At 70.5% G+C, this 110,926-nt stretch carries 110 protein-coding genes (2 of these 110 only partly in view); 46 read left to right on the top strand and 64 right to left on the bottom strand.

What is annotated here, in order from left to right:
• A protein-coding gene (locus tag ABCU91_RS05775; RefSeq protein WP_413355135.1) for a polyprenyl synthetase family protein crosses the window boundary here: on the bottom strand, positions 1–432 show its beginning. Its footprint begins 630 nt before the window's first position; 432 of the gene's 1,062 nt are visible here — the first part of the coding sequence; its start codon is at positions 430–432; its stop codon lies beyond the left edge, outside the window.
• 23 nt (positions 433–455) lie between these two features.
• The gene (locus ABCU91_RS05770; RefSeq protein ID WP_413355134.1) at positions 456–1,202 is read right to left on the bottom strand and encodes a demethylmenaquinone methyltransferase; all 747 of its coding nucleotides are present in this window, start codon (positions 1,200–1,202) and stop codon (positions 456–458) included.
• A gap of 80 nt (positions 1,203–1,282) precedes the next feature.
• On the opposite strand from ABCU91_RS05770, the gene ABCU91_RS05765 reads away from it, so the two are divergent.
• Complete coding sequence (locus ABCU91_RS05765) at positions 1,283–2,533, top strand: isochorismate synthase (protein ID WP_413355133.1); 1,251 nt, start codon at positions 1,283–1,285, stop codon at positions 2,531–2,533.
• A gap of 12 nt (positions 2,534–2,545) precedes the next feature.
• Here ABCU91_RS05765 and ABCU91_RS05760 read toward each other — a convergent pair whose 3' ends face one another.
• Positions 2,546–3,025 carry a MarR family winged helix-turn-helix transcriptional regulator gene (locus tag ABCU91_RS05760; RefSeq protein WP_413355132.1) on the bottom strand — a complete coding sequence of 160 codons (480 nt, stop codon included), beginning with the start codon at positions 3,023–3,025 and terminating at the stop codon, positions 2,546–2,548.
• A gap of 40 nt (positions 3,026–3,065) precedes the next feature.
• Here ABCU91_RS05760 and ABCU91_RS05755 point away from each other — a divergent pair, with 40 nt between their 5' ends.
• On the top strand, positions 3,066–3,986 hold the full coding sequence (locus tag ABCU91_RS05755) for an EamA family transporter (RefSeq protein ID WP_413355131.1): 921 nt from the start codon (positions 3,066–3,068) through the stop codon (positions 3,984–3,986).
• On the opposite strand, the gene ABCU91_RS05750 is transcribed toward ABCU91_RS05755, so the two are convergent.
• The 3 genes from ABCU91_RS05750 to ABCU91_RS05740 all read right to left on the bottom strand — a co-directional run bounded on the left by ABCU91_RS05750 (position 3,987) and on the right by ABCU91_RS05740 (position 5,718).
• Entirely contained in the window at positions 3,987–4,676 is a 690-nt protein-coding gene (locus ABCU91_RS05750; protein ID WP_413355130.1) for an esterase/lipase family protein, read from the bottom strand. It abuts the gene before it with no gap.
• Positions 4,673–5,458 carry an alpha/beta fold hydrolase gene (locus ABCU91_RS05745; RefSeq protein WP_413355129.1) on the bottom strand — a complete coding sequence of 262 codons (786 nt, stop codon included), beginning with the start codon at positions 5,456–5,458 and terminating at the stop codon, positions 4,673–4,675. The genes ABCU91_RS05750 and ABCU91_RS05745 overlap by 4 nt, the downstream gene beginning before the upstream one ends.
• Positions 5,459–5,535: 77 nt before the next feature.
• The gene (locus ABCU91_RS05740; RefSeq protein ID WP_413355128.1) at positions 5,536–5,718 is read right to left on the bottom strand and encodes a DUF1905 domain-containing protein; all 183 of its coding nucleotides are present in this window, start codon (positions 5,716–5,718) and stop codon (positions 5,536–5,538) included.
• Between ABCU91_RS05740 and ABCU91_RS05735 the strand changes: the two genes are divergently transcribed.
• Together ABCU91_RS05735 and ABCU91_RS05730 are read left to right on the top strand one after the other, a co-directional pair.
• Entirely contained in the window at positions 5,717–6,481 is a 765-nt protein-coding gene (locus ABCU91_RS05735; RefSeq protein WP_413355127.1) for an alpha/beta fold hydrolase, read from the top strand. The genes ABCU91_RS05740 and ABCU91_RS05735 overlap by 2 nt on opposite strands.
• Before the next feature lie 42 nt (positions 6,482–6,523).
• Positions 6,524–7,846: a DUF222 domain-containing protein gene (locus ABCU91_RS05730; RefSeq protein ID WP_413355126.1), complete on the top strand. Its 1,323-nt coding sequence runs from the start codon at positions 6,524–6,526 to the stop codon at positions 7,844–7,846.
• A 98-nt stretch (positions 7,847–7,944) separates the two neighbouring features.
• Here the strand turns inward: ABCU91_RS05730 and ABCU91_RS05725 are convergent, their stop codons facing one another.
• Genes ABCU91_RS05725 through ABCU91_RS05715 form a run of 3 tightly spaced genes read right to left on the bottom strand, consistent with a single transcriptional unit; the run spans position 7,945 to position 11,049 of the window.
• The gene (locus ABCU91_RS05725; protein WP_413355125.1) at positions 7,945–8,817 is read right to left on the bottom strand and encodes a PPK2 family polyphosphate kinase; all 873 of its coding nucleotides are present in this window, start codon (positions 8,815–8,817) and stop codon (positions 7,945–7,947) included.
• Between the two features lie 56 nt (positions 8,818–8,873).
• The gene (menD, locus tag ABCU91_RS05720) at positions 8,874–10,652 is read right to left on the bottom strand and encodes a 2-succinyl-5-enolpyruvyl-6-hydroxy-3-cyclohexene-1-carboxylic-acid synthase (RefSeq protein WP_413355124.1); all 1,779 of its coding nucleotides are present in this window, start codon (positions 10,650–10,652) and stop codon (positions 8,874–8,876) included.
• A 1-nt stretch (position 10,653) separates the two neighbouring features.
• Positions 10,654–11,049 carry a PLD nuclease N-terminal domain-containing protein gene (locus tag ABCU91_RS05715; RefSeq protein ID WP_091351788.1) on the bottom strand — a complete coding sequence of 132 codons (396 nt, stop codon included), beginning with the start codon at positions 11,047–11,049 and terminating at the stop codon, positions 10,654–10,656.
• 76 nt (positions 11,050–11,125) lie between these two features.
• On the opposite strand from ABCU91_RS05715, the gene ABCU91_RS05710 reads away from it, so the two are divergent.
• A complete protein-coding gene (locus ABCU91_RS05710) occupies positions 11,126–11,416 on the top strand; it encodes a DUF4229 domain-containing protein (RefSeq protein WP_091351787.1) in 291 nt (96 codons plus the stop codon).
• Between the two features lie 3 nt (positions 11,417–11,419).
• Here the strand turns inward: ABCU91_RS05710 and ABCU91_RS05705 are convergent, their stop codons facing one another.
• Genes ABCU91_RS05705 through ABCU91_RS05695 form a run of 3 tightly spaced genes read right to left on the bottom strand, consistent with a single transcriptional unit; the run spans position 11,420 to position 14,499 of the window.
• Positions 11,420–12,400 (bottom strand): 1,4-dihydroxy-2-naphthoate polyprenyltransferase, encoded by a 981-nt coding sequence (locus tag ABCU91_RS05705; protein ID WP_413355123.1) that lies wholly within the window; start codon positions 12,398–12,400, stop codon positions 11,420–11,422.
• Positions 12,401–12,411: 11 nt separating this feature from the next.
• Positions 12,412–13,587, bottom strand: a complete 1,176-nt coding sequence (locus ABCU91_RS05700) for an AMP-binding protein (protein WP_413355122.1) — start codon at positions 13,585–13,587, stop codon at positions 12,412–12,414.
• Positions 13,588–13,596: 9 nt separating this feature from the next.
• The gene (locus ABCU91_RS05695) at positions 13,597–14,499 is read right to left on the bottom strand and encodes a 1,4-dihydroxy-2-naphthoyl-CoA synthase (protein WP_413355121.1); all 903 of its coding nucleotides are present in this window, start codon (positions 14,497–14,499) and stop codon (positions 13,597–13,599) included.
• A 94-nt stretch (positions 14,500–14,593) separates the two neighbouring features.
• Here ABCU91_RS05695 and ABCU91_RS05690 point away from each other — a divergent pair, with 94 nt between their 5' ends.
• A complete protein-coding gene (locus ABCU91_RS05690) occupies positions 14,594–15,007 on the top strand; it encodes a glucose-6-phosphate dehydrogenase (RefSeq protein WP_307467936.1) in 414 nt (137 codons plus the stop codon).
• A 7-nt stretch (positions 15,008–15,014) separates the two neighbouring features.
• Here ABCU91_RS05690 and ABCU91_RS05685 read toward each other — a convergent pair whose 3' ends face one another.
• The gene (locus tag ABCU91_RS05685) at positions 15,015–15,812 is read right to left on the bottom strand and encodes a hypothetical protein (protein ID WP_413355120.1); all 798 of its coding nucleotides are present in this window, start codon (positions 15,810–15,812) and stop codon (positions 15,015–15,017) included.
• A 43-nt stretch (positions 15,813–15,855) separates the two neighbouring features.
• On the opposite strand from ABCU91_RS05685, the gene ABCU91_RS05680 reads away from it, so the two are divergent.
• The gene (locus ABCU91_RS05680; RefSeq protein ID WP_413355119.1) at positions 15,856–16,749 is read left to right on the top strand and encodes a zinc-ribbon domain-containing protein; all 894 of its coding nucleotides are present in this window, start codon (positions 15,856–15,858) and stop codon (positions 16,747–16,749) included.
• Between the two features lie 18 nt (positions 16,750–16,767).
• Here ABCU91_RS05680 and ABCU91_RS05675 read toward each other — a convergent pair whose 3' ends face one another.
• The 7 genes from ABCU91_RS05675 to ABCU91_RS05645 form a co-directional block, all read right to left on the bottom strand.
• A complete protein-coding gene (locus ABCU91_RS05675; protein WP_413355118.1) occupies positions 16,768–17,313 on the bottom strand; it encodes a hypothetical protein in 546 nt (181 codons plus the stop codon).
• Positions 17,310–17,714, bottom strand: coding sequence for a hypothetical protein (locus ABCU91_RS05670; protein WP_413355117.1), 405 nt, complete (start codon positions 17,712–17,714; stop codon positions 17,310–17,312). The genes ABCU91_RS05675 and ABCU91_RS05670 overlap by 4 nt, the downstream gene beginning before the upstream one ends.
• 75 nt (positions 17,715–17,789) lie before the next feature.
• The gene (locus ABCU91_RS05665) at positions 17,790–19,301 is read right to left on the bottom strand and encodes an alpha-N-arabinofuranosidase (protein WP_413355116.1); all 1,512 of its coding nucleotides are present in this window, start codon (positions 19,299–19,301) and stop codon (positions 17,790–17,792) included.
• 44 nt (positions 19,302–19,345) lie between these two features.
• Positions 19,346–20,284, bottom strand: a complete 939-nt coding sequence (locus tag ABCU91_RS05660) for a carbohydrate ABC transporter permease (protein WP_406922560.1) — start codon at positions 20,282–20,284, stop codon at positions 19,346–19,348.
• A complete protein-coding gene (locus ABCU91_RS05655; RefSeq protein ID WP_091351778.1) occupies positions 20,284–21,207 on the bottom strand; it encodes a carbohydrate ABC transporter permease in 924 nt (307 codons plus the stop codon). The genes ABCU91_RS05660 and ABCU91_RS05655 overlap by 1 nt, the downstream gene beginning before the upstream one ends.
• Before the next feature lie 53 nt (positions 21,208–21,260).
• Entirely contained in the window at positions 21,261–22,598 is a 1,338-nt protein-coding gene (locus ABCU91_RS05650; protein WP_406922562.1) for an ABC transporter substrate-binding protein, read from the bottom strand.
• A gap of 161 nt (positions 22,599–22,759) precedes the next feature.
• Complete coding sequence (locus ABCU91_RS05645) at positions 22,760–23,773, bottom strand: LacI family DNA-binding transcriptional regulator (protein WP_413355115.1); 1,014 nt, start codon at positions 23,771–23,773, stop codon at positions 22,760–22,762.
• A 73-nt stretch (positions 23,774–23,846) separates the two neighbouring features.
• Here ABCU91_RS05645 and ABCU91_RS05640 point away from each other — a divergent pair, with 73 nt between their 5' ends.
• Together ABCU91_RS05640 and ABCU91_RS05635 are read left to right on the top strand one after the other, a co-directional pair.
• Positions 23,847–24,659 carry a DUF1206 domain-containing protein gene (locus ABCU91_RS05640; RefSeq protein ID WP_413355114.1) on the top strand — a complete coding sequence of 271 codons (813 nt, stop codon included), beginning with the start codon at positions 23,847–23,849 and terminating at the stop codon, positions 24,657–24,659.
• A gap of 59 nt (positions 24,660–24,718) precedes the next feature.
• Complete coding sequence (locus tag ABCU91_RS05635; RefSeq protein WP_413355113.1) at positions 24,719–25,708, top strand: o-succinylbenzoate synthase; 990 nt, start codon at positions 24,719–24,721, stop codon at positions 25,706–25,708.
• Positions 25,709–25,725: 17 nt separating this feature from the next.
• On the opposite strand, the gene ABCU91_RS05630 is transcribed toward ABCU91_RS05635, so the two are convergent.
• Complete coding sequence (locus ABCU91_RS05630) at positions 25,726–26,316, bottom strand: TetR/AcrR family transcriptional regulator (RefSeq protein ID WP_406922566.1); 591 nt, start codon at positions 26,314–26,316, stop codon at positions 25,726–25,728.
• Positions 26,317–26,423: 107 nt separating this feature from the next.
• Between ABCU91_RS05630 and ABCU91_RS05625 the strand changes: the two genes are divergently transcribed.
• Both ABCU91_RS05625 and ABCU91_RS05620 read left to right on the top strand, forming a co-directional pair.
• The gene (locus ABCU91_RS05625; RefSeq protein ID WP_413355112.1) at positions 26,424–29,303 is read left to right on the top strand and encodes an efflux RND transporter permease subunit; all 2,880 of its coding nucleotides are present in this window, start codon (positions 26,424–26,426) and stop codon (positions 29,301–29,303) included.
• Positions 29,300–31,351, top strand: a complete 2,052-nt coding sequence (locus ABCU91_RS05620; protein ID WP_413355111.1) for a YhgE/Pip family protein — start codon at positions 29,300–29,302, stop codon at positions 31,349–31,351. Before ABCU91_RS05625 ends, ABCU91_RS05620 begins: the two co-directional genes overlap by 4 nt.
• A gap of 86 nt (positions 31,352–31,437) precedes the next feature.
• On the opposite strand, the gene ABCU91_RS05615 is transcribed toward ABCU91_RS05620, so the two are convergent.
• From ABCU91_RS05615 to ABCU91_RS05585, 7 genes are read right to left on the bottom strand one after another with little or no spacing between them, the layout of a single operon-like run.
• Complete coding sequence (locus ABCU91_RS05615; RefSeq protein WP_413355110.1) at positions 31,438–32,307, bottom strand: metal-dependent hydrolase; 870 nt, start codon at positions 32,305–32,307, stop codon at positions 31,438–31,440.
• Positions 32,308–32,312: 5 nt separating this feature from the next.
• Entirely contained in the window at positions 32,313–33,335 is a 1,023-nt protein-coding gene (gene ccsB, locus ABCU91_RS05610) for a c-type cytochrome biogenesis protein CcsB (RefSeq protein ID WP_091351769.1), read from the bottom strand.
• Positions 33,336–33,363: 28 nt separating this feature from the next.
• Positions 33,364–35,082, bottom strand: a complete 1,719-nt coding sequence (locus ABCU91_RS05605; RefSeq protein WP_413355109.1) for a cytochrome c biogenesis protein ResB — start codon at positions 35,080–35,082, stop codon at positions 33,364–33,366.
• Positions 35,063–35,857: a cytochrome c biogenesis CcdA family protein gene (locus tag ABCU91_RS05600; RefSeq protein ID WP_413355108.1), complete on the bottom strand. Its 795-nt coding sequence runs from the start codon at positions 35,855–35,857 to the stop codon at positions 35,063–35,065. Before ABCU91_RS05600 ends, ABCU91_RS05605 begins: the two co-directional genes overlap by 20 nt.
• Entirely contained in the window at positions 35,854–36,453 is a 600-nt protein-coding gene (locus tag ABCU91_RS05595; RefSeq protein WP_133398568.1) for a TlpA family protein disulfide reductase, read from the bottom strand. Before ABCU91_RS05595 ends, ABCU91_RS05600 begins: the two co-directional genes overlap by 4 nt.
• Positions 36,450–37,079 (bottom strand): histidine phosphatase family protein, encoded by a 630-nt coding sequence (locus tag ABCU91_RS05590; RefSeq protein ID WP_413355107.1) that lies wholly within the window; start codon positions 37,077–37,079, stop codon positions 36,450–36,452. Before ABCU91_RS05590 ends, ABCU91_RS05595 begins: the two co-directional genes overlap by 4 nt.
• Before the next feature lie 59 nt (positions 37,080–37,138).
• Positions 37,139–37,825: a DedA family protein gene (locus ABCU91_RS05585; RefSeq protein ID WP_091351764.1), complete on the bottom strand. Its 687-nt coding sequence runs from the start codon at positions 37,823–37,825 to the stop codon at positions 37,139–37,141.
• A gap of 108 nt (positions 37,826–37,933) precedes the next feature.
• On the opposite strand from ABCU91_RS05585, the gene aspS reads away from it, so the two are divergent.
• The 6 genes from aspS (at position 37,934) to ABCU91_RS05555 (ending at position 44,605) form a co-directional block, all read left to right on the top strand.
• Positions 37,934–39,274 carry an aspartate--tRNA(Asn) ligase gene (aspS, locus tag ABCU91_RS05580; RefSeq protein ID WP_413355106.1) on the top strand — a complete coding sequence of 447 codons (1,341 nt, stop codon included), beginning with the start codon at positions 37,934–37,936 and terminating at the stop codon, positions 39,272–39,274.
• Between the two features lie 88 nt (positions 39,275–39,362).
• Positions 39,363–40,550, top strand: a complete 1,188-nt coding sequence (locus tag ABCU91_RS05575) for a mechanosensitive ion channel domain-containing protein (RefSeq protein WP_413355105.1) — start codon at positions 39,363–39,365, stop codon at positions 40,548–40,550.
• Positions 40,551–40,663: 113 nt separating this feature from the next.
• On the top strand, positions 40,664–41,797 hold the full coding sequence (locus tag ABCU91_RS05570; protein WP_413355104.1) for an ABC transporter substrate-binding protein: 1,134 nt from the start codon (positions 40,664–40,666) through the stop codon (positions 41,795–41,797).
• Positions 41,776–42,699 carry an ABC transporter permease gene (locus ABCU91_RS05565; protein WP_413355103.1) on the top strand — a complete coding sequence of 308 codons (924 nt, stop codon included), beginning with the start codon at positions 41,776–41,778 and terminating at the stop codon, positions 42,697–42,699. The genes ABCU91_RS05570 and ABCU91_RS05565 overlap by 22 nt, the downstream gene beginning before the upstream one ends.
• Complete coding sequence (locus ABCU91_RS05560) at positions 42,696–43,499, top strand: ABC transporter permease (RefSeq protein WP_413355102.1); 804 nt, start codon at positions 42,696–42,698, stop codon at positions 43,497–43,499. The genes ABCU91_RS05565 and ABCU91_RS05560 overlap by 4 nt, the downstream gene beginning before the upstream one ends.
• Complete coding sequence (locus tag ABCU91_RS05555) at positions 43,496–44,605, top strand: ABC transporter ATP-binding protein (protein WP_413355101.1); 1,110 nt, start codon at positions 43,496–43,498, stop codon at positions 44,603–44,605. Before ABCU91_RS05560 ends, ABCU91_RS05555 begins: the two co-directional genes overlap by 4 nt.
• Before the next feature lie 4 nt (positions 44,606–44,609).
• Here ABCU91_RS05555 and ABCU91_RS05550 read toward each other — a convergent pair whose 3' ends face one another.
• The 5 genes from ABCU91_RS05550 to ABCU91_RS05530 all read right to left on the bottom strand — a co-directional run bounded on the left by ABCU91_RS05550 (position 44,610) and on the right by ABCU91_RS05530 (position 46,137).
• On the bottom strand, positions 44,610–44,909 hold the full coding sequence (locus tag ABCU91_RS05550) for a Dabb family protein (RefSeq protein WP_406922579.1): 300 nt from the start codon (positions 44,907–44,909) through the stop codon (positions 44,610–44,612).
• Positions 44,906–45,163 (bottom strand): glutaredoxin family protein, encoded by a 258-nt coding sequence (locus ABCU91_RS05545; RefSeq protein ID WP_133398575.1) that lies wholly within the window; start codon positions 45,161–45,163, stop codon positions 44,906–44,908. Before ABCU91_RS05545 ends, ABCU91_RS05550 begins: the two co-directional genes overlap by 4 nt.
• A 97-nt stretch (positions 45,164–45,260) precedes the next feature.
• Positions 45,261–45,359 (bottom strand): 30S ribosomal protein bS22, encoded by a 99-nt coding sequence (locus tag ABCU91_RS05540; protein WP_003792170.1) that lies wholly within the window; start codon positions 45,357–45,359, stop codon positions 45,261–45,263.
• 81 nt (positions 45,360–45,440) lie between these two features.
• On the bottom strand, positions 45,441–45,632 hold the full coding sequence (locus ABCU91_RS05535; RefSeq protein ID WP_018186843.1) for a helix-turn-helix domain-containing protein: 192 nt from the start codon (positions 45,630–45,632) through the stop codon (positions 45,441–45,443).
• 100 nt (positions 45,633–45,732) lie between these two features.
• Complete coding sequence (locus ABCU91_RS05530; RefSeq protein ID WP_413355100.1) at positions 45,733–46,137, bottom strand: ArsR/SmtB family transcription factor; 405 nt, start codon at positions 46,135–46,137, stop codon at positions 45,733–45,735.
• A 67-nt stretch (positions 46,138–46,204) separates the two neighbouring features.
• Here ABCU91_RS05530 and ABCU91_RS05525 point away from each other — a divergent pair, with 67 nt between their 5' ends.
• Positions 46,205–47,647: a TrkH family potassium uptake protein gene (locus ABCU91_RS05525; RefSeq protein ID WP_413355099.1), complete on the top strand. Its 1,443-nt coding sequence runs from the start codon at positions 46,205–46,207 to the stop codon at positions 47,645–47,647.
• Positions 47,640–48,311, top strand: coding sequence for a potassium channel family protein (locus ABCU91_RS05520; protein ID WP_036310225.1), 672 nt, complete (start codon positions 47,640–47,642; stop codon positions 48,309–48,311). The genes ABCU91_RS05525 and ABCU91_RS05520 overlap by 8 nt, the downstream gene beginning before the upstream one ends.
• A 21-nt stretch (positions 48,312–48,332) precedes the next feature.
• Here ABCU91_RS05520 and ABCU91_RS05515 read toward each other — a convergent pair whose 3' ends face one another.
• A complete protein-coding gene (locus ABCU91_RS05515; protein ID WP_406922580.1) occupies positions 48,333–48,830 on the bottom strand; it encodes a MarR family winged helix-turn-helix transcriptional regulator in 498 nt (165 codons plus the stop codon).
• 65 nt (positions 48,831–48,895) lie between these two features.
• On the opposite strand from ABCU91_RS05515, the gene ABCU91_RS05510 reads away from it, so the two are divergent.
• On the top strand, positions 48,896–50,158 hold the full coding sequence (locus tag ABCU91_RS05510; RefSeq protein ID WP_413355098.1) for an MFS transporter: 1,263 nt from the start codon (positions 48,896–48,898) through the stop codon (positions 50,156–50,158).
• Between the two features lie 9 nt (positions 50,159–50,167).
• Here ABCU91_RS05510 and proC read toward each other — a convergent pair whose 3' ends face one another.
• Entirely contained in the window at positions 50,168–51,001 is an 834-nt protein-coding gene (proC, locus tag ABCU91_RS05505; RefSeq protein ID WP_406922582.1) for a pyrroline-5-carboxylate reductase, read from the bottom strand.
• An 84-nt stretch (positions 51,002–51,085) separates the two neighbouring features.
• On the opposite strand from proC, the gene ABCU91_RS05500 reads away from it, so the two are divergent.
• Positions 51,086–52,198 carry an alpha/beta fold hydrolase gene (locus tag ABCU91_RS05500; protein WP_413355097.1) on the top strand — a complete coding sequence of 371 codons (1,113 nt, stop codon included), beginning with the start codon at positions 51,086–51,088 and terminating at the stop codon, positions 52,196–52,198.
• A gap of 9 nt (positions 52,199–52,207) precedes the next feature.
• Here ABCU91_RS05500 and ABCU91_RS05495 read toward each other — a convergent pair whose 3' ends face one another.
• On the bottom strand, positions 52,208–52,636 hold the full coding sequence (locus ABCU91_RS05495; RefSeq protein ID WP_406923405.1) for a nucleoside deaminase: 429 nt from the start codon (positions 52,634–52,636) through the stop codon (positions 52,208–52,210).
• A 68-nt stretch (positions 52,637–52,704) separates the two neighbouring features.
• Between ABCU91_RS05495 and upp the strand changes: the two genes are divergently transcribed.
• Positions 52,705–53,337, top strand: a complete 633-nt coding sequence (gene upp / locus ABCU91_RS05490; RefSeq protein WP_091351750.1) for a uracil phosphoribosyltransferase — start codon at positions 52,705–52,707, stop codon at positions 53,335–53,337.
• Between the two features lie 65 nt (positions 53,338–53,402).
• Here upp and ABCU91_RS05485 read toward each other — a convergent pair whose 3' ends face one another.
• Complete coding sequence (locus ABCU91_RS05485; protein WP_413355096.1) at positions 53,403–56,873, bottom strand: TM0106 family RecB-like putative nuclease; 3,471 nt, start codon at positions 56,871–56,873, stop codon at positions 53,403–53,405.
• A gap of 22 nt (positions 56,874–56,895) precedes the next feature.
• Entirely contained in the window at positions 56,896–57,795 is a 900-nt protein-coding gene (locus tag ABCU91_RS05480) for a hypothetical protein (protein ID WP_413355095.1), read from the bottom strand.
• A gap of 56 nt (positions 57,796–57,851) precedes the next feature.
• On the opposite strand from ABCU91_RS05480, the gene ABCU91_RS05475 reads away from it, so the two are divergent.
• Together ABCU91_RS05475 and ABCU91_RS05470 are read left to right on the top strand one after the other, a co-directional pair.
• Entirely contained in the window at positions 57,852–59,918 is a 2,067-nt protein-coding gene (locus ABCU91_RS05475; protein ID WP_413355094.1) for an NAD(+) synthase, read from the top strand.
• 23 nt (positions 59,919–59,941) lie between these two features.
• On the top strand, positions 59,942–60,499 hold the full coding sequence (locus ABCU91_RS05470) for a nucleosidase (protein ID WP_413355093.1): 558 nt from the start codon (positions 59,942–59,944) through the stop codon (positions 60,497–60,499).
• Between the two features lie 15 nt (positions 60,500–60,514).
• Here the strand turns inward: ABCU91_RS05470 and ABCU91_RS05465 are convergent, their stop codons facing one another.
• Genes ABCU91_RS05465 through ABCU91_RS05440 form a run of 6 tightly spaced genes read right to left on the bottom strand, consistent with a single transcriptional unit; the run spans position 60,515 to position 67,043 of the window.
• Positions 60,515–60,694: a hypothetical protein gene (locus ABCU91_RS05465; protein ID WP_091351746.1), complete on the bottom strand. Its 180-nt coding sequence runs from the start codon at positions 60,692–60,694 to the stop codon at positions 60,515–60,517.
• A gap of 4 nt (positions 60,695–60,698) precedes the next feature.
• Positions 60,699–63,701 (bottom strand): AAA family ATPase, encoded by a 3,003-nt coding sequence (locus ABCU91_RS05460; RefSeq protein ID WP_413355092.1) that lies wholly within the window; start codon positions 63,699–63,701, stop codon positions 60,699–60,701.
• Positions 63,698–64,846 carry an exonuclease SbcCD subunit D gene (locus ABCU91_RS05455; protein WP_413355091.1) on the bottom strand — a complete coding sequence of 383 codons (1,149 nt, stop codon included), beginning with the start codon at positions 64,844–64,846 and terminating at the stop codon, positions 63,698–63,700. Before ABCU91_RS05455 ends, ABCU91_RS05460 begins: the two co-directional genes overlap by 4 nt.
• A 55-nt stretch (positions 64,847–64,901) precedes the next feature.
• Positions 64,902–66,383, bottom strand: coding sequence for an MFS transporter (locus tag ABCU91_RS05450; protein ID WP_413355090.1), 1,482 nt, complete (start codon positions 66,381–66,383; stop codon positions 64,902–64,904).
• A gap of 42 nt (positions 66,384–66,425) precedes the next feature.
• A complete protein-coding gene (locus tag ABCU91_RS05445) occupies positions 66,426–66,743 on the bottom strand; it encodes a DUF2277 domain-containing protein (RefSeq protein WP_133398585.1) in 318 nt (105 codons plus the stop codon).
• Positions 66,744–66,785: 42 nt separating this feature from the next.
• Positions 66,786–67,043, bottom strand: coding sequence for a hypothetical protein (locus ABCU91_RS05440; protein ID WP_406922592.1), 258 nt, complete (start codon positions 67,041–67,043; stop codon positions 66,786–66,788).
• Between the two features lie 119 nt (positions 67,044–67,162).
• Between ABCU91_RS05440 and ABCU91_RS05435 the strand changes: the two genes are divergently transcribed.
• Positions 67,163–67,495 carry a hypothetical protein gene (locus ABCU91_RS05435; protein WP_413355089.1) on the top strand — a complete coding sequence of 111 codons (333 nt, stop codon included), beginning with the start codon at positions 67,163–67,165 and terminating at the stop codon, positions 67,493–67,495.
• Here ABCU91_RS05435 and ABCU91_RS05430 read toward each other — a convergent pair.
• Entirely contained in the window at positions 67,492–67,791 is a 300-nt protein-coding gene (locus tag ABCU91_RS05430) for a GNAT family N-acetyltransferase (protein WP_018186822.1), read from the bottom strand. The genes ABCU91_RS05435 and ABCU91_RS05430 overlap by 4 nt on opposite strands.
• A 418-nt stretch (positions 67,792–68,209) precedes the next feature.
• Here ABCU91_RS05430 and ABCU91_RS05425 point away from each other — a divergent pair, with 418 nt between their 5' ends.
• Both ABCU91_RS05425 and ABCU91_RS05420 read left to right on the top strand, forming a co-directional pair.
• Entirely contained in the window at positions 68,210–68,926 is a 717-nt protein-coding gene (locus ABCU91_RS05425) for a winged helix-turn-helix domain-containing protein (RefSeq protein WP_406922593.1), read from the top strand.
• Between the two features lie 61 nt (positions 68,927–68,987).
• Entirely contained in the window at positions 68,988–69,923 is a 936-nt protein-coding gene (locus tag ABCU91_RS05420) for a DNA-3-methyladenine glycosylase family protein (protein WP_413355380.1), read from the top strand.
• Between the two features lie 2 nt (positions 69,924–69,925).
• On the opposite strand, the gene ABCU91_RS05415 is transcribed toward ABCU91_RS05420, so the two are convergent.
• Complete coding sequence (locus tag ABCU91_RS05415) at positions 69,926–70,747, bottom strand: alpha/beta hydrolase (RefSeq protein ID WP_413355088.1); 822 nt, start codon at positions 70,745–70,747, stop codon at positions 69,926–69,928.
• Positions 70,748–70,813: 66 nt separating this feature from the next.
• Here ABCU91_RS05415 and ABCU91_RS05410 point away from each other — a divergent pair, with 66 nt between their 5' ends.
• Both ABCU91_RS05410 and ABCU91_RS05405 read left to right on the top strand, forming a co-directional pair.
• Positions 70,814–71,026: a hypothetical protein gene (locus tag ABCU91_RS05410; RefSeq protein ID WP_413355087.1), complete on the top strand. Its 213-nt coding sequence runs from the start codon at positions 70,814–70,816 to the stop codon at positions 71,024–71,026.
• A 315-nt stretch (positions 71,027–71,341) separates the two neighbouring features.
• A complete protein-coding gene (locus tag ABCU91_RS05405; RefSeq protein WP_413355086.1) occupies positions 71,342–72,511 on the top strand; it encodes an RtcB family protein in 1,170 nt (389 codons plus the stop codon).
• A 17-nt stretch (positions 72,512–72,528) separates the two neighbouring features.
• Here ABCU91_RS05405 and ABCU91_RS05400 read toward each other — a convergent pair whose 3' ends face one another.
• The gene (locus tag ABCU91_RS05400; RefSeq protein ID WP_413355085.1) at positions 72,529–73,359 is read right to left on the bottom strand and encodes an aldo/keto reductase; all 831 of its coding nucleotides are present in this window, start codon (positions 73,357–73,359) and stop codon (positions 72,529–72,531) included.
• Between the two features lie 104 nt (positions 73,360–73,463).
• Between ABCU91_RS05400 and ABCU91_RS05395 the strand changes: the two genes are divergently transcribed.
• From ABCU91_RS05395 to ABCU91_RS05385, 3 genes are read left to right on the top strand one after another with little or no spacing between them, the layout of a single operon-like run.
• Positions 73,464–74,735, top strand: a complete 1,272-nt coding sequence (locus tag ABCU91_RS05395; protein WP_413355084.1) for a sensor histidine kinase — start codon at positions 73,464–73,466, stop codon at positions 74,733–74,735.
• The gene (locus ABCU91_RS05390; protein WP_413355083.1) at positions 74,723–75,415 is read left to right on the top strand and encodes a LuxR C-terminal-related transcriptional regulator; all 693 of its coding nucleotides are present in this window, start codon (positions 74,723–74,725) and stop codon (positions 75,413–75,415) included. The genes ABCU91_RS05395 and ABCU91_RS05390 overlap by 13 nt, the downstream gene beginning before the upstream one ends.
• On the top strand, positions 75,412–76,260 hold the full coding sequence (locus ABCU91_RS05385; protein WP_406922600.1) for a hypothetical protein: 849 nt from the start codon (positions 75,412–75,414) through the stop codon (positions 76,258–76,260). The genes ABCU91_RS05390 and ABCU91_RS05385 overlap by 4 nt, the downstream gene beginning before the upstream one ends.
• A gap of 89 nt (positions 76,261–76,349) precedes the next feature.
• Here ABCU91_RS05385 and aztD read toward each other — a convergent pair whose 3' ends face one another.
• The 4 genes from aztD to aztB are packed head-to-tail and all read right to left on the bottom strand — an operon-like array spanning position 76,350 to position 80,477.
• Positions 76,350–77,528, bottom strand: coding sequence for a zinc metallochaperone AztD (gene aztD / locus ABCU91_RS05380; protein WP_413355082.1), 1,179 nt, complete (start codon positions 77,526–77,528; stop codon positions 76,350–76,352).
• 23 nt (positions 77,529–77,551) lie between these two features.
• A complete protein-coding gene (locus tag ABCU91_RS05375; protein WP_413355081.1) occupies positions 77,552–78,448 on the bottom strand; it encodes a metal ABC transporter solute-binding protein, Zn/Mn family in 897 nt (298 codons plus the stop codon).
• Complete coding sequence (locus ABCU91_RS05370; protein ID WP_413355080.1) at positions 78,445–79,635, bottom strand: hypothetical protein; 1,191 nt, start codon at positions 79,633–79,635, stop codon at positions 78,445–78,447. The genes ABCU91_RS05375 and ABCU91_RS05370 overlap by 4 nt, the downstream gene beginning before the upstream one ends.
• Positions 79,632–80,477 carry a zinc ABC transporter permease AztB gene (gene aztB / locus ABCU91_RS05365; protein WP_413355079.1) on the bottom strand — a complete coding sequence of 282 codons (846 nt, stop codon included), beginning with the start codon at positions 80,475–80,477 and terminating at the stop codon, positions 79,632–79,634. Before aztB ends, ABCU91_RS05370 begins: the two co-directional genes overlap by 4 nt.
• Positions 80,478–80,531: 54 nt before the next feature.
• On the opposite strand from aztB, the gene aztA reads away from it, so the two are divergent.
• Genes aztA through ABCU91_RS05350 form a run of 3 tightly spaced genes read left to right on the top strand, consistent with a single transcriptional unit; the run spans position 80,532 to position 83,277 of the window.
• Positions 80,532–81,233: a zinc ABC transporter ATP-binding protein AztA gene (aztA, locus tag ABCU91_RS05360; RefSeq protein WP_406922605.1), complete on the top strand. Its 702-nt coding sequence runs from the start codon at positions 80,532–80,534 to the stop codon at positions 81,231–81,233.
• A complete protein-coding gene (gene pgi, locus ABCU91_RS05355) occupies positions 81,230–82,912 on the top strand; it encodes a glucose-6-phosphate isomerase (RefSeq protein ID WP_413355078.1) in 1,683 nt (560 codons plus the stop codon). The genes aztA and pgi overlap by 4 nt, the downstream gene beginning before the upstream one ends.
• 5 nt (positions 82,913–82,917) lie before the next feature.
• The gene (locus ABCU91_RS05350; RefSeq protein ID WP_413355077.1) at positions 82,918–83,277 is read left to right on the top strand and encodes a hypothetical protein; all 360 of its coding nucleotides are present in this window, start codon (positions 82,918–82,920) and stop codon (positions 83,275–83,277) included.
• A gap of 7 nt (positions 83,278–83,284) precedes the next feature.
• Here ABCU91_RS05350 and ABCU91_RS05345 read toward each other — a convergent pair whose 3' ends face one another.
• The gene (locus tag ABCU91_RS05345; protein ID WP_413355076.1) at positions 83,285–84,517 is read right to left on the bottom strand and encodes a DUF222 domain-containing protein; all 1,233 of its coding nucleotides are present in this window, start codon (positions 84,515–84,517) and stop codon (positions 83,285–83,287) included.
• Between the two features lie 220 nt (positions 84,518–84,737).
• On the opposite strand from ABCU91_RS05345, the gene ABCU91_RS05340 reads away from it, so the two are divergent.
• Together ABCU91_RS05340 and ABCU91_RS05335 are read left to right on the top strand one after the other, a co-directional pair.
• Positions 84,738–85,349: a hypothetical protein gene (locus tag ABCU91_RS05340; RefSeq protein WP_413355075.1), complete on the top strand. Its 612-nt coding sequence runs from the start codon at positions 84,738–84,740 to the stop codon at positions 85,347–85,349.
• A gap of 61 nt (positions 85,350–85,410) precedes the next feature.
• Positions 85,411–85,782 carry a VOC family protein gene (locus ABCU91_RS05335; protein ID WP_413355074.1) on the top strand — a complete coding sequence of 124 codons (372 nt, stop codon included), beginning with the start codon at positions 85,411–85,413 and terminating at the stop codon, positions 85,780–85,782.
• A 3-nt stretch (positions 85,783–85,785) separates the two neighbouring features.
• Here ABCU91_RS05335 and ABCU91_RS05330 read toward each other — a convergent pair whose 3' ends face one another.
• Positions 85,786–86,367, bottom strand: coding sequence for a hypothetical protein (locus ABCU91_RS05330; RefSeq protein WP_413355073.1), 582 nt, complete (start codon positions 86,365–86,367; stop codon positions 85,786–85,788).
• A 31-nt stretch (positions 86,368–86,398) separates the two neighbouring features.
• Entirely contained in the window at positions 86,399–86,950 is a 552-nt protein-coding gene (locus ABCU91_RS05325; protein ID WP_413355072.1) for a helix-turn-helix domain-containing protein, read from the bottom strand.
• Between the two features lie 65 nt (positions 86,951–87,015).
• Here ABCU91_RS05325 and ABCU91_RS05320 point away from each other — a divergent pair, with 65 nt between their 5' ends.
• Positions 87,016–87,942: an NAD(P)/FAD-dependent oxidoreductase gene (locus tag ABCU91_RS05320; RefSeq protein ID WP_413355071.1), complete on the top strand. Its 927-nt coding sequence runs from the start codon at positions 87,016–87,018 to the stop codon at positions 87,940–87,942.
• Here ABCU91_RS05320 and ABCU91_RS05315 read toward each other — a convergent pair.
• Both ABCU91_RS05315 and ABCU91_RS05310 read right to left on the bottom strand, forming a co-directional pair.
• Positions 87,922–88,563, bottom strand: a complete 642-nt coding sequence (locus tag ABCU91_RS05315; protein WP_413355070.1) for a YdeI/OmpD-associated family protein — start codon at positions 88,561–88,563, stop codon at positions 87,922–87,924. The two genes, ABCU91_RS05320 and ABCU91_RS05315, sit on opposite strands and share 21 nt — an antisense overlap.
• A 32-nt stretch (positions 88,564–88,595) precedes the next feature.
• A complete protein-coding gene (locus ABCU91_RS05310) occupies positions 88,596–89,297 on the bottom strand; it encodes an NRDE family protein (protein WP_413355069.1) in 702 nt (233 codons plus the stop codon).
• A gap of 42 nt (positions 89,298–89,339) precedes the next feature.
• Here ABCU91_RS05310 and coaBC point away from each other — a divergent pair, with 42 nt between their 5' ends.
• The 3 genes from coaBC (at position 89,340) to ABCU91_RS05295 (ending at position 93,347) form a co-directional block, all read left to right on the top strand.
• Positions 89,340–90,563 (top strand): bifunctional phosphopantothenoylcysteine decarboxylase/phosphopantothenate--cysteine ligase CoaBC, encoded by a 1,224-nt coding sequence (gene coaBC, locus ABCU91_RS05305; protein ID WP_413355068.1) that lies wholly within the window; start codon positions 89,340–89,342, stop codon positions 90,561–90,563.
• 95 nt (positions 90,564–90,658) lie between these two features.
• Positions 90,659–92,428: an AMP-dependent synthetase/ligase gene (locus tag ABCU91_RS05300; RefSeq protein ID WP_413355067.1), complete on the top strand. Its 1,770-nt coding sequence runs from the start codon at positions 90,659–90,661 to the stop codon at positions 92,426–92,428.
• 22 nt (positions 92,429–92,450) lie between these two features.
• Positions 92,451–93,347 carry a DUF1295 domain-containing protein gene (locus ABCU91_RS05295; RefSeq protein ID WP_413355066.1) on the top strand — a complete coding sequence of 299 codons (897 nt, stop codon included), beginning with the start codon at positions 92,451–92,453 and terminating at the stop codon, positions 93,345–93,347.
• 77 nt (positions 93,348–93,424) lie between these two features.
• Here ABCU91_RS05295 and ABCU91_RS05290 read toward each other — a convergent pair whose 3' ends face one another.
• The 3 genes from ABCU91_RS05290 to ABCU91_RS05280 all read right to left on the bottom strand — a co-directional run bounded on the left by ABCU91_RS05290 (position 93,425) and on the right by ABCU91_RS05280 (position 99,080).
• Positions 93,425–95,509 carry a S9 family peptidase gene (locus tag ABCU91_RS05290; protein WP_413355065.1) on the bottom strand — a complete coding sequence of 695 codons (2,085 nt, stop codon included), beginning with the start codon at positions 95,507–95,509 and terminating at the stop codon, positions 93,425–93,427.
• Between the two features lie 44 nt (positions 95,510–95,553).
• Entirely contained in the window at positions 95,554–96,126 is a 573-nt protein-coding gene (locus ABCU91_RS05285; protein ID WP_413355064.1) for a cysteine hydrolase family protein, read from the bottom strand.
• 68 nt (positions 96,127–96,194) lie between these two features.
• Entirely contained in the window at positions 96,195–99,080 is a 2,886-nt protein-coding gene (locus ABCU91_RS05280; RefSeq protein ID WP_413355063.1) for a carboxypeptidase regulatory-like domain-containing protein, read from the bottom strand.
• A gap of 102 nt (positions 99,081–99,182) precedes the next feature.
• On the opposite strand from ABCU91_RS05280, the gene ABCU91_RS05275 reads away from it, so the two are divergent.
• Positions 99,183–100,838, top strand: a complete 1,656-nt coding sequence (locus ABCU91_RS05275) for a RecQ family ATP-dependent DNA helicase (protein WP_413355062.1) — start codon at positions 99,183–99,185, stop codon at positions 100,836–100,838.
• Positions 100,839–100,943: 105 nt separating this feature from the next.
• On the opposite strand, the gene ABCU91_RS05270 is transcribed toward ABCU91_RS05275, so the two are convergent.
• From ABCU91_RS05270 to ABCU91_RS05260, 3 genes are all read right to left on the bottom strand, one after another.
• Positions 100,944–101,828: an aldo/keto reductase gene (locus ABCU91_RS05270; protein ID WP_413355061.1), complete on the bottom strand. Its 885-nt coding sequence runs from the start codon at positions 101,826–101,828 to the stop codon at positions 100,944–100,946.
• A gap of 76 nt (positions 101,829–101,904) precedes the next feature.
• Entirely contained in the window at positions 101,905–103,614 is a 1,710-nt protein-coding gene (locus tag ABCU91_RS05265) for a long-chain-fatty-acid--CoA ligase (protein WP_413355060.1), read from the bottom strand.
• Between the two features lie 67 nt (positions 103,615–103,681).
• Complete coding sequence (locus tag ABCU91_RS05260; RefSeq protein ID WP_413355059.1) at positions 103,682–104,296, bottom strand: TetR/AcrR family transcriptional regulator; 615 nt, start codon at positions 104,294–104,296, stop codon at positions 103,682–103,684.
• Positions 104,297–104,370: 74 nt separating this feature from the next.
• Here ABCU91_RS05260 and ABCU91_RS05255 point away from each other — a divergent pair, with 74 nt between their 5' ends.
• The 3 genes from ABCU91_RS05255 (at position 104,371) to ABCU91_RS05245 (ending at position 106,636) form a co-directional block, all read left to right on the top strand.
• Positions 104,371–104,982 (top strand): GNAT family N-acetyltransferase, encoded by a 612-nt coding sequence (locus tag ABCU91_RS05255; protein WP_413355058.1) that lies wholly within the window; start codon positions 104,371–104,373, stop codon positions 104,980–104,982.
• Positions 104,983–104,991: 9 nt separating this feature from the next.
• Positions 104,992–105,504 (top strand): DUF2087 domain-containing protein, encoded by a 513-nt coding sequence (locus ABCU91_RS05250; protein ID WP_413355057.1) that lies wholly within the window; start codon positions 104,992–104,994, stop codon positions 105,502–105,504.
• A 64-nt stretch (positions 105,505–105,568) separates the two neighbouring features.
• Entirely contained in the window at positions 105,569–106,636 is a 1,068-nt protein-coding gene (locus ABCU91_RS05245; RefSeq protein ID WP_413355056.1) for a sodium:calcium antiporter, read from the top strand.
• 7 nt (positions 106,637–106,643) lie between these two features.
• Here the strand turns inward: ABCU91_RS05245 and ABCU91_RS05240 are convergent, their stop codons facing one another.
• On the bottom strand, positions 106,644–107,690 hold the full coding sequence (locus ABCU91_RS05240; protein WP_406922632.1) for an LD-carboxypeptidase: 1,047 nt from the start codon (positions 107,688–107,690) through the stop codon (positions 106,644–106,646).
• A gap of 109 nt (positions 107,691–107,799) precedes the next feature.
• Between ABCU91_RS05240 and ABCU91_RS05235 the strand changes: the two genes are divergently transcribed.
• Positions 107,800–109,863 carry a PhoX family protein gene (locus ABCU91_RS05235; RefSeq protein ID WP_406922633.1) on the top strand — a complete coding sequence of 688 codons (2,064 nt, stop codon included), beginning with the start codon at positions 107,800–107,802 and terminating at the stop codon, positions 109,861–109,863.
• Between the two features lie 54 nt (positions 109,864–109,917).
• Here ABCU91_RS05235 and sfnG read toward each other — a convergent pair whose 3' ends face one another.
• A protein-coding gene (gene sfnG / locus ABCU91_RS05230) for a dimethylsulfone monooxygenase SfnG (RefSeq protein WP_406922634.1) crosses the window boundary here: on the bottom strand, positions 109,918–110,926 show its 3' portion. 140 nt of this gene lie beyond the right edge of the window; the window shows 1,009 of its 1,149 coding nt (coding positions 141–1,149); its start codon lies off the right edge, out of view — the gene reads right to left on this strand; the stop codon is at positions 109,918–109,920.

The raw sequence follows: 110,926 nt of genomic DNA, 5'->3' as shown, positions 1-110,926 counted from the left end.
GGCACGCGAGAACAGCAGGTCGCCCGTGAGGATCGCGACGCTGTTGCCCCACACGGCGTGAGCGCTGGGAACGCCACGACGACGGTCCGCCTCGTCCATGACGTCGTCGTGGTACAGCGATCCGAGATGGGTCATCTCGAGCGCGGTGGCCCCGGCGAGGACGTCGTCGGTCACCCCCGAGCCGAGCTGCGCCGTGAGGATCGCCAGCATCGGCCGCATCCGCTTTCCGCCGGCCTCGTAGAGGTAGCGGGACGTGACGTCGGCGAGCGAATCGCCGACCTTCAACTCACCGGCCAGGCGGGCTTCGACGAGGTCGAGCCCTTCTTCGACCGTGGTGAGGAGCTTCCGCATCCGCGGTCCCACGAAAATGCGTTCGGTGACGCCGAGTCGGCTCGCGATCTGCGAGCCCGGAGTACCGGGTCGGGGGGTCATGCCTCCAGCGTACCCGTCGCGCTCTAGGCCTGGTCCGGGGTTGCGGGCTTGTGCGCGCGGTGCAGGGCGACGATCCCGAAGCTGAGGTCGCGCCACGCCACCTGCCCCCAGCCTGCGCCGCGCATGCGCCCGGCGAGGGCGCGCTGGTCCGGCCAGTCGCGGATCGACTCGTTGAGGTAGTCGTAGGCTGCCGCGTTCGAGCTGAAGGCGCGGGCGACGACGGGCAGGATGCGGTCGTTGTAGAAGCGGTAGAGGCCGCGCATGAGCGCTGCCGGCGGGTGCGAGAACTCGCAGATCACGAGCGTTCCGCCCGGCTTGGTGACCCGCAGCATCTCCCGCAGAGCCTTGTCGGGGTCGTTGACGTTGCGGAGGCCGAACGAGATCGTGACGGTGTCGAACTCCTCGTCGGCGAAGGGCAGCGCCGTCGCGTCCGCCTCGACGAAGGACAGGTTCGGGATGCCGCCGTGCCGCCGCTTGCCTTGGGCGATCATCCCCGCCGAGAAGTCGCCCGCGACGACGTCGGCGCCCGAGCGGGCGAGCGAGACCGAGCTCGCGCCGGTGCCGGCGGCCAGGTCGAGGATGCGCTGACCGCGGCGCGGCGCCACGGCGCGCGTCGTCGCGATGCGCCACAGCTTGTCGTTCCCGAGACTCAGCACCGTGTTGGTGCGGTCGTAGGCCGGCGCGACCTCGTCGAACATGCCGCTGACGCGGGCGGGATCCTTGCCGAGGTCCGCGCGGGTGGACGGGGTGCGGGAGGGCTGGTCGGTCACGTGTCGAGCCTAATCGGGGCGGGGCGCCGCCGGGCTGGGAGGGCGGGGCCGCCGCACCGGCGCCGGATTAGGCTGGCCGGGTGACCTCGTCTGCACTCGGCATCCCGCGGCTGCGTGCCGTCACCCGCCGGATCGAACCGGTCGATGAGCCGCTCGTCTACGCCTCGCCCGACGACCCGACCGTGTGGTCCCGCCGCGGGGACCTGCTCGTCGGCGTGGGTCGTGCGGCAGAGCTCCCCGGCGGCGCGCCGGCCGCGCAGTGGTGGCGCGACGTCGCCGCCGCGGCGGAGATCGACGACAAGGTGCGGATGCCGGGGTCCGGCCTCGTCGCCTTCGGCGCCCTCCCCTTCGACCCGGCGAACAGCTCGGCGAGCGCTGCGCTGGCCGTGCCGCGCATGATCATCGGCCGCCGCGGCGACACGAGTTGGGTCACCCACGTCTTCGTCGAGGGCGAACCCGAGCGCGACGAGCCCCAGGCGGTGACACTCGGCCCGCACTGGTCGGCCACCGTCGGCCCCGGTGCGTGCACGCCCGACGGCTATCAGGGCGAGGTGCGCGCCGGTCTCGATGCGATCGCGTCCGGCGAGGTCGCCAAGGTCGTCCTGGCCCGCGATCTGGTGGGCACCGTTCCGGCCGGGTCGGACCTGCGGCGTCTGGTTCGGGCGCTCGCCTCGGCATACCCCGACACCTGGACCTTCGCGGTGGACGGCACGATCGGGGCGAGCCCCGAGACGCTCGTGACCGTCTCGGGCGGCACCGTCACCGCTCGCGTGCTGGCCGGGACCGCCGCGCGCGGTGCCGACGCGGACGCCGACACGGCGGCATCCGTCGCCCTCGCGACGAGCCCCAAGGATCTCGACGAACACCGGTACGCCGTGCAGAGCGTGCTGACGTCGCTTCGCGAGCACACGACCGCACTGGTCGCCGAGCCCGAGCCGTTCATGCTGAAGCTGCCCAACGTCTGGCATCTGGCGACCGATGTCGAAGGCTCGCTGTCGGGGCACGCGTCCTCTCTCGACCTGGTCGAGGTGCTGCACCCGACCGCCGCTGTCGCCGGGACTCCGACACAGGCGGCGCTCGAGGTCATCCGCCGCGTCGAGCCCTTCGACCGCGGCCGTTACGCCGGACCCGTCGGGTGGATCGACGCCGCGGGCGACGGCGAGTGGGCCATCGCTCTGCGCTGCGCCCAGTTCGACGTGCGCACGGATGCCGGGGCTGACATCCCGCTCATCGCCCACGCCGGCGCGGGCATCGTCGCCGGAAGCGATCCCGAGACGGAGATGCTCGAGACCCGGGTGAAGTTCCGCCCGATCGTCGACGCGCTCGCCTGAGGGGCGCGGCGATCACCCCTCGCCGGCCAGCTTCGACAGCAGGCCGGCGAGCGCGCTGCGCTCACCGGCCGTGAGTGGTGCGAGGATCTCTCGTTCGGTCGCCAAATGATCGGGCAGCACTCTGTCGAGCAGTTCGCGCCCGGCGTCGGTGAGCCGCACGAACTTGCCGCGGCCGTCGTCGGGGTTCGGCTCGCGCACCACGAGACCCAGCCGATCCAGGCGGTTGAGACGCTGGGCGACCGCACTCGAGGTGATCATCGCGTCGGCGGCGAGTTCGGCGGGAGTGATCCGGAAGGGCTCGCCCTGACGCGCGAGGGTCGCGAGCACGTCGAACGTTCCGGCGTCTATGCCGTGCGAGGCGAAGGTCTCAGCGAGCCTCGCGTCGACGACGGCTGCGGCGCGGCTCAGGCGACCGATCACCGCCATCGGACTCACATCGAGACCTGGCCGTGCGGAGCGCCACTGCGCGAGGATGCGATCGACGTGGTCCACTCCTCGACCATATCGCTAAGCAGTGAGCTATATTGACTAAGTGCTTAGCAAAATCACGTCGGCCGTCGCGATAACGGCGGTCGCTCCGATCCTCTGGGGCACGACGTACCTCACGGCGACGACCCTTCTCATCGCGGACCATCCGCTCCTCACCGCGACGGTGCGCGCGCTGCCCGCCGGCATCCTCCTTCTCATCATCGGACGGCGGCTCCCCCGCGGCTCGTGGTGGTGGAAGTCGGTCGTGCTCGGCGCGCTCAACATCGGCGGCTTCTTCGCCTTCCTCTTCATCGCCGCCGACCGGTTGCCCGGAGGAGTCGCGGCGGTGGTCGGGGGCATCCAGCCCCTGCTGGTCGCGGTGCTCGCCTCTCGCCTGCTCGCCGAGAAGCTGACGGGGCGGGTCATCGCCGCGGGGGTCGCCGGGGTGACCGGCGTCGCGCTAATCGTCCTGCGGGCCGCGGGCGGGCTCGATGCCATCGGTGTCGCCGCCGCCCTGCTGGGTGCGGTGTCGATGGCACTCGGAGTGGTGTTGACGAAGGCCTGGTCGAACGAGCACCCGCCGCTCGTGGTCACCGCATGGCAGCTCGTCGCCGGCGGCCTCATCCTCGCCGCGCTCGTCGCCGTCTTCGAGCCTCTCCCCGATCAATCCCCCACGCTCACGAACATCGCCGGCTACGCATACCTCACCCTCATCGGCACTGCGCTCGCCTACGCCCTCTGGTTCCGCGGGATCGCCGCACTGCCCGCACGGGTTCCAGCCTTCCTCGGACTCCTGAGCCCGGTCGTGGCGCTCACGATCGGCGGCCTCATCGCGGGAGAGACCCTCACTCTGACGCAGGTCTGCGGCGTCGTGCTGGTGTTCGCCTCCGTCGCGGTCGTGATCGGCGGAGTGTCAGGACGGGGCCGGCGTCTCACGGACATTCCCGCCGACCCAGATGCGGGGTCGGCTGACCTTCACAAGTGATCAGCGTGCGGCTCGCGGCTCCTCCGACAACGCGATCAGCTCAGCGATGACGCGAGGATGCGCCAGTACGCGGAAGTGTCCGCCGCTGTCGAGTCGGACGTTCTTCGCGGCGCCCGGCAGCTCGCTTCCCTCGGGGATGTGCGGATCGAACTGCCCGTAGACCGACACGATGCGGCCGTTCACCTCGTGCTCCTTCGACAGGGCGACGATCGTCGCGCTCCGGGGCGAGAAGATGCGCAGCGAGGGGAGGACCATCACGCGGCCGTAGCGCGATCCCCCAAAGGGCGTCGCCACGGCGAGCATGCTGTCTATCCGGCGCTCGTCGGCATCCCGGACCATGGCACGTTTGCCGACGAGGCCGCCCTTGCTGTGCGCCAGCAGGACGCAGCCACGCAGGTCGTGCTGGGCGAGGTACTCGACCACGCGGGCCGAAGCTTCGTCGACGGGACGTCGGTTGCGCCGCAGGACGGGCAGGACGTGCACGGGATGCCCACGGTCATGCATCGCCGTGATGAGCGGGATCATGAACCGCCAGGTCTCGTACACGCCGGGAAGGATCACCACGGGAGTCAGGTTCCCCGTCGTGAACTCTCTCGGATCGGTGCGGCCCAGCGCGGCGTTCAGCTGCCACCGGAGCGCGTAGAGGTAGTCGCGCACCCACCATGCGGCGTTGCGGAGGAGTCGGATCATCGCCGGACCCCGGGCACCGGTGGTGTCCGCGCCGCAACGAAGGCGGTGATCGCGTCTGCGGCATCCCGCGGCGCCCTGTCCTGGACGACGTGGAAGCCTTCCGGGATCTCCGCGACGGCCGCATCCGGAGCGGCGGCAGCCAGCCTGCGGCACCACGCCCCTCCCGCGACGGGATCGCGCGCGCCGCGGAGCACGAGCAGGGGCAGCGAGAGCAAACGCACGCGATCCTCCAGGGGGTAGGCGAGCATGTGCCGGAGCTGCCGCGTGTACCAGGGGATGCCGCACCGGAGGTAGTCGCTGAACACGAGCCAGTTCGCCCTCGACGTCTCACCGAAGGTGTCCAGAGCGAGCGCTCGGGCCTGCGCGAGGGCCGTCCGGTGACGATCGTCGACGACCGGGCCCATCGCGACCACATGAGTAATGAGATCGGGACGTTGGATCGCCAACTCGACGACCCACTGACTGCCCATCGAGTGCCCCACGGCGACGGCGTCGTGCAGGCCCAGACGTTCGAGCAGTCCCGCGATCGCCTCGGCCATCGCGGGGACGTCGAGGTCCTCACCCGGCTTGGGCGTTCCCCCGAACCCGGGCAGGTCGATGGACACGACCGACTCGGTACGCCCGAGTTCGGCGTGCAGTCGACGCAGGTAGCGATGCGACATCCCGATGCCGTGCACCAGCAGGATGGTGCGCGTCGCCGAAGGGACCCGCGAGCGCACGACGCGGAATCGCCGTCCGTCGACCGTCACGTCCTCTGCGGTCGCATCGTCTCGACGTCTCATGTGCCCTCCCTCCCCCGCCCTGCCGGCCGGGATGCATCACGCTAACCGCGCGAGGAGGGCCGCCGCCGGGGGTTGACCTAGGTGAGGCGGCGGGTCAGGCGAACGGTGACGGTGTCGCCGATCCCCTTGCCGAGTTTCTTGCGGACCGCCGCGTTCAGGGACACCATGTGGCCACCGGTGCCCGTGACCATCAGACCGACGTTCGGCATCTCGACGGCGTCGACGGTCAGGTCCACCCGGGATGGATAGCCTCGACCCATGACTGTCGTCCTCCTGCACGGCTGGCCCGGACTCCCCTCGGACTACGACCAGGTCGTGTGCCACCTGAGCGGGGAACGGGTCATCGTCCCCGACCTCGCGGGATTCGGGGCGGGGTTCACCGGCGCGTCGACCGCATTCGATGCGACGGCCGCGGCGCACGCCGGCCGACTCCTCTCCCAGCTCGACGAGGCCGGTGTCACCGGGGGCGCCGTCATCAGCGGATACGACATCGGCAGCCGCATCGCCCAGGCAGCCCTCCGCGCCGACCCTGACCGGTTCGACGGCGCGGTGCTGACGCCCGCCTATCCGGGGATCGGCGACCGTGCGGCATCCCCCGCACTCGCGTCGACCTTCTGGTACCAGCACTTCCACCGCGAACCCGTGGCCGCGGCGCTCATCGACGGCGACGAGCGCGCCGTCCGGACGTACCTCACCTATATCTGGGAGACGTGGCGAGCGGATGCCGCTCCTCCCCCGCACCTCGACGAGATCGTCGCGGCGTACGCGCGGCCGGGGGCGTTCGCCGCGAGCCTCGAGTGGTACGCCGCCAACCGGGGATACGCGGCGGACGAGGGCCCGATCACGGTTCCGACGACGATGCTCTGGGCCGAGCAGGACCCGCTCTTCCCGATGGAGTGGGCGGACAACCTCTCCCAGCACTTCTCGGACGTCCACCTCGAGGTCGTGCCGGATTCCGGCCACTTCGTACCGGTGGAACGACCGGATGCCGTCGCGAAGGCCATCCGTTCCCACCTGCGCTGACCGGCCCGAGTCGATGTCGGAGGTTGGTGCGAGAGTGGAGGCATGACGGAAGCAGCGGAAACCCCCGATGGTGAGGCGTATCTCGCCGCCATCGCGGCCATCGTCGCGGACGTCGAGGACATCGGAGTCGAGTTCACCCGGGTGAAGATCCGTGAGCTGCGCGCCCTGGCCGCCGCGGGGCGGCTGGCGGACGAGCAGGGCGCACCCCGGAACGCGAGAGTCCAGGTGCACGACATGGTGCTGCGGTCGATCTCTGCCGAGGTCGCTAGGGTGATGCGGATGACCGACGGGGCCGTTCAACGGCGGATCGGGGAGGCTCGGACGATCATCGAAGGATTCCCCGCCGCGGTCGCCGCGTGGGAGTCCGGGCGCATCGTGCAGGGGCACGTAAAAGCGATCGTCGACGCCCGGCTGAACCTCCCCGCGGAGATGTGGGCGGAGTTCGAAGCGATCGCCATCGAACGCTGCGAAGGCGAGACCCCGAACCGAGTCCGAGGTGAGCTCGAGATCCTCGCCCACCGAATGCACCCACGATCGTTCGCGGAACGGCATGAAGAGGCAGCCGCCGGCCGGTGCGTGCGACTGGTGCCGGGGCGGGACGGCATGTCGGACCTGATCGCGACGCTGCCGACGGTGATCGCGGAAGGGATCCATGACCGGCTCACTCAGCAGGCACGCGCGATCATCGACACCCGCGACGAGCGCGCGTCCGGCGAGAACGCCGACGTTGTCACGACCGACGCGCGCTCGACCGACCAGGTTCGAGCCGACGTGTTCGCCGACCTCCTCCTCGCAGGCACACCCGCGCTCGATGACACGCGTGACACGACCGCCGGTCCGCTCGGCGCAATCCGCGCTCGCGTGCAGGTCCTTGTTCCCGCCGCGACGCTCACCGGTGCGGATGACGGGCCGTGCGATCTAACCGGCCGCTCGCCGATCGACCCTGCGACCGCCCGCACGCTCGCCGGATCGACGTACATCTGGGAGCGGTTGTTCCACGACCCGACGACCGGGGTTACCGTGTCGACCGATTCGTACCGTGTTCCGTCCGGGATGAGACGGTTCCTGCAAGCCCGCGACCAGCACTGCCGGTTCCCCGGATGCCGCGTCGCCGCGATCCGCTGCGAGATCGACCACACCCACGACCACGCCCTCGGCGGCAAGACAGAACTGTCGAACCTTGCTCACCTGTGTCAACGGCATCATTCGATGAAGCAATTCACCGCCTGGCAGGTCCGACAACTTAAGGGTGGCGTCCTCGAATGGACCTCACCCCTCGGCAGGACCTACCGCGAAGACGCACCCACCCCGGCCGTCGCGTTCACCCCTGCCGCAGCACACCCCGGAGACCCGGCACCCTTCTGAACGGCCCGCGCAGGGCGCCATCGTGCACCGATGCGGGCGAGGCGAGATCGTCCGACCCGCCGCTCTCCAGAGACCGCCGTGGTGCGCGATGTCGGCGCTCACGTAGCGGCGAGTCGCGCCTTCTCAGCCTCCACATCGAAGTCCGCCGGGGGCCACTGCGGATCGATGCGCTCCAGGACGTCGATGAGGAGCGCCTGCACAGCGAGCCGGGCGTACCACTTGGCGTTCGCGGGAACGACGAACCATGGCGCCTGGTCCGTCGACGTCCGCTCGAAGAGCGTCTGGTACGCGTCCATGTACGCCGGCCACAGCTCGCGCTCGTCGACATCGCCGGGGTTGTACTTCCAGTGCTTGTCGGGGCGCTCGAGCCGCTCGGCAAGCCGCGACTTCTGCTCGTCGCCGGAGATGTGGAGCATCACCTTCACGATGTGCACGCCACGGTCCACGAGGCGCTTCTCGAAGTCGACGATCGCTCCGTAGCGTCGCTCGATCTCGTCCGCCGGGGCGAGCTGCCGGACACGGCCGATCAGGACATCCTCGTAGTGCGATCGGTCGAAGACGCCGATGTACCCCGGCTCGGGGACCTCCTTCTCGATCCGCCACAGGAAGTCGTGCGCCAGCTCCTCCGGCGTCGGCTTCTTGAACGCCTTCAGGTGCACGCCCTGCGGGTCGGTGGCGCCGATGACGTGCCGGACGATGCCGCCCTTGCCCGCAGAGTCCATCGCCTGGAGCACGAGCAGCACCGACGAGGAGTCCGGCTGCGTCCGGCTCTGCGCGTACAGCCGCTCCTGCAGCTGATCGAACTGTGCCGCCGCGGCGGCGAGGTCGGCCTGGCCCGCCTTCTTGCCCCTGTCGTACCCGGGCGTCGAATCGGGATCGACGTCCGCCAACCGGAAGCCCGAGCCGACCCGCAGCAGCGTGGTCGGCGAGGTGGTCCAGTGGCCGCCGGAAGGGTGGGGCGTCGCAGTCATGCCGCTCATCCTGCCGTGCGGCGACGCGCGACGCGACGGTCTTGCGGATGCCGGTGCTATCGCTCCAGCGGGACTTCGATGATCTGCCGCCCGCCGACCGGCGACGTCAGCGCCTGATCGAGAGCGCCGCGCGTGGTGACCCGCCGGTACTCCCACCCGTACGCTCTCGCGAGTTCTTCGATGCGCGCGGTCTGCGGCGTGTACTGGACCCGCTCGAACGCCGCGGACCCTGCGACTCCCGCGACCTCGAGACCGTCGAAGATGGTGCCGCCGCCGTCGTTCCCGACGACGACCTGGATGCGCGGCTCCGCTTCGGCCGACGGATGCAGGAGCGCCCCGACGTCGTGCAGGAACGCGAGGTCGCCGAGCAGGACCCGGGTGACCCCGGGCGTCGCGCCCCGCTGGGACGCCGCCGCGATGCCGAGGCCCGTCGCGATGGTTCCGTCGATCCCGGCGAGACCGCGGTTCGCATGGACGGGGACCTTCTTCCCACCGAGGATCTCATCGGCCACCCGCACGAGGCGGGACGAGCCGAACAGCAACCGGTCATGCGGCCAGGTCGCGCGCCAGAGTGCGTCGACGAGACCGGCCCGGTCGAGCGGCGCACGGATCGCCCCGAGTTCGGCGGAGATCGCCCCCAGCCGCTCGGCGGGGACGGCCGACGCCAGGGCATCGGCGTCAGGAGCGGCGGGACTGAGATCGACGATATGGTCGCGCGACGCACGCATCCAGGCGCCCAGCCAGTCCCGATCGCCCCTCTCAGCGGTCACGGCATCGACCGGGAGCGTCGCCCCGTTGAGGTTCAGGTTCTCCCCCGGTCCGCGCACGGCGAGAACCTCGACGTCGTCGCGGCTGAGCAGGCGCGCGACCTCGCGGCTCAGGGTGGGGTGCCCGAAGACGACGACGCGTTCGATGCGCCCGCCGAGATCGGGATCGGACAGCAGACGGCGGTAGCCGTGCACGAGGTGTCGTCCGTAGCGTGCGCCGCTGACGATCTCGGCGATCAGGGGGAACCCGCCGTCATGCGCGAGCTGTTCGGCATCCGCTCCCGCATCCGCCCCGGCGACGACGATCGTCCGCGGGCCGGCTTCGAGCACGACCGGCTCCGCCTCGACCGGCTCGACTGCGGCACCCACGCCGCCGCCGCCCTGGTAGTGCGCACCCCACTCCGCCTCGACGGTCTCCTCCGTGACGGATGTCTCGGATGCCGGAGCATCGACCGGCGCTGACGGGAGCCACGCGGGCACCTCGCCGGCGAGCGGCTCGCGGAAGGGGACGTTGAGGTGCACGGGGCCAGCGACGCGGGATCCGGCGCCGACAGCGGCATCCCACCCTTCGTCGGCCGCGGCTCGGAACGCGGCGACCTCGTCGGCGTCGAAGGAATCGGCCACCCCCTCGGCCACCGGGAGATCGGCCTCGAGCCGCACGAACCCGGCGAACATCCCGGGCTGCCGCGTGGCCTGATTCGCGCCGATGCCGCGGAGCTCCGGCGGACGGTCGGCGGTGAGCAGCAGCAATGGCACACCGGAATGGTGGGCTTCGAGGACGGCGGGGAGGAGGTTCGCGACCGCCGTACCCGAGGTGCAGACGACGACGGCCGGCATCCGGTCCTCACGACCGATCCCGAGGGCGGTGAAGCCCGCGACGCGCTCGTCGATACGGACGTGGAGGCGGACGAGCCCGCGTGCTTCGAGCTCGGCGGCGACGAGCGCGAGCGCCTGCGACCGCGACCCGGGTGAGACGACGATGTGGCGCAGCCCGCGCTCCACGAGTCGAGTGAGCAGCGCCGCGGCGGCATCGGTCGCCGGCGCGCGCCCGGGTCCGGCAGTCGTCATGTCAGGAACGCGAGCCGCGCGACTGCTCGTCCGTGTCGTCGTCCGACTGCGGATCGACGGGACGATCGCGCGGGTCGGGGGACTCGGAGTCGAGGGCGGCCAGTTCCTCCTCGAGGCGGCGGATGCGCTCGTCCTGATCGCTCGAGGTTCCGATGCGACCGAGGAAGTCGGGATCGTCGTCGGGTGCCCGGAAGGTCACGCGCTGCGACGACGCGCGAGCGCGGCCGATCACGAACCAGAGGATGCCGCCGACGACGGGAAGGAGGATGACGATGAGCAGCCAGATCGGCTTGCTGACCCCGCGATGACGGGTAGGCGGCTGCAGCGCGCAGTCGACGATGCTGTAGACCCAGAAGGCGGCGAACAGCAGCGCCAGAATCAGATACACGCGCGCCATTCCTCCATCCTAGGCGCGCCGTCGCGCCCTGAGGCGGCGCGGCTGCCGCTCAGACAGGCGGCCGTAGAATGGGGGCATGCGTGCCCGGTCCGCCTTCGTCTACGCGCTGCTGCGGCTGCTCGCCTTCTTCGTCCCGTTCGGGATCATGATGCTGTTCCCCGTGCTCCGCGAACAGTACTGGCTCGCCGCGATCTTCTCGGCGCTGATCGGCCTCAGCCTCTCGATGCTGTTCCTCCGCCGCCCGCTCGACGACGTCTCGATGGGGATCGCCGAGCGCCGCGAAGCGCGCCGCCGCGCGAACAGCGACGAGGCGGTTGAAGACGCGTTCCGCGATGAGGATGCCGCATCCGACGGCACCGTCCGCTGACCGTCAAACCGCGACGTACGCCCAGAGGATGAACCCGCTCCACGCGAGCGACGCGATCGAGCTCAGCTGAAGCGCGACGATCAGTTCGCGCGGCGTCCGGTAGGTCCAGACGATCAGCGTGGCCGACAGCGTCACCAGCAGCACGAGCAGCGACAGCCACGCGACCGGGTAGACGACGCCGAGGACCGGCACGACTGCGAACGGCACCAGCATGAACACGGTGTAGAGGACCTGCGACGCGCGCTTGCCGATGAGGACCGTCAGGGTGCGCTTGCCCGCGACGCGATCCTGGGCGATGTCCCGCAGGTTGTTGGTGATCAGCACGCCGCACGCGAGGGCGCCGACGGCGATCGAGGGGACCCACGACTCCTGCGGCACGGACCCCGCCTGCACGTAGGTGGTGCCGATCGTGGCGACCGGGCCGAAGAAGACGAAGACGAACAGCTCCCCCAGGCCGAAGTACCCGTAGGGCCGCTTGCCGCCGGTGTAGAACCAGGCGGCGACGATGCAGACGGCTCCGACGGCGAGCAGCCACCAGAACTGCGTGCGGATGACGACCGCGATGCCCACCAGCGCCGCGATCGCGAAGAAGATCAGCGCGGCCGTCAGGACGGCGCGGGGCGTCACCCGACCCGACGCGGTCAGGCGCGTGGGGCCGACACGGTGGTCGTCGGTGCCGCGGATGCCGTCGCTGTAGTCGTTGGCGAAGTTCACCGCGATCTGCAGCGAGACCGCGACAGCGAGGCAGCACAGCGCGAGAACCCAGTGGAACCCGGCACCGACGGCGACCGCCGCGCCCGTGCCCACCAGGATCGGACTGATTGCGAGCGGCAGTGTCCGAAGGCGTGCCGCACCGATCCAGTCGCGGGCCGTCACCGGAGCGGGCTTCGGCGGCGCGGACGACACGCGTGCCTTCGCCGGGTTGCCACGCGGCGCGGCGCGCTTGGCGGCAGGCTTGCGGGAGGTCTTTCGGGATGCGGCCACGAGCAAGGATCCTATTCCCCGCGCGACGCCGGCTCCTCTTCGTCCGCGAGCAGGCGGCGCAGGAGCGCGCGATCCGGCTTGCCGGTCGAGGTCATCGGCACCTCGTCGAGCACGAGCAGCTCGCGCGGTCGCGCGGGTGGGCCGATCGCGACTTCCACCACGCTCCGCAGCTCTGCGAGAAGGTCGGCTTCGCCGTGGCCACCGAGTGCGCGGCGCGACAGGACGACGACGGATGCCTCGCCCCACCGCTCGTCGCGCGTCGGCACGACGACCGCTCCCTCGAGCCCGGCGAGTGCCCGGACGGTCTGCTCGACGCGGTCGAGCGAGACGTTCACGCCGCCCGAGACGATGACGTTGTCGCGGCGACCCGTGATGCGCAGGACCCCGTCGTCGAACGACCCGGAATCGCCGGTGCGGTACCAGCGCGCGCCGTCGGCGCCGCGGATGAATGTCTCTGCTGTCCGCCGCGGATCGGCGAGGTAGCCGTCGGCGAGGGTCGGACCGCCGAGCTGGACCTCGCCGTCCTCGATGCGCAGCCGCACGCCCTCGAGCGGCCGCCCGTCGTAGACGCACCCTCCGCTCGTCTCGGTCGACCCGTAGGTGCGGACGATGCGCGCGCCGAGCGCGGCGGCGCGATCGGCGAGCGCGGGCGGAAGCGCCTGACCACCGACGAGCACGGCGTCGAACGAGGCGAACGCGCGGGCGACCGCGGCATCCGTCTCCCCCGCGTCGACCAGGGTCTGCACCTGCGCCGGAACGAGGGACGTGTAGGTCGGCACCCTGTGTCCGCCCTCGCTCGCGGCCATCGCCGAGGCGGCCGCCGTGAAGGTCTGCGCCGTGAACGAACCGGCCAGGATCGCCGGGTCGCGACCGGCGACCAGTGCCCGCACCATGACCTGGACGCCCGCAACGTAGGTCGCGGGGAGGGCGAGCAGCCACGACCCGCTGCCGATCCGGTCGGCGGTCGCGAGCGCCGACGACGTCAGCGCCGACCGGCTGAGCGCGACGGACTTCGGGTACCCGGTCGACCCGCTCGTCGTGACGACGACGGCCGTGCCCGCGGGAACGTCGGTCGGAAGATCGGATGCCGCACCGAGGGCGACCGCCGGTCCCGCGCCGAGCACCGCCACGCGGAGCGCGCGCAGCACGTCACGCGGATCCGTCGAATCGAGGCGGCTCAGCTGCATGGCGCGGACTCAGTAGTGGTACGGGTAGGGCGACCAGTCCGGATTGCGCTTCTCGAGGAAGGCGTCGCGTCCCTCGACGGCCTCATCGGTGCCGTAGGCGAGGCGCGTCGCCTCACCGGCGAACACCTGCTGACCGACCATGCCGTCGTCGATCGCGTTGAACGCGAACTTCAGCATGCGGATCGCGGTCGGGGACTTGCCGAGGATCGTCCGCGCCATCGAGATGGCCTCGCGCTCCAGGGCGGCGTGCGGGACGACCCGGTTCACCGCGCCCATCTCGTATGCCCGCTGTGCGGAGTACTCCTCGGCCAGGAAGAAGACCTCACGAGCGACCTTCTGGCCGACCTGGCGAGCCATGTAGGCCGAGCCGTAGCCGGCGTCGAACGAGCCGACATCCGCGTCGGTCTGCTTGAACCTGCCGTGCTCGGCGCTCGCGATCGACAGGTCGCAGACGATGTGCAGCGAATGTCCGCCGCCGGCCGCCCAGCCCGGGATGACGGCGATGACGACCTTCGGCATGAAGCGGATGAGGCGCTGCACCTCGAGGATGTGCAGCCGGCCCGCACGAGCCGGATCGGGGGTCGTCGCGTCGTCGGCGGCGTACGTGTAGCCGTCACGCCCCCGGATGCGCTGGTCGCCGCCGGAGCAGAACGCCCAGCCGCCGTCCTTCGCGCTCGGGCCGTTGCCGGTGAGCAGCACGACGCCGACCTTCGGGTCCTGCCGGGCGACGTCGAGCGCGCGGTACAGCTCGTCGACGGTGTGGGGCCGGAAAGCGTTCCGGACCTCGGGACGATTGAACGCGATGCGGGCGATCCGTCCGTCCATCGAGACGTGCGCGGTGATGTCGGTGTAGCCCTGGGCGCCGGGCGCCTCGGTCCACTCCGACGGGTCGAAGAGCTCGGAGACGGTCACCCGGCCAGCCTACGCGCGGGGCCCACGGACGCTCCGATCGTGCGAAGCTTGTAAAGCGGCTCTCACCCCCGACGAGGCCGCAGAGAGACCCCGCATGAAGATCACGAGATCATCCGACTGGCGGGACGCTCTTCCGTTCGAGGTCCCCGTCCTCGCCGCCGACGCCGTGCCCGGCGAGCCGACGCGCTGCGTGAGCTGCCCCGCCGGCAGCGAGCCGCGGGAGCGGACCGAACTGTGGGCCGTCAAGCACCGGCATCCCAACAATCACGCCGGATTCGTGCGCTACTACTGCGCCGAGCACTCCCCGAAGACTCCCCCGCCGCCCCCGCCGTCGGTCGCCCGCCCGGGCAAGGCCCGCGGCACCGCGCCGAAGCCGCGTCCCGAGCGGACCGTCGCGCCGAAGCGCCCCGCGGCGTCGCTGGACGTCGTCCGCGCCATGTGCCCGAACTGCTTCGTCGAGGTCTCGGCGACCGGCGAGTGCGGCATGTGCGGCCAGCAGGTGGCCTGAGCCCGGATCAGGGTTCGGACGGGTCGACGTCCAAGGCGGTGCGCCCCTGCGTCCGCCACCATTCCTCGGCAGCGGCCATCGCAGCCGAGGAAAGGAGCGTCGACGCCGTCGAGGTCAGTCCCGCGTCCTCGCCGTCAGATGCGACAGGGCGCGCGCTCCGCAGGACGAAGACGTCCCGTCCCCTCACCGACGCGGTGGCCACGGGCTCCGCTCCCTCGAGGACCTGCACCCGACCGCTGTCACCGGTCTGAGCATCGGGACAGGCGGCGAGCGCGTCGAGGATAGGCGCGTTCCGCGCCTCCGACGGCGTCGCGAAGCGCCAGGCCTGCATGTCGAGGACGATCGACTCCTCGCGGCTCGTCCGCCCGGCGATCCAGCCCCCGATCTGCCGTTGAGCTCCCCCGGCGAACATGTACTCGGCGGGGGCGCCGGACCACGCCCGACCCACATCGTCGAGCTGCGCGGTGGGCGCCGCGCACGCTTCGACGGTACCCACCGGTTGGGTCGAGACCGGGGCGCACGCTCCGTCGCCCCTGACTGCGCCGCTCCCGCTCGCCCACCATCCCGCCATCGGGTCGACGCCCTCGATCACCTCGAGCACGTCGTCGAACCGCACCTGGTCTGCATACTCACTGACCCACTCCGCGCAGGCCGGCGGTTCGGCCACTGCCTCGACGGGCTCCGCAGCGGGAGTCCGCTCCACGTCGCGCGTCGGGGTCCGCTCCGACTCGAGGCTCGCCGTCGAGACGCATCCCGCCAGCGCCATCGAGGTGAAGAGTACGAGCGCAAGTCGAAGTGGACGCATCTTCGCAGTATGCCGTGTCCGAGCCCTCGCTTACCGTCGCACCGTGACGGAACCGGTGCGGTGGTGGTGGGAGCGGCGTCAGTTCTCGCGCGGCGCCGACGTCCCTTACGCCGTCGGGACCTACCGGTCGGCGTGGGCCGCGTATCCGGAGCTCGTCCGCCAGTACCACCCAGACCTCAACGGCGGCATCGTCCTGTCGCAGATCCCGCCCGCCGCCGACGTACTCCTGTGCTGGGAATGCTCCGCCGGCCACCGGTTCGCCGCGACGCCGACCGAGCAGCGTGAACGCCCCGGACGCGTGCGCCGCCGGTCGGCCTGGTGCCCGGAGTGTTCTGCGCTTGCCGCGCCTCGCCCCGTGAGGGTCGTCGAACGCATCGACGCCGGCGCAGTGCTCGCAGCTGTCGACCGCGCGAAGGCGGTGCGGATGCCGGTGGCCCCCGCTCCGGCCCTGGTGCGGAAGCGCGCCACGCCGGCGATCTGCGAGAAGACCCCGGACCTCCCGACGGGTGAGCCGTTCGTCAGCGCGTGCGCTCCCCCACCGGCATCCGCTGCCGAAGCGCGGCTGCGGGCGGATCTGACTGCGGCGATCCTGTTCACCGAAGGGATGACGGCCATCCGGGTGGCGCGGCCGTTCTTCCGCCACCGCGAGGTGTGGCCCGACATCCTGCTCCCCGAGCTGCGCGTGGCGGTCGAGTACGACACCCCCGGACGTCACGGACTCGAGCACGTCGGCAGACGGGAGGCATCCGACCGGCGCAAGGATGCGCTGCTGCGCGCGGCAGGCTGGGATGTCGTGCGGGTGCGCACGGGCGGACTCGAACCGCTCGGGCCGCACGACGTCGTCCTCCGGACGGCGAGCGCGCGAACGGTCGGCGCGATCGTCGACGCGCTCCGCGAGATCCGGGGCGCGTTGTTGGTCGGCGCCTATCTGCGGTGAGATGCGGCCGACTCCGGATCAGACCGGCTCTTCCCACCCGATCACGCGGGCGCCGCGGACCGGCACGGCGCCGGGAGCGAGGACGTGCGGGATGCCGTGGAACCACGCTCCGCTGACGCCGCGGCGGACCATCTCTTCCAGCCACGCCCGGTTCGCGGCGGGTACTTCGGTGGCCGTCGTGAACGACGCCGGATCGAACCGCGCGACCTCTGCCGGGTCGAGGGGGTCGCCCACCGCCGAGACGGTCCGGTCGAGGACCACCGTCCCGTGCGGCAGGTCGTCCGCCGGGATCGCCCAGAACTCCGCCCGCGGGAGCTCTTTGCCGCGGATCTCGCGCCACGCCCGCCAGATCGCGTGCGGGTGGACCGGGCTCAGGAACACGACCTCGGTCCACGTCCGCGCGAGCCCGGGGATCTCCGTCGCCTTCAGGCGCTGCCTCTCGGGAGTGTCGTCGTACTTCGACATCGCCCGCGCGTAGCCCGCGGGGTCGATGTCCGCCAGATCGGATGCCGGGACGAGCACCTCGCCCACGAGATCGACCCGCTGGTGGAAGACGACCCTCATGAGGCGGGCCGCACCCCGTCGAAGGGTGTGAGGGTGCGCAGCCCGCTCTCGTCCTGATGCAGGAACAGGCGCAGCGGACCCTCCTGCAGGAGCGGGTCCCGCGACCCGTAGGGCGCGTCCGAGCAGTCGTCGGCGGTCGAGCCGACGCGGATCACCTCACCCATCACGACGTCGCCCTTCTCCGCCTCGGCGATGGTGACCCGGTACGCGTTCGCGTCGAATCCCAGGATGTTCGTCGTTCCGTCCGACTCGACGCCATCGGTGACGACGACCGCATCTGCGTCACGAGCGCGCTCCTCATCGGAGGAGTAGGACGCCCACGAGGCACACGACTGCGAGCTGCATCCCGTGAGCGACGCCGCGGCCAGCACCAGGACGACCACCACCACCGCAGGCTTCATCTCGACCCCCTCGCCCGAGAGTGTCGCACAGGCGGCATCCGTCTCACTGCGGGACGGATGCCGCCTGGAACCGGCTCAGCCGAGCGCGACCGCCGTCCACGACACCGGCGGCAGCGTGATCGTGAGTGTGCCGTCCTCGACGCGGACCGATTCGTTGGGCCGCGGGGCGACGCGCTCGCGGTCGGCGAGGGTGTTCTTCGCGTTGATGTCGTCGTCGGTGAGCGTGTGCGTCTCGAGGACCGAGAGGTCGCCGAGCGCCGCGACGTCGACCAAGACCTCGATCGACTCGGTCGTGCTCCGGTTCACGAGGAACAACGCGCTGCGGCCGGCCTCGGCATCGTGCGTCGCGACGGCGTCGACGAGGGGCACCTCGCCGTACACCGCCGTCGTGTGGGTCGGCGACTCGAGCTTCACGCGCAGCGCGGCACCCTTCGCCAGACGCGACGTGATCGAGAACGGGAAGAACGTCGTCTGGCGCCAGGCCGGCCCGCCGGGCTCGGTCATGATCGGCGCGATGACGTTGACGAGCTGGGCCAGCGACGCACTCGCCACGCGGTCGGCGTGCTTGAGGAGCGAGATCATCAGGTTGCCGAAGACGACGGCGTCGAGCACCGAGTACGAGTCCTCGAGCAGGCGCGGCGCCACCGGCCAGTTGTCGATGCCCTCGATCTTGTCGACGCCGTGGAAACGGTCGATGTACCAGACGTTCCACTCATCGAACGAGATGTCGATCTTCTTCGACGATCCCCGCACCGCGCCGACGTGGTCGGCGGTCGCGACGACCTTCTCGATGAAGCCGTCCATGTCGACGGCCGAGGCGAGGAAGCTGTCGACATCGCCGTCCCTCTCCTCGTAGTAGGCGTGGCACGAGATCAGGTCGACATCGTCGTAGGTGTGCGTCAGCACGACCCGCTCCCACTCACCGAACGTCGGCATGTGGGCGCTGGAGGACCCGCACACGACGAGCTGGATGTCGGGGTCGAGCTGCCGCATCCCCTTCGCCGTCTGCGACGCGATCTTGCCGTAGTCGTCGGCGGAGCGGTGCCCCAGCTGCCAGGGACCGTCCATCTCGTTGCCGAGGCACCACATGCGGACGCCGAACGGCTCCGTGCGACCGTTGGCGATGCGCCGGTCGCTGAGCGCGGTCCCCGAGCGGATGTTGGAGTACTCGAGCAGGTCGATCGCCTCGAGCGTCCCGCGGGTGCCGAGGTTGACCGCCATCATGAGGTCGCTGCCGACCTTCTCGAGCCACGACGAGAACTCGTGCAGGCCGACCTCGTTCGTCTCCGTCGAGTGCCAGGCCAGGTCGAGCCGACGCGGACGCTCGGAGACCGGTCCGACCGAGTCCTCCCAGCGGAAGCCCGACACGAAGTTGCCGCCGGGATAGCGGATCGTGTCGACCCCGAGCTCCTTGACGAGGTCGATGACGTCGGTGCGGAAACCCTCGGCATCCGCACTCTCGTGACGGGGCTCGTAGATGCCGTCGTAGACGTGGCGGCCGAGGTGCTCGACGAAGCCCCCGAAGAGCTTTCGACGGACATCGCCGATCGCGAAGGCGGGATCGACGGTGAGACGTGCGCTGGGCATAGAGATGCTTTCTGTTTCGAGGGAGGACGAGGGATGCGGGGCGGTCACTTGACCGACCCGAGGGCGAGACCGCCCTGCCAGTACCGCTGCAGGAACAGGAACGACAGCAGGAGCGGAAGGACCGAGATGAAGGCGCCCGAGGTGATCAGGTTCCAGACCTGCTCGCCGCCGGCGCCCGCGTTCGACAGCGCCAACCACCGGTTGAGGCCGACCGTGACCGGCAGCAGCTGCGGGTCGGTGAGGACGGCCAGCGGCAGGAAGAAGTTGTTCCAGGTGCCGACGACCGACAGCAGCAGGACCGTGACGATCGCAGGGCGCAGCAGCGGCACGACGATCGTGCGGAACGTGCGCCACTCCCCGGCGCCGTCGATGCGTGCCGCCTCGAGCAGCTCGTCGGGGACGGCATCCTGCGTGTAGACGCGCATGAGGTAGACGCCGAACGGGTTCAGCAGCGACGGCAGGATGACCGCCCACGGGGTGTTGATCAGGCCGTACTGGCTGAGCAGCATGAAGGTCGGGATGACGAGCGCGGTGAGCGGCACCATCACCGAACCGAGGATCATCCCGAAGACGACGCCGCGGCCCCGGAACTGATACTTCGCGAACCCGTATCCGGCGAGGACGGCGACGACGGTCGCACCGAGCCCGGAGACGAACGCGTACAGGAACGAGTTGCCGAGCCAGCGCCAGTAGATGCCGCCCTGGTGGGTGAACAGCCCCTGGATGTTGGTGAAGAAGTCGCCGGGCTGGTCGAACCAGAACGCCGAGCTCGAGAAGAGCCCGCCGGTGTCCTTCGTCGCGGCGACGAAGAGCCACCAGATCGGGATGACGAAGTAGATCGCGAGGATGATCAGCAGCACGTGCGAGCCGATGCGGCGCTGGCCGCGGGGCCGGCCCGCCGAGCGGTTCTTGCGCGAGGGGATGCCGGTGACCGTCGTGTGGGCCTCGTCCGAGACCGACGCCGTGGTGGGGAGGGCGGACATCACTTCAGTCCGTTCTGCTTGCGGGTGAGGAAGAGGAAGCCGAACGAGCCGATGAACACGAGCACGCCGAGCGAGAAGGCGATCGTCGACGCGTAGTTGAACTGGCTGTAGCTGAAGGCCAGCGCGTAGGCGTACATGTTCGGGGTGTAGTCGGCGGGCAGTGCGCCCGAGGCGATCGAGCGGAGGACGGTCGGCTCGGTGAAGAACTGCAGCGTGCCGATCAGCGCGAAGGTGATGACCATGACCATCGAGGACGAGATCATCGGCACCTTGATCCGCGTGGCGATCTGGAACCCGTTGGCGCCGTCGATGCGGGCCGCCTCGTACACGGCGGGATCGATCGCGCGCAGCGCCGCGTAGACCACGATCATGTAGTACCCGGCCCACTGCCACGTGACGACGTTGACGAGGCTGAAGAAGATCGAATCGCTGGAGAGGAAGTTCGGCGCCTCGAGTCCGAAGATCCCGAAAATCGTCGCGCCCGGGCCGAAGCGGGGGCTGTAGAGGAAGCTCCACATGAGTGCGCCGATGACGACCGGGATCGCGTAGGGCGCGAAGATCAGCAAGCGTGACAGCTTCGACACCCACGTGGTGAGCGAGTCGAGGACCAGCGCCGCGACGATCGCGACGAGCAGCTGCGCCGGGATCATGACGAGCGCGAAGAGGATCACGCGTCCGAGTCCGCCGAGGAACAGCGGGTCGGTGAACGCCTTCACATAGTTGTCGATGCCGACGAACTTCGTCCCCGTGGCCAGCGTCGAGCTGAACAGGCTCATCCCGAATGCGTAGATGAGGGGGAAGACGAGGAACGCGGCGAAGACGACGAGGAACGGCGTGATGAACAGCCAACCGACCTGCTGACGTCGCTGGATACCGCTGCGGCGGCGCGGCGGCGCGGGCCGCTCGAGTACCTGAGTGGTCATGGTGTCGCTTCCGGGAAGGGGCGGGGGCCGGTCGAACCGGCCCCCGCCGCGCGTCAATCAGTGAGCGTGAAGCCCTGTTCGGTGGCGTACTTCTCGAGCGTGGCCTGCAGGTCGTCGAGGGCGGGCGCGGCATCCTTGTTCTTGTCGACGACGACCGCGGTCACCTCCTCCTGCAACTGGTCGTAGGCGTAGTTCTGGAACGGACTGAACGTGAAGCCCGAGTACCCGGATGCCGCCGGCAGGAAGACGTCCTTGTTGATCTGCTGCCCGCCGAAGAACGGGTACTCCAGGTCGCGGAAGTAGTCCGATTCGAGGATGGGCTTCCAGAGCGGGAAGAGCGCGGCCTTCTCGATGCCGATCTTCCACGCCTCTTCGGTGCCGAAGATCTCCTTGGCGACGGTGGCCGCCGCCTCCTTGTCATCGGCCTGGGAGGTCACAGCGAACGTCGAGCCGCCCCAGTTGATCTGCACCGGGTTCGCGGCATCCCACTGCGGCACGGGTGCGGCACGCCAGACGGCGCCCTCGTCGGACCCTTCGAGCCCCTGCAGGTAGCCGGGGCCCCAGGCCGCCGCGACGTAGATCGCGTACGAGCCGTCGACGAGCTTCGTGTTGTAGTCGGCCGTGAACGCCTCGTCGACGGCGACGAGGCCCTTGTCGGCGAGGTCCTGCCAGAAGGCGAGCACGTCCTTCGAGCCCTGGTCGGCGACGTCGATGCCGATCTCCTGCGGGGAGGCGCTGTCGTAGGTGAACGGGACGGAGCCGGCCTGGGCGAAGAGGGCCTGAGTGAATGCGCGTCCGTTGGGCGGGAAGTTGGCGAGCACGCCCGGCGCACCCTCGTCCTTCAGCTTCTGCGCCGCCGCGGCGAACTCATCCCACGTGGTGGGCGGCTTGATGCCGTACTCGTCGAGGATGTCCTGGCGATAGAGCATGCCCATGGGGCCGCCGTCGACCGGGATCGCGTAGACGGCGTCGCCGCTGGAGACGTCCTTCCAGGCGCCCTCGGTGTAGTCGTCCTTCACGTCTCCCGCGCCGTACTCCGAGAGGTCGACCAGCGAGTCGCGGATGGCGAAGCTCGAGAGGACCTCGGACTCGAGCATGATGACGTCGGGCGCCCCGCTACCGGATTCGATCGCCGTGGAGAACTTCGTGTACTCGTCGTTGCCCTGACCCGCGTTGGTCCAGCAGATCTGAACGTCGTCGTGCTTCTCGTTGAAGAGGTCGACGACCTCCTCGAAGGAGGGGTACCAGGCCCAGACCGACACCTGGGTCGCATCCGGGTTGACGATCTTGTTGGTGCACGACTCTGCCGTGGCGCCGCCACCGGAGCATCCGGTGAGGGCGGCTGCGGCGACGACGGCGATGCCGGCGCCGGCGATGACCTTGGACTTCATGAGCTGTGAGCTTCCTCTCGCGGTGTGGACACCGGTGTCGAACGGAGACGGATGCAGGTGCGTCGATGCACGGGGTGCCGCGTTGCACTCGCTTTTACAACGTTAGAAGTAAACGTTGTAAAAGTGATGATGCCGTCGGCGACCCCGACTGTCAAGCGACGTCACGGTAACGGCGCGGACTCTCGCACGGCGAGGTGGAAGTCGGCGAGCAGGAGCTCCGGCGCGGCGTCGGGAGCCGGCGCCGCGATACGGGCGAGGAGCGTCTCGACCGCGGTCCGCGCGATCCACTGCTGACCGGGATCGATCGTCGTGAGCGAGGGGATCGAGTACTGCGCCTCGTCCAGGTCGTCGAAGCCGACCACGGCGACGTCGTCCGGCACCCGGCGGCCGCTCTCCTGCAGCACGCGCATCGCGCCGAGAGCGAGCGTGTCGTTGAGCCCGAACACCGCGTCGAACTCGACGCCCCGATCGATGAGTTCGTGCATCGTCCGCGCCCCGTTCGAGCGATGCCACATGGTGGTCGAGCCGATCAGCTGCGGGTCGAAAGGGATGCCGGCGGCATCCAGCGCCTCGCGGTAGCCCTTCAGCCGGAGTCCTGCCGAACCGATCACCTCGCCGTCGTGCGCGCCCACGACGGCGATCCGTCGACGCCCGCCCGCGATGAGGTGCTCGGTCGCCGCCCGCGCGGCGTCGACGTTCTGCATCGTGACGTGATCGACGGGACCGTCGAACACGCGCTCGCCCAGGAGGACCATCGGGTAGGGCACCCGCAGCCTGTCCCCGTCGTCCTGGCCCATGCCGAGCGGACTGAAGATGAGACCGTCCGTGAGCTTGAGGCGGGGACTGCGCAGCAGGTCGAACTCGCGGTCGCGGTCGCCGCCGGTCTGCTCCACGAGCACCACGACGCCGCGGCGCTCGGCCTCGGCGATGACGAGACCGGCGAGTTCCGCGAAGTAGCTGAGCGCCAGGTCGGGGACGGCAAGGGCGATCGCCCCCGTACGGCCGCTTCGGAGATTGCGCGCGGTGAGGTTCGGGGTGTAGCCGAGCTCCGCGATCGCACGCTCGACGCGCTCGCGTGTCGCCGGGCGGACGTGCGGATGGTCGTTGATGACATTCGACACCGTCTTGATGGACACCCCGGCGATCCGTGCGACGTCGTGCAGTGTCGGCGACATGGACCCTCCCCGCGTCACTGTACAACGTTGCAAGGAAGGGGGCCGACGCGCGGCCCGTCGCTAGGCTGGCGCGATGAGTTCATCGGCGAAGAATGCGGCGCACGGGGCGAAGAACAGTCGAACCCTGCGTACGCTCGCGCGCGTCGGCTTCGCCGCCAGCGGTGTCGTGCACATCATCATCGGCGTCATCGCCATCTCCCTCGCCACCGGCCGAGGAGGCGGAGAGCCGGCCGACCAGTCCGGCGCCCTGCAGCAGCTGGCATCGGCCCCGGGCGGCGTCTTCCTCCTCTGGGCGGCTGCCGTGGGCCTCGTCGTGCTCGGCCTCTGGCACCTCCTCAGCGCATTCCTCGACCGCTCGAGCGACTCCGGGCGCGATCGCGCCGTCCACATGGTGAAGAACGGTGTCAAGGGCGTCGTCTACGTCGTCCTCGGCGTCACCGCCGGCACGGTCGCCGCGGGTGGTTCCGCCGACTCGTCCGACTCGACGCGGTCGCTGACGGCCGACCTCCTCGCCACCCCCGGGGGCGTCTTCCTCGTCGTCGCGATCGGGCTGGTCCTGATCGGCGTCGCGGGCTACCTCGTGTTCAAGGGCGTCACGCGCCGCTTCGAGCGCGACCTCTCGATGCCCGGTGGCACCGCCGCGCGCTCGGTCCGCATCCTCGGCACCGTCGGGTACGTCGCCCGGGGCATCGCCTTCGCGGGCGTCGGCGTCCTCTTCCTCGTCGGTGCGGTCACGAACGATCCCGAGAAATCGAGCGGACTCGACGGAGCCCTCCGCTCGTTCGCGGGGCTCCCCGCAGGCGTCGTCGTCCTGAGCTTGATCGGTGCGGGCTGGATCGCCTACGGCGTCTACGCGTTCTTCCGCGCCCGCTACACCCGGCTCTGACCGCCGACCCACCCGCGGTCCAGACGCGCGCCGGCGCCTGAGCAGGCCAGGATGGGGGCATGTCCCTGCCCTCGCTCGCCGACCTCCGCGCGACGGCGCGCGTGGTGTCGCTGCCTCTCCAAACCCGCTTCCGCGGGATCGACGTCCGTGAGGCCCTGCTGCTCGAGGGCCCGGAGGGATGGACCGAGTTCTCCCCCTTCACGGAGTACGACGACGTCGAGTCGGCCGTCTGGTTGGCCGCGGCGATCGAGTACGGCTGGCGCCCCTCCCCTCGTGCCGTCCGCGACGCGATCCCGGTGAACGCGACGGTGCCGGCCGTGCCCGCGGCATCCGTTCCTGGGATCCTGGCCCGCTTCGACGGATGCCGCACCGCCAAGGTGAAGGTCGCCGAACCCGGTCAGGTGCTCGCCGACGACGTGGCGCGCGTGCGAGCCGTCCGAGAGGCGATGGGCCCCGAGGGCCGCATCCGCGTCGACGCGAACGGCGGCTGGAACCTCGACGAGGCCGAGCACGCCGTGCATGCTCTCGCCGAGTTCGACCTGGAGTACGTCGAACAGCCGTGCGCGACGGTAACCGAGCTCGCCGAACTGCGCGGCCGCATCCGGTACATGGACGTCCCGATCGCCGCTGACGAGAGCGTCCGCAAGGCGGACGACCCGGTCGCCGTCGCACGGGCGGGCGCGGCCGACCTGCTCGTGATCAAAGCCCAGCCGCTCGGCGGGCTGCGGCGCGCGCTCTCGGTCGTCGCCGACGCGGGACTCCCCGCCGTCGTCTCGAGCGCCCTCGACACCTCGGTCGGCCTCGCGATGGGCGTCGCCCTGGCGGCATCCCTCCCCGACCTCGACTTCGACTGCGGACTGGGCACGGCGTCGCTGCTCGCCGCCGACGTCACCGACGAGCCGCTGCGGCCGCGGGGCGGATCGCTGCCGCTGCGCCGGGTCGTCCCGGACGCGTCCCTCCTCGCCGCGCACGCCGCGACCCTGGAGCGCCGGGACTGGTGGCTCGCGCGCCTCGAGCGCTGCCACGCCGTCCTCGCCGAGTCGTCGTAGCGGCCGGCGGGCGAGGATCAGCCGACCAGCAGCGGAACGAGCTGCTCGAGTCGCGACTGCATGGCCCGATTGGCCTGCCGCTCGGACAGGCGCTCGAGCGCGGCCTGCACGCTGCACTGCTCCGAGACGTCCAGGAGCAATTGCGCGGCGTCGGCGACGGGCATCCGCAGCGGGAGCCCGTGGCGCTCGCTCACTTCGCGCACGATGGTCTCGATCCGCCCGAGCATCTGCGCCCGCCAGGCCAGGAACGCCTCCGCCAGCCGAGGGTCGCGAAGCGCCTGGGTGCGGACCTCGCTGAGCAGCTGGGGCTCCATCCGCTCGGCGAGCGACATCGTCGCGATCTGGCGGACGAGATCGAGCGGATCGTCGGTGCCCGAGAGCCGCTTGACGCGCACCGAGACCTCGTCGAGCTTGTCTTCGGAGAGCTGGGTGATGAGGGCGAGGAAGAGCTCGTCCTTCGACTCGAAGTTGGAGTAGAAGGCGCCCCGAGTGAAGCCCGCGCGTTCGCAGATGGTCTCGACGGATGCCGCGTCGAGGCCGACCTCGGCGAACACCTCGTGTGCGGCGTCGAGCAGGCGAGCTCGCGTGTTCTCGCGGCTTCGCGCCATCTCACACCCACCCTTCAGGATTGCGACCTGTGTGCGGGTCTACGATACACATGTGTATTGGATACAGCGCTGTATCGAAACCGTCCGACTCTGATCCAGGAGCGCCTGTGTCCACCATCCTCTTCACCCTCGGCCGATGGGCCTACCGGCACTCCTGGCGCGTGCTCGTCGCCTGGATCCTGCTGCTCGGGATGATCGGCGGAGGCGTCGCGCTCTTCATGAAGGGCACCGACAACTCCTTCACGATCCCCGGCACGGAGGCTCAGCAGGGCCTCGAGCTGCTGAACCGCACCTTCCCGCAAGCCAGCGGCGCGAGCGCTCAGCTCATCGTCGTCGCCCCCGAGGGCGAGACGGTCGAGGACCAGCCCCTCCGCGGCGAGATCGACGACCTCGTGACGCGCCTGGGCGACATCGACGGCGTGACCTCCGCGACCTCGCCGTTCGACGAGATGGTCACCGGACTCGTCTCGGACGACAGCCGGGCGGCGCTCGTGCAGATGCAGTTCGACGGCCAGTCCACCGAGGTGAGCGACGCCACCGTCGAGGCCGTTGAGAAGACCGCGGCCGAGTTCCACGACGCGCTCCCCCAGGGCGCGCAGTCCGCACTCGGCGGAGATCTGTTCGCCGCGTCGATCCCGGCGCTGTCGATCGTCGAGGTCATCGGCGTGCTCGTCGCCCTCTTCGTCCTCATCGTGACGTTCCGCTCGTTCGCCGTCGCCTGGTTCCCGCTCGTCAGCGCGCTCATCGGCGTCGCGCTCGCCATCGCGCTCATCTTCCTCGCGACGGCCGTGACGACCATCTCGTCGACGACGCCCATGCTCGCCGTCATGCTGGGGCTCGCCGTCGGCATCGACTACGCCCTGTTCATCGTGTCGAGGCACCAGGATCAGGTCCGCGGCGGCATGGACCCCGAGGAGTCCGCCGCCCGCGCCGTCGGCACGGCAGGGTCCGCCGTGGTCTTCGCCGGCGTGACGGTCATGATCGCCCTCGTCGGACTCAGCATCGCCGGCATCCCGTTCCTCTCGACGATGGGTATCGCCGCCGCCGTCGCCGTCGCGGTCGCCGTGGCGGTCGCCGTCACCCTCACCCCCGCGCTCCTCGGCTTCGCGAAGGGTCGCGTCGTCGGCTGGGGAGGCAAGACGCTGCAGCGCGGCATCCCGACCCGTCGCCGCCGCCGCTCCGACGCCGACGCGGCCGACGAGACCGAAGAGACGCCTGAGCCGGAGCCCGCACCCGCCGCCGGCCCCGTCGCCCCCGCACGACCCAACCGCTGGGTGATGCTGGTGACGCGGCATCCGATCATCGCCACCGTCGCCGTCGTCGTGGGCCTCGGCGTCATGGCGATCCCGTCGGCCAATCTGCATCTCGCCCTGCCCAACGCCGGTGTCCAGCCGACGTCGAGCCAGGCCCGCCAGGCCTATGACCTGAACGCGGAGTACTTCGGCGCGGGGTCGAACGGTCCGCTCGTGATGACCGGCACGATCGTGACCTCGACCGACCCGCTCGGTCTCATGGACGACCTCAAGAAGGAGGTCGAGGCGATCCCCGGCGTGGAGCGCGTCGCCCTCGCCACCCCGAACGAGACAGCCGACACCGGCCTCATCCAGATCGTCCCGACCACGGCTCCCGACGACCCCGCGACCGCCGACCTCGTCCGCGAGCTGCGCTCGCACCACGACGAATGGCAGGAGAAGTACGGCGTCGACCTCAAGGTGACGGGCTTCACCGCCGTCGGCATCGACGTGTCCGACCGTCTCGGCGCGGCGCTCCTGCCCTTCGGCATCTTCGTCGTCGGTCTGTCGTTCATCCTGCTGATGATCGTGTTCCGCTCGATCTGGGTGCCGCTCAAGGCGACCCTCGGCTACCTGCTCTCGATCCTGGCCGCCTTCGGCGCGGTCGCCGCGGTCTTCGAGTGGGGCTGGCTCGCCGACCTCCTGCACGTGACGCGCACCGGTCCCGTGATCAGCTTCATGCCGATCATCCTCATGGGCGTCCTGTTCGGCCTCGCGATGGACTACGAGGTCTTCCTGGTCTCGCGCATGCGGGAGGACTTCGTCCACGCCGTCCGCGCCCGCCGGGGCCGCGCGAACCGAGAGACCGCCATCGCCGCCGTCCGCTCCGGATTCACCGCCTCGGCGCGCGTCGTGGTCGCTGCGGCCGTCATCATGTTCGCCGTCTTCGCCGCGTTCGTCCCCGAGGGTGACAGTTCGATCAAACCGATCGCCCTGGGCCTCGCTGTGGGCATCGCCGTCGACGCCTTCCTCGTGCGCATGACGCTGACCCCCGCGGTCATGGCGCTGCTGGGTGACAAGGCATGGTGGATGCCGCGCTGGCTGGAACGCCTGCTCCCCAAGGTCGACATCGAAGGCGAGGCGGTCGAGCACGAACGCGCCCACGCCGAGTGGCCGGAGCCCGACTGGACCGGCGCGCTCGCTGCCGACGACCTCGAGGTGCGGGCCGAATCGACCGGCACGGACGTGGTCCTGTTCTCCGGCGCGAACGCTCGGGTCGCCGACGGCGGCACGCTCCTCGTCACCGCCGCCGACCCGCACGCGGCACGAGCGTTCCTGCTGACCGTCGCCGGCCGCATCGCGCCGACCTCCGGCCTGCTGCGCGTGTCGGGGCACCTGCTGCCCGGCCGTGCGGCGTGGGTGCGTGCCCACGTCTCCGTCGCCGACCTCACCGGCGCGGACGCACCGCTCGCCGACCTCCGCCGCGCCCTGGCCGGCCGCACCCGGTTCGTCGTCATCGTCGGCCTCGACACCCTCACGGGCGCCGCGCGCGATCAGGCCGCCGCACTCCTGCGCGACGCGACCAACGCGGCCTCGGCCAAGGCCGGAGCCCTCACCGTCGTCGCGTCGGCCCGAGACGCGGAATCGGCTCGCGGCATCCTCGCCGATGCCTACCGACCGGATCCCGACCTCCTGCGGCTCGCCGTCTCCACCCCCCTCACCGTCGACACCCCCACCCAGGTGACCCCCTCATGACTCTCTCCATCGAACGCGCGCAGACTCGGCGCCCCATCTCGTGGCTCACGCTCCTCGGCGTGCTCCTGCTGCCCGCCGTCATCGGCGGCCTCCTCGTGGCGGCTCTCTACAACCCCACCGAGCGCCTCGACGCACTGAACACCGCGGTCGTGAACAACGACGAGCCGGTCGAGGTGAACGGACAGACCACGCCCCTCGGGCGCCTCCTGACCGCGGGACTCGTCGAAGGCTCGGACGAGCTCGACAGCAACCTCACCTGGACGATCTCCAACACGGAGGACGCCAAGGAAGGCCTTGAAGACGGCACCTACGACGCGATCGTCACCATCCCGAAGAACTTCTCCGCAGCGGCGACCTCGACCGCTCCCGGCAAGACCCCGGAGCGCGCGACGATCGAGCTGACCTCCTCGCCCGATGCCCGCATCGTCGACGACGCCATCACGAATCAGGTGACCTCGACCGCGGCATCCGTCCTCGGTCAGCAACTCACGACGGGCTACCTCGAGAACGTGTTCCTCGGCTTCACGACGCTGAACGAGCAGCTGGGCACCGCGGCCGACGGCGCCACGCAGCTCGCCGACGGCGCGAAGGCGGCCGCCGACGGCGCCGCGAAACTCGCTGACGGCGCCTCCAGCGCGGCCGACGGCGGGTACTCGCTCGCCGACGGCCTGCGCAAGCTGCAGAGCGGTGCGAACCAGCTGGCCGGCGGCGCCGCGGCCACCTCGCAGGGCCTCTCCGAGTGGTCGGCCGGTGCCCGACCGATCGCCGAGGGCACCCAGCAGCTCGCGGAGGGCCTGACGCAGGCCGCCGACCAGACATCGGCGATCCCGGCGATCCCCTCCGATGTCGTCGACGGCATCAAGGCTCTGACCGCGGACGGCGAGCAGAACCGCGAGGCGGTGACCGGCATCATCGACGCCCTGTCGGCAGCGGCGACGTCGTGCGTGCCCGCGCAGGCCGGCGCGGAGCTCTGCGACCAGCTGACGGATGCCGCGGCCGACGCGAAGTCCGCTCTCCCGGCTCTGCAGGCCACGGTCGGCGACTCGAAGAAGCTCGCCGAGAACATCGACGCGCTCGCGAACTTCGGTCCGAGCCTGACGAAGGGCCTGCGCACCTCGGCCGCCGCAGCGGAGCAGCTCGCCGGCGGGATGGGTCAGCTGGCCGACGGCGCGGATCAGCTCTCCGCGGGGGCGGGGCAGCTGTCCACGGGTGCCCGCGACCTCGCGGCGGGCGCAGGTACCGCGGCGGACGGTGGCGACCAGCTCGCGGCCGGTGTCGACGCGCTCGCCAGCGGTGCCGGGGATCTCTCGACCGGTGTCGGCAAGCTGGCGACCGGTACCGACGACCTCGCCGGCGGACTGGACAAGGCCGTCGACGGCGTGCCGTCCTACACGAAGAACGAAGCCGCAGATCTCGCCTCGATCGTGGCCGATCCGGTGGTGGCCGACGGCACCGGCACGTCGCTGTTCGGCGCATCCGCGGTGCCGCTGCTCGCCACCCTTGCGCTGTGGTTCGGTGGTCTCGCGTCGTTCGTCGTCCTGCGCGCGGTCCCGCGGGCCGCGCTGTCGTCGCGACGGTCCTCGGCTGCCCTGGCGCTCCGCGCACTCGCACCGGGCGCCGTGATCGGCGCCCTGCAGGGCGCTCTCGTCGCCACCGTCGTCCAGCTCGCGGCCGGGTACGACGCCGAGCAGTGGTGGCTCTTCGCGGCCATGTGCGTGCTCGCCGGTGTCACCTTCGCCGCGATCAACCACGCGCTCGTGGCCCTCTTCGGCGGCATCGGCCGCTGGGTGTCGGTCCTCGTGGGCGTCATGGCGCTGGCGACCGGGATCGTGTCCACGGTGCCGGGCACCCTGCTCGACATCGCGGGCCTCCTGCCCACGGCGCCGGCATACACGTCGATGCTGGCGGCGCTGACGGATGCCGGGGGCGGCGCGACCGCAGCCGTCGGACTCGTGCTCTGGACGCTCGTCGCGATCGCCGCCGGCATCCTCGCCGTCGCGCGGCACCGTTCCACCTCGGCCCGGGCCGTGCTCACGCAGCCCGCCTGATCCCGTCCGGAGCAGGCGCGCGCACGCGCCTGCTCCGGGGCCCGGTCCTGGCCCGGTCTCCCTCTCGCGCGGCGCGGGCGCGGGGCTCAGCCGGCGAGTGTGATCGACGTCGTCATGGTGAGCTGAATGCCGCCGGGCACCTCGCTCGCGTCGAGCGCGACCGTCAGCGCGCCGATCTGGGCGAGGGACGTCAGATGCGTCCCGCCGCACGGGATCTCGACGAGGCCGTCGGGCAGGTCGCAGCGCCACGAGCGGCGCCCGGCGAGCGTGTGGTCGTCGCGATGGATGCCGATGGCCCCGCTCGACCCGGCCCAGCCCGCCAGCGTCGCCTCGATGCGCGCCTCGAGCCCCCGGAGGTCACCGAGCGCGCTCGTGTCGAAGCCCTTCTTCCGCAGGGACTTGCCGATGCGGTAGACGTCGACCGAGCCGTACGGCGCTATGCGGGACGTCTGGATCGCGAGCATGTCGAACGCGGGGTGACCGGCGGCATCCGTCGGCACGTCCTTCGTCCACGCATCCGCGAGGGCGGCGTCGAGGGCGAGGGATGCCAGGTGGCAGGCGGTGTGCCCGGCGGACAGCGCGGCGCGCAGCTCGGGATCGACGAACGCCGCGACGCTCGCGCCGACGACGGGAGCCGGCCCCTCGACGACGTGCACGACGACGAACGTCCATCCCTCGGTGCCCATGCGCACCGGGAGGTCCGGCCCGATGACGAGGTCGCCCTCGTGGACTCCGCCGGTCACGGTGGTGACGACGGGGAACTCGCCGGCCGACGTACGCAGCACGCCGACGTCAGCCGGCTGATCGGGCCAGGCGGTGTCGACGGGGTGGAACGGCGTGCGATCGAGGACGATGCCCCTCCGCCCGTCGGCGAGTGGCACGGCATGCACGACGGTGGCCGTTCCGGTGACCTCCCCGTCGGGGTAGGTCACGACGGTGGCGGGGATCTGCGTCACGAGACTCAGCTGGACAGGCCGCTGTAGGAGTGCAGGCCCTGGAAGAACTGGTTCACGATCGTGAAGTTGAAGAGCACTGCGGTGAAGCCGACGATCGACAGCCAGGCCGAGCGCGTGCCGCGCCAGCCGCGCGTCGCACGCGCGTGGATGTAGCCGGCGTAGACCACCCAGATCACGAAGGTCCACACCTCCTTCGTGTCGAAGCCCCAGTAGCGGCCCCACGCGTCGTTCGCCCAGATCGCGCCGGCGATGAGGGTGAAGGTCCACAGCACGAAGCCGATGATCGCGAAGCGGTAGGCGAGCGACTCGAGCACCTCGGCACTGGGCAGCGTCCGCAGGAACGGCAGCCGCGTGCGGGGCGCGGCATCCGTCCCCACCGCGGCCAGCGCGACGCGCTCCCGTCGGGACTGCAGCAGCTGCACGACCGACAGCGCGAACGCGAGCGCGTAGAACGCCGAGGCGAGCGAGGCGACGAACACGTGGATCACGAGCCAGACGCTCTTCAGCGGATCGGACAGCGGCACGACCTCGACGTAGTACGCCAGCGCGGCGCCACCGAGCAGGACCACGATGAGGCCGTTGATGAACGCGCCGAGGAACCGCAGGTCGTACTTGACCAGCACGGTGAGGAACACCATCACGACGAGCATCGTGCCGGTGAGGGCGAACTCGTAGTTGTTCGACCACGGCACGCGGCCCGCCGCGATTCCGCGGGTGACATCCGCTCCGACGTGGAAGAGGAAGGCGATCGTCGTCAGGACGACGCCGAGCCGTGCGAAGAGGTACCGACCGCGCTGCGACGGCGCCGCCTCGAGGGCGACCTTGGCTGCGGCCTCTTCGGCGCGGATGTCCTCGATGGTCTGCCCCCCGCCGGCGGCGACGAGGGTGCGCGCCTGGGTCCGCGCGTCCTGGGCCTTGATCGCGAGCTCGGAGCGCCGAGCGAGGTCGACCGTGAAGGCGAGGAAGCCGAGCGTGTAGATCGCGATGGCGGTCCACAGCAAGAGCACGGAGATGTCATCGAACGACATGAGGGTCCTCCGGAGGAGATGGGTGAGTTCAGTCTACGTTCGCGGCGGGCGCGGGGGCGGATGCCGATTCGTCGCCCAGCGCGCTCTCGTGCCGCTTCGCGAGGTCGGCGACGGCGACCCCGATGGCGGGATCCTCGCCGCGCGCGAGACCGGCGTACTCGATGTGCACCTGATCGCCGGCGGGCGTCGCCTTCACCCACATGCGTCGCCGCGGGACGAACAGCGCCGTGAAGAGACCGACCATCGCGAGGACCGCGAACACGAGCACCCACGTGGCGCTCGAGTCGTTGTGGATCGACAGCGAGACGTAGCGCTTCACCGACTCCGGCGCGCCGGTGCGCGTCTCGTCCTCGAACGTCACGGTGCCGCGCCCGCCCGGGAGGTCGACGGTCTGCCCCGGCGAGAGTTCCAGCGACGGCGAGTCCGCATTCCGACCGGCGATCTCGGTCATCCCGTCGGTGTCGAGCGCGTAGACCGACCGCGGCGTGCCGTCGTCGATCCCGAGATCGCCCTCGTAGACGAAGAAGGTCAGGCGAGGATCGAGCAGATCGCCGTAGCGCGAGGTGAGCGCGCCGCTCGAGAGCTGCGCGACCGTGGGGTAGAAGAACCCGACGAGTCCGAGCTGCTCGCCACCGGTGTCGGGAATCTTCACGACGCCCTGCGAGGTCATCGTGGCGCTCTGCGGCAAGAAGGGGACGGACTCGCTGAAGACGACGTCGCCCTCGCCGTTTCGGACCGTGATGGTCGGCGCGTAGCCGTTGCCCATGAGGTACACGCGGTCGCCCGCCATCGTGATCGGGTGGTTCACCTCGATCACCTGATCCTCGGCCTCCTGACCGGGGAACCGGGTGGTGACGTGGGCTTCGAAGCCGCCTGCCTGCCCCGACGGCGGCGCATAGGTCACATCGAAACGGTCGAGGGTGATGGAGTACGGCGTGAGAGCCTCGGTGTCGACGAAGCGACCCGGGTTGAAGGACGTGTATCCGAGCCCCAGCGAGTTCACGAAGCCGTCGCCCTCGGTGATGACGGTCTGGCCCGTGTACGTGAAGCCGCCCCCGATGCCGACCGAGATGAGAACGCCGACGAGCGCGCCGTGGAAGAGCAGATTGCCCGTCTCGCGCAGGTAGCCGCGCTCGGCGGACACCGAAGCCACGCCGTTCCGGTCGTACCGCTCGACGCGGTACCGGGCGGAGCGCAGCTGCGCCTCGGCGAGATCGACGGCGTGGGCCGCGTGACCCGCGGCATCCTCCCCGTCGGGGACCGCGACGGTCCGCTCCGCGTGATCGGACAGGCGGGACAGGCGCGCGGGGGTCCGCGGGGGACGTGCCCGGAGCGCCTTCCAGTGGTGCTTCGTCCGCGGCAGGACGCAGCCGATCAGCGAGATGAACAGCAGGATGTAGATCGCCGAGAACCACACCGACGTGTAGACGTCGAAGAGCTGGAACGCGTCGAAGGTCGGGTACAGATCGGGGTTCGTGGCCCGCCACTGCGTGACGCCGTTGGGGTCGGCGCTGCGCTGCGGCACGAGCGAACCGGGGATCGCCGCGATCGCGAGGAGCAGGAGCAGGACGAGGGCCGTCCGCATGCTCGTGAGCTGACGCCATCCCCAGCGGAGCCACCCGACGACACCCAGCGCGGGCTGGCCGCCCGAGAAGGTGGGCTCGCCGTCACCGGTCTTGTCGAGGTGGTCGCTCGGCCGGAGCGGTCCGTCGACCGTCTCAGAGCCGTCAGAGGAACGTCGGGACACCGGCAACCACCCCCTGGAACGCGGACATGAGAGACGTCCAGACACCGGTGACCATCAGCACACCGAGCGCGATCAGGAGAGCACCGCCGATGATGTTGACGACGCGGATGTGGCGGCGGACGAACGCCACCGAGCGGGTCGCCCAGCCCGCGCCGAGGGCGAGGAGGACGAACGGGATGCCGAGGCCCAGCGAGTACGCCGCGGCGAGGGCCCCCGCCCGCGCGGGGTCGGCCTGGCTGTACGCCATACTCATGATCGCGGCGAGGGTCGGGCCGATGCAGGGCGCCCAGCCGACGCCCATCGCGATGCCGAGAAGCGGAGCCCCGACGAGGCCGAGGTTCTGCTTCAGCTGCGGCCGGTAGATCTTCTGCGCGAACCCGAAGACGCCGATGAACACCAGGCCGAGCGCGACGACCACGGCGCCGAGGACGCGGGTGATGAGGTCCTGGTACTCGATGAAGACGCGACCGAGGGTCCCGGCGAAGATCCCGAACATTATGAACACGACGCTGAAGCCGGCGATGAACAGCGCGACGCCGAGCAGCAGGCGCGCGCGGGGCGGAGCCTCGGTGCGTGTGAGCGTGGTCGGGCCGGTGGCCCCGGCATCCTTCGACCTCTTCGGCTCACGCGGCGCGACGGCTCCGCCGAGGAAGCCGAGGTACCCGGGGACCAGCGGGAGGACGCAGGGCGAGAGGAACGAGGCGAGACCCGCGAGCGCCGCGATCGGGATCGCGATCCAGAGCGACTCGCCCATCACGATCGACCCGGGGTTCATCCCTTCTCCGCGAGAGTGTCGTCGACGAGGTCGCGGAGGGTCGTGGCATCCGGCAGCTGCCCGAACAGCCGGGCGGCGACGCGGCCCTCGCGGTCGACGACGAGGGTCGTCGGGGCGGCCTGGAGCGAGGTCCAGTCGGCGAACGCGAGCTTCAGGTCGACGTCCCCGCGGGCGAGGATCGACGGGTAGGTGATCTTGTAGGTCTCATCGAACGAGGTCGCCTGCTCGGGACCGTCGTAGATGTTGACGCCGAGGAAGTGGGCGCCCTCCGCCTTCGTATCCTGGTACGTCTGCTCGAGGACGGGAGCCTCGGCCCGGCAGGGTCCGCACGCGGCGTACCAGAAGTTGAGGACCAGCACGTCGCCGGTGAAGTCGGTGCTCGACACCGTCTTGCCGTCGACATCGGTACCCGTGAACGAGAGGGCCTCGCCGCGCTGCGCGGCGGGGATCGTCTCGACCCGACCGTCGCTGGAGATGAAGCCCTGCGTGTTGCCTTCGCGGTACAGGTCCGACAGGTTGTCGTTCTCACTCGAGCACGCGGCGAGCCCCGCGACGAGGGTCACGGCCGCGAGGGCGGCCAGGATGCGGCGTCTCATACGGCTCCCACGTCGACGGCGCCGGCTGTCGCGGCCGGCTCGGCGTACTCGACCTCGCGCCAGACATCGCCGTCGAGCTCGAAGCTGGTGATGCTCGACAGGTCGCAGCGGCGGCGACGCGGGTCGTGGCGGAGCGGGAGGCCCGCGACCGACAGGTGCGTGATCCAGATGGGGAGCTGGTGCGAGACGATGACCGCGTCACCCGAGGGCGTGCGGTTCCAGGCGTCGAGCATCGCGGCCTGCATGCGCTCGACGACCTCGAGGTAGGCCTCACCCCAGCTCGGCAGAGCGGGCGTGCGCAGGTGCCACCAGTTGAGCGGGTTGCGCAGGGCACTGCGCATCCGCTTGCCCTCGAAGACGTTGGTCGGCTCGAGGACGCGGGCGTCGATGACGGGCGTCAGTCCGAACAGCTCCGCGATGGGAGCAGCGGACTCCCGCGCACGCTCCAAGGGCGACGACACCAGCGAGCGGAGCGGACGCCCCTGCGCCTTGAGGTGCTCGGCGGCCGCACGAGCCATGCCGCGACCGTCGTCGCTCAGGTGGAAGCCCGGGAGTCGCCCGTAGAGCACGCGTCCGGGGTTGTGGACCTCCCCATGGCGCACGAGATGGAGACGGGCGGCAGGCACCCCTTCAGTCTACGTGAGGGGGTCCTATGCGGGGCCTGAGCGCAGCCTGCGAGCGGGCCTCAGCCTGCGGCATCCCCCGGAGACTCCCGACGGCTGCGGACGGCGGCGCGCACGCGGACGACGACGAACCACACCACCAGGGCCACGACCACGACGATCACGATGTTCTGGAACACGCCGGCGTACTCCTCGACGATGTGCCAGTTCTCGCCGAGGAAGAACCCCGCGAGCACGAAGATCGAGTTCCAGATGAGACTGCCCGCCGTCGTGAGCAGGCCGAACTTCCACCAGTGCATCTTCGAGACCCCCGCCGGGATCGAGATGAGGCTCCGGAACAGCGGCACCATCCGACCGAAGAAGACCGCGGCGCCGCCGTGACGCTCGAACCAGTGCACGGTCTTGGTGACGTCCTCGCCCTTCATGAGCGGAAGCTTGTCGGCGATGCGGGTGAGTCGGTCTGCTCCGAGGACACGACCGAGCACGTAGAGGATGTAGGCGCCGAAGACCGACCCGAAGGTGGTCCATCCGATCGCCTCCGCGAGGGTGAACGACCCGCGCGAAGCGGCGAGACCGGCCAGCGGCAGGACGACCTCGCTCGGGATCGGCGGGAACAGGTTGTCGAGGCCGACGGCGACGGCCGCTCCCGCCGGGCCGATGGTGTCCATCAGCGAGACGACCCAGTCGGCCAGCGCCGAGAGCCAGGAGCCGTCTCCCGAGGAGGTGGCGGCAGTGTTCATGACGGTCATCGGGTGCTCTCTCGCGCTCGGTGATCGGATGCCCGGCCGGGCCCCCCGTCCGGCCAGCCTACGGGGCGGCAATCCGCGCAACCTGGGTGCCGCGTAGACTCTCCCCTCGTGAGTGAACGCACCCTCGTCCAGCAGCTGCAGTCCCGTGAAGACGGATCCGTCTCGGTCTCCGGATGGGTCGAGACCGTCCGCGATCAGAAGAAGGTGCAGTTCGTCATCCTGCGCGATGAGACGGGCGCTGTGCAGCTCGTCAATCCCGCGACGCGCCCCGCCGAGGACGGCAGTGAGCAGGATGCCGCGGCCCTGGCCCTCACGGACCTCATCTCGAACCTGTCGACCGGCACCTTCCTGACTGCGACCGGCGACCTCAAGCACGACGAGCGCGTCAAGCTCGGCGGTGTCGAAATCAAGATCGGCGGCCTGGAGATCGCGGCCGCCGCCCTGCCCGAGACGCCGATCGCGGCCGACTCGGGTCTCGACAAGCGCATGGACTGGCGCTTCATCGACCTGCGCCAGCGTCGCAACAACCTGGTGTTCCGCATCCAGACGACCCTCGAGCACGCGATGCGCAGCTACTGGGTCGAGCGCGACTACATCGAGGTCCACTCCCCCAAGCTCATGGCCTCGCCGTCGGAGTCGAACGCCGAGCTCTTCGAGGTGCCCTACTTCGAGGACAAGACGGCGTACCTCGCGCAGAGCCCGCAGTTCTTCAAGCAGATGGCCCAGGTCGCCGGCTTCGGCAAGATCTTCGAGATCGCCCCCGCCTTCCGCGCCGACCCGTCGTTCACCTCGCGCCACGCGACCGAGTTCACCTCGATCGACGCCGAGATCAGCTGGATCGACTCGCACGAGGACGTCGCGCGCATGCAGGAGGAGCTCCTCCAGACCGCGATCCGCGCCGTCGCCGACAAGCACGGCGACGAGATCAAGGCCCTCTTCGACATCGACGTGGTCGTCCCCGAGCTGCCGTTCCCGCGCATCCCGCTCGCCGAGGCACGCGAGATCGTCGCGGCTCGCGGCTACGAGATCCCCCGCACCGACGGCGACCTCGACCCCGAGGGCGAGCGCCAGATCGCGGCCCACGTGCAGGAGACCTACGGCCACCAGTTCGTCTTCATCACCGACTACCACCCCGAGATCCGCGCTTTCTACCACATGCGCGACGAGGAGACCGGGCTGACGAAGTCGTACGATCTGCTCTTCAACGGCGTCGAGATCACGACGGGCGCGCAGCGCGAGCACCGCGTCGACGTGCTCATCGAGCAGGCGAAGGAGAAGGGGCTCGACCCCGAGCACCTCGACTTCTACCTCGACTTCTTCCGCTTCGGCGCCCCGCCGCACGGCGGCTTCGGCATGGGCCTCGCCCGCGTGCTGATGCTGCTGCTCGGTCAGGACTCGATCCGCGAGGTCACCTACCTCTTCCGCGGACCGACGCGCCTGGCCCCGTAACACGGGACCCCGCCCTCTCGACAACCGCTCGGCTCCGGCTGGGCGGTTGTCGTATGGTGGCTGATTCCCCGACGGAAGGATCAGCTGCATGTGGGATGGATGGGTCGACTTCGGCATCGCCGCAGTGATCGGGATCGGCGTCGCGATCCTCATCGCCGTCGTCGCGATGATCGCCCTGGCGGTCATCGCGCGCCGACGCCGATGGGCGGGGGTGCTCAGCCGCCAATCCCGCGCGCCGTTCCGGATGCTGCTGCTCGTGGTCGCGCTCTGGGTCGCCGTCCGGGTGGCGTTCCCCGATGACACGTGGCGCGGCATCCTCGGCCAGATCCTGACGATCCTCATCATCGCGGCGAGCGCGTGGCTCCTCGCCTCGCTCGTCGTCGTGGCGACCGATGTGGCCCTCGGGCGCTACCGGATCGACGTTCCCGACAACCGGGTGGCCCGCCGCATCCGGACCCAGACGCTGGTCGTGAGGCGTCTCGCGATCGCGATCATCGTCATCATCGGGATCGGAGCCGTCCTCCTGACGTTCGACTCCGTGCGGGCCATCGGCGCGAGCGTGCTCGCCTCGGCGGGCATCGCATCGATCGTCGCGGGCCTGGCCGCGCAGTCGGTGCTCGCCAACGTGTTCGCGGGCCTCCAGATCGTCTTCAGCGACGCCCTGCGCGTCGATGACGTCGTGGTGGCCGACGGCGAATGGGGGCGGGTGGGCGAGATCACCCTGAGCTACGTCGTGCTCGACCTCTGGGACGACCGCCGGCTCGTCCTGCCGTGCACGTACTTCACGACGACGCCTTTCGAGAACTGGACCCGCACAGGGTCGGAGCTGCTCGGTGCCGTCGAGATGGACCTCGACTGGAACGTGTCGCCCGTCCTCATGCGCTCGCACCTGCAGCGCGTGCTCGAGCGGACCGACCTGTGGGACGGCCGCACGGCGGTCCTGCAGGTCACGGACGCGGTCGCCGGGTACGTCCGCGTCCGTATCCTCGTCACGGCGAAGGACGCGCCGACCCTGTTCGACCTCCGCTGCCTCGTCCGCGAGGCGATGGTGACCTGGGTGCAGGAGTCGATGCCGCAGGCCGTGCCGGTCCAGCGCGTTCTGATGACGGATGCCGCGACCCCCGCCACGCGCAGTCCCGCCGACGCGGCGACCGCAGACCCCACCCCGACCGGCGACGGCCTGTTCACCGGCAGCGCCGACGCCGAGCGCCGCGCCAGCACCTTCACGAACGCGATCCCGATCCTCCGGGAGGACGATCCGCAGCCGTCGTCATAGCGTCACCGTCCGTTCAGATCGCAGGGGCCCCCGGGTCACCGAACGGACGTAGCGTCCCCTCGTCCCCCCGGCGTCGCGAGCCCGCGCACGCCGGAACACCCGAGAGGAACCGCATGTTTCGTCCGTCCCGGCGGCGCGCCGCCGCACTCGCTGTCGCCACGATCGCCGCTCTGTCCCTCGCCGGCTGCGCCGGCGCGACCGATGCCCAGAACGCCTCCGGCGAGGGTCCCGCTGCTGCCGCCGCGAAGAGCGTGAGCGACCTCGGCGGGTTCGCGAAGTTGGAGGAGGCCGCCAAGGCCGAAGGCGCCCTCAACGTCATCGCCCTGCCGCGCGATTGGGCGAACTACGGCGAGATCATCGACCTGTTCGCGAAGCGCTACCCAGAGATCGCGATCAACGAGCAGTCGCCGGACTTCTCGAGCGCCGAGGAGATCACTGCGGCCAAGACGAACGAGGGCCTCGACACCGCCCCCGACGTGTTCGACCTCGGCCTGACGGTCGCGCTCCAGAACACCGACCGGTTCGCGCCCTACAAGGTGCAGACCTGGGACGACATCCCCGCAGAGCTCAAGGAACCGTCCGGCCTGTTCGTGGGCGACTACGGCGGGTACATGTCGGTCGGCTACGACTCGGCGACCTTCTCCGCCCCGACGCAGCTCAGCGATCTGCTCGACGGGACGTACCGCGGGTCGGTCGCCATCAACGGCGACCCCACGCAGGCGGGCGCCGCTTTCGCGGCCGTCGGTCTCGCGACGGTGCAGTCGGGCGGGACCCTCGACGACTTCCAGCCGGGCATCGACTTCTTCTCGAAGCTCGACAAGGCCGGCAACATGCTGAAGCTCGACGTCACGAGCGCGACGGTCGCCAGCGGCGAGACGCCGGTCGTCTTCGACTGGGACTACCTGAACGCGGCGCACACCGCTGACGTCCCCACGTGGAAGACCGTCGTCTTCGATGGCGTCGGCTACGCGGGCTACTACAACCAGGCCGTGAACGCCGATGCTCCGCACCCGGCCGCCGCACGCCTGTGGCAGGAGTTCCTCTACAGCGACGAGGTCCAGAACCTGTGGCTGAAGGGGGGCGCCCGCCCCGTCCGGATGGAGGCCATGACGAAGGCCGGCACGATCGACGCCGCGCTCGCGGCGAAGCTGCCGAAGGCCCCGGCCGACACGGTCGTCCCCACCGAGGACCAGTCGACGACGGCCGGCACGCTGCTCGGTAAGGAATGGGCGGCCGCGGTCCAGTGACCGCGCTCGCCCCGGCGGGGAGCTCGGTCACGGGCTCCCCGCTCCCCCGCTCCCGGCGCATCGGGTGGGCGTGGCTCGGCCTCGTGCCGTTCCTCGCCTACCTCGCGCTGTTCCTCCTGCTGCCGACGATCCTCGCGGTCGTCACCGGCTTCCAGGACGGCCGCGGCGCTTTCACGTGGGACAACGTGACGGCGCTCGTCGATCCGGTGATCACCGCGACGTTCTGGAATTCGACCTGGGTCTCACTGCTCACGGCGGTCATCGGCGCCGTCATCGGCGCCCTCGTCTGCTTCGCGATGCTGGGGCTTCCCGAGACGGGCGCAGTCCGCGCGTCGGTGGATGCCGCATCCGGCGTCCTCGCGCAGTTCGGCGGCGTCATGCTCGCCTTCGTCATGGTCGCGACCCTCGGCACCCAGGGCGTCGTCACGCGGTTCCTCGCGGATGTGTTCGGCATCGACATCTTCGCCCGGGGTGCGTGGATCTATTCGCTGCCCGGACTCATCCCCGCCTACATCGTCTTCCAGGTGCCGCTCATGGTCATCACCTTCATGCCGGCCCTCGCCGCCCTCCGCCCGCAGTGGGCCGAGGCGCATCTGACCCTGGGCGGCACGCGAGCCGGATTCTGGCTCCACGTGGGGCTGCCGGTCCTCGCGCCGTCCTTCCTCGCGAGCTTCCTCCTGCTGTTCACGAACGCGTTCTCGTCGTACGCGACGGCGGCGGCACTCGCCAGCCAGGGGTCGTCCATCGTCCCGCTGCAGATCCGCACGGCGCTCACGAGCGAGACCGTGCTCGGGCGCGAGAACCTCGCGGGCTCGCTCGCGCTCGGGATGATCGTCGTCGTCGCGGCGGCCATGGTCGTCTACAACCTCGTCCAGCGGCGGGCCTCGAGGTGGCACGCATGAGCCGTTCGCCGCTCGCCCCCTCCCGCACGTCGCGGTGGGCCATCGGCATCCTCGTCGGCCTGGTGTTCGCCGTCCCGTTCGCCGCGACCCTGCTGTTCACCCTGACCGCCGCGGACGGGAGCCTCACCCTCGACCGCTGGGCGACGCTGTTCGATCCCGCGCGCGCGGCGGCCTACCGACCGGTCTGGGCGGGCCTGATCAACTCCCTGATCCTCGCGGTCGTGACCGTGGCGATCGTCCTCGTCGTGCTCGCCCCGACGATGGTCCTGGTCGCGTTGCGCTACCCGCGGCTGCGACGAGTGTTCGAGTTCTTCGCGCTCCTGCCGATCACGATCCCGGCGATCGTGCTGGTCGTCGGCCTCGCCCCGATCTACCTGACGATCGGCCGGTCGCTCGGCACGGGGGCGTGGACCCTCGCCTTCGCGTACGGGGTGGTCGTCCTGCCCTTCGCCTACCGCTCCATCCAGGCCTCCATCGACGCCGTCGACCTGCAGACCCTCACCGAGGCGGCCCGCACACTGGGCGCCGGGTGGCCGACGGTGCTGCTGCGCGTCATCGCGCCGAACCTGCGACAGGGGCTGCTCGCGGCATCCCTCATCACCGTGGCCGTCGTCCTCGGGGAGTTCACGATCGCGTCGCTCCTGAACCGTCAGGTGCTGCAGACGGGGCTCGTCCTCATCAACAAGCAGGATGCCTGGGCCTCCGCGATCTTCACGTTGCTCGCCCTCACCTTCGCGTTCGCGCTCCTGCTCATCATTGGCCGAGCAGGACGCGTCGGCGCCGGAAGGAAGACCCCATGACTCTCGACGCCACCGCCCGGGCGCTCCCGCGGACCGCCGACAATCACCTGCTGGCCGCCGCCGGCGACGGCACCCGGGTGGAGCTTCGCGGCATCGTGAAGGACTTCGGTGCGACCCGGGTGCTCCACGGGGTCGACCTCGACATCGCCCCGGGAGAGTTGGTGTCGCTGCTGGGTCCGTCCGGATGCGGCAAGACGACGGCGCTCCGGGTGATCTCGGGCCTCGAGGACGCAACGGCGGGCGTCGTGGCGTTCGGCGGCACGGATGTCTCGCACACGCCCACGAACAATCGCGACATCGGCATGGTGTTCCAGGCGTACTCGCTCTTCCCGCACCTGCGCGTCGTCGACAACGTCGCGTTCGGGCTCCGCCGCCGCAGGGTGGATGCCCGGACCTCGCGTCGTCGGGCCGGCGAAGCCCTCGAGCTCGTCGGCCTGGACCACCTCGCGGACCGCTACCCGCACCAGCTCTCCGGGGGTCAGCAGCAGCGGGTCGCGTTGGCCCGTGCGCTCGTGACCGAGCCCCGGGTCCTGCTCCTGGACGAGCCGCTGTCGGCCCTCGACGCCAAGGTTCGCGTGCAACTGCGCGACGAGATCCGCCGCATCCAGCTGCGCCTGGGGACCACCACCGTCTTCGTCACCCACGACCAGGAGGAGGCTCTCGCGGTCTCGGACCGGATCGCGGTGATGGATGCCGGTCGCATCGAGCAGATCGGCTCGCCCGAGGAGCTCTACCGTCGTCCCGCGACACCCCGTGTCGCCGCGTTCATCGGACTGTCGAGCTCCGTGCCGGGGGTCGCCCGCGGCGGCACCGTCACGGTCTGGGGCGCCGAGGTCCCGGCGCAGTCGGCGGTTCCGGACGGCGACGTCGACGTACTTCTGCGCCCCGAGCACGTGCTCCTGGTGGGTGCGGGGTCCGGGGTCGGCGCTGTCGTCGAAGAGAGCACGTTCCTCGGCAGCTTCCGCCGCTCCCTCGTGCGCACCGATGACGGAACCCTCGTGCGCCTGCAGCACGCCGCCGAGGACCGTCTCGAGTTCGGGGAGCGGGTCCACATCGCCGTCGCGCCCGTGCCCGTCGTCACGACGGAGCGCGCAAGGCCGCGGTGAGGCCTCAGACCTCCACGTCGACGGCCATCCGACCGCCGGTCACGCTGCGGATGTACCCGGCGACCTCCTGGTGCGCGGGGTGCGCCTGGTAGGCGTCGAGGGCATCGAGGTCGTCGAGGTCGATCACGAGAGCGACGTCGGCATTGCTCTCGGGCACGGCGACGTTGACGCCGACGCTGAGGGAGCGGATGACGGGCACGACGCCGACCAGCCCTTCGAGCAGACGCGCGACCTCGGCTGCGTGCGCTACGCGCGTCTCGGCGTCGTCGGCGGCCATCTTCCACATCACGATGTGGCGGATCATGCTCGGGCGCTCTCGGTCAGGGCCGTGCGCAGGCGGTCGGCCGACACGCGCCAGTGCGCGTGCAGGTCCCCGTCGATCAGAACGACGGGGATCTTCTCCCACCACGTCGCGTAGAGCTCAGCGTCGTCGGCGATCGACAGCTCCTCGACGTCGACCTGGCCCTCGGGGAGGTCCGCGACGACGGTGTCGACGATCTCGCGGGCGACGTCGCAGAGGTGGCAGTCGGGTTTGGAGATGAGGGTGAGTGCGGTCACGGCATCCATTCTCACCCGGGAATGGATGCCGCGGACGCAACACGAAGCGCCCCGACGACCGGAGAACCGGTCGGGGGCGCTTGGTGTGCGATGCCGCTTACTTCTTGTTGCGGCGCTGGTGGCGAGTCTTACGAAGCAGCTTGCGGTGCTTCTTCTTCGCCATGCGCTTGCGGCGCTTCTTGATGACTGAACCCACGGTAAACCTCACTAAGTCGGGGTCTGGACGCGCAGTGTGGGCGTCCGGGAACGGCAAGACGGAAAAATGCCTCGGATCAGTCTAGCCGACGTCAGCGATAGGACGTTGCAAAGCTGCTGTGACGGCGGTTTCGGGGACGCGGTAGCTGCGACCGAAGCGGACGGCGGGAAGCTCGCCGGAGTGCACCAGCCGATAGACGGTCATCTTCGACACGCGCATGAGGTCCGCGACCTCAGCGACAGTGAGAAAGCGCACATCCGAGATGTCCGACATGTCCGTCCCCTTATGAATATGCGATCCCCCGCAGATTCCTCCACATTAGGGGTTCAGCGGGACGCGTGTAAACCTGTGTGACTCGTGGGGCGGGCGGGGCTCAGCGACCGGGGAGCTTGTTGAAGACGCTCGTGACCGCGTGCTTCGCCGACGCGGCTGCTCGACCCACAACCTCGGCGGCATGCGCAGCGCTCTCGGTGAGGGCGTGCGGCGTCGCCGCATCCTCTTCATCGACGGCGAAGAAGGGGAACAGCCAGTCGTCGACGGCGTCGAGCGGCGCCGGCGACAGGCTGTAGTACCGATGCTGGCCGTCCTCGCGGACGGAGACGAGGGATGCCTCCCGCAGCACCTTCAGGTGCTTGGAGACCGTCGGCTGGCTCACGCCGAGCGCCGACACGATCTGGGAGACGCTCGTCCCCTTCTCCCCCGACGCTCCTCGTTCACGGAGGAGCTGGAGGATGTCCCGACGGGTTCCGTCGGCGATCACGTCGAAGATGTCCGCCATGGCATTAGGTTAGCCCGCCCGCGCGCGGGAGTACCATGACAACGATCCGAACGAGGAAGGGGCGCTGATGACGGGCCTGGCCGTCGACGAGCGCGCCCCCCGGCGCGGACCGGCGTGGCATCGCCGCGCGTTCTCCGCGATGCGCGACCTCGCGACGGCGTCGCCGTCCCGCTTCGCCGTTCTCATCTTCTCGGCGCTGATCCTGCTGTTCACGGCGATCTTCTCCCTGCCGGTAATGGCGTCGGACGGGCAGGTCACCCCGCTCCCCGACGCGCTGTTCACCGCGGTGTCGACGATCTGCGTCACGGGACTCGCGACGGTCGACATGGCGACCCACTGGTCTCCGCTCGGCCACGTCGTGGTCTTCATCGGGGTCAACGTGGGCGCCCTCGGCGTGCTCACCCTCGCCTCGATCCTCGGCCTCGTCATCTCGAAGCGATTGGGCCTGCGAGCCAAGCTCCTCGCCGCCGGCGACAGCAACCCGATGCGCGCCCACGGCGGCCCGGTCAACGAGGGCCAAGCCGTCCGGCTGGGTGAGGTCGGCCAGCTGCTGGCGACCGTCGCCCTGTCGACGCTCGTGATCGAGGCCGCCCTCGCGGTCCTCCTCTACCCGATGCTGCTCGCCAGCGGGGTCGACGCACTGACCGCCCTGTGGGAGGCCCCGTACTACGCCGCGATGGCGTTCACGAACACGGGGTTCTCACCGAATGCCGAAGGCCTCGCACCCTTCGCCCAGAACTACCTCCTGCTGAGCGTCCTCATGGTGGGCGTCTTCCTCGGCTCGATCGGGTTCCCCGTCATCTACGCCCTGTGGAAGCACCACTGGCACGTGCGCAAGTGGTCGATCCACGTGAAGCTCACGCTCATCACGACCGTCGTCCTGTTCATCGCGGGAGCGAGCGCCTTCGTCATCCTCGAGTACGGGAACCCGAAGACCTTCGGCACGATGGATGCCTGGGACACCACCTTCCAGGCTCTGTTCCTCTCCGCGATGACCCGCTCGGGCGGTTTCTCGATCATCGACATCGGAGAGTTGCACGAGTCGTCGATCGTCGTCGGATCCATGCTGATGTTCGTCGGCGGCGGCTCCGCCTCGACCGCCGGCGGCATCAAGGTCACGACGCTCGCGGTCCTCGCCCTCGCGGTGTGGTCCGAGGCGAAGGGACGTCCGAGCGTCTCGGCGTTCGGCCGCCGCATCCCGAGCGACGTCCAGCGCGTCGCCCTGTCGGTCGTCGCGTGGGGCGCGACGATCGTCGCCCTGTCGACCATCACGATCGCGCACCTCACGAAGGCTCCCCTCGACGAGGTGCTCTTCGACGTCGTGTCGGGCTTCGCGACGGTCGGCCTGTCGACGGGGCTGACGCAGGAGCTGCCCGACCCCGCCGTCTTCGTCATGGCGCTGACGATGTTCATGGGACGCGTTGGTACAGTCACACTCGCGGCCGCCGTGGCCGCGACCAGCCGAACGCAGCACTACGCGCTGCCCGTGGAAAGGCCCATCGTTGGTTGAGCAGTTGCGCAGCGATTCGCCCGTCCTCGTCATCGGACTCGGTCGCTTCGGCGCCGCGTGCGCGGGCGAGCTCGACCGGCTCGACCGAGATGTCCTCGCGATCGACGACAGCCTCGACCTCGTGCAGAAGTGGTCGGAGCGCGTCACGCACGCCGTCCAGGCCGACGCGCGCAACATCGAGGCGCTGAAGCAGATCGGCGCGCAGGACTTCCAGGTCGCCGTCGTCGCCGTCGGCTCCTCGATCGAGGCATCCGTCCTCATCACCGCCAACCTCGTCGACCTCAAGGTCCCGCAGATCTGGGCCAAGGCGGTCTCGCAATCGCACGGCAAGATCCTCGCCCGCGTCGGAGCGAACCACGTCATCTACCCCGAGCGCGAGGCCGGCGAGCGCGTCGCGCACCTCGTGAGCGGCCGGATGCTGGACTTCATCCGGTTCGACGACGACTTCGTGCTGGCCAAGATGTACCCGCCGCGCTTCATCCGCGGTGTCGGGCTGAACGAATCCGGAGTCCGCTCGAAGTACAACGTCACCGTGGTCGGCGTGAAGAGCCCCGGCAAGCCGTTCCGCTACGCAGAAGCCACGACCGTCGTCACCAACCACGACCTCATCATCGTGTCGGGGACGAACTCCGACATCGAGCGGTTCGCCTCGCTCGACCGCTGAGCCCCGCGCCGGGGCCCAGCGTCAGATCTCCCGCTGGGCGTTCGCAAGAAGGCGCGCGAGGAGGTCGGCGAGCTCGACCCGCTCACTCTCGCTGAACCCGTCCAGCAGCCGCTCGTCGTGAGCGAGCGCGCGGGGCATCTCCCGCTCGACGACGGCGCGCCCGGCATCCGTCAACGACAGCTGCACCGCGCGACCGTCCCGGTCGGAACGCTCGCGACGCAGGAGGCCGACCGACTCGAGTCGCGTCGTGAGCTTCGTCGTCGCCGCCCCGCTGAGCATCGTCTCGGCGGTCACCTCGCTCGCACGGAGCGGGCGATCCATTCGGGCGAGGACGCAGAGGACGTCGAACTCCGATCGCGAGACGCCGCTGTCGGCGAGCAGACGTTCGATCTGAGCCGTGGCGAGTGCGCTCGTCCGGTTGAGCCTGCCCCAGACATCGATGGGCGACGTGTCCATCGCGGGCATCGACGCCGCCCAGGCAGCGCGGATGCGGTCGATCAGGTCGGCGCGCTCGGTCACGGGTCCACTGTAGTCGCGCCCACCTCATTATTTCACTAGTAAATCATCGGTGTACAATCGGAGGAATGACCGCCCTCGACACCGGAACCACCTCGACCACCACCGCTCCCGAGACCACCGCTCCGCGCTTGCTCTCGCAGCCGCCCGCCGTGTGGGCCATCGCCTTCGCCGCGATGATCGCGTTCATGGGGATCGGGCTCGTCGGCCCCATCCTCCCCACGGTCGCCGCCACGCTGCACGCCGCCCCGGTCGAGACGTCGCTCCTGTTCACGAGCTACCTCGCGGTGACCGCCTCGGCGATGTTCTTCACCAGTTGGCTGTCGACCCGGATCGGGACGCGCGCGGTGATGATCCTGGGCCTCTCGGTCATCGCCCTCGCCGCCGTCGGATGCGCCCTGTCGCCCACGATCGGCGCCCTGATCGCCTGCCGCGCCGTGTGGGGACTCGGCAATGCGCTGTTCCTCTCGACCGCGCTCGCATCGATCGTCTCGGCATCCGGTGGGCGCAGCGAGCACGCGGTCATCTTCTACGAGGCCGCACTCGGCATCGGGCTGGCCGTCGGTCCGCTCGTGGGCGGCCTGCTCGGCGAGATCGGCTGGTTCGCGGCGTTCTGGGGAACGGCATCCCTCCTCGCCGTCGGCGTCGTCGCCCTCCTGACCCTCGTCCGCGACCCCGGACACGCCGCGCAGCGCAGCTCGGTCGGTGCGCCCTTCCGCGCCTTCGCCGACAAGGGACTGCTCGCGATCAGCGTCGTCGCCTTCCTCTACAACGCCGGCTTCTTCGTCACCCTCTCGTACACGCCCTACGCCCTCGAGCTGCCGGCGGTCGGGATCGGCCTGGTCATGATGGGCTTCGGGATCGGCCTCGCGATCGCGGGCGTGCTCATCGCACCGCGCCTCACGAAGCGGTACTCGGTCGTCCAGGTGCTGTTCTGGTTCCTCGTCGCGTTCGCCGCGACCCACGTCGCCGCCTCGCTCAGCGCGGGCTCGCGCCCCCTGCTCGTCGTCTGCGTCGTGCTCCTGGGCGTCGAGATCGGCGCCGTCAACACGATCCTCACGGAGGCGGCGATGGAGGCGACGACGCTTCCGCGCGCCGTCGCGAGCTCGGCGTACTCCGGATTCCGCTTCTTCGGCGGCGCGATCGGCGCCCCCGTCGGCACCGCCCTCGCGGTGTACGGCGTCGGCGCCCCCTATGCGGCCGCTGCGGTATCGGCCGCCGTCGGCGCAGCCATCCTGTTCGCCGTGCGCCGTGTCGTGGGCCGAGCCGACCACACGGCGGTACTCAGCGAGCGCACGACGGCCGAGGATCTCACCCTCGGCGACGCCTGAGCGCCGGCCTCAGACGCCGGTCGCGAGCTCGCGCGCGCGGGCCAGCGCGGCATCCGTCGCCTGCGAGAAGAGACCGTCGAGGTTCGCCGTCTGCAGGACGCCGATGGCCCGCTCGGTCGTCCCCTTGGGGCTCGTGACGCGGCGGCGGAGCTCGGCGGGATCCTCACCGGATGCCGCGAGCAGCGCGGTCGCGCCGATGAAGGTCTGCTCGGCCATGAGGCGCGCGTCGGCCTCGTCGAACCCCTTGCCCCTGGCGGCCTCGGTGAGGGCCTCGACCAGCAGGAAGACATACGCAGGGCCCGATCCCGAGATGGTCGAGAGCGCGTCGATCTGCGTCTCGGGCACCTCGATGACCGCACCGCACGTCTCGAACAGCCGTCGCACGAGTGCGACGTGCTCCGGCGTCGCGGTCGATCCGGCAGCGATCCCGGTGACTGCCTTGCCGACGACCGCCGGCGTGTTCGGCATCGAGCGGATGACGGGGATGCCGGGACCGACGATGGCTTCGAACGTCTCGATCGTGACACCCGCGGCCAGGCTGACCACGATCGTCCCCGGCCGCAGCGCTCCCGCGATCTCGCGCAGCACGTCGGGGACCATAGCGGGCTTCACGCCGATCAGGACGATGTCGGCGGATGCCGCGGCATCCATGTTCGCGTCCGGTTCGTCCGCCACAGCCACGCTCGTCACCGCGTCGAGGCCATCGAGCTCGCGAGCCTTGGCGGCGGTGCGGTTGGTCACGACGACCGACGTCGCCTCTCCGGAGCGCGCGATGCCCTGGGCGATCGCACCTCCCATGGAACCTGCTCCGAGAATGGCGACGGGAGGAAGGTGGTGCGTCATGCCCCCATCCTGTCACCGACCTCACCGCTCGCGCCGGGCGCAAGAGGCTGGGAGCCTCCGAGGGGCGCGGCCTATCATCGGGTCATGACCCTCCTCGACGGAATCTCGTCCCGCATCATCGACACGGACCGCCTGGGCGTCAACATCCTCGAGCGCACCGGCGACGACCCCGAGACCACCACCGATCGGACCGTCGTCCTCCTCCACGGGGCGCTCTCGTCGGCTCTCGTGTGGCAGGAGCTCATGCAGGATCTGCCTGCGGAGTTCCGCGTCGTCGCGATCGACCTGCGCGGGTTCGGCGGAACGGAACACATGCCCGTCGACGCGAGCCGCGGTGTCCGCGACCTCAGCGACGACGTCGCCGTCGTGCTGTCACAGCTCGACATCGACACCCCGCACCTGGTCGGCTGGGACCTCGGCGGAGCGGTCGCGCTGCAATACGCGCTCGATCACCCGGTGCGGACGGTCCTGCTCGAGTCCCCCGTCTCGCCCTACGGGCTCGGCGGCACGCGCCTGGACGGCACGCGGCTGACCGACGACGATGCCGGATGCGGCGCGGGCATGGCGAATGCGGAGTTCGTCCGCCGCCTCACCGCGCGGGAGTCCGGCGACGAGGCGCCCACCTCCCCCCGCAGCATCTTCCGCGCGTCGTTCGTGGCGGAGGATTTCACCACCGAGCACGAGGACCTCTGGATCGAGGCGATGCTGTCGACCTCGACCGCGACCGGCAACTACCCGGGCGAAGCTGTCCCCAGCCCGCACTGGCCGGGCTACGCGCCGGGCCGGTTCGGCGTGCTGAACGCCCTCGCACCGTCGAACTTCGACGTCTCGACGATCGTCGAGCTGCAGACCAAACCCACCATCCTGTGGGTGCGCGGCGTCCTCGACCCCATCATCTCGGACACGTCCTTCTCCGACCCGAACCACCTCGGCGCCCTCGGGATCCTGCCGGACTGGCCGGGCGCCGACGTCGCCCCCGCCCAGCCGATGGTGTCGCAGACCCGCGAGGTTCTGCGACGCTACACGGATGCCGGGGGCACTGCGACCGAGCTCGCCCTGCCCGGCGTCGGCCACACACCCCACCTGGAGCGTCCCGCCGTCTTCCGTCGCGCGCTGCTCGAACTGACGGGGTACATCGGGTCTCCGGCATCCCCCGCCCCGCCGACCGAGGCGATCATCCTCAGTTCGTCCGACTGACCGGGGCGCTCAGCGCTTCGCGTCGAAGAAGGCGCGCAGCAGGGCGGCCGACTCCCCCGCGCGCACCCCGCCGAGGACTTCGGCGCGGTGCGGCATCCGCCTGTCGCGTAACAGGTCGTGGACCGACCCGGCCGCGCCCGCCTTCTCATCCCACGCGCCGAACACGACGCGGCCGACGCGCGTCTGCAGGATCGCCCCCGCGCACATGGTGCACGGCTCGAGAGTGACGACGAGGGTGCACTCCTCGAGGTTCCACGATCCGAGAGCGGATGCCGCCGCCCGCAGCGCGACGATCTCGGCGTGCGCGAGCGGATCGCCGTCGCGCTCGCGCAGATTCCGGCCTTCGCCGATGATGCGGCCCGCGCGCATGACGGCGGCGCCGACCGGCACATCGCCGTGAGCGGGGGCGGATGCCGCGAGTTCCAGCGCCCGGACCATCGCCGCATCGTCGGCGGCGGGAACGGGCAGACTCACGAGGTCAGCGTAGCCCCGGTACCCTTGGGCTCATGCGTGTGCACGTCGCCGACCACCCCCTCATCACCCACAAGCTCACGGTGCTGCGCGACAAGCGCACCACGTCGCCGGTCTTCCGCCAGTTGACGGAGGAGCTCATCACGCTCCTCGCCTACGAGGCGACCCGCGGCGTCCGCGTCGAGGAGATCGAGATCGACACCCCGGTCACCCGGACGACGGGCCTGAAGATCAGCGAGCCCCGCCCGCTGGTCGTGCCGATCCTCCGCGCCGGCCTCGGCATGCTCGAGGGCATGACGAAGCTGCTGCCGACGGCCGAGGTCGGCTTCCTCGGGATGGCCCGCAACGAGGAGACCTTCGAGCCGTACACGTACGCCGAACGCCTCCCCGACGACCTGAGCGACCGCCAGTGCTTCGTCCTCGACCCGATGCTCGCCACGGGCGGCTCGCTCGGCGCCGCGATCGACTTCCTCTTCGCGCGCGGCGCGCAGGACGTCACCGCGGTCTGCATCCTCGCGGCTCCCGAGGGACTCGCCGCGATCGAGAAGCAGGTCGGCGACCGCGACGTGACCCTCGTCCTGGGCGCTCTGGACGAGCGGCTCAACGAGAAGGGCTACATCGTGCCCGGCCTCGGCGACGCCGGAGACCGCCTCTACGGCACGGTCTGAGGCGGCACGGTCCGAGGCGGCACGGTCTGAGGCGGCACCGTCTGAACCTCGTGCCGCGCGGACGCTCACGGGCTCCCGACCAGCCGTGCGAAGGCGCTGAGCCGAGCAACTCCGTCCGGGGTCCGCGGGAGGTCGTCGAGCAGCCCGGTGCTGTAGACGACGTACGCCGTGTGCATCGCTCTCGACACGGCCACGTTGATGCGGTTCTGCAGCAGCAGGAACTCGAGTCCTCGCGGCGCATCCCGTCCTGACGACGCTGCGAGCGAGACGATGACGACGGCCGCTTCCTGACCCTGGAAGCGGTCCACCGTCCCGACACGGACGCCGGGGAATCCTGCGGCGACGAGCGCTTCTTCGACCAGGACCTGCTGCGCGTTGTACGGCGTCACGACGATGACGTCCTCGGGCGCGAGTGGCCGGGATGCGCCGCCGTCGGTCCAGGGGATGCCGCTCAGCTCACGGACGATCCGCACGACCTCGTCCGCCTCTTCGGGCGACTGCGTCGCGTTGCGGGTGTGGGCGATGGGCACGGGGATCACCCCGGCCGGCACACCCTCGAGGCGCCGCAGGGCGGTGTCGGGATGCGCCTCGAGCTGCCCTTCGTAGGCGAGCTGCGACACGGGCTCGGCCACCTCGGGGCGCATACGCCGCGTGCGGGCGAGGAAATACCCCCGATCGGCGGGAATCACGGCGTGGCCGTCCATGACCCATCCGAGCGCGGAGGTGTCGACCGGCTCGGGATGGGTGCCCTGACTCACCTGCGGCAGCTGCTGCGGGTCGCCGAGGAGGAGCAGCCGTTTCGCGGCGGCCGAGACCGCGATGGTCGAGGCGAGCGAGAACTGGCCCGCCTCGTCGATCACGAGAAGATCGAGCGAGCGGCGCGCGACGCGCCCGGAATGGGTGAGGTCCCAGGCCGTGCCGCCGACCACGAAGCCGGCAGGCTGCGCATCGATGTAGGCGGCCAGCTGATTCTTCGCGATGACGGTGAAACGCTCCCTGCCCGTCGCAGGCCCCTTCGGCGCCTTGGCGACCTGCGCGGCATCCAACCCGGCCTCGACGATCCGGTCGAGCATGTGCTCGACGACGTTGTGCGACTGGGCGACGACCCCGACACGGAATCCGCGCTCACGGACGAGCCGCGCGACGACATGGGACCCGACATAGGTCTTGCCGGTCCCCGGAGGACCCTGCACGGCGAGGTATCCGTCGGACAGCCCGGCGAGGGCTGCGGCGATGTCGGCGACGTCGTCACCCGTGCGCGGCAACGGGGCAGGCAGACGCGGCGGACGACGCAGCAGCAGGTCGGTCGCGGGATCCGTCGGCAGGGCCGGGGCGGAGGCCAGCACCGCGTCGGCCCACTCGTCGATGGCGGCCTGCTGGCTTCCCGCGCGCGGCGGGGCGGGCGGGGTGAGCGCGACGGGGAGCTCCTGCCACGTGAACCCCTGGTAGGCGTTCTCCGCGATCACGACGCCGTCTTCGAGGACGTCGACGACCGAGACGGACCGCGCGGCGTGGATCCAGCGCGGACTCGTCTCGATGGGGAACGGTGCCGGCAGCTCGTACAGGGCGTATGGGCTCTGACCGACCGTGATGCGCGTCCCCGGGGCGAACTCGCCGCGGATCTCGATGACGCGTCTGACGGCGGTGAGGCCTTCGGGTCGATGCCAATCGGTGAGCACACGGCACCGGTCGCGGTCGATCACGACCACATCGCGCGTGTCCTCCCACACCGACACCGGTTCGCGCAGGCGCAGGAAATGCGTCGCCCAGAACGTCTTCGCCTCGCGAGGGTAGTAGTCGATGGCCGCCGCTCCGAGCCGGAGTGCCTGCGCGACCGATTCGTCCTCGGCATCGTCGGCGAACCGCGAGAGCGCCTCGGCCTGGGGCGACGGCTCGTACACGGCCTCACCGGCGTCGGGCTCCCGAGAGGGCACCAGCTTCGCCTCGCGCGCGCGGTCGACGAGCCAGTCCCGCAGGCGCCGCGTCGACACGCAGTCGTAGCGGTTGTAGTCGGCGAGGTCGTCGAGGATGACTTCTGCAGCCGCGACATCGCCGGCATCCTGCAGAGCGCGCGCTTCGACGTAGCGGACGATCGAGTCGTCGCCGCGCTGCACGTCGCTCGTGCGGACTTCGTCGCCCATGTAGAGCGGCTCGAGCTTCTTGATGGAGTACGAGCGCGACCCCACCCGCAACGCCCGGCGGACGATCGGATAGAGATCGACGAATACGCCGTCGCGCAGCAGACGGTCGACAGCCGCCTCGCCCACCCCGTGACGTGCCGCCATGGCGAGCAGGTGCGTCGGCTCGTACGGCGCGTAGTGGTAGATGTGCATGCCGGGATGTGCGCGCCGCCGGACGGCGACGAACTCGAGGAAGTCCTCGAGGGCGCGCTTCTCGTCGGCGAACGAATGCGCCCAGAGCGCCGAATACTGCTCCGTCTCATCGACCCAGCCGAACAGGTAGTCGATCCCCCACTGCACGGCTGCGCCCTCGGTGTAGAGCGGATCGCCTTCGAAGTCGAAGAACAGGTCGCCGTGATCCGGTCGAGGCAGTGCTCCCATGGCTTTGGGGAAGACGACGTCGAAGGTCGGGACCGCCGGGCTCGCCTGGGCGGGGACGTCGTCGACTCCGCCGGCGGGGCTGTCGAGCTGCAGTCGCGCCTGGGTGCGGAGTCCCGAGAAGGTGTCCCACGACATCCGCGGCGGTGCTTCGCGGGATGCCGCGAGGTCGTCGATCGTGCCGACGCCCGCCGCGCGGAGGCGGTCGCGCTGGACGGGCCTCATCCCCGCGACGAGGAGGAGGTCCCGGTGCGCGACGACCTCGAGGTCGCACGTGGCGCATCGTCCGCAGGCGACCACGCGGAGCTCGCCGCGGTCATCGCCCCAGGGGATGGGCTCTCCGGCCGCGCCGGCGGCGAGGTTCCGGTCGGCGATGAGGGCGCGGAGCCGGTCGCGGCGCAGCGAGAAGACGGGCATCAGGTCGCGGACCGCGTGGGTCGAGACCGATCCGTCACCGAGGAGCAGCTGGACCTCGTCGGCGCGCGGCACCCCGAGTCGGTCGAGTTGGTCCACGTATGCCGCGAGCTGCATGAGGGCCGTGACGCGCGCGTGTCGCGCCAGCTTGGTGTCCTGAACGACCCAGCGCCCATCGACGCCGCGAACGAGGAAGTCCGCGAAGCCGACGAATTCCTCGGTCGAAAAGGCCGCCTGGTAGATCACATGGACGGCGGGATCGGCGAGCGCCGTATCGGTCGCGGCGACGGCGGCCGCGAGGCCCGCGGCATCCGACGACCTCGTCTCGGGGATCTCGACGACCGCACCCGGATGCGCATCTCGGTAGGCCTCGTAGACCCGCCGTTCGTGCTGCGTCCCGAGCCGCCCCGCCCGCTCGAGAGTGAGGTCCTCGGGGTCCTCGACCGCCGCGATCCGGCCGAGCTTCGCGTCGATCGCCCGCAGCCAGGCGAACTCGCACTCGGCTGCAGCCTTCAGATCGCTCGCGCTCCAGACGATCCGGCCGTCGTCTTCGATGTATCGCATGATCCCCTCTCGGGAATCGACACTATCCGCGGTCTCCGACACTCCCGCCGAGCATGCCCCGACGCCACGAATCCATGCGCTGCTGGGCGAACGTCGTCCCGAGCTCGTGGCGCAGCTCGGGATGCTCGGCCCAGAATCGCAGGGACGCGTAGATGAGCCATGCGTGGGCGCGGAATCCGCTGATGTTGAGATCGAGCAGGATCTCGTCGTCGGCGGCCCGGAGCTCCACCGAGGGCGTGAAGTCGCCCGTCTTCTCGTCGACGGCGGACACCGCGGGAGTGACGTGAGCGATCCGGGACCACTCGATGTCGTCGGTGTCGTCGAGGTAGTAGCGGGTCACGCCCGCCGGTCCCATCCCCACCCCGATCGGCAGCCGACCGAACGAGGCCGCCCGCCAGGTCGTGACGAACGCGAGGATCCCGGCCAGCAGCAGCAGGAGGGCGAGGAGCAGCAGCGGAACCAGCCAGATGAGCGCGAATGCCACATCCGTGATGACGGATCGGACGATCGCCCATCCGAAGACGACGGCGCCGAACGCGCCCGCCGCCGTGAAGCAACCGCTGAGCCACGCACCCGCACCGCGCTCGCGGAAGAAATGCACCCACGAATCGCGCGGCCGTTCCTTCGCCCGGGTGAGTGCCACGGCGTTGAGGAGCTCGGGCAGGTCGCGTTCCGCACCCGCGCGTTCGAAGTGGACGCCGAACCCCGCGGTCGCGGCCAGGAAGACGAACGTCCGCCAGGTCGCCGCGCCCGTGTCGTCGGCCAGGACGGCGAGGACTGCGGCCGCCCCGCTGAGGAACACGACGAGCGAGTAGGCGACGACGGTCCAGGGACGGATGCGGGTGGGAGTGCCGACCCGCCAGTCTTCGGGCAATGGATAGGGCGGTGGGAGCACGGGGTTTCCGGCGGCGCGGGAGGGCACCAGATGATGAAAGCACAGGCTGCCGCAGGCCGACGGCCACCTGACAGACTGGAGCCGTGACCCACGACCTTCCATTCGAGAACCCGTACCGGCACGGCTATGCGCGCGTCGCAGCGTGCACGGTTCCGGTCGCGATCGCCGACCCGGCGACCAACGCCGAAGCGGTCTTGGAGAGAGCGCGCGCCTGCCACGACGAGGGCGTCGCGGTCGCCGTGTTCCCCGAACTCTGCCTCTCGGGGTATGCCATCGAGGATCTCGTGATGCAGGACGTCGTCCTCGATGCCGTCGTCACCGCGATCGAGCGGCTGGTCGCGGCATCCGTCGACCTCTCCCCCCTCCTCGTCGTCGGCGCGCCGCTGCGGATGCAGAACCGGCTCTACAACTGCGCCGTCGTGATCCACCGCGGGCGTGTGCTCGGTGTCGCACCCAAGTCACACCTGCCCACCTACCGCGAGTTCTACGAGTCCCGTTGGTACGCACGCGGCGACGGGGCCCCCGACACCGTGACCCTCGCCTGTGAGGAGGTACCAGTCGGCACCGACCTGCTGTTCGAGGCGGCCGACGTGCCGGGACTCGTCGTCCATGCCGAGATCTGCGAGGACTTCTGGGTGCCGGTGCCGCCGTCCTCGCACGCGGCCCTCGCCGGCGCGACGGTCCTCCTCAACCTTTCGGGCAGCCCCATCACGATCGCGCGCGCCGAGGACCGCCGCATCCTCGTGCAGTCGCAGTCCTTCCGCTGTCTCGCCGCCTACGTGTACGCCGCTGCGGGTCAGGGCGAGTCGACCAACGACGTCTCGTGGGACGGGCAGACGATCATCTACGAGAACGGCACGCTCCTCGCCGAGACCGAGCGCTTCCCCGACGGCCCGCGGCACGCGATCGCCGACATCGACCTCGACCGCCTCCGCCAGGACCGCCTGCGCCAGGGCACGTTCGAGGACAACGCCCGCACGGAATCCTCGTGGCCGACCCGCATCCCCTTCACAGTGGAGCCGGCGGCATCCCTCACCGGCCTCCGCCGCCCGCTCGACCGCTTCCCCTTCGTGCCGGACGACCCTGCCCGCCTCGACCTCGACTGCTACGAGGCCTTCAACATCCAGGTGTCGGGACTCGAGCAGCGCCTGCGCGCGATCGGGCAGCCGAAGCCCGTCATCGGCGTCTCGGGGGGTCTCGACTCGACGCACGCCCTGCTCGTCGTCGCCCGCGCCATGGACCGGATGGGACGGCCGCGGAGCGACATCCTCGCCTTCACGATGCCCGGCTTCGCGACCGGAGAGCACACGAAGTCGAACGCGATCGCCCTCGCCGAGGCGATCGGCGCCACGATCGAGACGATCGACATCCGCCCGATGGCGACGGAGCTGCTGACCGGGCTCGGGCATCCGTTCGCGAAAGGCGAGCCCATCTACGACGTGACGTTCGAGAACGTCCAAGCCGGCGCCCGCACCGACTTCCTGTTCCGCCTCGCGAATCAGCGCGGCGGCGTCGTCATCGGCACGTCCGACCTGTCCGAGCTCGCCCTCGGCTGGGCGACCTACGGCGTCGGCGACCACATGGCCCACTACGGCGTGAACGCGGGGGTCCCGAAGACCCTCATCCAGCACCTCATCCGCTGGGTCATCGCGCACAGCGACGAGTCGGGCGCGACCCTCACCGACCGTGCCAAGGAGGTCCTGCAGGCCGTCCTCGACACCGAGATCAGCCCCGAGCTCGTGCCGGCCGGCCAGGACGGCAAAGTGCAGTCCACCGAGAGCACGATCGGCCCCTACGCCCTGCACGACTTCACGCTCTTCCACGTCCTCCGCTACGGCTTCCGCCCGTCGAAGATCGTCTTCCTCGCCGAGCACGCATGGTCTGACGCGGATGCCGGGGCCTGGCCTCCCGGCTTCCCCGCCGACGAGCGGTTCGCGTACGACCGAGCGACGATCGTGCGGTGGATGCGGGTGTTCCTGAAGCGCTACTTCGGGTTCGCGCAGTTCAAGCGCAGCGCTGTCCCGAATGCGCCGAAGGTCTCGCCTGCCGGCTCGCTCTCGCCGCGCGGCGACTGGCGCGCACCGTCGGACGGCAACGCGATGGCGTGGTTGGCCGAGCTCGACGCGGCCTTCCCCGGCGAGGAGCGCTGAGCTCCGGGTGGGATGATGGTCCGGTGAAGCTCCTCGTCGCCGCTCTGGATTCCGAACTCGTCGCCTTCCCCGCGGAGCTCCCCGGCTTCGACCGGCTCGTCACGGGCCCCGGCAAGCTGCAGGCCACGTACGCCCTGACGCGCGCGCTCGACCGCGCGAGCTACGACGAGATCGTCGTCGTCGGGACCGCCGGATCGGTGGATGCCGGCGCAGTGGGTGTGCACGACGTGACCACCGCACTGCAGCACGATGTGTCGGACGTCGACGGCGTCGCAGGCCAGCACGTCTCGCTGCCGCCGACGGTGTCGATCGCAGGCCGCGAGGGCACGACCATCGCGACGGGCGACCACTTCGTCGACGATGCGCAGACCGTGGAAGCGATCCGGGCCCTCGGCGGCACGCTCGTCGACATGGAGGCCTACGCCTACATCTGGGTGGCGCAGCAGTTCGGTGTGCCGATCCGCATCCTGAAGGCGGTCTCCGACAGCGCGCAGGATGACGCGATCACCGACTGGCGGGACGCCGTCGCGATCTGCAGCGGTCAGCTGCGCGAGCGGATCGCCGAGCTCTACGGCGTCTGACGCCCGCGGGATCGATCAGGCGTCGCGTCGGCTGAACAGCGAACGCAGCACGAAGAACACGATCAGCGCCACGACGGCGACGATGAGGATCTTTCCGAAGAAGAAGACCACCTTGAGCGCGATGTCGACGACGATCCACGCGATGATCACGGCGGCGATGACGCCGAGGATGGTCCAGATCGTGCCCTTTTTCATGCCTTCAGCCTAAGGGCTGGGTGACGACGTCCTGCCGGACGATGCTCGGCCCTTCCGGGGTCGCCTCGACGATGAGCTGAGCGGGGATCTGCTCCTTCATCGCCTCGACGTGACTGATGACGCCCACGATCCGGCCACCGGCGCGCAGCTCGTCGAGGGTGCGCATGGCGAGTTCCAGTGTCTCGGGATCGAGCGAACCGAACCCCTCGTCGATGAACAGCGTGTCGAGACGGATGCCGCCGGCCCGGGACGTGACCACTTCGGCGAGCCCCAGGGCGAGCGCGAGCGAGGCCAGGAAGGTCTCGCCGCCCGAGAGCGACTGCGGTGAGCGAAGCCGTCCCGTGTGCGCGTCGAGGACCTCGATGGACAGACCGGATGCCGCGCCCCGAGCCTGCTTCGCATCGGAGTGGCGCAGGGTGTAGCGACCCGACGACATCTCCGCCAGCCGCAGGTTCGCGGCGGCGACGATCTCTTCGAGCTCGGCGGCGAGGACGAAGGTCTCGAGGTCCATCTTCATCGTGTTGGGGGCCCTGCCCGCGACGGTGTCGGCGAGACGCGTGATCGCGGCGGCATCCTCGGCCTGGGTCGCGACGGCACCCGCGGCAGCGTCGATGCGCGCGACGAGGTCGCGCAGGCCCGTCGCGAGGCTCGTGGCGTCGGCCTCGGCGGTGATCGCGGCGGACCGGGCGTCGTCGGCCTCGGCTGCCTCGCGTGCAGCGGCCGAGACGGTCTCGGGAGCGGCCGTCTGATCGACGGTCTCGAGTTCGAGTTCGAGCGCGCGCGCTCGCGCGGCGGTGAGCGCGGCGGCGTGCTCCTCGACGCGACGCACGAGTCGATCCGTCTCGTCGGCCGGCAGGAGCGCGGCGAGGACGTCGGCCGGCGACGCGAACATCGTGCCCGCGATGCGTGCGTCCCGGTCGCCCTCCGCCGCGTCCGCCGCCTCTCGACGGGTCTGCTCGCCCCGGCGAGCGTCGAGCAGCACCGTGGCGAGCCGGCGGAGCTTCTCGTCGGCGGCGATGCGCGCGGCGACGCTCTCGTGCTCACCACGCGCCGCGTCGACGGCTCGGCGGGCGGTCTGCAGCGCCCCGTCGGCCGTCGCGAGCTCCTCGCGGAGGGCACCTGCGCGCTCGCGCACGGCCGCGGCCTCGCGGAGCGCGTCGGCTTCGAGCTCGTCGATCTGCTCGGAGTCGCGACTCAGCTCGTCGACGCGGGAGCGCGCGGCGACGGCTGCCTCGAGCCGATCGTCGAGGTCCGCCACGGCGTCAGCCAGCTGGCCGGCATCCCGACCGCCCGCCGCGGCTGAGGCCGCGGTGACGGCTTCCCGCGCTGCGGCGGCTGCGCGGGCGGCATCCTTCTCGGCCACGGCGGCCTCGTCACGCGCCTTCTCGGCGGCGGCCAGGTCATCGTCCGTCACGGGTTCGTCGTCGTGCGCCGCCGGACGGGGGTGCGCCGTGGATCCGCAGACCGCGCAGGGTTCGCCGTTGACGAGGGATGCCGCGAGTTCACCCGCGTAGCCGCGCAGGCGCTGACGGAGCACCTCGCCGACGTGGGCGGATGCCGCGGCGGAGCGTGCATTGGCGTCCGCGTACGCCGCTTCGGCTTCGGCAGCGCGGGGGCTCAGCCGTTCGAGAGATCGGGCAGCCTCGAGTCGTGCGACGAGGTCGGCGCGCGAGGCGGCGAGGTCGTCGTGTCGCCCGGCGACGGCGCGAGCCTCCGCGAGCTGACGTGCCGCATCCTGGCGGCGCTCGGGCACGGCCGCGAGGACGGCGTCGAGGTCGCGGAGCGCCTCCTCGACGCCTGCCAGCTCGTCTCGGCGACGCTGCTGCGCGTCGCCGAGGGCCGCGGCATCCCGTTCCGCCTCGGCGGCGGCCTGCGCACGGGCGATGCGGCTCGTGAGATCGTCGATCGTCGCGGGGAGATCGTCGTCGGGCGAACCGCCCGCAGCGGTCCAGGCGCCCTCCGCCGCGCGCTGATCCGCCTGCGCCGTCGCCAGGGCTTCAGCGGCCCGTGCTGCGTTCTCGACGGGAGCGCGCAGCGTCTCCGCGGCCCGTGCCCGGTCGACGCGTTGGCGGAGAGCGTCGATCTCGGATCGCTCGGACTCACGCGCGGCGAGGTCGATGCGGGCTCGCTCGAGGTCGGCGAGACGCTCCGCGATCTGGACGAGCCGCCGGTGCTCCGCCGTCGCTGCCTCGGCCCGAGCCGCCGCGACCGCTCGCTCGTTGCCGCGCGCATCGACGCGGTACTCGGCTCGCGCGAGAGCTCGCTCGACGGCTTCCTTGCGTCCGAGGACGTCCGCGTCGAGCGGCGCCTCGCCGGTATCCGCCCCGTGGAGGTCGTGCGTCGAGATCTCGCGCTCGGCGACCTCGAGGAGCGTACGCACCCGTGCACCGTTCTCGTCGAGCCGCTTCTGCGCGTCGCGCCGGCGTTCGTCGAGCGCGTCCTTATACGCCTCGAAGCGCCTGGTCCCGAAGAGGGTTCGGAGCAGCTGCTGGCGTTCCGCGTTGGCTGCGAGCAGGAACCGCGAGAACTTGTTCTGCGCGAGCAGGATGACCTGCTGGAACTGCTGCGCGCTGAGCCCGAGCACCTCGTCGAGGGCGATCCCGACCTCGCGCTGCTTGGCGGCACGGCCGACCCATCGGTCGCCGACCCACTCCTCGAGCTCGGCGCGCGCCGGTTCGAGGGTCAGACCGCCGCCGCGCTTGGCGGGCCGCTCGTACTCGGGTGCGCGAGTCACCCGCCAGCGGGTGCCGCCGACGGTGAACTCGAGCCGCACCTCGGTCGGGTCGGTGAGATGACTGTGGTCGCTGCGCAGCCGCCGGTCGCCACCCTCGTAGCGCGGTACTGATCCGTATAGGGCGAAGCTGACGCCGTCCAGGATGCTCGATTTGCCCGCACCCGTGCGGCCCGAAATCAAGAAGAGACCGTCGTCGTCGAAGGCGTCGAAGTCAACGGTCTGCCGCTCGCGGAACGGACCGAACCCCGTCACCTCGAGCCGGTGGAGCTTCACGCGAGGGCCTCCTGGCGCACCCGTTCGTCGAGTACGTCGTCGAGGAGGTCCGCCTCCCGCTCCGTCGTCCCCTGCCCCTCGCGCACATGGACGAGGAAGGCATCGACGAGCTCACGGTCGGAGCGCGCGGCGCGGACGCGCTCGACGTAGGTCGCCGTGTCGCCGGTGCGAACGGTCGTCGGCGCGTGCACGACCTTTGCGCAGAAGGGGAACCGCTGCTGCAGCCGACGAAGAGGATCCGCCTCGGGAAGGTCATCGGTGTACTCGACGCACACCCACGCCTCCGCATGGACGGCGAGCGCCTCGTCGGACAGGATCTCGGCGAACGGACCGCGGAGCGTCACGAGGCGACGGGGCACCGGCAGGTCGAGCCACTCGACGACGGCGAGGCCGTCGGCATCCAGGTCGATGAGCCACGATCCGCGCGGCTTGTCACCCTCGCCGAAGCTGTAGTGCAGGGGCGCGCCGGCGTAGCGAACGCTCTCGGACAGACGCTGCCGTCCGTGGATGTGCCCGAGCGCCATGTAGTCGACACCGTCGAAGGTCGACAGCGGCACGACGTCGAGGCCGCCCTGCTGGATGTCGCGCTCGAGGTGCGGTGTCGGCTCGACGCCCGCGGCGAAGCAGTGCGCGATCGCCACCGAGCGGCCGCCCCGCTCGGCGAGATCGGCGCGGACGAGATCCATGGCACGCCCGAGGACGGCAGCCTGGGTGCGCACCCCCTCCCACCGGTGCCGCAGGAGCGCCGGCTCGAGGTAGGGGATGCCGTAGAAGTGGACGGGCCCATGGGCGTCGTCGATCGTGAGCGGGGTGCCCACGGCATCCGGATCGGTCAGGACGTGGATGCCGTCGCGCAGCAGCCCTGCCTGGAACCCGAGCCGCGCCGCGGAGTCGTGGTTGCCGCTCGTGACCACGACACGCGCGCCCGCGTCTGCGATGCCGCGGAGCGCGTCGGACAGGAGCGTGTAGCAGGCGGCTGCCGGGGTTGCGGAGTCGAACACGTCACCCGCCACGATCACGACGTCGACGCGGTGCTCACGGACCTGCGCGATCAGTCCATCCAGCACACCGCGGAGCGCATCGAGCGTGGAGTGACCGTGGAAGGTCCGCCCGATGTGCCAGTCGGAGGTGTGCAGGATGCGCATGCTCACACGGTAGATCGAGGCTCCGACATCGCCGTCCAGGCGTGCCGCGCGGGCGTCACTCGGCGGCCGGTGCCGCTGCGCCGCGACGGCGCAGATTGATCAGATCCATGACCGAGATGAACGTCGCGATCGCCAGGAAGAGCCCGACCGCAGCCATGCCGTAGGCGTATGCGTCGTGGAAGATCGCGAGGGATTCCAGTCCGGCATCCGATTCACGGTAGATCGTCGCATAGAACAGGGACAGCCCGATGGCGGTACCGACGGCTGTCCCCACGCGCTGGCCGAGCTGGCCGACCGACCCCGCGAGTCCGCCCTCGCGGACCGGGATCTCGGACAGGGTGAGGGTCTGATTCGGCGAGACGACCAGACCACCGCCGGCGCCCGCGACCAGGAGTGCGGCGGCCATGCCGTAGGCGACGGTCTCGGGCGGCATCGTGTAGGCGACGATCGTGAGCGCGACGACGCTGACGAGGACGGTCAGCAGCCCGATGGTCACCAGCTGACGGCCGAACCGGTTGACGAGCAGTCCGCCGTAGTACGACGACACGGCGCTCGCGACGGCGAACCCGATCGAGACCATGCCGGCGAACACCGGCTCGAGGCTCACACCGATCTGGAGGAACAGGGTCCCCAACAGGAACATCGGCGGGATCGCGGTGAAGTAGGCCACGACGACGAACGTGCCGTTGCGATACGAGGGGATGCGGAACATCCGGAACGGGATAAGGGGCTGACGGCCGGATGCCGCGTACCGCCGCTCCCACCAGAAGAAGAGCGTCGCGAACAGGACGAAGGCGGTCAGCAGCCACCAGCGGTTGGGGTCGTCGTCGGGTGAGCCGGTCGTGAACAGGAACGGCCACATCAACGAGATGACCGTGAATGCGAACAGGACGATGCCGATCGGGTCGAGCTGCAGGCGCTTGCCGCTCGCGGTGCGGGTCTGCGGCAGCAGCCAGATGACCCCGGCGAGGACGAGGAGGCACAGCGGCACGTTGAACCAGAAGATGCCGCGCCACCCGTCGGTCTCCCCGCCGATCGCGATCATCAGACCGCCGAGGGTGGGCCCGAACGCCGTGGCGATGCCGATGGTCGCGCCGAACAGGCCGAACGCGCGGCCGCGCTCCTTGCCCGTGAACAGCTGCTGGATCGTGCCCATCACCTGCGGCATCTGGATGCCGGCCGCGATTCCCTGCACGAGTCGGGCCGCCATGAGCACCTCGATGCTCGGCGCGAGCGCGCACGCGGCGCTCGTGAGGGTGAAGAGGCTGAGGCCGACGATGAAGAGGGCCTTGCGCGACCGCTGATCCCCGAGGCGGCCGAACGGAACGAGCGCGAGGCCGAAGGTGAGGATGTACCCCGAGACCACGAGCTGAAGCTGGGTCGAGGTCGCTCCGAGCGACGTCTCGATCGCCGGAAGCCCGACGTTGACCTTGCTGAGGTCGAGGATCGTGAACGCCGCGACCGACACGCAGACCCAGAACGCCCGCCAGCGCTGCGAGGAGGACAGGGGAATGCTGGCTGTTACAGGCGATGTCATGACCGTCTCACGTTACCGGCAGCCCGGCGGACGAGGGCGATGTCAGGATGCCGCGGCGCGCTCCGCCTTCTTCCGATCCTGGAACTCCCGGAGGGCCTCGTAGCGGTCCGCGGACCGGGCGCGACGCTTCTCCGCCTCCTCATCGCGATCCTTCGGGGGAACCGTCGACACGAGGTCGTCGAGCAGTCGTCGCGTCGCGGCGGCGATCTCCTCGACGGCGCGCTCGAACGCCTCGGTGTTGGCCTGCGACGGTTTGTTCATCCCGCTGATCTTGCGGACGAACTGCAGGGCGGCATCGTGGCATTCGGCATCCGTCGCCGCCGGCTCGAAGTTGTGGAGCGGAACGATGTTGCGGCACATGGCCGTCACGGTACGCCCGCACGTCCGCGTCCGCCAGGGGACTCACTCGGCCCGGCGATCCGCCTGCTCGTCCGTGAGCACGTCGGGGTCGAGGCCTTGCTGGATCTCGGCGCTCTCGACGAACGGGTCGGGCGCGGCATCCGGCATCGGAGCGCCCTCACCGCGTCCGCGGTCGGCGTCGTCCTCGGCTTCCTTCTGCTCGTTCGTCACGGCACCGGAGGCGGCGGCGGGAGCATCCTGCTCCGACCATCCACCCGCGGGTGCGGCATCGCTCATCCGGTCGTCGGCGTCGTGATCCATGGTCGTCTCCTCATCGTGGTCGTCCACTCATGGTGTCCCGCGGGCGACGGGCGGCCTACGGGCTTGACCGCATCGGTCCGGCACGACTACGAACGAGGAGGACGGGCGAAGGGAACGGGATGTCGGGACACGATCGGGACACGGCGAGCGGGCCGTTCGTGGTGACCCTCGTCGTGGATCTGCCGATCACAAAACCCGATGCGCTGGAGACGATCGCGTTCGCGTGCGACGGCGTCGTCGAGCACGCGCGCACCGCGTACCCGCGCGTCAGCCTGTCTCCCGGCGCGTGGGCGGAAGTCCAGATCCCGAAGTTCGCCGACCCCCCGCCGCTGGCGATCGACGTCTGCTCCGACAAATCCACGGCGGTCGCTCGGGCTGCCGCCGACCGCTTGCGCGGCGCGCTCGAGAATCTAGGGTGGCGGATCCGCGATCCGAGACCCGGCGAGGCCTAGGCCGTCCGACGCTCCTTCAGCAGGGACTCGTGGCCGGGGTTCGCGTCGAACCAGTCGGCGACGTACCAGCAGACGGGGATCACGCGCCGGTCGCCGCGGCGCTCGAGGTCCGACACCACACGCCGCACCAGCTCCCCCGCGTAACCCGAGCCGCGGAACGTGGGGATCGTGTACGCACGGGTCAACGCGATCGTCGTGCCGTCGTCGTTGTAATCGAGGATGCTGACGAGATCCTTGCCGCGGTGCAGGCTGTACCGGGCGGCATCCTTCTCGTCGGTGAAGATCAGCTCGCTCATGCGTTCACGGTACGCCGGTCGCCGGGTGTCCCACGCGATCTGCGCCGGATTGAGCAATCTGTCACATTCCGTCATCCGGAGCGCGCCGGGCCCGGGCGGTTTGACACATCCCGACGCGGTTCGTCATAATCGGCCACATGACTGACTTCGCACGCACTCTGTCCGCCCGGGAGGCGAACGGAACTGCCGGCATCATGATGCCGCAGCGTGCTGTCATGTGTTGCCGAATGTGTCGCTGACACGGTGATCCCCGCCGGGTCGCTCCGCCGCTTCTGAACGCGGCGATCGACCCCCGAGACTCCAGCCCCCGCCCACAACGCGGATGCCGGTTTCTCGCACATCGGCCCCTGTGAGGCCACCCGCGCAACACTCTCGAACCCGCGTCCCGCTCCGGGTTCCCCCTTCGAAGGACATCGCCATGTCGACCTCCGCTCTCCTCTCCGCCCCCGCCGCTCCCCGTCACCTCCGCGCCGTCGAGGACATCGCCACCCCGCCTGTGACGGAGCGCCCCGCGCCCAAGGGACTTCCCGCCGGCACCGCCCCCCGCGGATTCGCCCTCTACGTCGGTCTCGACGAGCTGAAGGCAGCTGCTGACGGTGTCAGCCTCTCGGTCATCGTCGATGCGCTCCGCCGCACGATCGCCGAACTCGCCCCGTCCGCCGAGACCCACGCCACCGTCGCGCTCGCCCCCGTCGGCGCCGGCGGCCGCGACGTCGACGTCGTCCGACTCGCCCTCCACGAGCCCGCCGCCGTGGCCCGCACCAAGCCCGAGGAGCCGCTCGAAGAGCACGTCCCCGGTGGCGTCACGATCGACATCTCCCGTCGCCGTGTGCATATCGACGGCGAGACGGCGTCGCTCACCTTCAAGGAGTTCGAACTGCTGCAGTACCTCGTGCTGCGCGAGGGCAGCACGATCGAGCGCACCGAGCTCGTCTCCTCCCTGTGGAGCCACGCCGACGGTGACGACGCTCCCGGCGAGCGCACGATCGACGTCCACGTCCGACGCCTGCGCTCGAAGCTCGGCCGCTACGAGGACATCGTCCGCACGGTCCGCGGCATCGGCTACCGCTTCGACCGGCACGCCGACGTCGTCATCCGCTACGGCCACGGCACCCCCTCGCCCGACCGCTTCTGATCAGCCGGCTGTCGGCGCCCGGACGTAGGGTGTCGGCATGAGATCGGGACTGCGTGAACGGATGCCGCATCCGTCGCCGTCCCGGCACCTGAAGCCCCTCGAGGCGGAGTACCGCCCGAAGGTCCCGACCGATGTCGCGGGCGCGATCCGGTATCAGCAGCGCGGTGCGCACGATCCCTCGCAGACCACGGCGGACGGCGTCATCTGGCGGGCGACCCGCACTCCCGAGGGCGTCGCGACGATCGCGGTCCGTCCCGGGCTGCGCACCGTCCGGGCGGCCGCCTGGGGACCCGGGGCGGCATGGACGTTGGACCAGTTGCCGCGCCTGTGCGGCGCGGACGACGACCCCGGCGATTTCGATGCGTCTCGGCATCCGCTCATCGCGGCGACCCACCATCGGCGACCCGACCTGCGGATCGGGGCGACCGACCTCGTCTTCGAGGCGCTCGTCAGCAGCGTCTTCGAGCAGAAGGTCACGGGGCTGCAGGCCTTCGGTGCGTGGCGCTGGATCCTGACGCGCTACGGCGAGCCGGCGCCCGGGCCGACGCCGCGGCCGATGTACGCGCCGCCGGCGGACTGGCGGATGATCCCGAGCTGGTCGTGGCACCGCGCCGGCCTCGAACCGCCGCAGTCGCGCACGATCGTCGACGCCGCGCGTCGCCGCACCTCGATCGAGCGCGCCGCGGTCGCGGCGACGACCGGGGACGACCGCGACCGGGTCTTCACGAGCCTGCCGGGGGTCGGGGTCTGGACGAGCGCCGAGGCCCGCATCCGCGCCTTCGGCGATCCCGATGCGGTCAGCTTCGGCGACTACCACGTTGCGCATCAGGTCGGCTTCGCGCTGACGGGTTCGCGCGTCGACGACGACGGGATGCGGGAACTCCTCGAACCGTGGAAGGGGCAGCGCCAGCGGGTCATCCGCCTCATCGGGGCGAGCGGCGTCGTCGAACCCCGCCGCGGCCCCCGACTCGCGCCGGAGGACCACCGGAACCGCTGAGGTCAGATCCGGCGGAGAGCAGCGAGCGCTGCGGGCAGGTGGTCGAGGACCGCGATGTGTCCGACGTCGGGAATCCGCAGCAGCGTCGCACGAGGGATGCCTTCGGCGATCGCAGACGCATGCGATGGCGGGATGACGCGATCGAGCTCGCCCTGCACGACCATCACCGGAGCGACGACGTCGGCGAGCGCGAACCCCCAGGGCCGGGTGAAGGCGACGTCGTCGTCGACCAATCCGTCCGATCCCCACTGCGCGGATGCCGCGACGTCCTCACCCAGGGATGCCCACGTCTCTTCGAGCGCCCGGTAGTCCGCCTCGACGAAACTCGTCGGATCAAACTCCTCCACCTCGAGATGAGCCGTGCGCGACGCGATCCCCGCGGTGGCGGATCGAAGACCCGACGGGTCGGCCATGCCCGAGAACCACGATGCGTGGTCCGGGCGGAACGGCGCGATCGACGCGAGGGTGACGACGCCGGAGATGCGCTCGGGTGAGAGGGCTGCGACGCTAAGCGCATGGGGGCCGCCCCCGGAGGCTCCCACCGACACGACGCTCCGCAGGTCGAGGATGTCGAGCACTTCGGCGGCCCGTGCAGCCGCGTCACGGACGGTTCGCCCGGGCAGGCGAGGCGCTCCCCCGTACCCCGGCCGGGCGATCGACACGAGGTCGAGACCGGCGGCATCCGCCATCGCGGCCACGGGTGGCAGGACCGCGCCGGTCTGCGGGGAGCCGTGATGCCACAGGAGCACCGGGCGGTCCACTCCCGGCCGTTCGACGCTGGCGTGGACGACGTGATCGGCGAGTTCCGGACGGGTGAGCCTCATCCGCGCCACCGTAACGGTCCTCGGGCCGATGCGCGACCGCGGGTCGGGGGAACCTAGGCTGGCCGCATGGCGAAGCGACAGCGAGGACGCGGGTTCTGGATCATCGGGACGGTTCTGCTGTTCGTCGCCGGCATCCTGTTCGGACTCGTCTGGCAGAACGTGTGGGTCGGGCTCGTCCTGGCGGCGGCGATCTCGGTCGGATGGTTCATCGCCTACGAGTCCCGCCGCGGGCGGAACGAGGGCGTCTACGACCGAGACGACGACGGGGCTCAGCTCTGACGTGTCCGTCGGGGCTACCTCGCCTGAGCTCATGCGCACGATCGACCTTTGACGCGACACGCCCGGGCCGCTACCGTGGCAGGGCTGTGCCGACCGGCACGGCGAGATCCCGGAGGATGCCATGACCGCGCAACGGCGCGATCTGCTCCAGCGGAATGAGACCAAGGTCCCGTTCCGCTACCTGCCGCACCCTCCGGCGCGCGCCGTCTGACGCCATCACCGTCCGACGCCCCGCACCGCACAGGTCCGGGGCGTCTTCTCGTGTGTTCCTCTCCGCACGAAGGGCTACCGGGCCCTCCACGAAGGAAAGGAACCATGGAGAAGCTCTCGAACAGGCTGATGTCCTGGGCGAGCATCATCGACGAGAAGACCGTCGAACAGGCTCGCACCTCGTCGCGGATGCCGTTCATCTACCCGCACCTCGCGCTCATGCCCGATGCGCACCTCGGCAAGGGGGCGACCGTCGGATCGGTCATCCCGACGCTGGGCGCCATCATGCCCGCTGCCGTCGGCGTGGACATCGGATGCGGCATGATCGCCGTCCGGACGCAGTTCACCAAGGCGCAGCTCGTCTCGCGTGACCTGACGACCCTCCGACAGCAGATCGAGCGGGCGATCCCGCTGACGGCGGGTCACGACAACCGGACCGTCGCCCTGACCGCCGAGCCGCGCGTCGCCGAGCTGGAGGAGCTCGCGACGAAGAAAGGGTTCGATCCGGCGTCTTACGCGGGCCACTGGCGGAACCAGCTCGGCTCGCTCGGGTCAGGGAACCACTTCATCGAGATCTCGGTCGACGAGACCGACGCGGTCTGGATGTTCCTCCACTCCGGGTCGCGGGGTGTGGGCAACAAGATCGCCACGCACCACATCGGCGTCGCACAGCGGCTCGCGACACAGTGGTGGATCGATCTGCCCGATCGGGACCTCGCCTACCTGGCGGAGGGCACGGACGAGTTCTGGTCGTACATCCGGCAGCTGCGGTGGGCCCAGCACTTCGCCCTCCTCAACCGTGAGGAGATGATGGACCGGGTCTCGCGGCAGCTCTCCGAGGTGATGGGAGAGGACGTCGTCGAGCACGAGCGGATCAACTGCCACCACAACTTCACCGAGCGCGAGAAGCACTTCGGCAAGGAGGTGTGGGTGTCGCGGAAGGGTGCCATCCAGGCAGACAAGGGGCGGCCCGGCCTCATCCCGGGATCGATGGGCACGGCGTCGTACGTCGTCTCAGGACTCGGCAACCCGCTGTCGCTCAACTCCTCCCCGCACGGCGCAGGGCGTGAGTACTCACGCTCGGCGGCGCGGCGCACCTTCACGCGCGAACAGCTGCGTGAGGCCATGGCGGGCATCGAGTTCCGGGACACGGACGCGTTCATCGACGAGATCCCGCAGGCGTACAAGCCGATCGACCGGGTGATGGCCGACGCCGGTGATCTCGTCGAGATCCGGCACACGCTGCGCCAGCTCGTCAACGTGAAGGGCGACTAGACCCGGGCGGTGAACCCCTACATCTCCTCGTGGGTGTCGGGGTCGCCGTCCCACAGCCGGCCACGCTCGAGAGCCGAAATCGCCGCGATCTCGTCGTCGGTCAGCGAGAAGCCGAACACATCGGCGTTCTCGGACTGGCGCGCGGGGTCGGCCGACTTCGGAATCGGCGTGCTGCCGAGCTGTACGTGCCAGCGGAGCACCGCCTGCGTCGGCGTCACCTCGTGGGCGGCGGCGATGTCGAGCACGGTCTGCTCGCTCAGCAGCTCCGACCGACGCGCCAGCGGGCTCCAGCTCTCGGTGCGGATCCCCTGCGAGACGTGGAAGGCGCGCAAGTGCGCCTGAGGGAAGTAGGGGTGCAGCTCGACCTGGTTCACCGCGGGAACGACGCCGGTCGCCTCGATGATCCGGGCGAGCATCGGCTCGGTGAAGTTCGAGACGCCGAGCGATCCGACGCGTCCCTCCTTCTGCAGGTCGACCATCGCGCGGTAGGTGTCGACGTACTTGTCGACGCTCGGGTTGGGCCAGTGGATGAGGTACAGGTCGAGGCGATCGAGCCCGAGGCGCTCGAGCGAACCCTCGGCACTGCGACGCGTCTCGTCGTAGCCGTGGTCGCGACCGGGCACCTTCGTCGTCACGAGGAGATCGTCACGGATGCCGCTTCGCCGCACCGCCTCGCCGACCTCGCGCTCGTTCTCGTAGTTCACGGCCGAGTCGAGCAGCCGGTACCCGCCCTCGATCGCCGCGACGATCGACTGCGTGCCGTCCTCGCCGCGCAGGTTATAGGTGCCGAGACCGAGCTGCGGGAACGCGGTGCCGTCGTTGAGGGAGACCGTGGGGATGCTGACCATTCCGCCACCGTACGCCGGATCCGCCCCCCTGGGGGATAACCCGAACCGAGGTCTCCGGTCCGCCCCGATGTGGCGGCCCGAGGGTCGCCCCTAGCGTGGGTGACATGACTTCCGACACCTCCTCGCCGCCCCGACGGCTGCGGTCGCTGCGGCGCCTCGGCGCGCTCGCGCAGCTCGCCGCCGTCGCCCTGGCGGGCATCGGCATCCTGACCACCGTCGTCTCGCTGTTCGGCACCGGTGTCGGGCTCGCGCTCGTGTTCGGCATCGGCATCCCGCTGATGATCGCCGCCGTCTACGTCGCGTGGGCCGGCGCCTGGCTCGAGCACGAGCGCGCCGAGGGGCTGTACGGCCACGGCATCCCGCCGCTGGCGATCCGCACGAGCGGGCAGCCGGGGTTCCGAGGGTTCCTCCGCACGCTGTGGCTCCAGTTCATCGACGGGGCGATGTGGCGCGGCATCGGCAGTTTCGCGATCGCGACGGTCCTCGGCTGGATCGTCATCGGCGCCACGTCGGCGGTCGTCACCGGGCTCGGCCTCGCGGTCTCTCCTCTCGTGACCGCCGCGGGAGGCAGGCTGCCGGTTTTCGGCATCCCGGTCACCGACGGCTGGGCGGTTGCGGGCGGCATCATCGCGGTCCTGGTGAGCCTCGGCATCCTGTTCGGGATCTCGCTCCTCGACGACCTCCTCACCCGGTCGATCCTCGTACCCTCGCGCGAGGCCGTCCTCGCCGAGCAGGCGCGGACCGCCGGGGCGCAGCGCGCCGGCGCGGTGCGGGCCAGCGAGGTCGAGCGCACCCGCATCGAACGCGACCTGCACGACGGCGTCCAGCCGCGGCTCGTCTCGGTCGGGATGACCCTCGGCATGGCGCAGCAGAAGATCGACTCCGACCCGGTCGCCGCCAAGGCGCTGATCGATGAGGCGCACACCTCGACGAAGGCGGCCATCACCGAGCTCCGCCAGCTGGCCCGCGGCATCCACGCCTCGGTCCTCGACGACCGGGGACTGGATGCCGCCCTCTCGGCGCTCGCGGCACGGTCCCACGTCCCCGTGTCGCTCGACGTTCGTCTCGACGAACGATGCAGCGCGACCTCGGAGGCGGCGGTCTACTTCGTGATCGCCGAATCCCTCACCAACGCCGCCAAACACGCCCGCGCCACCGAGGTGCGCGTCGTGGTCCGCAGCCGCGGTGACGCCGCGACGGGACGCCTCATCTGGGCGCGCGTCGAGGACAACGGCATCGGTGGCGCACGTGTCCTCCCGGGCGGTGGCCTCGACGGGATCATGAACCGGGTGCTCGCCGCCGGCGGCACCGCGACGCTCGACAGCCCGGCCGGTGGGCCGACGGCTCTGGAGGTGACGGTCCCGTGCGCATCCTGATCTGCGAGGATTCGACGCTCCTGCGCGAGGGCCTGGTCCGCGTGCTCGACGACGCCGGCCACACCGTGGTCGCCGCCCTCCCCCACGCCGACGGCATCGTCGACGCGGTCAGCGAGACGGCGCCGGAGCTCTGCGTCCTCGACGTGCGGCTCCCGCCGACGTTCACCGACGAGGGCATCCGGGCGGCGCTGACGCTGCGGGCGCAGCATCCCACCCTCCCCGTGCTGGTCCTCAGTCAGTACGTCGAGGAGCGCTACGCGAGCGACCTCATCACCGGGCAGAACGCGGCCCTCGGGTACCTGCTGAAGGATCGCGTGGCCGACGTCAGGGACTTCCTCGACTCGATCGATCGGATCGCCGCCGGCGCCACGGTCCTCGACCCCGAGGTCGTCGCCCAGCTGCTGACCCGCCGCGCGCGGGATGAGCGGATGTCGCGACTCACCGACCGGGAACGCTCCGTCCTCGCGCTCATCGCCGAGGGGAAGAGCAACGCGGCCATCGCCACGGCGCTCTTCGTCTCGGAGGCGAGCGTCGAGAAGTACATCACCTCCCTTTTCCAGAAGCTCGGCCTCGAACAGGACGAGCACGGCAACCGACGGGTGCTCGCCGCGCTCGTCCACCTCGAACACGACACGCCGCCCGCCGCCGGGCATCCCGATCAGAACGGAACGAACCGATGAGCATCGACCTCACTCCCCCGCCCACGACCCCCGACCCGCAGCCGCCGCAGCAGCCGCGACGCGCGTCGGCACAGATCGTCTCGGTCATCGCGATGAGCCTCGGCGGCCTGCTGCTGCTCGGCACGCTGGTCTCGGGCATCGGGTCGATCGCCTACGCGACCACCGATCGCGGCGACGACAACCGGTCGGCCGATGTGGCGGGAGTCACGGGCCTGAAGCTCGACGTCTCCGCCGGCCACGTCGTCGTCGAATACGCGGACGTCGATGAGGCGATCCTCACGGTTGACGGAAACCGCGACTGGAAGCTCGAGCGACGCGGCGAGACGCTGTCGCTCTCCAACACGCGCCCCTGGTGGATGCTGCAGGCGGGCTTCGACTGGTCGGAGAACCGCGCGACGCTGACGCTCCCCGAGGCGATGGCCGATCAGAAGCTCGACGCCGACGTCGACGTCGCGGCGGGATCGGTCACGGCCGACGGCACCTACGGGCGCCTCGACGTCTCGGTCGGTGCGGGCGACGCCGATGTCTCGGGCACGGCTGACGATCTGCGGGTGGACGTCAGCGCCGGCGACGCCGACGTCTCCATCGACGGCGCTCAGCGCGCGAACCTCACGATCGGCGCCGGGCAGATCACCGCCGACCTCCGCGGAGACGCCCTCGATGAGGTCCGCGTGGACGCCAGCGCGGGGACGCTCGTGGCATCCCTCCCCGACGAGGCCTACCGGGTGACCTCGGACGTGTCCGTCGGCACGTTCGACAACCGCCTGCAGACCTCGACGAGCGCTGCGCGGACGATCGATGTACAGGTCTCGGCCGGCACGGTCACCCTCCGCCCCGGCGAGTAATCCTCACCACGCACCGCGAGCCGTCGCAGATGGTCGCCCCGGGACCCGGGGTAGGGACCATCCGCGACGGCTCGCGGCGTGTGCGGGTATCAGCCGACGACGGCGATCTCGTTCGGGACGTGGTCGAGCTTCACCGTCTTCACGATCTCGTCGGCGTCGAGGTCGACGACGACGATCTCACTGTCGGCGGGATCGGTCACGTAGGCGAAGGAACCTGCGACCTTGACGGACGGGTGCGGATCCTGCCATTCGGCAGGTCCCTCCCACGGGTCGACGACCGACAGCGACGAGACGATCTCACCGGTGGCCGGGTCGATCGAGTGCAGCTTGCCGTCGGTGCCGATCAGAACGGCCTCGTCGTCCGGGCCGCGGCCGACGCCGCGGTAGGTGTACTCGACGCTTTCGGGGAGCGCGACCTTCTCGAGCGTGTTCGCCTCGGTGTCGATCAGGGTGATGTTGCGGAGGAGGTACCCCTCGGCATCCGGGTCGTCCTTGTAGTCCATGACGACGAGCGGGCTGTCCTCGGAGACGTACGCGTTGCCCATCCGGCCGTACTCATCGGGCGACGTGAGCTTCGTGATCTTCCCGTCCTTCACGACGAGGGCGCCGTTCTCGCAGCCGAACACGAGGGTCTCGTCCTTCGCGGTCCCCTCGCCGTGGACGCCGGGGCACTCGTCGTTGGTCGCGATCTCGTTGCGGTCCTCGTCGAGGACACGGATGCCGGTGCGCCCCGACTCGTCGCCGACGGTCGTAATCATGGTGCCGTCCTCGAGCTCGACCGAGACGCCGTGGTGGGCGGTGACGCCGGGGATGACCTCGGCCTCCGGGAGGGCATCGCCGGTCTTCGCCAGTTCGGCGGAGTCGAAGATCGTCGTGTCGCTCGTCGCGTCGTCGTACAGAACGGTCCTGCCCGCGTGCGAGACGACGTGACCCGCGGCAGCGGCGGGAACGACGAGGTCGGTCAGCTCGGGCTGCTGCACGTCGAGCAGCTGGAAGCCCTTCGACGTGGTGACCATCACGTGGCGACCGTCGCCGGCGGAGTTCAGGCGGATGAAGTCCTCCGACGCGAACTCGCCGAGGTTCTCGTAGTCGTCGCCGCCGAGGACGAGCACGCCGCCCTCATAGGCGACCGCGACACGGGGTCCAGCAGGTGCGGTCTGCGCGGCGTTGTCAGCGGGGTCGGATGCCGGCTGCTCGGCGGACGCGCAGCCGGCGAGGATCAGGGCAGCGCCGCCCGCCAGGGCGGCGAACTGCAGGGTCTTCTTCATGGGTTTCCTTTCCAGGGAATGCCTCATGGGGTGAGGCCGTCGGCGATGCTCTGCAGGTTGCGTCGCATCATGTCGAGGTACGTGCCGCCCGGCGAGCCTTCGGGGGCGAGGGATTCGGTGAACAGCGAGACGACGTCGACGTCGCGGCCGGCTTCGTCGGCGAGCACCTGCATGAGCCGGTCGGGCTGCGAGGAGTCGGCGAAGATCGTGGTCACCCCGGCCTCGTCGATCGCCTCGACGAGGCCTTGCAGATCCGCGGCGCTGGGAGCGGCGAGGGTCGTGCCGCCGGGGATCGCGGCGCCCAGGATCCGCACGTCGTAGCGTCGCGCGAGGTAGCCGAAGACGTGGTGGTTCGTGACGAGCGCTCGGTGCTCGGCGGGGATCGCACCGAGGGTGTCGGCCATCTCGGCATCCAGCGCGTCGAGCTCGTCGAGGTACGTCGCGGCCGCGTCGTCGACGACGGATGCCTCGACCCCGTCGATGCTCGCGAGTTCGGGCACGAGCGACTCGACGACCCGGGCCGTCTGCGTGGGGTCCGTCCAGAAGTGCGGGTCGACGGCATCCGAGTCGGCGTAGTCGAGCGGGTCGATGTGGTCACCCGCGACGAACGAGGCGACCCCGTCCGCGACCGCGGCCTCGACGTGGTGCTGCACACCCTCTTCGAGCCCCAGCCCGTTCGAGACGAAGAGGTCGGCGGTACGGATGGTCGCCGCCTCGCGGGCCGACAGCTCGAACGAGTGCGGGTCGCTGCCGCGGGGCATGAGGGTGACGACCTCGACCTGGTCGCCGACGAGGTTCGCCGTGATGTCCCCGAGCAGGTCGGTCGTGACGACGATGGTCGGTCGGTCGGGCCCTGCGGCGGCGCAGCCGGCCAGGACGGCGACGGCCGCGACCACGACCGCAGCGAGCGCGCGCCTCATCGGCCGGTCTCCGCGACGAAGGCGGGTGCGTCCGCCTCGAACGTGCGCGCGATGCGCGCGGAGTCGGCGTGGTCGATCTCGAACATCACGTTCTCGGCGGGTCCGTTCAGGTAGGTGCGGTTCGCGTCGATCTGCAGGGTCACGCCCGCCGCGAGGGCGGGATCGGCGAGGGATGCCGCCACGAGCGGCTTCGTGCGGGCGAGAGCGTTGCCGCTCTCCCCGTCGATCACGAGGACCTCGCCCTTCTCCGTGAGAGCGACGACGTGCTGGTCGGCATCGTCGACGGCCGCGACGCAGGCGAGAGGTTCGCCGGCATCGATGCGGGTCCACGTGCGTTCGCGGGTGTCGAGCAGCCAGAACGCGTCGCCGTTCGTGGCGCCGGCGACGGTCGGGCGGCCCTCGCACGCGGCGAACGACAGCACGCGGTCCTGGGCGCCGTCGGGGTACGGGATCCGCTCGAAAGCAGTGCCGTCGGCATCCGTCACCGCCAGGATCGCGCCGTCGGCGCACCCGACGACGACGCCGACGTTCGTGGCGATCGAGCCGGCAGGGTCGGTGCAGGGCACGGTCTCGATCTCGGCGCCCTTCGCATCGACGTGGCGGAGGCCGCCGGCATCCGTCACGAGGGCGCCCGTCGGCAGGGGCACGACCATGCCAGGGCCGGCGGGGACGTCGAGGCGGAAGCGCTCCTCGATGCGCCCCTTCTTGAGCGCGTCGAGATCGAGGAGCACGGCCTCTCCCCCGTCGAATCGGACACCGGCGCCCAGGTCGCTCGCGACGACGGTCGGCTCGCCGTCACCGGCGAGGTCGCCGAGCACGGCCGCGGGAGCCTCGTAGTAGTGGAAGTGGTCGACGTGGTTCCACGTCCAGACGCCGCTGTCGACGACTCCGACGCCGCCGTCGCGCCCCGCGTAGAGGAAGCGGCCGTCGGTCTCGAGCGAGGTCGGCGGGGCGATCTCACCGAGGGTCTCGGTCGCCTCGTCGAGGAGGTCGAGGTGGCGCACCTCACCGGCCGGGGTGACGCTCGTGAGGTGCAGTGCCGGTTCGGACAGTTCGGTCGCGCCGGCGATGGCGCCGTGGCCGTCGCCGGTCGGTTCAGGGGCGGTGGCAGGGGCCGGGGCCGACTGGCAGCCGGCGAGCGAGAGCGCGAGTACGGGCACGAGGGCGATCGGGACGCGGCGGTTCATGCTGTCCTTTCGTCGAGGGCGGGGCGGGTAGGGCGGATGAGGGCGCGGACGCCGGTGGACACCGCGCCCGAGCAGATCGCCGTGAAGGCGACGGTGGCTCCCGCGGCGGTGCCGAGGTGCCATGAGAGGACGATCCCGACGGCGACCGCGACGGTGCCGATGAGAGCTGCGAGCGCCATGGTCGGAACGATGCGTCGCGTCCAGGCGCCAGCAGCGACCGCAGGGCCGAGGAGCATGCCGACCACGAGCAGCGATCCGACGGCCTGGTAGGCCGAGACGACGGCGAGGGTGACGAGCCCGACGAGCAGGATGTGCGCGAGGCGGGGCCGGAGGCCGAGCAGCTGCGCCTGTCGAGGGTCGACGGCGAGGGCGACGAAGGAGCGGTGGCCCGCGGCGGCGACCAGCAGGGTCACGACTGCCGCGAGGGCGAGGAGCACGAGGTCGCCCCGCTCGATCGCCAGGATGTCGCCGAACAGGATGGCCGAGGCATCCGTCGCGAAGCTGCGCGAGGCGGAGATGACGATGACGCCGAGAGAGAGACTCGCGACGAAGAGCAGGCCGATGCTGGTGTCGGCGGATAGCCGACCGCGCCGCTGGAGCACGCCCACGCCCACCGACATCGCCGCGGCGCTCACGGCGGCGCCCGCGACGGGCGGGAAGCCGGTGAGGGTGGCGATCGCGATTCCGGGCAGCATGCCGTGCGCCATCGCCTCGCCGAGGAAGGCCATGCCGCGGAGGACGACCCATGTGCCGACGACGGCGCAGACCACGGCGACCAGGGCACCGCCGACGAGGGCGCGCTGGACGAAGGCGACGGCGAACGGGTCGAGAAGGACGGACACGGTGCCCGACTGTACACGTAATTGAGAACGGTTTTCATTTGCAATACTGGTCGGATGCACAGTTCGGGTCCGGTCATCCGCCTCCGCGACGTCCGCGTCGACATCGACGGCCACCGCGCCCTCGATGGCGTCGACCTCGAGGTCCTCGGCGGCAGGCTGACCGCTGTCGTGGGCGCGAACGGGTCGGGAAAGTCGACGCTCGTCTCCGTCCTCGCCGGGCTGCGGGAACCGACATCGGGCAGCGCAGAGACGCGCCACGGCACCGCGATCGCGCTCGTGCCGCAGCACACCGCCGACAGCGCGCGACTGCCGTTGACGGTCACGGATCTCGTGTCGATGGGTCGCTGGCGCGAGCGCGGCGCGTTCCGGCCGCTGCGGCGGAGCGATCGCACGATCGTCGCGGATGCCGTGGCAGCGGTCGGCCTGTCCGCTCACGCCTCCCGTCCGCTCGGTGCGCTCTCGGGCGGCCAGCGTCAGCGGGCGTTCCTCGGCCAGGCCCTCGCGCAGCAGGCGGATCTGCTGCTGCTCGACGAGCCGACGAGCGGTCTCGATGGTGCGTCGCGACGAGCCGCGGCATCCGCTCTGCGCGTCGCGACCGACCGCGGTGCGGCGGTCGTCGTGGTGACGCATGACCTCGGCGAACTCGGCGACGTCGACGACGTCGTGACGCTCGCCGCAGGACGGGCCGTGGATGCGACGACCACGGACGACATGCGGGGGCGGAGGGGCCGGAACGTGAGTAGCGTTGAGGGGTGACCAACGCTCCGATCGATGCCACCACCACGTCCGCCTGGGCTGAACTCGAGTCGCTGAAAGCCGGCTTCACCCCTGATCTGCGCGGCTGGTTCGCGGCAGACCCGGAGCGCGTCGCGAAGCTCGCGCACGACGTCGCGGATCTGCACGTCGACCTGTCGAAGAACCTCGTGACCGACGAGATCGTCGCCGCCCTGGTGCGCCTTGCGGAGCAGACCGGTGTGGCGGAGCGGTACGCCGCGATGCTCGCGGGTGAGCACATCAACACGACCGAGGACCGCGCCGTGCTCCACACGGCGCTGCGCCGTCCCGCCGACGCGACGCCGTCGCTGACGGTGGACGGCCAGGACGTCGACGCCGACGTGCAGGGCGTGCTCGATGCGATGGCCGAGTTCGCCGGCCGGGTTCGGAAGGGCGAGTTCACCGGGATCACCCGCAAGAAGGTCGAGACGGTCGTCAACATCGGCATCGGCGGGTCGGACCTCGGGCCGGTGATGATCTCGGCGGCGCTGGAGCCGTACGCGGATGCCGGCATCTCGGCGCGCTTCGTCTCGAACATCGACCCGTTCGACATCGCGTCGAAGACGAAGGACCTCGACCCCGAGACGACGCTGTTCATCGTCGCGTCAAAGACGTTCACGACGCTCGAGACGCTGACCAACGCGCGCCTCGCGCGGGACTGGCTGTGGGAGGGCCTCGCGTCGGCGGGGGCGATCGACGGCAGCGACGAGCAGAAGAAGGATGCCGTCGCCCACCACTTCGTCGCGGTGTCCACGGCACTCGACAAGGTCGCGGACTTCGGCATCGACACGGCGAACGCGTTCGGCTTCTGGGACTGGGTGGGCGGCCGGTACTCCGTCGACTCGGCCATCGGTCTGTCGCTCGTGATCGAGTTCGGGCCCGACACGTTCCGCGAGCTGCTCGCCGGCTTCCACGCGGTCGATGAGCACGTGCGGACCACGCCTCTGGCGCAGAACGTCCCGGTCCTGATGGGGCTGCTCAACGTCTGGTACACGAACTTCCTGGGCGCGCAGTCGCACGCGGTGCTGCCGTACGCGCAGCAGCTGAGCCGGTTCGCCGCGTACCTGCAGCAGCTGACGATGGAGTCGAACGGCAAGTCGGTGCGGTGGGACGGCTCCCCCGTGACGACCGACACCGGTGAGGTGTTCTGGGGTGAGCCCGGTACCAATGGGCAGCATGCGTTCTATCAGCTGATCCACCAGGGCACCCGGCTGATCCCGGCGGACTTCATCGCCTTCGCGAACCCTGCGTACGCGCTGACGGACGGCGACCGTGACGTGCACGGCCTGTTCCTGGCGAACTTCCTGGCGCAGACGAAGGCGCTCGCGTTCGGCAAGACCGCCGAGGAGGTCGAGGCCGAGGGTACGACCGGCGCGCTCGTCGCGGCGCGGACCTTCCCGGGCAACCGTCCGACGACGTCGATCTTCGCGCCGTCGCTGACGCCTGCCGTTCTGGGTCAGCTCGTCGCGCTGTACGAGCACATCACCTTCACGCAGGGCGTGATCTGGGGCATCAACTCGTTCGATCAGTGGGGTGTGGAGCTCGGCAAGCAGCTCGCGATGCAGATCGCGCCGGCGATCGAGGGCGACAGTGACGCGTTCGAATCGCAGGATGCCTCGACCAAGGCGCTCCTGGAGTACTACCGCGACCACCGGGCCTGAGGGTCGTGGCGCGACTCGAGGTCGAGGTCGGCGGCTGGGAGCATGATCGCTGCGGCCCCGAGCTTTTGCGGTTCACGAGCGTCGAATGGACCGTCATCCCCGTGGCAGGCGGTCCCTTCGTCGAGACACATCACGGCATGGACGAGACGGAAGGCCTGAAGGTCATCGAGGTCGTCGGCACGATCGTGGAGCTGGAAGCCATTGATCGTGACGGCTCTCGCACGCCCATCACGCGTATCCCCAGCGGGCGCGCCCTCCGCGGGATGGACGAAGACGACGCGGGTGACGTCATCGAGCTGCACACCGACCGCCTCATCGACGTATCTGACGATGGCTTCATCGTGACCGTAGAGGTGACGGACTGACCCTCGGCTAGAACGATGGCGGTCCGGGTGGGTCGACGGTGAAGGTGGGGATGCGTCGTTCGGGCCTCACGAGGTAGACCCGGCCGGCGGGTGAGGTCCACTCGAGTGCGCCGCCGGGTTTCGCTTGGACCTGCCAGTCGGAGTGGTGTTTGAGGGTGTGATGCCCTCGGCACAGCGGTGCGAGGTTGTCGGCGGCGGTGGTCCCGCCGTGGTGCCAGTCGACGGTGTGGTCGAGGTCACACCGGTTGGCCGGGATCCCGCATCCGGGTGCCATGCATCGAGCCGCCCGCCAGCTGACCAGCCGTCGCAGGTCGGCGGGCGGCCGGTAGTGCTCGCGTCCGACGGAGAGGACCACTCCGGTTTCGGGGTGGGTGAGCACCCGCATCCATCCGGATGCCGCTCCGCAGAGTTCCCGGGCGCGGTCGAGGGGGATCGGGCCGATGCCGTCGACCTGCGCGTTAGGGCCGGCACCGGTGAGGAGCGTGAGGGCGGGGACGGTGATCGCGACGGTGGGCCGGATGCCTCGCGCGGTCTCGGGTAGCGAGTCGGTCTCACCGTCGATCAGCAGGTCACCGAAGACGTCCGCCCGCTTCTGATCCAACGTGCGCTCGTCATCGAGGGTTTTCGCGATCGCGGTGAGCCTCCCAGCGATCGCGTGCGCTTCCACCGCGGGCAGGTGCGCGGTCAGCCACGCCATCCCATCCACGCCCGCATCGACACGCACGTGGCGGTGTGCGACGGCCGCGGCGTGCTGTTCGGCGAGGGTCGCTTCCTGCTCGCGGTCGACGATGCGTTTCATCGCGCGCCGGAACGGCCCGGTCGGGAGTTCTTCCGCGAGGCTCAGCACCTCCGCAACCAGCCCCGCCGTTACATCGTCGAGCTGATCGAGCCCGTCCACGATGATCGTCGCGTGGGTGTCGGTGATGTCCGCGCGGCTCATCGCCTCCCACACCTGCGGGTACCGACGCACGAGGGCATGCCCGACACCCATCAACCGTCCTGCGGCGTGCTCGGTGATCCGCAATGCGGCGGCGACCTCGAGCCGCACCGACCGTTCCACGAACGCCACCGGTTCCTCCCGGCGGCGCGCGTCGGCGATCGCGTCATCCCACAACTCGACGATGGACGCGTACCGCTGCGCGGCGTGGATGGTCGCCATGTCCGCGCTCAGCACCACCCAGTCCAGCGTCGACGGGATCCCCTCCGGGACCTCATCGCGAGCATCGGCTGAACTGGACATAGTCCCAGACTAGGAGGGGGTTCCGACATCGCTTCCGGCGCCGCGACCCCGGCCCCGCACCGCTCGCCCTCCCCTGTCGCGAAGTGTCGGAGGCGGCGGCATGTTGCGACAGGTGAAGGCCACCCCCGGCATCCCCCGTCAACCCGAACGGCGCCGGACCTCGCCCCCCGCCCCTCCCCGAACCACACCGCGGCGCCGCCGCACGCGCTAGCGTGCAGGCATGCGCGGACGCAGACTCACCTGGACGACCGGCGGCGTCGGACTGATCGCGGCCGGTGTCGCCGGGATGCTGCAGAGCGCCACACCGGGCTCGTCGCTCACCGACGTGCTCGCAGTGGCCGTCGACGTGCTGTGGGCGGCTGCGGTCCTCGTGTTCGCGATCGGCTCGTCGTCGCACGACAGCGTCACCGCACGGAGGCCGTTCGGCACGATCGCGCTCATCCTCCTCGCGCTCTGGTCCCCCGCGATGCGGGTCGTCGGCCTCTTCCAGGACCCGGCGAACCCGACGCCGATCATCCCGTGGGAGGTCACGATCGTCATCCCACTCGCGCTCAGCGTCGTCGGGGTCGTGCAGATCGCGCGCGTCGGCGTCGTCCCACGGCGGTGGCGATGGATGCCGGCCATCGCGCTCGGCGTGCAGGTGGCCTCGGTCGCCCTCGGCCAACTCCTCATGATGGATCCGGGCACCGCGATGCAGACCGTCGGCCTCGCCTCCGCGCTCGGGACGCTCGGCTTCCTCGCCGGCACCCTGGGGCTCGGCATCGTCGCGCTCCTCGCAGTCGCGTCGGAACGCCCGGCATCCGTCCCGGTCTACTCGTCACCGAACGACTGACCCTGGACAACGCCCACCCGCAGCGGGACGCTGGTCGCACACCTCGGCGAAGGAGACGGCCATGTTCCAGAACGACGGCGCGTACAGCGGCTTCGCGGTCGACGACCTCGATGCGGCGAAGACGTTCTACGCCGACACCCTCGGCCTCGAGGTGTCGACACTCGACAGCGGTTTCCTGCAGCTGAATCTCGCCTCGGGAGCGACAGTGCTCGTCTACGGCAAGCCGCATCATGAACCCGCGAGCTTCACGATCCTGAACTTCCCCGTCGACGACGTCGATGCCGCGGTCGACGACCTGAACGCGAAGGGCGTCGAGACCGCGATCTACGACGACATGCCCACCGACTCGAAGGGCATCATGCGCGGCAACGGCCCGACCATCGCCTGGTTCCGCGACCCCGCAGGCAACGTCCTCGCCGTGCACGAGCGCTGAGGGTCAGGGCTCCCAGAACCCGACCGCGCAGAGCAGCCGCGTCTCGTCGTCGGCACCCGCCGGCGGATCGACGGCAGGCGGGAACACGCCCCACTGCCGCCACTCGTCGGCGTGAGGGACGACGTTCTCGTTCAGCCCCCCGATCAGCTCGGGTGGCAGGTGGAACGGGATGCCGAGATGTTTCGCGATCAACCACGCTTGGAACGCCCGGTACGTCGCCAGGTGCGCGAAGCCCTCCTCGGCGGAGTAGTCGCCGTACTGGAACCTGAACACCGTCTCCGGCTCGACGCCCTCGCGCACCGCAGCCGTCGCGGTGTCGTTCAGGCGGTCGTACGACGCGATCGGATCGTCGCCGAGCAGGTCGGCGTTCCGGAATTCGTCGCCCTCCGCGATGGATTTCCCCGCGAGCACGTCGGGCACCCACGCCTCGTCGTACGCGTGCGCGAAGACGATGTCTCGGAAGGTGGGGTCGGGAGTGGATGTCCACTCCTTCGGGGCCGGCTTCGACAGGTCGGCCGGGTCGATGCGATCGATGACGGAGCGCAACGCGGCATCCGCTTCGAGAAACAGTTCATCGGTTCTCATGCCGACACCGTACGACCGCCCGCCGACACTGTCACGAGCCGTGCACGTGGATGCGCTCGCCCGATGCGCTGAAGATGCTCACCACCTCGGCAGGGCCCTCGTCGGTGGCGCTGATGCTGTGGGGCAAGCCCGTGTCGAACTCCGCCGCCTCCCCCGCGCCGATCCGGTGCTCCTCGCCGTCGAGCATCAGCCGGATCGTTCCGCTCAGCACGTAGAACCACTCGACCCCGTCGTGCACCTTCGGCGCCGGAGCGGCGGATGCCGCGGCGTAGCGGATCTTGTAGGTCTGCACGGGCGAGTGCTCGAGGGTCAGCGGCGCGACGACCATGCCGTGCCGACGCTCGGTCGCTCGGCGCACCCGCGGGTCGACGGGCTCCCCGCGTACGAGGTCGTCGAGACGCAGGTCGAGGACCGACACCAGCGGGAGCAGCAGCTCGAGGGATGCCTGTCGTCGCCCCGCCTCGAGCCGGGACAGCGTGCTGATCGACATCCCCGCCTTCGCCGCGAGGTCGGCCAACGTCCAGCCGCGCTGCTGCCGCGCCGCACGCAGGCGCGGCCCCACTCGTAACAGATCCATGGCCATGCTCCGAGTTTGCCACTTCCGCAAACCAGATTGCCGTCTCAGCCCGGAGGGTAGACCGTGGAGCGATGACAGACACCCTTTACGACGCCGTCATCGTGGGCGGCGGCACCGCCGGACTCAGCGCCGCGCAGATGCTCGGGCGCGCACGCCGCCGCGTGCTCGTGATCGATGCCGGCGCTCCCCGCAATCGCTTCGCCGCGCACATGCACGGCGTGCTCGGCCACGACGGGCGCTCCCCCGCCGAGCTCCTGCGCATCGGCAGGACCGAGGCGGAGGCGTACGACGTCGAGTTCCTCGACACGACCGTCACCTCGATCGACGATGCCGGCGACCACCTCGCCGTCACCTACGACGGCGGCACGCTCGCCGCACGCGGCGCGGTCCTCACCACCGGCGTCGTCGACGACCTCCCCGACGTCCCGGGCCTGCGCGAGCAGTGGGGCCGAGGCGTGATCCACTGCCCCTACTGCCACGGATTCGAGGTCGCCGGGCGCCGTCTCGGCGTGCTCGCCACCTCGCCTGCGAGCCTGCACCAGATCGAGCTCGTCCGACAGTGGAGCGACGACGTCACAGCGTTCACCGCAGGTCTCGGTGAGATCGACGACACGGTCGCCGCACGCCTCATGGCCCGCGGCATCCGCCTCGTCGACAGCGCGATGATCGAGCTCCGCGCCGAGCACGACGTCGTGACCACAGCGATCACAGCGGACGGCACCGCGCACCCGATCGACGCGCTGTTCACCGCGCCGACGCCGCGCCTGCACCTGAACTACGCGGCGAACCTCGATCTCGCGCTCTCGAGCGAGCCTGGCGAGGGCCTGCGTGTCGACATGCGCGGCGCGACGAGCCATCCGCGCGTTTTCGCCGCCGGCAACGTCGTGGCCCCGTTCGGCAACGTCCCGCTCTCGATGGGCCAGGGCTCGATGGCCGGCGCCGGGCTCAACGCGGCGCTCGTGATGGAGGACGCCACCTCAGAGATCCTGCGCAGCTGAGGCGGCCGCGGCGGCGCGGGCCAGCCACGCCGGCGGTTCGCCGTACCGCTGGAACGGCACGAGCCTGCCCGCCGCGCAGTCCTCGACGAGCGTCGCGAGCCGATCGATCCGGGTCTGCTCACGCTTCGCGCTCTGCACCCAGTTCGCGACCGCGCGTCGGTACGAGGGGGTCGCCTCATCCCAGAACGCCTGTGCAGCCGGGTTCGCGTGGAGGGATGCCGCCTGCTCAGGCGTGAGCTCGTTGCGCTGCTCGTGCGAGTAGACGCCCGACAGGTCGGGGGTCCGTCGCTCGAAAGCGGCGAGTCCCGCAGGATGCATCCGCCCCTCGGCCTGCAGCCGCTCGATGTGCGCGATGTTGACGGCGCTCCAGATCGACCGAGACTTCCGCGGCGTCCACCGTTGGATGCGCGCGCCGTCTCCGATTCCCCGGCTGACCGAGTCGATCCAGCCGAACCGCAGCGCCTCGGGCACCGCGTCCGCCCACGTCAGCCCCTGCCGCGGATCGCCCTTCCGGTAGAAGACCGTCCACACTTCGGCGGCCGACTCATGATGGGCCTCGAGCCACTCGCCGAACTCCGTCGCCGAGGCGAAGAAGGTCGGGTCGGATGCCGGTTCCACCATGGTCGCGACGGTACCACCGGCATCCGACGCGGTCAGCGCAGCTGCAGGCTGTTCCAGGCGCCCGGCTCGTCGAACTCGCCGTAGACGACTTCGGCGCCGCTGGCGGAGACGGACCCCGCGCAGACGAGGAGGGACAGCGTCGGGTAGCCGTGCGGGCGGTTGTCGCGGATGATGGCGCGGTCATCGGTCGGTTCCAGCGCGGTGGTGCGCTCGAGCGCGCCGAGCCACTCCGCGATCCAGTCGTCGCCCGACGGCGCCGTGAACGCGTCGTGCCACGCGACGATGCGCGCCGTCTTCGGGTCGTCGACGTCGTCGTGCGCGATCATGTGGACGCCCGGTGCGAGATCGACCGTGCGCACCGTCCCGCCGTCCCACATTGAGACGCGGGCACGACCCGGGGTGACCGTCAGCAGGTTGAAGCCGTGCGTCGGCGGCACCTCGGGCAGCCCTCGCCCGGCCGTGGCGTCGAGCACGACGTGCCCGCGCGAGCCGGTCGCGAGCGAGTCGTCGATGAGGTCGGCCCGGTTGAGCACGACGGCGAGACGGGATGCCGACGGGTCGGCGGCCAGCCACGCGCCGCCCGCCCGGGTGTCGCGCACGCCGATCACGCCGGGAAGGTCGGGCCACCACTCGCCGAGCGGATCCCAGGCACGCGCGGGATCCTCGTCGCGGACGGCGAGGACGCGGATCGCCGCCGCAGGGTCGTCGGGCACGTGGACGATCACGGTGCACATCGTTCGGGCCTTTCGCGTCCGACCCCGTGGGAGGATCGGACCATGTTCGTCGTCGTGGGCGTCTCGGGCGGCATCGCCGCATACAAAACGGTGCAGGTGGTCCGTGCACTGGTGACGAACGGGCACGAGGTGCACGTTGTTCCCACAGAGGACTCGCTGCGCTTCGTCGGGACCGCCACGTGGGAGGCGATCAGCCGCCATCCTGTCACGACGAGCGTGCACGACGACGTCGCCGAGGTCCGCCACGTCGCCCTCGGCACCAGCGCCGACCTCGTGATCGTCGCGCCGGCGACCGCGAACACCCTCGCGAAGATGGCCGCCGGGATCTCCGACAACCTCCTCGGCGTCACGCTCCTCGCGACGACCGCACCGGTCGTCGTCGCCCCCGCCATGCACACCGCGATGTGGGACCACGCGGCGACGCAGGCGAACATCGCGACCCTCCGCGAGCGAGGGGTCCACATCGTCGGGCCGGCCGACGGACCGCTGACCGGCGGCGACAGCGGCCCCGGGCGCATGGTCGAGCCCGATGAGATCGTCGCCGCAGCTCTCGCCGCTGCCAGAACCCTCGATGTCGCCAGCGCCCCGGCATCCGATCTCGCGGACCTCCGTGTCGCGGTGTCGACCGGAGGAACGCGCGAACCGATCGACCCCGTCCGCTTCCTCGGCAACCGCTCGAGCGGAAAGCAGGGCGTGGCCGTCGCCCTCGCTGCCGCCGACCGCGGCGCGTACGTCCACCTCGTCGCCGCGCACGTCGACGACGGCGTGCTCGAGAAGGCGCTGCTCCACCCGCGGATCGCCGTCGAACGCGCCCTCACCGCTGTGGAGATGGATGCCGCGATGCGCGCCGCGAGCGCAGAGGCCGACGTCGTCGTCATGGCCGCCGCGGTCGCCGACTTCTCGGTTCCGGAGGTCTCGGACGTGAAGATCCGCAAGGAGGACGGCACCGTCACCCTCGATCTCGTCGAGAACCCCGACATCCTCATCGGGCTCGTGCAGGACCGACGCCCCGGCCAGACAATCGTCGGGTTCGCGGCCGAGACGGCTGCCGACGACGCGGAACTCCGCGAGCGCGGCATTCGCAAGCGCTCCCGGAAGGGTGTCGACCTGCTCGCCGTGAACCGCGTCGGCTGGCAGGAGGGTTTCGAGACGGCCGAGAACCGGGCGCTCTTCGTCGACGCCACCGACGAGGTCGCGTCGCGGGCGGCGGGGACCAAGCGCATCGTCGCCGACGCCCTGTGGGACGCGGTTCTGCGCCTGCGCTGACCCTCGCGCGCTCGCGCGGAAGATAGCGGCATCCGTTTCGGTTCGGGCTCCGAATCACCTGTGTGCCGCAGATACACACTTCCCTTCTCGCGCCCGTGGACGGGCATCGCAACGTCACGGACCTGCTCGTCCAGCGTGCCGAGAAGGCTCCCCACCACGCCGCGTTTGACGTCGCCACCGGCGACGGCTCGTGGCGGCAGGTGTCCACCGTCCGGTTCCTGGGCGAGGTCCGCAGACTCGCGAAGGGCTTCATCGCCGCGGGGGTCACCCCGGGTGACGCCCTCGCGATCATGGCCTCGACGCGCTACGAGTGGGCCGTCACCGACCTCGCCGCCTGGTTCGCCGGCGCCGTCGTCGTGCCGGTCTACGAGACGTCCTCCCCCGTGCAGGTCTCCGGCATCGTCTCCGACGCCGGCGTCGTGCTCGGCGTCGGCGGCACCGAGGCCCAGACCCGCCGACTCGCCGACGCCTTCGCCGAGACCGGCGCCGGACGCCTCGGCGCCTACGCGATGGACCCGGCCGACCGGGTGGCCAGCGGCATCCGGACCCTCGACGACCTGCGCTCGCGGGCCGACGACGTGACGGATGCCGACCTCGAGCGGCACCGCACCGCGGCCGGCCTCGACGCGCCCGCGACCATCGTCTACACGTCCGGCACGACCGGGGAGCCCAAGGGCGCCGTGCTCACGCACCGGAACTTCCTCGGCCAGGTGTTGAACATCGCCGCCGCCTACGGCGAGGTCGTCCACGAGCAGGGCAACACGATCATCTTCCTGCCCCTCGCGCACGTCCTCGCGCGCGGGCTGCAGCTCATCTGCCTCGCGAACGGCATGCGCATCGCGCACCTGAGCGACCCGAGCACCGTCGTCGAGACGCTGTCGGTCCTCCGGCCCACGTTCCTCGTCGTCGTCCCCCGCGTGTTGGAGCGGATCCAGGCGGCCGCCGCGCAGAAGGCCGAGGCCGCACACCTGACCAGGGTGTGGCGCGCCGCTGTCGCCACCGCCGTCTCGGGCGGACGCGCGGCCGAGCGGAGCACGGACGGACGGGCACCGGCATCCGTTCGGCAGCGCCTGTTCGAGGCGCTGTTCTTCCGGCGCCTGCGCGCCGTCATGGGCGGGCGGGTCGACTACATCCTGTCGGGCGGTGCCCGGCTCGACCCCGAGGTGTCGCTCTTCTTCCACGGGATCGGGGTGCCCGTCATCGAGGGGTACGGCCTCACCGAGACGACCGCACCGCTCACCGGCAACCTGCCCGGCGACATCCGCGCCGGCACCGTCGGGCGTCCCCTGCCCGGCTCGACCGTCCGGATCGGCGAGGACGGCGAGATCCTCGCGAAGGGGATCGGCGTGTTCCGCGGATATCGCGACCCCGCGCACGATGCCGACGCGTTCGTCGACGGCTTCTTCCGCACCGGTGACCTCGGCCGCTTCGATGCCGAGGGACGACTGATCATCGAGGGGCGATCGAAGGACGTCATCGTCACCTCGACCGGCAAGACCGTCGTCCCCGCCCCGTGGGAGTTCGCCGTCGAGGCGGACCCGCTCGTCTCGCATGCCGTCATGGTTGGCGAGGGGCGGTCGTACCTGACCGCGCTGATCGTCCTCGATCCCGAGGAGGTCGCTCGTCAGGGCGACGCGCCAGCCACCGGCCAGCTGCGCGAGATCCCCGACGAGGGCCTGCGCGCGCGGATCCAGCGGAGCATCGACGCGGCCAACGCGCTCGTCTCACGCAGCGAGCAGGTGCGCCGCTTCACGCTCATCGCCGCCGATCTCGCCGACACGACCATCATCACGCCGACGCTCAAGATCAAGCGCCGCGTGCTCCTCGAGCGCGGCTCCGACGTCGTCGCCGCCCTGTACCGCTGACTTCCCGCCTCGAAAGGCCCCCATGTCTTCGCAGAACCGTTCCGCCCTCATCACCGTCATCGTCGGGCTCATCATCGGCGCGCTCGTCGCGCTCGCGGGCAGCCAGGGAGGCGCCACCGTCGGCGGCTTCCCCGTGTTCGCCCTCGCCGTCGCCGCCGCGTTCGCCGCACAGGTGCTGGTCTACATCCCGTCGGCGATCGCCCGCACCGAGCGCTTCTTCGACGCCACCGGCAGCGCGACCTTCATCCTCGTCACGCTCGGCGTGGTGCTGCTCTCCCCGTCGCCCGACGCCCGCTCGCTCGCCCTCGCGGCGATGGTGATCATCTGGGCCGTCCGCCTCGGCTCGTTCCTCTTCATCCGCATCCACCGCTCCGGCAGCGACGACCGCTTCGACGACATCAAGGTCAACCCGCTGTCGTTCCTGCGCGTCTGGATCATGCAGGGCCTCTGGGTCAGCATCACCGCGGCCGCGGCGTGGATCGCGATCGCGACCGAACCCGCCGACCGCGTCTCGTTCGACGTGTTCGCCGGCGTCGGCATCGCGCTCTGGATCATCGGCATGCTCTTCGAGGTCGTCGCCGACCTGCAGAAGAACGCCTTCAAGGCCGACCCCGCCAACAAGGGCCGCTTCATCCGCACGGGCCTCTGGTCCCGCTCGCGCCACCCCAACTACTTCGGCGAGATCCTCGCCTGGGTCGGCGTCGCGATCGTCGCCGCCCCCGTCTTCGACGGCTGGCAGTGGATCGGTCTGCTCTCGCCCGTGTTCGTGATCCTGCTGCTGACCCGGGTCAGCGGCATCCCGCTCCTCGAGAAGAAGGCCGACAAACGCTGGGGCGGCGACGCCGACTACGAGGCGTACAAGACCGCGACGCCCGTCCTCGTGCCGACGCTCGGGCGGGTCACGGTCGCCGCGCGCTGAGGCTGGGTCGGTTCCGGGGACGCGGGATGCCGCGACGCGGCATCCGTCGCGACTGATCGCGTCCCCGGAACGGGTCCTCAGCCGAGCCCGGCGACCCTCGGCGCGGGCTCGCCGTGCACGTGCTCACCGAGGAAGCCGAAGACCGTCTCGTACCAGACGACCGCGTGCTGGGGCTTCAGCACCCAGTGGTTCTCGTCGGGGAAGTACAGGAACCGGTGCACAGTCGTGCCGTCGTCCTCACCGAAGTGCTCGTTGAGCTCCGACCACAGGCGCAGGCTCTCACCGATCGGCACCCGATAGTCGCGATCGCCGTGGATCACGAGCATCGGGGTCGAGATGTCCGTCACGAAGCGGTGCGGTGAGTTCTCCACCATCGCCTCGGGTGTGAAGATCTCCTGCCAGTACGACGAACTGTCGGTCGTGCCGGCGAACTGGTCGAGCGCCCACAGGCTCGCGTGCGTCACGATCGCGCGGAAGCGGTCGGTGTGCCCGGCAACCCAATTGGCCATGTACCCGCCGAACGAGCCGCCCATCGCGGCCGTCTTGGTCTCGTCGATGTCCGCGCGCGCGACGACCACGTCGGTGATCGACATGAGGTCGGTGTACGGCTTCTCGCCCCAGCTGTTCCACCCTCGGGCGATGAACTCCAGGCCGTAGCCGGTCGACAGCGCCGGGTCGGGCAGCAGCACGGCGTAGCCGCGGGCGAGCGCGAGCTGCGGGCTCCAGCGCCAGCTCCACGCGTTCCAGCTGTTCAGCGGTCCGCCGTGGATCCAGAGCAGCAGCGGAGCGGGGGATGCCGCATCCGTCCCCTCCGGCAGGAGCAGCCAGCCGCGCACCCGCGCACCGTCCTCGGCCGTCGTCTCGACCTCGGTCATCGTGCCGGCCGGTGTCGGCAGCAGAGCCGGGGTCGCCAGCGCGGTCACGGTGCCGTCCGGGTCGATGCGGACCGGGTGCGGCGGCACCATCCACGACGAACGCAGCGCCACGAGCGCACCGGTCGCGCGGTCGACGGACACGTTCGAGTACGCGTGGTCGTCGGTCGTCAACTGCACGGGCGCCCCGCCGTCGAGCGGCACGCGGAACACCGGGCCGCGCCCGTCCTGGTCGGCGGTGACGATGAGCGCGGTATCGTCGTGCGCGAAAGCGATGCTCGTCGGCCAGCGGTCCCAGCCCTCCGCGAGCCGGCGCGGCTCGGAGCCGTCGATCCCGGCGACCCAGAGCTCCTGATCGGCGGGACCGGTGGGGTCCGAGAACGCCGCCCGGCCGCACGCGATCGACCGGCCGTCGTGGCTGATCGCGGGCGACTCGAAGTACGTCGACCGCTCCTCGAATAGCGTCGTGCGCGCGCCCGAGGCGACGTCGATCGAGACGATCGCGAACCGCTCCGCGCGGCCCTGCGGCAAGCGCATCGCGGCGATGAGGGTGCGGCCGTCGGGGGTGAGCGCCGCGCCGGCGGTATCGGCCGTGCGGCCGGGCGCCGGAGTCAGGTCGCGCGGGCGCGGAAGCGACGCGGGGTAGGGGGTCGTGGCATCCGGTTCGTCCTCCGCCGTGTCCGAGGCGGCGAGCGACCCGATGGTGTCGGCGAGCGCGCCGAGGTCGAGCGAGAGCAGGTGCGGCTCGGCGGGTCCGAGGTCGTGGTCCCAGTAGCGGACGGGGTAGGTCGTGTGCAGGATCGCCGACAGCTTGCGCTCCTTGCGTTCGGCGCGCAGTTTCGCGTCCGCCTCGAAGGAGTCGGCCGAGGGCAGCAGGTCGGCAGCGAGGACGGCGACGGATGCCGCGTCCGCGACGGCCGCGATGCCCGACACTCCCCCGGCCAGGCGTGTGATGGCGCGCGCGTCGCCGCCGTTCGCCGGCAGCAGCCAGAGCTGCGCCGCCTCGTCCTCGCCGTCGCCCTCCGCGTCGGGGCGGGCGCTGACGAACAGCAGGTCGCCGTCCGCCGTGAACGCGGCGCCCTGCTCGCCCTTCGCCGAGCGGGTCAGACGACGGGGCGTGCCGCCGCCGGTCGCCGGGACCTCCCACAACGCACGGTCGTACCCGGTCTTGTCCTTGTTCAGGGTCGCGACCGTCAGGACGGCGCGGGTGCCGTCGGGCGAGAGCGCGACGGCGTCGATGCGGGGCAGGGCGATGTAGTCCTCGAGCGAGGCGAAGGGGTTCTGCGGCATCCGTCCACGCTAACCGCGGACCCCGCCGCGGCGACAGGGCGCGTTCAACGGAACAGGTCGGAGGTGGAGACGACGGTCGCGAACTCGCCGTCGAGGTTCGTCGCCGTGATCGCTGCGAGGGTCGCCGCGGGGATGACGGTGCCGTCCGGCGCCGTCCGGTCGAACGAGTGGGTCGCGTCGAGGGCGAAGTACACGTCGTAGCCGAGGTTGCCGCCCACGCGGGCGGTCGTCTCGCAGCAGTGGTTCGTCGAGATACCGGCGACGACGATCTGCCTTATGTCATTCGCGCGCAGCCACGCGTCGAGGTCAGGCGTGCCGTGGAACGACGAGTTCACGCTCTTCGTGACGAGCAGATCCGGGATGCCGGTGACCTCGGGCTTGAGGTCGTTGCCCACCTGGCCCGGTCGCAGCGGCGACACCGGCGACGTCGAGTCGTGCCGGACGAACACGACCGGCCACTGCCGCTCGCGCCAGCGGACCAAGAGCGCGGCGATGTTCGACTCGCAGGCGGGGTTGTCGCGCTCGCCCCAGTAGACCGTGTCGTCGAACCCGCGCTGCACATCGATGACGACAAGCGCAGCACGGTCGAGGGCGAGGTGTCGCGGCGGGATCTGCACGCATCGAGCCTGACACGCGGAGCTCCCCTCGACGGTCAGGGAGCGGCGGGATCCTGCCAGGCGGTGGGCTATCGACGCACGCGAGCAGTGGCCGCGCTGGACCGCGAATGCGTGGCGTACCCGCTCTTGCTGCCCGTCACCTTCACCGAGATCTTGTCCCCGACGAGGCCGGAGGTGAGCGTCAGCGACGAGCGAGTCGCGCCCTTGATCCGAACACCGTCGGCATACCACTGGTACGTGAGCGACGTCCCACGCGTCCAGGCGCCGGGCTGGACGGTCAACGTCTTGCCGCGAGCGGTCGCCCCGGTGATCCGCGGGGTCGACGAGGTCAGGGTGCCGTAACCGACCGCCTTCGCCGCGCTCGTGCGGGACGCAGTGGCGTAGCCCGCCTTCTTCCCGGTCACCGTGACGGTCAGCTTCGCACCACGGTCGGCTGCGACCGGTGTGTAGGACGACTTCGTGGCCGACGCGATCGGTTTCCCGTTCCGGCGCCATTGATACGTGACCGTGGTCCCGGACGTCCAGCCGGTGGTCCTCGCGGTCACGGAGCGACCGACGGCCGGCGCCGCGGAAAGGGTCGGTGCCGGCGTCGCGAGCACTCGCGTGAGGGCTACGTCCAGCGTCGCGATCCGGCGGTTCATACCGGTCACTTGTGTCGAGTACTTCACCGTCGTGGTTCGGGCGGCGATCTCGACCGTCGTCGTGTGCCCGCCCTCGAGCCACGCCTCGAACCGTCCGTATGAATCCGTGCGCACCGTCACGGTCTCCGTGCGACCCCGCACGGTCACAACGGCCCCCGGAACGGGCGTGCCGCCCTCCCGGACGATTCCACGCAGGGTCGCGTGGTTCAGCTGATCCGTCTCGTCCGGCATCTTCTCGTCGACCCGGACGGTCTGCCCCTCGGCGAGGGTGAACACGCGCGAGGTCCTCCAGTCACCCTCCGAAGCCAGCCACACGGGGGCCACACCGTCCGTCCAGCGGGGATGATCGTCCATCTGCAGGTGGTACCGGCCCGGGAGCAGGCCGACTATCTGGAAACGTCCCTTGGCATCGACGATGCCGGTGCCGGCCCGTGCGACGGAGTTCCTGGTCTCCGCCCACGCGATGACTCGCGCGCCCTCGAACAATTCAGGCAGCTTCGAAGAGAGGGTGCCGACGATCGTCGCCGACTCCGACGGGAGCGTGCGCGCAAGCGTCGGCCTGACAGCCGTCGTCTTCCCGGCGTCGACATGGATGAGGGTGGCATCCGCGAGGTCGCTGCCGCCCCACCAGGTCGTCGTGTAGCGGTAACGATGTTCCGACGTGCTGTCCGCGAAGCGCAGGCGATAGTCGCCGGGCGGCAGGGCGGGGAACGTGACCGGGTCGACCTGCAGAAGATCGCGACCGCGAACCACACCGTCCGCGTCGTACAGCCAGACGGCCGAGCCTGTCACCGGTTCGCCCCGCGGTCCGACAGCGGCGACGGAGATGCTTCCGCTGTTCGCCGCCGTCGCCACACTGAGCCGGTAGTCGACCTTCGAGACCTCTCCGGGCACGACGGTCACGGTCCGTGCTCCCGCGCTGGTCGATGCGCCGTCGTACCAGCCGCCCAGGATGTCGCTGCTTCCGTCCGCGCCCAAGAAGTACTCGCCGGCGTCGAGGTCGTCGAACGCCACCGTCTCGGACTGTCCACGCTCACTGAGCTGTCGCTTGGCGACGAGTTTCAGGTCCCCGTCGTAGAGCGACACCGTCCGACCGACGATCATCTGTGTGGAGCTGACGGTCACGGACAGCGCGCCACGCGGGGATAGGCCGATGTCCAACGGCGTTGTTTCGCCGAGCTGAACCCGCGCGGTCGTCGACAGCTGTGAGTGGCCATTGCCCGACGACGTGATCCGGTACTCACCCGACCGCAGAGCGACGATCCGATACCGCCCCTCCTTGTCCGCCTGCGCCCATCCCGCTTCGACACCCGCGCTCGTGTATGCCGTGACGTAGGCTCCCGCAACGGGTGCGCTCGTTCCTGCGGATACGACCCTGCCCTCCACGACGCCACCCCGAACGAGGTCGGCCGTGATCTCGGTCGTCTGCCGAGAACGGATCGTGATGACCCCGGCATCCGCCCGCGTTTCGCCGGCGGGCCACCAGGTCTCGACGAAATTGTGCATGCCGCGCTCAGGTCTGATGCGCAGGTGATAGTCGCCTGGCGGGAGGTCCTCGGCGTTGATGACGTTGCTGCCGGTGGGTGCGTGGATCTCGCGCACCCCGCCCACGGGGATCAGATCGGCCCGTACCGAGGAGTATCGGCCCGTCGCCACACTCAGCATGCCCGTCGGCTCGACGGACACGGACCACGTCGTGAAACCTTGCGACACGGTGAGCGACGCGGTCGCGACGACGTAATCGCCGTCAGAGGGAGAGTCGACCCTGACGTCGTACTCTCCGGGCGGCAGCAACGAGAACCGGTAGCGGCCGTCACGGTTCGTGGTCTCCCATGGACGAACAGGCCCGTCCAGCGAGACGCTCGCCCCCACGACCGGCTGTCCCGTCAGCGCATCGGTCACGATTCCTGTGACCCCCGGGCCGACGGCTCCGAGCTGCCACGACGTATCGATCGTGCGGCCCTCCGTGAGAGAGACGATCTGAGCCTCTCCCGCGGTCCCCACGCCCGGGTACCACCGGGCGTTGTAGGCCTCGCGCGCCGGATCGTGATGCGAGAACGCGGACACCCGATAATCGCCCGCGGGCAGAGTGCTGCCGAACCTCCCGTCGACGTCAGGAGACGTGTCCGACACGCGCCCGGTGTCGACGTTCTCGAACCGGACGGTCACGTTCCGGACCACGTCGCCGTCAACGTCGGTGAGCACCCCGGTGATACGCGTCGGTGCAACCTCGGCGGCCTGTGCGGGGAGACCGGTGAACACGAGCGCCACGACGGCGATCAGCGCGCCGACGAACCGAAACCGAAACCGCATGCGTCCCCCAGGATGACGTGCCGAACCCCGCGACCGGCATCTGAATACTACGGGCGTGTCAAGGGTGTCCGCGGATGCCGTTTCCTCGACGACCGTGGAGGGATGCCACGCCGCTCCACCCCTGCATCGTCCGCCCCCGATCGCGCCGAGGTCGAGCGCGTCGCCGCCGAGCGGTTCGGCCTGACGCACCTGCGACCGGCGCAGCTCGACGCGATCGAGGCGGCAGCCGGTGGGCGCGACGTGCTCGTCGTCTGGGCGACGGGATCGGGCAAGTCCGCCGTGTACCAGGTGACCGCGGCCCTGCGGCCGGGCGTGACCGTCGTGGTGTCTCCGCTGATCGCGCTGCAGGAGGACCAGCTCGCCGGTCTCGAGCACGCCCCCGACGCGCCGAAGGCCGTGGCGCTGAACTCCGGGCGAGGCGAGAAGGCCCGAGACGAAGCGTGGCGTCGCCTACGCGAGGGCGAGGCGACCTACGTGCTGCTCGCTCCCGAGCAGCTGGCGAACGACGAGGTCGTCGGCGAACTCGCGAAACTCGACATCGCCCTGCTGGCCGTCGACGAGGCGCACTGCATCGCCTCGTGGGGGCACGACTTCCGTCCCGATTACCTGGGTCTCGGCGAGGTCGCCGAGCGCCTCGGGCGGCCACCGATCCTCGCGCTGACCGCGACGGCATCCACCCCTGTCCGCGAGGAGATCGCGGCCCGCCTCGGACTCGACGACCCGTCCATCCACATCGGCGACGTCGATCGTCCGTCGATCCGCCTCGGCGTGCGCCGCCACGGCGACGACCGCGAGAAGCGCGCCGCCGTGGTCGACGAGGTCGCCTCACTTCCCGTGCCGGGGCTGCTGTACACGTCGACCCGCCGCTCGGCGGAGCAGTACGCCGACGACCTGACCGAGCGCGGCAAGCGGGCGCGGGCGTACCACGCCGGTCTCCCGTCGAAGGAGCGGGCGGAGGTGCACCGGCAGTTCCTCTGCGACGAGCTCGACGTCGTCGTTGCGACGAGTGCGTTCGGCATGGGGATCGACAAGGAGAACGTGCGCTTCGTCATCCACGCCGACGTGCCCGAGTCGATCGACGCCTACTTCCAGGAGCTCGGCCGCGCGGGCCGCGACGGCGAGGAGGCCCACGGCACCCTGCACTACCGCGCGGAGGACCTCGCCCTGCGCCGCTACTTCGCGACGAAGAATCCGGATGCCGCCGAGCTCCGCACCCTCATGCGGGCGATGTCGACGCGGGCGCGCCTGAAGTCCGCGCTCGCGAAGGAATCCGGACTGTCACCGCGCCGCGTGACGGGACTCCTCACGCTGCTGATCGACACCGGATCGGCGCGCGCGTCGAAGTCCGGGGTGTCGCTGCGGCGGAACCTCGACGAGCGTGCCGCTGTGAAGGCGGCACTCGAGCGGGTCGAGGAGCGCGAGCGGATCGAGCGCTCCCGCATCGAGACGATGCGCGAGTACGCCGAGACACGGCGCTGCCGACGCCAGGTGCTGCTCGGCTACTTCGGGCAGGACCTCGATGAGCCTTGCGGCAACTGCGACACCTGCGCGGCGGGAGCAGCCGACGCGGTTCGGACCGAGGCATCCGCTTCGGACGCGGGATTCGAGATCGACGAGAAGGTGTCGCACCGCGAATGGGGAGCCGGCACCGTCGTCTCGATCGACGACGACCGCATGCGGGTGTTCTTCGACAGCGAGGGCTACAAGGTGCTCTCGCTCGAGATCGTCGAGCGAGAGCACCTGCTCAAGGCCGGCTGACGTGCCGAGTGCAGGTTCAACGGCAGGTTCGGGCCGCAACGGCCGCCACTCCGCACGATCAACCTGCACCGGGCACAGCGACCGGGCCCCAGGGTCGAGGGGGCCTCAGACCTCGATGCCGACGGCGGCCGAGCAGCGAGCGAGCTCGTCGGCCGAGAGCTCGAGGTTCCGGGCCTGGAACGAGTCGGTGATGGATGCCGGCCGGCTCGCCCCGGGGATGGGGATGACGGTCTCGCCGAGCGACAGCTCCCACGCGAGGACGACCTGCTGCGGGCTGACGCCGTGCGCCTGGCCGATCTCGGCGAACGCACTGAACCGCTCGCCGATCGAGCCGGCGCCGCCGATGCCGCCGAGCGGGCTCCACGGCAGGAAGGCGATGCCGTGCTCAGCGCAGTACGTCAGTTCGCCGTAACTGCCGGGATGCCGCGGCGAGAACTCGTTCTGCACGCTCGTCAGGTTCCCCTCGCCGAGGACCTCCTGAGCGATCTGGATCTCTTCGACGCTCGCGTTCGAGATGCCGACCGAGCGGACGAGGCCCTCGTCCTGCAGCGTCTTGAGGTTCTGCATGATGTCGCCGTAGACCATCCAGCGGTCGGGACGGTGGTACTGGTACAGGTCGATGACGTCGACCTGCAGGTTGGCGAGAGACTTCTGAACGGCGCTGCGCAGGTACTCGAGCGATCCGTCGCGGCCGAAGTCCTTCTCGGCCGTCCGCGTGATGCCGCCCTTCGTGGCGACGACGATCGACGACCGGTCGCCGTCCCAGCCGGCGAGCGCGTCGGCGACGATCCGCTCGTTGTGGCCCATCTCGTCCCAGCTGGGAGCGTAGATGTCGGCCGTGTCGATGAGCGTCACGCCCGCGTCGAGCGCCGCGCGCACCGTCGCGACGGCGTCGTCGTGCGAGGGCAGTCCGTTGCTGTTCATCGACACCGGCATCGCGCCGAGTCCGATGGCCGAGACGGTGAACGGTCCGAGAGTGCGCTGCGACATGAGTCTCCTTCGACGGGGTGGGTTGCGGCATCCACCCTGCCAGTCGACACCGTGCGGCGCGACGACCCTTGACAGATCAGCGCGCGGTCAGCTGCTCCCGCACCTGGCGTCGCAGCACCTTGCCGATCTGCGAGCGCGGCAGATCGTCGAGCTGCACGACCTTGCGGGGCACCTTGTACGACGCGAGGTGCGACCGTGCGAAGTCCTTGAGAGCGGATGCCTCGAACGCCGTTCCCGGCTTCATCACGACTGCCGCGACCACGTCCTCGCCGCCGGCCGGTCGCGGAACTCCCACGACCGCGGCGGATTCGACGTCGGGGTGCAGGGTCAGAACCTGCTCGACCTCGCTCGGGCTCACGTTGAAGCCGCCCGTGATGATGAGCTCCTTGACGCGGTCGACGACCGTGACGAAGCCGTCCTTCGAGACGGTGACGATGTCGCCGGTGCGCAGCCATCCGCCGTCGAGGAGGACCGCGGCGGTCTCCTCGGGGCGGAGCCAGTACCCCTGGAACACCTGCGGGCCGCGGATGAGCAGCTCGCCCGCCTCGCCGGCCGGCCGGTCGACGGTGGGGTCGTCGGGGTCGACCACCCGGATGTCGGTGCTCGGGAACGGCACGCCAACGGTACCCGGGCGCCGCGTCGGGCCGATCGGGTTGCCGAGGGCGACGGGCGAGGTCTCGGTCATGCCGTAGCCCTCGACGAGCAGGCCGCCCGTGACCTCCTCCCACCGCGTCACGGTGGGGACCGGCAGGCTCATGGCGCCCGAGATCGCGAAGCGGATGCTGGAGAGGTCGACGCCCTTGCGGGTGCTCGCGCGCGACAGGGCGTCGTAGATCGGCGGGACGCCGGGCAGGAATGTCGGCGGCGATTTCTTCAGCGCCCCGACGACGAGGTCGACGTCGAACTTGGGGAACAGCACGATCCGCGCCCCGATCGACACCGCGAAGGTCAGGCAGAGGGTCAGCCCGTAGGCGTGGAACATCGGCAGGACGGCGTAGAACGTCTCTGCCCCCTCGGTCAGCCCCGGCACCCACGCGCGCCCCTGCTCAGCGTTCGAGCGGAGGTTTCGGTGCGAGAGGACGGCGGCCTTCGGCATCCCGGTCGTCCCGCTCGTCAGCTGCAGGAGCGCCGTGTCGTCGAGGACGGGACGCGCGTACTTACGGGGGAGGCGGCGCGTGTTCGTGAACTGCGACCACCGGATGATGCCGCGCGCGGTCGGCTTCGCGGTCATCGCCTCGCGCCGCTCCCGCAGCGCCGGCACGGGCAGGCGCAGGGCGGTGCGCATCGCCCACGGCAGGGCGTCGGTCATGTCGACGGCGACGATCGCGGCGGGGGCGACGTCGCTCGGGAACTCGGCGACCATGTCGGCGATCTTGTCCCACACGATCGCGACGACCGCCTCGTGCACTTCGAACTGGTGCCGCAGCTCGCGGGCCGTGTAGGTGGGGTTGTGCTCGACGACGATCGCGCCGATCCGGAGCGCGGCGTAGAACGCGACGATGTGCTGCGGGCAGTTGGGGAGGACGAGCGCGACCCGGTCCCCTGCGGCGACGCCGAGCTTGCGCAGCGCGTTCGCCGCACGCGAGACCTGCTCGCCGAGTTCGGCGTAGGTGGTCTCGGCGCCGAAGAACTCTGTGGCGACCTTCGATCCGTAGCGCGCGACCGAGTGCTCGAGCAGATCGACGAGCGTCTCGTCGACGGGGTCGATGTCGGTCGGGACGCCGGGTGCGTAGGCGGCCAGCCAGGGGCGGTCCTGCAGATCGGATGCCGGCGGTGTCGAAGTCATCGTCGTGTGTCCTCCTCGGTGTCCCGCCAGCGTAGGGCGATTTCTCGATGGGTCTCCTGTGCGTCCGCTACGCGCGTTCGAATCCGGCGAGCCCCGCGGAGAACACCCGGATGACGTCATCGACGTGGTCGTCGTCGCCGGTCGCGAGCCACCACGCAGCAAGCCCCTCGGCCGCCGCGTGCACGACGGCCACGAGCGTCGCCGTCGGCGTGGTCAGGTGGGCCGAACGGGACGCGACCCACGCGTTGACGAGTCGCTCGACCTCGCCGCGCACCGCCTCGGTCTCGGCACGCGCAGCACCGGCGAGCGCCTCGGACGAGCGCGCCGTCGCGGTGAGCTCGGCGAGCCGCTCGTGACGCACGCGGTCGCGCCGCAGCTCGGCGACGAAGGTGTGGAGCGCGGCAGCGACGGCATCAGGGAGAGGGGCCGGGGCGAGCGGCTCGGCCCAGAGCCTGCGGGTCAGGAGTTCCGATTCCCGCTGCAGCAGGGCCGTCACGAGATCGGCCTTCGACCCGAAGGCGTAGCTCACGACGCGATGGGCGACGCCTGCTCGCTGCGCGACGCTGCGGAGCGACAGCGCGGCGACCCCGTCGTGCACCATCACCTCGACCGCGGAATCGAGCAGCTGGCGACGACGATCGTCGACGTCGAGGTAGGTCCGGCGAGGTGACGGGTCGTTCACAGTGATCTCCGAGCGTGCGGCGCGTGGTGGCATCCATACTATTTTGATCCACTCGGACCAATTGAGGAGATCTCATGATCAGCGTGACCCCCGCCCGCGCCACCGACCTCGCTCCCGCCGCCACGATCCTCGCTGAGGCGTTCGCGCAGGACCCCGTCATGTCCGCCGTCGTTCCGGGCAGCCGTCGTCGGCATGAGCGGCTCACCGACCTCTTCCACGGCCTGCTCGCCAGTGGGCCGTACCCGACGGGAACGGTCGACCTCGCGCGGGATGCCGACGGCACGATCCTCGGCGTCGCCGCATGGGAGGGTCCGCACGCCGAGCGGGGGGCGCTCGCTCGGCAGGCGTCGGAGCTCCCCCGCTTCGCGCGGGCGCTCGGCTGGCTCGGGATGCCGCGGGCCCTCGCCCTGCTCTCGCGCCTCGCGCGCCACCGCCCCCGCGCGCCGCACTGGTACCTCGCCGAGATCGGCGTGAGCGCCGCGGCCCGCGGCAGAGGCGTCGGCAAGGCGCTGCTGTCGGCGCAGCTCGACACCCTCGACACGACGCGCCAGGCCGCGTACCTCGAGTCGTCCACGCCCGACAATCGGCGACTCTACCGTCGCCTCGGGTTCGAGGAGCTCAGCCCGATCGAGGGCGTGCCGGGAGCGCGGCCGGTCGCGATGCTGAGACTCCCTGCCGCGAGATAGCGTGCAGGCATGGACCGATCCGGCGATGACCAGTGGCGTCCGCTCGTGGCCGCACTCGCGAACGACCGCGTCCGCGAGGCGTTCGCGCGGCTGACGCTCGGCGCCAGTGCCGACGACGCCCTCGGAGGGCTGTCGCCGTCGCGTCAGCGCCACGTGGTCGAGACACTGCAGCGTGCCGGGCTCCTCACGGCCGATCTGCGGGCGGACGGCGGGGCGTTCGCCCGCGCCCTGGCCGCCGCACCTTCCGCGCCGAGGCCGACGGGGATCGCCCGCTACCTCTCGCGCGAGGGACGTCTGATCGGGTACCCGTCGAATCCGGACGAACGCCGCGAACTGCTGACGCTCCTCGCCGCCCGCATCCTCGCCCCGGGCGAGATCCTGGACGAACGCGGGATCAACGAGCGGCTCGCAGCGCTCACCGACGACGTCGCGGTGCTCCGGCGGTACCTGGTCGATCACGAGCTGGTCGAGCGCACCCGGTCGGGCACCGAGTACGCGCTGGTCGTCGACCAGCCGTCGTAGGAAACACCCTGGCGGCGCCGTCAACCGGTAACGCGACGGCCGTCTCCGGGTGTGCACTGGTGCGGTGAACTCGCTTCCGTTCTTGCTGGTCGTCGTCATCTTCGTCGGAGCCGCCGCCGTCGTCTGGATCGCCGGCATCCAGCTCTCCAAGACCACCGACGTGCTCGACGCACGCTGGCACATCGGCAGCGCCTTCGGCGGGCTGATCATCCTCGCCGTTGCCACGAACCTTCCCGAGATCGCCATCACGGTCAGCGCCGCCGCCGCGGGCAACCTCGGGGTGGCCGTCGGCAACATCCTCGGCGGCATCGCGCTGCAGACCGTCGTCCTCGTCGTGCTCGATGCGTTCGGCCGCCGGGGCCGCGGGGTGAAGCCGTTGACCTACCGGGCGGCATCCCTCGTCCTGGTGCTCGAAGGGCTCGTCGTGGTGGCCGTGCTCGCGGCCGTCGTCGCCGGCAGTCAGCTGCCGGAAGGGCTCGTGGCCCTGCGCCTCACGCCGGACGTCGTCCTCATCACCGCGCTCTGGATCGCGGGACTGATGCTCGTGCAGCGCGCCGGCCGCCACCTGCCCTGGAGCGGCAGCGGAACCGCCGACGGCGTCTCACCGCACACTCCCGGGCATCGCCGCTCGAAGCCGCAGCACCCCCACAAGAGCCGCCCGACGTGGCTCGTCGTCATGATCTTCCTGATGGCCGCCGCAGCGACGCTCGGCGCCGGTGTCGTCCTCGAGCGCGCCGGCGACGCCATCGCCGCGGACATCGGGCTCTCGGGCGTCCTGTTCGGCGCCACGTTCCTCGCCCTCGCGACCTCGCTCCCCGAGATCTCGACCGGTCTCCAGGCGATCCGCCAGGGCGACGACAACCTCGCGGTGAGCGACATCTTAGGGGGCAACGCCTTCCTGCCGGTGCTCTTCCTCGTCGCGACGGTCATCTCGGGACAGGCCGTCCTGCCGCGCGCGGGCGCGACCGACATCTACCTCACGGCCCTCGCCGCCCTGCTGACCCTGGTCTACGTGGTCGGGCTCATCTTCCGCCCGTCGCGGCGAGTGCTGGGGATGGGCGTCGATTCGCTGACGGTTCTCGTGCTCTACGCGGTGGGGATCGCCGGCTTGTTCGCCGTCGCCTCGGGCTGACCCAGGCTCAGTCGTACGACGCGAACACGCGCCGCTCGACGCCGTCGAGGCGCATCGTCCCGCCGTACGGGACGACCCACTGCGGACGGGTGTGGCCGAACGGCACGCCGACGCAGACGACGGCGTCGGGGTTGTACCGGGCGACCAGCCCGGTGACCACCTCGCGCTGCGCCTCGCGGCGCGCGCGGCGGGTCTCGGCATCCGGTTCGTCGCCGAACGTGCTCACCGGAGGCCGCGCGACGACGACACCCGCGACCGCAGCGAGAACGCCTCGCTCCCCCAGCGCGCGGACCCAGCGCGAGACGAGGCGGGGCGAGGGCAGTTCCTCACTCGTCTCCAGCAGGAGGATGCCGCCGCGCAGGTCCTCGAGCTCCGGCATCCGTCCCGCCAGGCCGATCTCGTCGAGCACGTCGAGGCACCCGCCCCACGTGCGACCCTCTACGACCCGCGCCGGTCCGGACCACGACCACGGCTCGGTCGGGACACGATCGCCGAACGAGGTCAGCGCCCGCGGGTCGAGCCAGTCGATGCCGATGTCCTCGGATTCACCCGGTTCGGTCAGCTCGAGCTCGCCGCCGTCGAACAGCGCGGCGCGCAGCGACTGCAGGTGTATGCCGTCGATGCCGGGCCCGGCGCCGATATGCACCTGCGTTGACCCGCCGTAGAAGCCGGGGACGCCCGCCTGCCAGAGCGCGTTCAGCAGGTGCGTGTTGTCGCTGTAGCCGACGAAGGGCTTCGGGTCGGCGAGCGCGCCGGCGAGGTCGACGTGCGGCACGACGGCGATCTGGTCGTCGCCGCCGATGCTGGCGAACACCGCGCGGACATCCGATGCGGCGAACGCCGCCTCGACATCCGCCGCACGGACGTGCGCGTCGGCACCCAGCATCCGCGTCGTCGGAAACTCGACCGGCTCGAGTCCCAGCTCGTCGTGGATGCGCCGGAGCGCCTGCTCATGCACCGCGGGCGCGAAGCCAGGGGCTGCGAACGATGGTGACAGCACGGCGACGCGGTCGCCTCGGCGCAGTTTCGGGAGGGTCCGGAACGAGGCAGGCATGACTTCGTCGTGGCATCCGCGCGACCGTCACCCGGTGTTCACCGGTGATTCACTCAGCCGCAGGAACACCGACGGATCCTGGAACGGACCTGCACGAGAGGACCCTCCTGTGACCACTGTGGAACCCCCCACCACCCGCACGACACTCCCCCTCGCGGCGCACGCCGTCGGCAAGCGCTCCGCCGTGACCTGTCAGTTCAAGTGCGCGAACGCGTGCCTCGGCCCCGAGTGCAACGGCTCGGACAACCCGACGTTCCGCAGCATCGCCGAGGTCGCGCTCTCGCGCCGCATGCTGATCGGCGCCGCTGCCGCGAGCGCGGTCGTCGTCGCCACCGACGCCTTCGGCCTCTCGAGCCCGACGACCGCCTCGGCTCTGCCCGGGGGACCCGTCGAGTCGACGTGGGGCTGGGGTCACAACAGCCTGCCGTTCCAGCCGATCGCTCCCGTCCCGGCATCCGTCGACGCGCTCACGGTCCCGAAGGGCTACACGTGGTCGCCGATCATCCGCTGGGGCGACCCCCTGTTCTCGGACGCGCCGACGTTCTCGCTGGAGGGGCAGAGCCGCGCCGCGCAGGAGCGCCAGTTCGGCTACAACAGCGACTACCTCGACATCCTCGCCGACCGCAGCGGCAAGACGGGCGTGCTCGTGAACAACCACGAGTACGTGAATCCGAACATCATGTTCCCGCCGTCGACGGATGCCGCCGAGCTCCGCCGCCGCGGCGAGGTCTACAAGGCCGCCCAGGGCATGTCGGTCGTCGAGATCAAGCGACGCCGGCGCGGCGCACCGTGGCGCTACGTGGTCGACGGGCGACGCAACCGACGGATCACCGTCGAGACGCTGTTCGAGCTGACCGGGCCCGCCGCAGGATCGGATCTCGTGAAGACGGCCGCAGACCCCGAGGGCCGATGGGTCAAGGGAACGCTCGGCAACTGCGCGGGCGGCACCACGCCGTGGGGCACGATCCTCTCGGGCGAGGAGAACTTCAACGGCTACTTCGCGTGGGCTGCCGACACCGCCGGGCAGAAGCGCTACCAGGCGAGCGCCTCGCGGACGACCTCGACCGGGTGGGAGGCGTACGACCCCCGGTTCAACTCCTTCGACCCGGGATACGTCAACGAGCCCAACCGCTTCGGCTACATCGTCGAGATCGACCCCGAGGACCCCACCTCGACGCCGAAGAAGCACACCGCGATGGGCCGCTTCAAGCACGAGGGCGCGAACGTCATCGTCGCCGAGGACCGTCGCGTCGTCGCCTACATGGGTGACGATGAGCGCAACGACTACCTCTACAAGTTCGTCTCGAAGAACCGCATCAGTTCGTCGCGCAAGAAGAACATGACGCTGCTCTCGGAGGGCGACCTGTACGTCGCGCGCTTCCGCGGCGACTCCCCCGCTTCGCAGATCGACGGCTCGGGGAAGCTCCCCGCCGACGGCGCCTTCGACGGCTCCGGCGAGTGGATCGCGCTCACCCGCCACGGCCGGAGCGTCGTCCCGGGCATGACGACCGAGGAGGTCCTCGTCTACACCCGGCTCGCCGCCGACAAGATGGGTGCGACGAAGATGGACCGCCCCGAGGACGTGCAGCCGAGCCTGCGCACCGGCAAGATCTACGTCGCCCTGACCAACAACTCCGACCGCGGCAAGACGTCGATGGTGGATGAGGCGAACCCCCGCACGGGCAACCGGTTCGGCCACGTGCTCGAGATGACCGAGCGCCGCGGGCAGGCGGGAACATCCTTCGGCTGGAGCATCCTGCTGCAGTGCGGCAACCCGTCGGATCCGAGCACCTACTTCGCGGGCTACCCGAAGGACAAGGTGTCGCCGATCTCCTGCCCCGACAACCTCGCGTTCGACGAGGACGGCAACCTGTGGATCTCGACCGACGGAGCGCCCAGCACGATCGGGTTCAACGACGGCCTGTTCCGGGTGCCGCTCGCGGGTCGCGAGCGCGGACGCGTGCAGCAGTTCCTCGCCGTTCCCCGCGAGGCCGAGACATGCGGGCCGGTGATCCACGCGCGCGAGAAGCTCGTGTTCGTCGCGGTGCAGCATCCCGGTGAGAACGGCACCGTCGCGGCGCCGACGTCGCTGTTCCCCGACTACGGTTCGACGCGACGCGGCGACATCCCGAACGCGCCGCGGCCGTCCGTCGTGCAGGTGTACCCGGCGTGACCGCGAGGTGAGCGGTGCCGGAGGGGGTCGACATCAGGTCGGCCCCCTCCTCGGTCAGCGGGCGACGCCGATCGGATCGCCCGTGCGGGCGAGGTCGGCTTCGAGCTCGCGGACGATCGGGATGACCTTCTCGCCGAACGCCTCGAGCTCCTCCTGGAAGTGCAGGAACCCGAGCAGGAAGAGATCCACGCCGCGCTTCTTGTAGGCGATGATGCGCTCGGCGACCTGCTCGGGAGGGCCGAACAGCTGCGTGCGGAACCCGTCGTTGTACTGCACGAGGTCCTCGAACGTGGAGTCGGCCCACATGCCCTTGCGGTCCGCGGTGGATGCCCCGGCCTGCTGCACGGACCTGCGGAAGCCCTCGACCGAGGCCGGATCGGCCTGAGCGATGATCTCGCGCAGCTGCTCGCGGGCCTCGGCCTCGGTGTCGCGGACGATCGCGAACCCGTTGAGTCCGAACCGCACCGTCCGGCCATGCTCGGCGGCGACGCGCGTGACGTCGTCGTACTGCTCGGTGAAGCCGTCGAAGTCTTTGCCGTTGGAGAAGTACCAGTCGGCGTGCGCACCGCCGTTGAACCGCGCGGCCGTCGAGTTGCCGCCCTGGAAGATGTCCGGATGCGGCCTGCCGGGCACCGGGTACGGCCCGGGGCGCAGCGTGAAGTCGTTCACGCGGTAGAAGTCGCCGTGGAACTGCACGTTCTCCTCGGTCCAGAGCTTCCGCAGCACCTCGATGAACTCCGCGGAGCGACGGTAGCGCTCGTCGTGCTCGAGCCAGGGCAGGCCGAGCTTCGTGTATTCGTCCTTGAACCAGCCCGAGACGACGTTGACGGCCGCGCGGCCCTTCGAGAACTGGTCGGCGGTGAGAATGAACTTCGCGAGCACCGCCGGCTCCCAGAGCCCCGGGTGGACAGCCGCGATGACCTTCAGCTTCTCGGTCGCGAGCAGCAGGGCGAGGCTGATCGAGGTCGACTCGTGCTGCTGCGCGGCACCGTAGCTCGACAGGTAGCGCACCTGGCTGAGGGCGTACTCGAACCCGACGCGCTCCGCGGTCTGAGCGAGCTTC

This window comes from Microbacterium phoenicis (assembly GCF_047302325.1).
In the GTDB taxonomy this organism is placed as follows: Bacteria; Actinomycetota; Actinomycetes; order Actinomycetales; family Microbacteriaceae; genus Microbacterium.
The sequence above is the reverse complement of the archived record's forward strand: the minus strand, read 5'-3'. Positions and strand labels throughout refer to the sequence as shown.

What these genes read in the sequence shown, in the direction of transcription:
- ABCU91_RS05750 (WP_413355130.1), bottom strand. Translation starts at nt 4,676, where the DNA reads ATGATCCGACTCCTCCGCAACGCCGCATGGTGGGTGCGCGACTACCTC.
- ABCU91_RS05745 (WP_413355129.1), bottom strand. Translation starts at nt 5,458, where the DNA reads ATGAGACGTCGAGACGATGCGACCGCAGAGGACGTGACGGTCGACGGA.
- ABCU91_RS05735 (WP_413355127.1), top strand. Translation starts at nt 5,717, where the DNA reads ATGACTGTCGTCCTCCTGCACGGCTGGCCCGGACTCCCCTCGGACTAC.
- ABCU91_RS05740 (WP_413355128.1), bottom strand. Translation starts at nt 5,718, where the DNA reads ATGGGTCGAGGCTATCCATCCCGGGTGGACCTGACCGTCGACGCCGTC.
- ABCU91_RS05730 (WP_413355126.1), top strand. Translation starts at nt 6,524, where the DNA reads ATGACGGAAGCAGCGGAAACCCCCGATGGTGAGGCGTATCTCGCCGCC.
- ABCU91_RS05725 (WP_413355125.1), bottom strand. Translation starts at nt 8,817, where the DNA reads ATGACTGCGACGCCCCACCCTTCCGGCGGCCACTGGACCACCTCGCCG.
- menD (WP_413355124.1), bottom strand. Translation starts at nt 10,652, where the DNA reads ATGACGACTGCCGGACCCGGGCGCGCGCCGGCGACCGATGCCGCCGCG.
- ABCU91_RS05715 (WP_091351788.1), bottom strand. Translation starts at nt 11,049, where the DNA reads ATGGCGCGCGTGTATCTGATTCTGGCGCTGCTGTTCGCCGCCTTCTGG.
- ABCU91_RS05710 (WP_091351787.1), top strand. Translation starts at nt 11,126, where the DNA reads ATGCGTGCCCGGTCCGCCTTCGTCTACGCGCTGCTGCGGCTGCTCGCC.
- ABCU91_RS05700 (WP_413355122.1), bottom strand. Translation starts at nt 13,587, where the DNA reads ATGCAGCTGAGCCGCCTCGATTCGACGGATCCGCGTGACGTGCTGCGC.
- ABCU91_RS05690 (WP_307467936.1), top strand. Translation starts at nt 14,594, where the DNA reads ATGAAGATCACGAGATCATCCGACTGGCGGGACGCTCTTCCGTTCGAG.
- ABCU91_RS05685 (WP_413355120.1), bottom strand. Translation starts at nt 15,812, where the DNA reads ATGCGTCCACTTCGACTTGCGCTCGTACTCTTCACCTCGATGGCGCTG.
- ABCU91_RS05675 (WP_413355118.1), bottom strand. Translation starts at nt 17,313, where the DNA reads ATGAGGGTCGTCTTCCACCAGCGGGTCGATCTCGTGGGCGAGGTGCTC.
- ABCU91_RS05670 (WP_413355117.1), bottom strand. Translation starts at nt 17,714, where the DNA reads ATGAAGCCTGCGGTGGTGGTGGTCGTCCTGGTGCTGGCCGCGGCGTCG.
- ABCU91_RS05665 (WP_413355116.1), bottom strand. Translation starts at nt 19,301, where the DNA reads ATGCCCAGCGCACGTCTCACCGTCGATCCCGCCTTCGCGATCGGCGAT.
- ABCU91_RS05660 (WP_406922560.1), bottom strand. Translation starts at nt 20,284, where the DNA reads ATGTCCGCCCTCCCCACCACGGCGTCGGTCTCGGACGAGGCCCACACG.
- ABCU91_RS05655 (WP_091351778.1), bottom strand. Translation starts at nt 21,207, where the DNA reads ATGACCACTCAGGTACTCGAGCGGCCCGCGCCGCCGCGCCGCCGCAGC.
- ABCU91_RS05650 (WP_406922562.1), bottom strand. Translation starts at nt 22,598, where the DNA reads ATGAAGTCCAAGGTCATCGCCGGCGCCGGCATCGCCGTCGTCGCCGCA.
- ABCU91_RS05645 (WP_413355115.1), bottom strand. Translation starts at nt 23,773, where the DNA reads ATGTCGCCGACACTGCACGACGTCGCACGGATCGCCGGGGTGTCCATC.
- ABCU91_RS05640 (WP_413355114.1), top strand. Translation starts at nt 23,847, where the DNA reads ATGAGTTCATCGGCGAAGAATGCGGCGCACGGGGCGAAGAACAGTCGA.
- ABCU91_RS05635 (WP_413355113.1), top strand. Translation starts at nt 24,719, where the DNA reads ATGTCCCTGCCCTCGCTCGCCGACCTCCGCGCGACGGCGCGCGTGGTG.
- ABCU91_RS05630 (WP_406922566.1), bottom strand. Translation starts at nt 26,316, where the DNA reads ATGGCGCGAAGCCGCGAGAACACGCGAGCTCGCCTGCTCGACGCCGCA.
- ABCU91_RS05620 (WP_413355111.1), top strand. Translation starts at nt 29,300, where the DNA reads ATGACTCTCTCCATCGAACGCGCGCAGACTCGGCGCCCCATCTCGTGG.
- ccsB (WP_091351769.1), bottom strand. Translation starts at nt 33,335, where the DNA reads ATGTCGTTCGATGACATCTCCGTGCTCTTGCTGTGGACCGCCATCGCG.
- ABCU91_RS05600 (WP_413355108.1), bottom strand. Translation starts at nt 35,857, where the DNA reads ATGAACCCCGGGTCGATCGTGATGGGCGAGTCGCTCTGGATCGCGATC.
- ABCU91_RS05595 (WP_133398568.1), bottom strand. Translation starts at nt 36,453, where the DNA reads ATGAGACGCCGCATCCTGGCCGCCCTCGCGGCCGTGACCCTCGTCGCG.
- ABCU91_RS05585 (WP_091351764.1), bottom strand. Translation starts at nt 37,825, where the DNA reads ATGACCGTCATGAACACTGCCGCCACCTCCTCGGGAGACGGCTCCTGG.
- ABCU91_RS05575 (WP_413355105.1), top strand. Translation starts at nt 39,363, where the DNA reads ATGTGGGATGGATGGGTCGACTTCGGCATCGCCGCAGTGATCGGGATC.
- ABCU91_RS05570 (WP_413355104.1), top strand. Translation starts at nt 40,664, where the DNA reads ATGTTTCGTCCGTCCCGGCGGCGCGCCGCCGCACTCGCTGTCGCCACG.
- ABCU91_RS05565 (WP_413355103.1), top strand. Translation starts at nt 41,776, where the DNA reads ATGGGCGGCCGCGGTCCAGTGACCGCGCTCGCCCCGGCGGGGAGCTCG.
- ABCU91_RS05560 (WP_413355102.1), top strand. Translation starts at nt 42,696, where the DNA reads ATGAGCCGTTCGCCGCTCGCCCCCTCCCGCACGTCGCGGTGGGCCATC.
- ABCU91_RS05555 (WP_413355101.1), top strand. Translation starts at nt 43,496, where the DNA reads ATGACTCTCGACGCCACCGCCCGGGCGCTCCCGCGGACCGCCGACAAT.
- ABCU91_RS05550 (WP_406922579.1), bottom strand. Translation starts at nt 44,909, where the DNA reads ATGATCCGCCACATCGTGATGTGGAAGATGGCCGCCGACGACGCCGAG.
- ABCU91_RS05535 (WP_018186843.1), bottom strand. Translation starts at nt 45,632, where the DNA reads ATGTCGGACATCTCGGATGTGCGCTTTCTCACTGTCGCTGAGGTCGCG.
- ABCU91_RS05530 (WP_413355100.1), bottom strand. Translation starts at nt 46,137, where the DNA reads ATGGCGGACATCTTCGACGTGATCGCCGACGGAACCCGTCGGGACATC.
- ABCU91_RS05525 (WP_413355099.1), top strand. Translation starts at nt 46,205, where the DNA reads ATGACGGGCCTGGCCGTCGACGAGCGCGCCCCCCGGCGCGGACCGGCG.
- ABCU91_RS05510 (WP_413355098.1), top strand. Translation starts at nt 48,896, where the DNA reads ATGACCGCCCTCGACACCGGAACCACCTCGACCACCACCGCTCCCGAG.
- proC (WP_406922582.1), bottom strand. Translation starts at nt 51,001, where the DNA reads ATGACGCACCACCTTCCTCCCGTCGCCATTCTCGGAGCAGGTTCCATG.
- ABCU91_RS05500 (WP_413355097.1), top strand. Translation starts at nt 51,086, where the DNA reads ATGACCCTCCTCGACGGAATCTCGTCCCGCATCATCGACACGGACCGC.
- ABCU91_RS05495 (WP_406923405.1), bottom strand. Translation starts at nt 52,636, where the DNA reads ATGGTCCGGGCGCTGGAACTCGCGGCATCCGCCCCCGCTCACGGCGAT.
- upp (WP_091351750.1), top strand. Translation starts at nt 52,705, where the DNA reads ATGCGTGTGCACGTCGCCGACCACCCCCTCATCACCCACAAGCTCACG.
- ABCU91_RS05485 (WP_413355096.1), bottom strand. Translation starts at nt 56,873, where the DNA reads ATGCGATACATCGAAGACGACGGCCGGATCGTCTGGAGCGCGAGCGAT.
- ABCU91_RS05465 (WP_091351746.1), bottom strand. Translation starts at nt 60,694, where the DNA reads ATGAAAAAGGGCACGATCTGGACCATCCTCGGCGTCATCGCCGCCGTG.
- ABCU91_RS05455 (WP_413355091.1), bottom strand. Translation starts at nt 64,846, where the DNA reads ATGCGCATCCTGCACACCTCCGACTGGCACATCGGGCGGACCTTCCAC.
- ABCU91_RS05450 (WP_413355090.1), bottom strand. Translation starts at nt 66,383, where the DNA reads ATGACATCGCCTGTAACAGCCAGCATTCCCCTGTCCTCCTCGCAGCGC.
- ABCU91_RS05445 (WP_133398585.1), bottom strand. Translation starts at nt 66,743, where the DNA reads ATGTGCCGCAACATCGTTCCGCTCCACAACTTCGAGCCGGCGGCGACG.
- ABCU91_RS05440 (WP_406922592.1), bottom strand. Translation starts at nt 67,043, where the DNA reads ATGGATCACGACGCCGACGACCGGATGAGCGATGCCGCACCCGCGGGT.
- ABCU91_RS05435 (WP_413355089.1), top strand. Translation starts at nt 67,163, where the DNA reads ATGTCGGGACACGATCGGGACACGGCGAGCGGGCCGTTCGTGGTGACC.
- ABCU91_RS05430 (WP_018186822.1), bottom strand. Translation starts at nt 67,791, where the DNA reads ATGAGCGAGCTGATCTTCACCGACGAGAAGGATGCCGCCCGGTACAGC.
- ABCU91_RS05425 (WP_406922593.1), top strand. Translation starts at nt 68,210, where the DNA reads ATGTCGACCTCCGCTCTCCTCTCCGCCCCCGCCGCTCCCCGTCACCTC.
- ABCU91_RS05420 (WP_413355380.1), top strand. Translation starts at nt 68,988, where the DNA reads ATGCCGCATCCGTCGCCGTCCCGGCACCTGAAGCCCCTCGAGGCGGAG.
- ABCU91_RS05415 (WP_413355088.1), bottom strand. Translation starts at nt 70,747, where the DNA reads ATGAGGCTCACCCGTCCGGAACTCGCCGATCACGTCGTCCACGCCAGC.
- ABCU91_RS05410 (WP_413355087.1), top strand. Translation starts at nt 70,814, where the DNA reads ATGGCGAAGCGACAGCGAGGACGCGGGTTCTGGATCATCGGGACGGTT.
- ABCU91_RS05405 (WP_413355086.1), top strand. Translation starts at nt 71,342, where the DNA reads ATGGAGAAGCTCTCGAACAGGCTGATGTCCTGGGCGAGCATCATCGAC.
- ABCU91_RS05400 (WP_413355085.1), bottom strand. Translation starts at nt 73,359, where the DNA reads ATGGTCAGCATCCCCACGGTCTCCCTCAACGACGGCACCGCGTTCCCG.
- ABCU91_RS05395 (WP_413355084.1), top strand. Translation starts at nt 73,464, where the DNA reads ATGACTTCCGACACCTCCTCGCCGCCCCGACGGCTGCGGTCGCTGCGG.
- ABCU91_RS05385 (WP_406922600.1), top strand. Translation starts at nt 75,412, where the DNA reads ATGAGCATCGACCTCACTCCCCCGCCCACGACCCCCGACCCGCAGCCG.
- aztD (WP_413355082.1), bottom strand. Translation starts at nt 77,528, where the DNA reads ATGAAGAAGACCCTGCAGTTCGCCGCCCTGGCGGGCGGCGCTGCCCTG.
- ABCU91_RS05375 (WP_413355081.1), bottom strand. Translation starts at nt 78,448, where the DNA reads ATGAGGCGCGCGCTCGCTGCGGTCGTGGTCGCGGCCGTCGCCGTCCTG.
- ABCU91_RS05370 (WP_413355080.1), bottom strand. Translation starts at nt 79,635, where the DNA reads ATGAACCGCCGCGTCCCGATCGCCCTCGTGCCCGTACTCGCGCTCTCG.
- aztA (WP_406922605.1), top strand. Translation starts at nt 80,532, where the DNA reads ATGCACAGTTCGGGTCCGGTCATCCGCCTCCGCGACGTCCGCGTCGAC.
- ABCU91_RS05345 (WP_413355076.1), bottom strand. Translation starts at nt 84,517, where the DNA reads ATGTCCAGTTCAGCCGATGCTCGCGATGAGGTCCCGGAGGGGATCCCG.
- ABCU91_RS05340 (WP_413355075.1), top strand. Translation starts at nt 84,738, where the DNA reads ATGCGCGGACGCAGACTCACCTGGACGACCGGCGGCGTCGGACTGATC.
- ABCU91_RS05335 (WP_413355074.1), top strand. Translation starts at nt 85,411, where the DNA reads ATGTTCCAGAACGACGGCGCGTACAGCGGCTTCGCGGTCGACGACCTC.
- ABCU91_RS05330 (WP_413355073.1), bottom strand. Translation starts at nt 86,367, where the DNA reads ATGAGAACCGATGAACTGTTTCTCGAAGCGGATGCCGCGTTGCGCTCC.
- ABCU91_RS05325 (WP_413355072.1), bottom strand. Translation starts at nt 86,950, where the DNA reads ATGGCCATGGATCTGTTACGAGTGGGGCCGCGCCTGCGTGCGGCGCGG.
- ABCU91_RS05320 (WP_413355071.1), top strand. Translation starts at nt 87,016, where the DNA reads ATGACAGACACCCTTTACGACGCCGTCATCGTGGGCGGCGGCACCGCC.
- ABCU91_RS05315 (WP_413355070.1), bottom strand. Translation starts at nt 88,563, where the DNA reads ATGGTGGAACCGGCATCCGACCCGACCTTCTTCGCCTCGGCGACGGAG.
- ABCU91_RS05310 (WP_413355069.1), bottom strand. Translation starts at nt 89,297, where the DNA reads ATGTGCACCGTGATCGTCCACGTGCCCGACGACCCTGCGGCGGCGATC.
- coaBC (WP_413355068.1), top strand. Translation starts at nt 89,340, where the DNA reads ATGTTCGTCGTCGTGGGCGTCTCGGGCGGCATCGCCGCATACAAAACG.
- ABCU91_RS05295 (WP_413355066.1), top strand. Translation starts at nt 92,451, where the DNA reads ATGTCTTCGCAGAACCGTTCCGCCCTCATCACCGTCATCGTCGGGCTC.
- ABCU91_RS05290 (WP_413355065.1), bottom strand. Translation starts at nt 95,509, where the DNA reads ATGCCGCAGAACCCCTTCGCCTCGCTCGAGGACTACATCGCCCTGCCC.
- ABCU91_RS05280 (WP_413355063.1), bottom strand. Translation starts at nt 99,080, where the DNA reads ATGCGGTTTCGGTTTCGGTTCGTCGGCGCGCTGATCGCCGTCGTGGCG.
- ABCU91_RS05275 (WP_413355062.1), top strand. Translation starts at nt 99,183, where the DNA reads ATGCCACGCCGCTCCACCCCTGCATCGTCCGCCCCCGATCGCGCCGAG.
- ABCU91_RS05270 (WP_413355061.1), bottom strand. Translation starts at nt 101,828, where the DNA reads ATGTCGCAGCGCACTCTCGGACCGTTCACCGTCTCGGCCATCGGACTC.
- ABCU91_RS05265 (WP_413355060.1), bottom strand. Translation starts at nt 103,614, where the DNA reads ATGACTTCGACACCGCCGGCATCCGATCTGCAGGACCGCCCCTGGCTG.
- ABCU91_RS05255 (WP_413355058.1), top strand. Translation starts at nt 104,371, where the DNA reads ATGATCAGCGTGACCCCCGCCCGCGCCACCGACCTCGCTCCCGCCGCC.
- ABCU91_RS05250 (WP_413355057.1), top strand. Translation starts at nt 104,992, where the DNA reads ATGGACCGATCCGGCGATGACCAGTGGCGTCCGCTCGTGGCCGCACTC.
- ABCU91_RS05240 (WP_406922632.1), bottom strand. Translation starts at nt 107,690, where the DNA reads ATGCCTGCCTCGTTCCGGACCCTCCCGAAACTGCGCCGAGGCGACCGC.